Annotated in this window: 106 protein-coding genes and 1 pseudogene (1 of these 107 cut by a window edge); 47 read left to right on the top strand and 60 right to left on the bottom strand. The window is 66.5% G+C overall.

All coding sequences use genetic code 11. From position 1 onward, the window contains the following. Both ACQR1L_RS31020 and ACQR1L_RS31015 read right to left on the bottom strand, forming a co-directional pair. Positions 1 to 176: the start of an NAD(P)H-dependent flavin oxidoreductase gene (locus ACQR1L_RS31020; protein ID WP_434861712.1), read on the bottom strand. Its footprint begins 928 nt before the window's first position; only the first 176 of its 1104 coding nucleotides appear in the window; it begins with the start codon at positions 174 to 176; its stop codon lies off the left edge, out of view. 8 nt (positions 177 to 184) lie between these two features. After that, positions 185 to 1174 carry an NAD(P)H-dependent flavin oxidoreductase gene (locus ACQR1L_RS31015; RefSeq protein WP_434861711.1) on the bottom strand — a complete coding sequence of 330 codons (990 nt, stop codon included), beginning with the start codon at positions 1172 to 1174 and terminating at the stop codon, positions 185 to 187. 105 nt (positions 1175 to 1279) lie between these two features. Between ACQR1L_RS31015 and ACQR1L_RS31010 the strand changes: the two genes are divergently transcribed. The 4 genes from ACQR1L_RS31010 (at position 1280) to ACQR1L_RS30995 (ending at position 4812) form a co-directional block, all read left to right on the top strand. Beyond that, entirely contained in the window at positions 1280 to 2170 is an 891-nt protein-coding gene (locus ACQR1L_RS31010) for a LysR substrate-binding domain-containing protein (RefSeq protein ID WP_434861710.1), read from the top strand. Positions 2171 to 2399: 229 nt separating this feature from the next. Beyond that, the gene (locus ACQR1L_RS31005) at positions 2400 to 3347 is read left to right on the top strand and encodes a cyclase family protein (protein WP_434861709.1); all 948 of its coding nucleotides are present in this window, start codon (positions 2400 to 2402) and stop codon (positions 3345 to 3347) included. Positions 3348 to 3393: 46 nt separating this feature from the next. Continuing rightward, positions 3394 to 3879, top strand: coding sequence for a Holliday junction resolvase RuvX (gene ruvX, locus ACQR1L_RS31000; protein WP_434861708.1), 486 nt, complete (start codon positions 3394 to 3396; stop codon positions 3877 to 3879). A gap of 3 nt (positions 3880 to 3882) precedes the next feature. Beyond that, positions 3883 to 4812, top strand: a complete 930-nt coding sequence (locus tag ACQR1L_RS30995) for an AEC family transporter (protein ID WP_434861707.1) — start codon at positions 3883 to 3885, stop codon at positions 4810 to 4812. Here ACQR1L_RS30995 and ACQR1L_RS30990 read toward each other — a convergent pair. From ACQR1L_RS30990 to ACQR1L_RS30975, 4 genes are all read right to left on the bottom strand, one after another. Next, a complete protein-coding gene (locus ACQR1L_RS30990; RefSeq protein WP_434861706.1) occupies positions 4809 to 5552 on the bottom strand; it encodes a CPBP family intramembrane glutamic endopeptidase in 744 nt (247 codons plus the stop codon). The genes ACQR1L_RS30995 and ACQR1L_RS30990 overlap by 4 nt on opposite strands. A 72-nt stretch (positions 5553 to 5624) precedes the next feature. After that, positions 5625 to 6449 carry a CPBP family intramembrane glutamic endopeptidase gene (locus ACQR1L_RS30985; RefSeq protein ID WP_434861705.1) on the bottom strand — a complete coding sequence of 275 codons (825 nt, stop codon included), beginning with the start codon at positions 6447 to 6449 and terminating at the stop codon, positions 5625 to 5627. After that, positions 6446 to 8089 (bottom strand): acyl-CoA dehydrogenase family protein, encoded by a 1644-nt coding sequence (locus ACQR1L_RS30980; RefSeq protein ID WP_434861704.1) that lies wholly within the window; start codon positions 8087 to 8089, stop codon positions 6446 to 6448. The genes ACQR1L_RS30985 and ACQR1L_RS30980 overlap by 4 nt, the downstream gene beginning before the upstream one ends. A gap of 22 nt (positions 8090 to 8111) precedes the next feature. Next, positions 8112 to 8882 (bottom strand): M15 family metallopeptidase, encoded by a 771-nt coding sequence (locus ACQR1L_RS30975; protein ID WP_434861703.1) that lies wholly within the window; start codon positions 8880 to 8882, stop codon positions 8112 to 8114. 109 nt (positions 8883 to 8991) lie between these two features. On the opposite strand from ACQR1L_RS30975, the gene ACQR1L_RS30970 reads away from it, so the two are divergent. The 5 genes from ACQR1L_RS30970 (at position 8992) to dprA (ending at position 14623) form a co-directional block, all read left to right on the top strand. Then, entirely contained in the window at positions 8992 to 9945 is a 954-nt protein-coding gene (locus ACQR1L_RS30970; RefSeq protein ID WP_008964907.1) for an aspartate carbamoyltransferase catalytic subunit, read from the top strand. An 18-nt stretch (positions 9946 to 9963) separates the two neighbouring features. After that, entirely contained in the window at positions 9964 to 11265 is a 1302-nt protein-coding gene (locus ACQR1L_RS30965) for a dihydroorotase (protein ID WP_434861702.1), read from the top strand. Between the two features lie 54 nt (positions 11266 to 11319). Beyond that, positions 11320 to 11916 (top strand): glycerol-3-phosphate 1-O-acyltransferase PlsY, encoded by a 597-nt coding sequence (gene plsY / locus ACQR1L_RS30960; protein WP_434861701.1) that lies wholly within the window; start codon positions 11320 to 11322, stop codon positions 11914 to 11916. A gap of 214 nt (positions 11917 to 12130) precedes the next feature. After that, a complete protein-coding gene (locus ACQR1L_RS30955) occupies positions 12131 to 13441 on the top strand; it encodes a patatin-like phospholipase family protein (protein ID WP_434861700.1) in 1311 nt (436 codons plus the stop codon). Positions 13442 to 13504: 63 nt separating this feature from the next. Next, a complete protein-coding gene (gene dprA, locus ACQR1L_RS30950) occupies positions 13505 to 14623 on the top strand; it encodes a DNA-processing protein DprA (RefSeq protein WP_434861699.1) in 1119 nt (372 codons plus the stop codon). Between the two features lie 3 nt (positions 14624 to 14626). Here the strand turns inward: dprA and ACQR1L_RS30945 are convergent, their stop codons facing one another. Continuing rightward, a complete protein-coding gene (locus ACQR1L_RS30945) occupies positions 14627 to 15025 on the bottom strand; it encodes a winged helix-turn-helix transcriptional regulator (protein ID WP_434861698.1) in 399 nt (132 codons plus the stop codon). A gap of 97 nt (positions 15026 to 15122) precedes the next feature. Between ACQR1L_RS30945 and ACQR1L_RS30940 the strand changes: the two genes are divergently transcribed. Beyond that, complete coding sequence (locus ACQR1L_RS30940) at positions 15123 to 15734, top strand: FMN-dependent NADH-azoreductase (protein WP_434861697.1); 612 nt, start codon at positions 15123 to 15125, stop codon at positions 15732 to 15734. A gap of 64 nt (positions 15735 to 15798) precedes the next feature. Here ACQR1L_RS30940 and ACQR1L_RS30935 read toward each other — a convergent pair whose 3' ends face one another. Then, a complete protein-coding gene (locus ACQR1L_RS30935; RefSeq protein WP_434861696.1) occupies positions 15799 to 16572 on the bottom strand; it encodes an SDR family NAD(P)-dependent oxidoreductase in 774 nt (257 codons plus the stop codon). A 125-nt stretch (positions 16573 to 16697) separates the two neighbouring features. Here ACQR1L_RS30935 and ACQR1L_RS30930 point away from each other — a divergent pair, with 125 nt between their 5' ends. Next, positions 16698 to 17141, top strand: coding sequence for a winged helix-turn-helix transcriptional regulator (locus ACQR1L_RS30930; RefSeq protein ID WP_434861695.1), 444 nt, complete (start codon positions 16698 to 16700; stop codon positions 17139 to 17141). Between the two features lie 43 nt (positions 17142 to 17184). Here ACQR1L_RS30930 and ACQR1L_RS30925 read toward each other — a convergent pair whose 3' ends face one another. Continuing rightward, positions 17185 to 17394 carry a hypothetical protein gene (locus tag ACQR1L_RS30925; protein WP_434861694.1) on the bottom strand — a complete coding sequence of 70 codons (210 nt, stop codon included), beginning with the start codon at positions 17392 to 17394 and terminating at the stop codon, positions 17185 to 17187. Positions 17395 to 17618: 224 nt separating this feature from the next. On the opposite strand from ACQR1L_RS30925, the gene topA reads away from it, so the two are divergent. The 7 genes from topA to ACQR1L_RS30890 all read left to right on the top strand — a co-directional run bounded on the left by topA (position 17619) and on the right by ACQR1L_RS30890 (position 27623). Further along, positions 17619 to 20366, top strand: coding sequence for a type I DNA topoisomerase (topA, locus tag ACQR1L_RS30920; RefSeq protein ID WP_434861693.1), 2748 nt, complete (start codon positions 17619 to 17621; stop codon positions 20364 to 20366). Positions 20367 to 20370: 4 nt separating this feature from the next. Next, positions 20371 to 22758, top strand: a complete 2388-nt coding sequence (gene rnr / locus ACQR1L_RS30915; protein WP_434861692.1) for a ribonuclease R — start codon at positions 20371 to 20373, stop codon at positions 22756 to 22758. Beyond that, positions 22755 to 23210: a DUF983 domain-containing protein gene (locus ACQR1L_RS30910; RefSeq protein WP_434861691.1), complete on the top strand. Its 456-nt coding sequence runs from the start codon at positions 22755 to 22757 to the stop codon at positions 23208 to 23210. Before rnr ends, ACQR1L_RS30910 begins: the two co-directional genes overlap by 4 nt. A gap of 35 nt (positions 23211 to 23245) precedes the next feature. Then, complete coding sequence (locus ACQR1L_RS30905) at positions 23246 to 24004, top strand: NUDIX hydrolase (RefSeq protein ID WP_434861690.1); 759 nt, start codon at positions 23246 to 23248, stop codon at positions 24002 to 24004. A gap of 410 nt (positions 24005 to 24414) precedes the next feature. Further along, positions 24415 to 25740 (top strand): LLM class flavin-dependent oxidoreductase, encoded by a 1326-nt coding sequence (locus ACQR1L_RS30900; RefSeq protein ID WP_434861689.1) that lies wholly within the window; start codon positions 24415 to 24417, stop codon positions 25738 to 25740. A gap of 118 nt (positions 25741 to 25858) precedes the next feature. Further along, on the top strand, positions 25859 to 26026 hold the full coding sequence (gene rpmG, locus ACQR1L_RS30895; protein WP_006611239.1) for a 50S ribosomal protein L33: 168 nt from the start codon (positions 25859 to 25861) through the stop codon (positions 26024 to 26026). 244 nt (positions 26027 to 26270) lie between these two features. Further along, on the top strand, positions 26271 to 27623 hold the full coding sequence (locus tag ACQR1L_RS30890; RefSeq protein WP_434861688.1) for a protoglobin domain-containing protein: 1353 nt from the start codon (positions 26271 to 26273) through the stop codon (positions 27621 to 27623). 67 nt (positions 27624 to 27690) lie between these two features. On the opposite strand, the gene ACQR1L_RS30885 is transcribed toward ACQR1L_RS30890, so the two are convergent. Then, a complete protein-coding gene (locus tag ACQR1L_RS30885; protein ID WP_434861687.1) occupies positions 27691 to 27921 on the bottom strand; it encodes a hypothetical protein in 231 nt (76 codons plus the stop codon). 102 nt (positions 27922 to 28023) lie between these two features. Between ACQR1L_RS30885 and ACQR1L_RS30880 the strand changes: the two genes are divergently transcribed. Both ACQR1L_RS30880 and ACQR1L_RS30875 read left to right on the top strand, forming a co-directional pair. Then, positions 28024 to 28359 (top strand): hypothetical protein, encoded by a 336-nt coding sequence (locus ACQR1L_RS30880; protein ID WP_434861686.1) that lies wholly within the window; start codon positions 28024 to 28026, stop codon positions 28357 to 28359. Then, on the top strand, positions 28356 to 28640 hold the full coding sequence (locus ACQR1L_RS30875; protein ID WP_434861685.1) for a type II toxin-antitoxin system RelE/ParE family toxin: 285 nt from the start codon (positions 28356 to 28358) through the stop codon (positions 28638 to 28640). The genes ACQR1L_RS30880 and ACQR1L_RS30875 overlap by 4 nt, the downstream gene beginning before the upstream one ends. Before the next feature lie 122 nt (positions 28641 to 28762). Here ACQR1L_RS30875 and ACQR1L_RS30870 read toward each other — a convergent pair whose 3' ends face one another. From ACQR1L_RS30870 to ACQR1L_RS30850, 5 genes are all read right to left on the bottom strand, one after another. Further along, a complete protein-coding gene (locus ACQR1L_RS30870; RefSeq protein WP_434861684.1) occupies positions 28763 to 29164 on the bottom strand; it encodes a DUF1127 domain-containing protein in 402 nt (133 codons plus the stop codon). Between the two features lie 458 nt (positions 29165 to 29622). Continuing rightward, the gene (locus ACQR1L_RS30865) at positions 29623 to 30027 is read right to left on the bottom strand and encodes a DUF1127 domain-containing protein (protein WP_434861683.1); all 405 of its coding nucleotides are present in this window, start codon (positions 30025 to 30027) and stop codon (positions 29623 to 29625) included. 370 nt (positions 30028 to 30397) lie between these two features. After that, positions 30398 to 31009, bottom strand: a complete 612-nt coding sequence (locus ACQR1L_RS30860) for an ATP-binding protein (protein ID WP_434861682.1) — start codon at positions 31007 to 31009, stop codon at positions 30398 to 30400. A gap of 1763 nt (positions 31010 to 32772) precedes the next feature. Next, positions 32773 to 34191 carry a PleD family two-component system response regulator gene (locus ACQR1L_RS30855; protein ID WP_434861681.1) on the bottom strand — a complete coding sequence of 473 codons (1419 nt, stop codon included), beginning with the start codon at positions 34189 to 34191 and terminating at the stop codon, positions 32773 to 32775. 12 nt (positions 34192 to 34203) lie between these two features. Then, complete coding sequence (locus tag ACQR1L_RS30850; RefSeq protein ID WP_008964019.1) at positions 34204 to 34569, bottom strand: response regulator; 366 nt, start codon at positions 34567 to 34569, stop codon at positions 34204 to 34206. Positions 34570 to 34787: 218 nt separating this feature from the next. Here ACQR1L_RS30850 and ACQR1L_RS30845 point away from each other — a divergent pair, with 218 nt between their 5' ends. Next, positions 34788 to 35087: a DUF3572 domain-containing protein gene (locus tag ACQR1L_RS30845; RefSeq protein WP_434861680.1), complete on the top strand. Its 300-nt coding sequence runs from the start codon at positions 34788 to 34790 to the stop codon at positions 35085 to 35087. Beyond that, a complete protein-coding gene (locus tag ACQR1L_RS30840) occupies positions 35084 to 36403 on the top strand; it encodes a DNA polymerase IV (protein ID WP_434861679.1) in 1320 nt (439 codons plus the stop codon). Before ACQR1L_RS30845 ends, ACQR1L_RS30840 begins: the two co-directional genes overlap by 4 nt. An 8-nt stretch (positions 36404 to 36411) precedes the next feature. Here the strand turns inward: ACQR1L_RS30840 and ACQR1L_RS30835 are convergent, their stop codons facing one another. After that, a complete protein-coding gene (locus tag ACQR1L_RS30835; RefSeq protein WP_434861678.1) occupies positions 36412 to 37287 on the bottom strand; it encodes a cell envelope integrity EipB family protein in 876 nt (291 codons plus the stop codon). Between the two features lie 205 nt (positions 37288 to 37492). Between ACQR1L_RS30835 and ACQR1L_RS30830 the strand changes: the two genes are divergently transcribed. The 4 genes from ACQR1L_RS30830 (at position 37493) to ACQR1L_RS30815 (ending at position 40537) form a co-directional block, all read left to right on the top strand. Beyond that, complete coding sequence (locus ACQR1L_RS30830; RefSeq protein ID WP_434861677.1) at positions 37493 to 37960, top strand: RidA family protein; 468 nt, start codon at positions 37493 to 37495, stop codon at positions 37958 to 37960. A 30-nt stretch (positions 37961 to 37990) separates the two neighbouring features. Then, entirely contained in the window at positions 37991 to 38743 is a 753-nt protein-coding gene (locus ACQR1L_RS30825) for a glycerophosphodiester phosphodiesterase (protein ID WP_434861676.1), read from the top strand. Positions 38744 to 38842: 99 nt separating this feature from the next. Then, a complete protein-coding gene (locus ACQR1L_RS30820) occupies positions 38843 to 40051 on the top strand; it encodes a GNAT family N-acetyltransferase (RefSeq protein WP_434861675.1) in 1209 nt (402 codons plus the stop codon). Positions 40052 to 40111: 60 nt separating this feature from the next. Beyond that, positions 40112 to 40537, top strand: coding sequence for an HIT family protein (locus tag ACQR1L_RS30815; RefSeq protein WP_434861674.1), 426 nt, complete (start codon positions 40112 to 40114; stop codon positions 40535 to 40537). Here ACQR1L_RS30815 and nadC read toward each other — a convergent pair whose 3' ends face one another. The 8 genes and pseudogenes from nadC to ACQR1L_RS30775 all read right to left on the bottom strand — a co-directional run bounded on the left by nadC (position 40538) and on the right by ACQR1L_RS30775 (position 47673). Next, positions 40538 to 41386, bottom strand: coding sequence for a carboxylating nicotinate-nucleotide diphosphorylase (nadC, locus tag ACQR1L_RS30810; RefSeq protein WP_434861673.1), 849 nt, complete (start codon positions 41384 to 41386; stop codon positions 40538 to 40540). Then, positions 41383 to 42935: pseudogene (locus ACQR1L_RS30805) on the bottom strand (L-aspartate oxidase). Before ACQR1L_RS30805 ends, nadC begins: the two are co-directional and overlap by 4 nt. Continuing rightward, on the bottom strand, positions 42932 to 43918 hold the full coding sequence (gene nadA / locus ACQR1L_RS30800; RefSeq protein ID WP_434861672.1) for a quinolinate synthase NadA: 987 nt from the start codon (positions 43916 to 43918) through the stop codon (positions 42932 to 42934). The pseudogene ACQR1L_RS30805 and the gene nadA overlap by 4 nt, the downstream one beginning before the upstream one ends. A gap of 68 nt (positions 43919 to 43986) precedes the next feature. Beyond that, positions 43987 to 44943 carry an NUDIX hydrolase gene (locus tag ACQR1L_RS30795; RefSeq protein WP_434861671.1) on the bottom strand — a complete coding sequence of 319 codons (957 nt, stop codon included), beginning with the start codon at positions 44941 to 44943 and terminating at the stop codon, positions 43987 to 43989. Between the two features lie 15 nt (positions 44944 to 44958). Continuing rightward, a complete protein-coding gene (tsaA, locus tag ACQR1L_RS30790; protein WP_434861670.1) occupies positions 44959 to 45435 on the bottom strand; it encodes a tRNA (N6-threonylcarbamoyladenosine(37)-N6)-methyltransferase TrmO in 477 nt (158 codons plus the stop codon). 67 nt (positions 45436 to 45502) lie between these two features. Next, the gene (locus tag ACQR1L_RS30785; protein WP_434861669.1) at positions 45503 to 45847 is read right to left on the bottom strand and encodes an AzlD domain-containing protein; all 345 of its coding nucleotides are present in this window, start codon (positions 45845 to 45847) and stop codon (positions 45503 to 45505) included. Beyond that, the gene (locus tag ACQR1L_RS30780) at positions 45844 to 46590 is read right to left on the bottom strand and encodes an AzlC family ABC transporter permease (protein WP_434861668.1); all 747 of its coding nucleotides are present in this window, start codon (positions 46588 to 46590) and stop codon (positions 45844 to 45846) included. Before ACQR1L_RS30780 ends, ACQR1L_RS30785 begins: the two co-directional genes overlap by 4 nt. A 102-nt stretch (positions 46591 to 46692) precedes the next feature. Continuing rightward, the gene (locus ACQR1L_RS30775; RefSeq protein ID WP_434861667.1) at positions 46693 to 47673 is read right to left on the bottom strand and encodes a lytic transglycosylase domain-containing protein; all 981 of its coding nucleotides are present in this window, start codon (positions 47671 to 47673) and stop codon (positions 46693 to 46695) included. A 160-nt stretch (positions 47674 to 47833) separates the two neighbouring features. Between ACQR1L_RS30775 and ACQR1L_RS30770 the strand changes: the two genes are divergently transcribed. Beyond that, on the top strand, positions 47834 to 48769 hold the full coding sequence (locus tag ACQR1L_RS30770; protein ID WP_434861666.1) for a glycine reductase: 936 nt from the start codon (positions 47834 to 47836) through the stop codon (positions 48767 to 48769). A 64-nt stretch (positions 48770 to 48833) separates the two neighbouring features. On the opposite strand, the gene ACQR1L_RS30765 is transcribed toward ACQR1L_RS30770, so the two are convergent. Together ACQR1L_RS30765 and ACQR1L_RS30760 are read right to left on the bottom strand one after the other, a co-directional pair. Then, positions 48834 to 49217: a hypothetical protein gene (locus ACQR1L_RS30765; RefSeq protein ID WP_434861665.1), complete on the bottom strand. Its 384-nt coding sequence runs from the start codon at positions 49215 to 49217 to the stop codon at positions 48834 to 48836. 199 nt (positions 49218 to 49416) lie between these two features. Beyond that, complete coding sequence (locus tag ACQR1L_RS30760) at positions 49417 to 50430, bottom strand: carbon-nitrogen hydrolase family protein (protein WP_434861664.1); 1014 nt, start codon at positions 50428 to 50430, stop codon at positions 49417 to 49419. Positions 50431 to 50624: 194 nt separating this feature from the next. Between ACQR1L_RS30760 and ACQR1L_RS30755 the strand changes: the two genes are divergently transcribed. Beyond that, a complete protein-coding gene (locus ACQR1L_RS30755; protein ID WP_434861663.1) occupies positions 50625 to 51581 on the top strand; it encodes a helix-turn-helix domain-containing protein in 957 nt (318 codons plus the stop codon). Positions 51582 to 51597: 16 nt separating this feature from the next. On the opposite strand, the gene ACQR1L_RS30750 is transcribed toward ACQR1L_RS30755, so the two are convergent. Beyond that, on the bottom strand, positions 51598 to 52482 hold the full coding sequence (locus tag ACQR1L_RS30750) for a LysR substrate-binding domain-containing protein (RefSeq protein ID WP_434861724.1): 885 nt from the start codon (positions 52480 to 52482) through the stop codon (positions 51598 to 51600). A gap of 94 nt (positions 52483 to 52576) precedes the next feature. Between ACQR1L_RS30750 and bla the strand changes: the two genes are divergently transcribed. The 6 genes from bla to ACQR1L_RS30720 all read left to right on the top strand — a co-directional run bounded on the left by bla (position 52577) and on the right by ACQR1L_RS30720 (position 56853). Beyond that, entirely contained in the window at positions 52577 to 53476 is a 900-nt protein-coding gene (bla, locus tag ACQR1L_RS30745; RefSeq protein WP_434861662.1) for a class A beta-lactamase, read from the top strand. A 136-nt stretch (positions 53477 to 53612) separates the two neighbouring features. Next, the gene (locus tag ACQR1L_RS30740) at positions 53613 to 53774 is read left to right on the top strand and encodes a hypothetical protein (protein WP_434861661.1); all 162 of its coding nucleotides are present in this window, start codon (positions 53613 to 53615) and stop codon (positions 53772 to 53774) included. A 45-nt stretch (positions 53775 to 53819) separates the two neighbouring features. Further along, a complete protein-coding gene (locus ACQR1L_RS30735; RefSeq protein ID WP_434861660.1) occupies positions 53820 to 54143 on the top strand; it encodes a c-type cytochrome in 324 nt (107 codons plus the stop codon). A gap of 99 nt (positions 54144 to 54242) precedes the next feature. After that, on the top strand, positions 54243 to 55667 hold the full coding sequence (locus tag ACQR1L_RS30730; RefSeq protein ID WP_434861659.1) for an MFS transporter: 1425 nt from the start codon (positions 54243 to 54245) through the stop codon (positions 55665 to 55667). A 23-nt stretch (positions 55668 to 55690) separates the two neighbouring features. Next, positions 55691 to 56437 carry a sulfite exporter TauE/SafE family protein gene (locus ACQR1L_RS30725; RefSeq protein ID WP_434861723.1) on the top strand — a complete coding sequence of 249 codons (747 nt, stop codon included), beginning with the start codon at positions 55691 to 55693 and terminating at the stop codon, positions 56435 to 56437. Between the two features lie 107 nt (positions 56438 to 56544). Next, positions 56545 to 56853, top strand: coding sequence for a HigA family addiction module antitoxin (locus ACQR1L_RS30720; protein WP_434861658.1), 309 nt, complete (start codon positions 56545 to 56547; stop codon positions 56851 to 56853). A gap of 120 nt (positions 56854 to 56973) precedes the next feature. Here ACQR1L_RS30720 and clpA read toward each other — a convergent pair whose 3' ends face one another. Together clpA and clpS are read right to left on the bottom strand one after the other, a co-directional pair. Then, positions 56974 to 59364: an ATP-dependent Clp protease ATP-binding subunit ClpA gene (clpA, locus tag ACQR1L_RS30715; protein WP_434861657.1), complete on the bottom strand. Its 2391-nt coding sequence runs from the start codon at positions 59362 to 59364 to the stop codon at positions 56974 to 56976. Positions 59365 to 59722: 358 nt separating this feature from the next. Further along, the gene (clpS, locus tag ACQR1L_RS30710; RefSeq protein ID WP_434861656.1) at positions 59723 to 60055 is read right to left on the bottom strand and encodes an ATP-dependent Clp protease adapter ClpS; all 333 of its coding nucleotides are present in this window, start codon (positions 60053 to 60055) and stop codon (positions 59723 to 59725) included. Between the two features lie 485 nt (positions 60056 to 60540). On the opposite strand from clpS, the gene ACQR1L_RS30705 reads away from it, so the two are divergent. Beyond that, complete coding sequence (locus ACQR1L_RS30705; RefSeq protein WP_434861655.1) at positions 60541 to 62310, top strand: pilus assembly protein TadG-related protein; 1770 nt, start codon at positions 60541 to 60543, stop codon at positions 62308 to 62310. Positions 62311 to 62392: 82 nt separating this feature from the next. Here ACQR1L_RS30705 and ACQR1L_RS30700 read toward each other — a convergent pair whose 3' ends face one another. Beyond that, complete coding sequence (locus tag ACQR1L_RS30700; RefSeq protein ID WP_012044785.1) at positions 62393 to 62734, bottom strand: phasin family protein; 342 nt, start codon at positions 62732 to 62734, stop codon at positions 62393 to 62395. Positions 62735 to 63163: 429 nt separating this feature from the next. Here ACQR1L_RS30700 and ACQR1L_RS30695 point away from each other — a divergent pair, with 429 nt between their 5' ends. Then, a complete protein-coding gene (locus tag ACQR1L_RS30695; RefSeq protein ID WP_434861654.1) occupies positions 63164 to 64921 on the top strand; it encodes a serine hydrolase in 1758 nt (585 codons plus the stop codon). Between the two features lie 236 nt (positions 64922 to 65157). Here the strand turns inward: ACQR1L_RS30695 and ACQR1L_RS30690 are convergent, their stop codons facing one another. The 12 genes from ACQR1L_RS30690 to mgtE all read right to left on the bottom strand — a co-directional run bounded on the left by ACQR1L_RS30690 (position 65158) and on the right by mgtE (position 76577). Continuing rightward, positions 65158 to 65874 (bottom strand): DnaJ domain-containing protein, encoded by a 717-nt coding sequence (locus ACQR1L_RS30690; RefSeq protein WP_434861653.1) that lies wholly within the window; start codon positions 65872 to 65874, stop codon positions 65158 to 65160. Between the two features lie 110 nt (positions 65875 to 65984). After that, positions 65985 to 66743, bottom strand: coding sequence for a VWA domain-containing protein (locus tag ACQR1L_RS30685; protein WP_434861652.1), 759 nt, complete (start codon positions 66741 to 66743; stop codon positions 65985 to 65987). Between the two features lie 133 nt (positions 66744 to 66876). Further along, positions 66877 to 67761, bottom strand: coding sequence for an alpha/beta fold hydrolase (locus ACQR1L_RS30680; RefSeq protein ID WP_434861651.1), 885 nt, complete (start codon positions 67759 to 67761; stop codon positions 66877 to 66879). A 418-nt stretch (positions 67762 to 68179) separates the two neighbouring features. Then, the gene (locus ACQR1L_RS30675) at positions 68180 to 69103 is read right to left on the bottom strand and encodes a division plane positioning ATPase MipZ (RefSeq protein ID WP_434861650.1); all 924 of its coding nucleotides are present in this window, start codon (positions 69101 to 69103) and stop codon (positions 68180 to 68182) included. Between the two features lie 784 nt (positions 69104 to 69887). After that, a complete protein-coding gene (locus ACQR1L_RS30670) occupies positions 69888 to 70328 on the bottom strand; it encodes a DUF1489 family protein (RefSeq protein WP_434861649.1) in 441 nt (146 codons plus the stop codon). Between the two features lie 22 nt (positions 70329 to 70350). Further along, a complete protein-coding gene (locus ACQR1L_RS30665) occupies positions 70351 to 71337 on the bottom strand; it encodes a hypothetical protein (protein WP_434861648.1) in 987 nt (328 codons plus the stop codon). A 303-nt stretch (positions 71338 to 71640) separates the two neighbouring features. Continuing rightward, the gene (locus tag ACQR1L_RS30660; protein WP_434861647.1) at positions 71641 to 71832 is read right to left on the bottom strand and encodes a hypothetical protein; all 192 of its coding nucleotides are present in this window, start codon (positions 71830 to 71832) and stop codon (positions 71641 to 71643) included. A 221-nt stretch (positions 71833 to 72053) separates the two neighbouring features. After that, positions 72054 to 72713, bottom strand: coding sequence for a glutathione S-transferase family protein (locus ACQR1L_RS30655; RefSeq protein WP_434861646.1), 660 nt, complete (start codon positions 72711 to 72713; stop codon positions 72054 to 72056). Positions 72714 to 72842: 129 nt separating this feature from the next. Further along, entirely contained in the window at positions 72843 to 73751 is a 909-nt protein-coding gene (locus tag ACQR1L_RS30650) for a hypothetical protein (protein ID WP_434861645.1), read from the bottom strand. A 146-nt stretch (positions 73752 to 73897) separates the two neighbouring features. Beyond that, positions 73898 to 74716, bottom strand: a complete 819-nt coding sequence (locus ACQR1L_RS30645; RefSeq protein ID WP_434861644.1) for an aldo/keto reductase — start codon at positions 74714 to 74716, stop codon at positions 73898 to 73900. A gap of 75 nt (positions 74717 to 74791) precedes the next feature. After that, on the bottom strand, positions 74792 to 75076 hold the full coding sequence (locus ACQR1L_RS30640) for a helix-turn-helix domain-containing protein (protein ID WP_434861643.1): 285 nt from the start codon (positions 75074 to 75076) through the stop codon (positions 74792 to 74794). 82 nt (positions 75077 to 75158) lie between these two features. Continuing rightward, the gene (gene mgtE, locus ACQR1L_RS30635) at positions 75159 to 76577 is read right to left on the bottom strand and encodes a magnesium transporter (RefSeq protein ID WP_434861642.1); all 1419 of its coding nucleotides are present in this window, start codon (positions 76575 to 76577) and stop codon (positions 75159 to 75161) included. A gap of 82 nt (positions 76578 to 76659) precedes the next feature. Between mgtE and ACQR1L_RS30630 the strand changes: the two genes are divergently transcribed. Beyond that, positions 76660 to 77532 (top strand): polysaccharide deacetylase family protein, encoded by an 873-nt coding sequence (locus ACQR1L_RS30630; RefSeq protein WP_434861641.1) that lies wholly within the window; start codon positions 76660 to 76662, stop codon positions 77530 to 77532. Between the two features lie 235 nt (positions 77533 to 77767). Beyond that, complete coding sequence (locus tag ACQR1L_RS30625) at positions 77768 to 78946, top strand: polysaccharide deacetylase family protein (protein WP_434861640.1); 1179 nt, start codon at positions 77768 to 77770, stop codon at positions 78944 to 78946. 376 nt (positions 78947 to 79322) lie between these two features. On the opposite strand, the gene ACQR1L_RS30620 is transcribed toward ACQR1L_RS30625, so the two are convergent. From ACQR1L_RS30620 to ACQR1L_RS30605, 4 genes are all read right to left on the bottom strand, one after another. Further along, a complete protein-coding gene (locus ACQR1L_RS30620; protein ID WP_434861639.1) occupies positions 79323 to 79697 on the bottom strand; it encodes a hypothetical protein in 375 nt (124 codons plus the stop codon). A 223-nt stretch (positions 79698 to 79920) separates the two neighbouring features. Beyond that, positions 79921 to 81159 carry an NAD(P)/FAD-dependent oxidoreductase gene (locus tag ACQR1L_RS30615; protein WP_434861638.1) on the bottom strand — a complete coding sequence of 413 codons (1239 nt, stop codon included), beginning with the start codon at positions 81157 to 81159 and terminating at the stop codon, positions 79921 to 79923. 16 nt (positions 81160 to 81175) lie between these two features. Beyond that, on the bottom strand, positions 81176 to 81526 hold the full coding sequence (locus tag ACQR1L_RS30610; protein ID WP_434861637.1) for a RidA family protein: 351 nt from the start codon (positions 81524 to 81526) through the stop codon (positions 81176 to 81178). A gap of 37 nt (positions 81527 to 81563) precedes the next feature. Continuing rightward, positions 81564 to 83060 carry an amidase gene (locus ACQR1L_RS30605; protein ID WP_434861636.1) on the bottom strand — a complete coding sequence of 499 codons (1497 nt, stop codon included), beginning with the start codon at positions 83058 to 83060 and terminating at the stop codon, positions 81564 to 81566. A 209-nt stretch (positions 83061 to 83269) separates the two neighbouring features. Between ACQR1L_RS30605 and ACQR1L_RS30600 the strand changes: the two genes are divergently transcribed. Then, on the top strand, positions 83270 to 83938 hold the full coding sequence (locus ACQR1L_RS30600; protein ID WP_434861635.1) for a helix-turn-helix domain-containing protein: 669 nt from the start codon (positions 83270 to 83272) through the stop codon (positions 83936 to 83938). 298 nt (positions 83939 to 84236) lie between these two features. Here ACQR1L_RS30600 and ACQR1L_RS30595 read toward each other — a convergent pair whose 3' ends face one another. Next, the gene (locus ACQR1L_RS30595; RefSeq protein ID WP_434861634.1) at positions 84237 to 85229 is read right to left on the bottom strand and encodes an NAD-dependent epimerase/dehydratase family protein; all 993 of its coding nucleotides are present in this window, start codon (positions 85227 to 85229) and stop codon (positions 84237 to 84239) included. A gap of 88 nt (positions 85230 to 85317) precedes the next feature. Between ACQR1L_RS30595 and ACQR1L_RS30590 the strand changes: the two genes are divergently transcribed. Next, positions 85318 to 86223 (top strand): LysR family transcriptional regulator, encoded by a 906-nt coding sequence (locus ACQR1L_RS30590; RefSeq protein WP_434861633.1) that lies wholly within the window; start codon positions 85318 to 85320, stop codon positions 86221 to 86223. 609 nt (positions 86224 to 86832) lie between these two features. Here the strand turns inward: ACQR1L_RS30590 and ACQR1L_RS30585 are convergent. The 11 genes from ACQR1L_RS30585 to ACQR1L_RS30535 all read right to left on the bottom strand — a co-directional run bounded on the left by ACQR1L_RS30585 (position 86833) and on the right by ACQR1L_RS30535 (position 101181). Continuing rightward, positions 86833 to 89430 carry an ATP-binding protein gene (locus ACQR1L_RS30585; RefSeq protein ID WP_434861632.1) on the bottom strand — a complete coding sequence of 866 codons (2598 nt, stop codon included), beginning with the start codon at positions 89428 to 89430 and terminating at the stop codon, positions 86833 to 86835. A 204-nt stretch (positions 89431 to 89634) separates the two neighbouring features. Then, positions 89635 to 91143 carry a glycerol-3-phosphate dehydrogenase gene (locus ACQR1L_RS30580; RefSeq protein WP_434861631.1) on the bottom strand — a complete coding sequence of 503 codons (1509 nt, stop codon included), beginning with the start codon at positions 91141 to 91143 and terminating at the stop codon, positions 89635 to 89637. Continuing rightward, on the bottom strand, positions 91140 to 91916 hold the full coding sequence (locus ACQR1L_RS30575; RefSeq protein ID WP_434861630.1) for a class II aldolase/adducin family protein: 777 nt from the start codon (positions 91914 to 91916) through the stop codon (positions 91140 to 91142). The genes ACQR1L_RS30580 and ACQR1L_RS30575 overlap by 4 nt, the downstream gene beginning before the upstream one ends. Positions 91917 to 91931: 15 nt before the next feature. Next, positions 91932 to 92972, bottom strand: a complete 1041-nt coding sequence (locus tag ACQR1L_RS30570; protein WP_434861629.1) for a 2-hydroxyacid dehydrogenase — start codon at positions 92970 to 92972, stop codon at positions 91932 to 91934. Then, positions 92965 to 94545, bottom strand: coding sequence for an FGGY family carbohydrate kinase (locus ACQR1L_RS30565; RefSeq protein WP_434861628.1), 1581 nt, complete (start codon positions 94543 to 94545; stop codon positions 92965 to 92967). Before ACQR1L_RS30565 ends, ACQR1L_RS30570 begins: the two co-directional genes overlap by 8 nt. 2 nt (positions 94546 to 94547) lie before the next feature. After that, positions 94548 to 95657, bottom strand: coding sequence for an ABC transporter ATP-binding protein (locus ACQR1L_RS30560; protein ID WP_434861722.1), 1110 nt, complete (start codon positions 95655 to 95657; stop codon positions 94548 to 94550). A 45-nt stretch (positions 95658 to 95702) separates the two neighbouring features. After that, positions 95703 to 96806 (bottom strand): ABC transporter ATP-binding protein, encoded by a 1104-nt coding sequence (locus tag ACQR1L_RS30555; protein ID WP_434861627.1) that lies wholly within the window; start codon positions 96804 to 96806, stop codon positions 95703 to 95705. Between the two features lie 6 nt (positions 96807 to 96812). Beyond that, positions 96813 to 97670 (bottom strand): carbohydrate ABC transporter permease, encoded by an 858-nt coding sequence (locus ACQR1L_RS30550; protein ID WP_434861626.1) that lies wholly within the window; start codon positions 97668 to 97670, stop codon positions 96813 to 96815. 11 nt (positions 97671 to 97681) lie between these two features. Further along, positions 97682 to 98608 (bottom strand): carbohydrate ABC transporter permease, encoded by a 927-nt coding sequence (locus ACQR1L_RS30545; protein WP_434861721.1) that lies wholly within the window; start codon positions 98606 to 98608, stop codon positions 97682 to 97684. A gap of 105 nt (positions 98609 to 98713) precedes the next feature. Then, on the bottom strand, positions 98714 to 100153 hold the full coding sequence (locus tag ACQR1L_RS30540) for an extracellular solute-binding protein (protein ID WP_434861625.1): 1440 nt from the start codon (positions 100151 to 100153) through the stop codon (positions 98714 to 98716). A gap of 38 nt (positions 100154 to 100191) precedes the next feature. Beyond that, positions 100192 to 101181, bottom strand: a complete 990-nt coding sequence (locus ACQR1L_RS30535; RefSeq protein WP_434861720.1) for a sugar-binding transcriptional regulator — start codon at positions 101179 to 101181, stop codon at positions 100192 to 100194. Positions 101182 to 101361: 180 nt separating this feature from the next. Here ACQR1L_RS30535 and ACQR1L_RS30530 point away from each other — a divergent pair, with 180 nt between their 5' ends. The 3 genes from ACQR1L_RS30530 to ACQR1L_RS30520 are packed head-to-tail and all read left to right on the top strand — an operon-like array spanning position 101362 to position 104540. Beyond that, complete coding sequence (locus ACQR1L_RS30530; protein ID WP_434861624.1) at positions 101362 to 102636, top strand: FGGY-family carbohydrate kinase; 1275 nt, start codon at positions 101362 to 101364, stop codon at positions 102634 to 102636. After that, positions 102633 to 103502: a TIGR01459 family HAD-type hydrolase gene (locus ACQR1L_RS30525; RefSeq protein WP_434861623.1), complete on the top strand. Its 870-nt coding sequence runs from the start codon at positions 102633 to 102635 to the stop codon at positions 103500 to 103502. The genes ACQR1L_RS30530 and ACQR1L_RS30525 overlap by 4 nt, the downstream gene beginning before the upstream one ends. Before the next feature lie 12 nt (positions 103503 to 103514). Further along, positions 103515 to 104540, top strand: coding sequence for a class II aldolase/adducin family protein (locus tag ACQR1L_RS30520; RefSeq protein WP_434861622.1), 1026 nt, complete (start codon positions 103515 to 103517; stop codon positions 104538 to 104540). Between the two features lie 42 nt (positions 104541 to 104582). On the opposite strand, the gene ACQR1L_RS30515 is transcribed toward ACQR1L_RS30520, so the two are convergent. Both ACQR1L_RS30515 and ACQR1L_RS30510 read right to left on the bottom strand, forming a co-directional pair. Then, positions 104583 to 105491, bottom strand: coding sequence for an amino acid ABC transporter substrate-binding protein (locus tag ACQR1L_RS30515; protein WP_434861621.1), 909 nt, complete (start codon positions 105489 to 105491; stop codon positions 104583 to 104585). A gap of 128 nt (positions 105492 to 105619) precedes the next feature. Then, a complete protein-coding gene (locus tag ACQR1L_RS30510; protein WP_434861620.1) occupies positions 105620 to 106519 on the bottom strand; it encodes a LysR family transcriptional regulator in 900 nt (299 codons plus the stop codon). Positions 106520 to 106636: 117 nt separating this feature from the next. On the opposite strand from ACQR1L_RS30510, the gene ACQR1L_RS30505 reads away from it, so the two are divergent. The 4 genes from ACQR1L_RS30505 to ACQR1L_RS30490 all read left to right on the top strand — a co-directional run. Further along, a complete protein-coding gene (locus ACQR1L_RS30505; protein WP_434861619.1) occupies positions 106637 to 107269 on the top strand; it encodes an RraA family protein in 633 nt (210 codons plus the stop codon). Between the two features lie 942 nt (positions 107270 to 108211). Beyond that, on the top strand, positions 108212 to 111367 hold the full coding sequence (locus tag ACQR1L_RS30500; RefSeq protein ID WP_434861618.1) for a hypothetical protein: 3156 nt from the start codon (positions 108212 to 108214) through the stop codon (positions 111365 to 111367). Further along, a complete protein-coding gene (locus ACQR1L_RS30495) occupies positions 111364 to 113058 on the top strand; it encodes an SWIM zinc finger family protein (protein ID WP_434861617.1) in 1695 nt (564 codons plus the stop codon). Before ACQR1L_RS30500 ends, ACQR1L_RS30495 begins: the two co-directional genes overlap by 4 nt. Continuing rightward, positions 113055 to 113281: hypothetical protein (locus ACQR1L_RS30490; RefSeq protein ID WP_434861616.1), on the top strand; the 227-nt coding region annotated here is incomplete at its 3' end. The genes ACQR1L_RS30495 and ACQR1L_RS30490, both read left to right, overlap by 4 nt.

The following is a 113281-nucleotide window of genomic DNA, read 5'->3' as shown; positions in this document are numbered from 1 at the left end:
ATGTTGACCTGCTCGCGGGCCTTGTCGGCGCTCAGCATGGCACAGGGCAGCGAGCCGAGGCCGCCACCTTGCGCGACGGCGATGACGAGATCGGCATCCATCACGCCGGCCATCGGGGCGAGCACGATCGGGTGCTCGGTCTTGACGAGATCCAGGAAGCGGCGATCGGGCCACATGGTTCACCTCACTCTTCTTCGTTGCGCGGCAGCCAGGTCGCGTTGCGCCGCCCCTGCAGGATCCGGGTGGCCTCGCCGACGATCCGCTCGACGATCTCGCCGGCCGGCGGGATATCATGGATCAGGCCGACCGCCTCGCCTGCGATGACGGCGGCGACATCGAAATTGCCCTCGGCCCTTGCCTTCACATAGTCGGCCGACACGCGCTCGACCTGCTGCAGCAATTCGACCTCCCGCCCCATCCAGCGCCGCGCATGGTCGTTGATCAGGCATCGTCCTGTGAACGGCGCCGGCCAGACATTGTTGCGCGACAGGTCGAAGATGATGCCGCGAACCGTCTCGCCGGATTTCGCAGCGCAGATGCGCCGCTTCGCGTCCTCGGCGCCCGCGGCTTCCTGGCTGGCATAGAACCGCGTGCCGAGCAGCACGCCATCGGCGCCGAGCGTGAGCATCGCGGCAAGGCCACGGCCATCCGCGAGACCACCGGCCGCCGCGACCGGCACGCGCCCCGCCGCGAGGTCGACGATCGCAGGCACGATGTCGAGCGTGGTTCGCGAGGCGCCATGGCCGCCGGCTTCGGTTCCTTGCGCGACCAGGATGTCGGCTCCCGCGGCGAGCGCCTGCTCCGCCATCGCTTCGTCCTGCACCTGGCAGATCAAGAGTGCTCCGACCTGCTTGATAGCGGGTGCGAAGCGCGCGGGATCGCCGAAGGACAGCATCACCGCCGCGGGCTTCGCCGCCAGCGCGATGTCGAGCAGCTCCGGCTGCCGGGCCAGCGACCAGGTAATGAAGCCGATGCCGAACGGCGCACTCAGGCGCTTGAGCTTGGCCGTTTCCTGCGCAAGCCAGACGCGGTCGCCGTAGCCGCCACCGAGAATACCCAAGCCGCCGGCTTCGCTGACCGCGCGCACCAGCCGCGCATCGGCGATCAGGTCCATCGGCGCCAGCAGGATCGGATGGATCGTGCCGAGCTTTTCCGTCAGCGGCGTTCTCAGCATCTGCCCTTCCCTGGTGTCTGGACGCGAACCCTAGGCGCGGTTAGCATTCTCACAAAATGAATAGTTGAGAACTCTGCCATCGCAGATTCAAAACGGAGAGCGGCTGTGGAACTGAGCGACCTGCAGACCTTCGCAGCCGTGGCCCGCACCGGCGGCATCACGCGCGCCGCCGAAATCCTGAACACCGTCCAGTCCAATGTCACGCAGCGGATCAAGGCGCTGGAAGCCGAGATCGGCACGGCATTGTTCGAGCGCCACAGCCGCGGCATGACATTGACCGGCGCGGGACAACGCCTGCTGCCCTACGCCGATCGCCTGGCGGCCTTGTCCCGCGAAGCCGTGCTCGCCGCGCGCGACGACGGCGAGCCGAACGGATCGCTCATGATCGGCTCGATGGAGACCACCGCCGCGGTGCGCCTGCCGACGCGTCTTGCGGATTTCCACCGGCGTTTCCCAGCCGTCTCCTTGAGCCTGCGCACGGCGCCGACAGCCGAGCTCGTCGCCGGCGTGCTCGACGGGACGCTCGATGGCGCCTTCGTTGCCGGACCGATCGATCATCCCGATCTCACCGGCGTGGTCGCCTTCGAGGAAGAGCTCGTGCTGGTGACGGCCAGGCGCTTCGAAAGCCTGCCGGCCTTGCGCGCGGCCACCATCGCCTCCGGTCCGACCGCGCTGATGTTCAGGGCCGGCTGCACCTACCGGCAGCGCCTGGAGCAGGTCTTCAACGCGTTCGGCTGGCCGGCGGCGGCCCGCATCGAGCTCGGCACCCTCGACGGCATGATCGGCTGCGTGGCCGCCGGCATGGGCGTCGCCTTGCTGCCGCGCGCCGTGGTGACGCGACACGAGATGAGCGGCAGCATCGGACTGCATACGCTCGATCCATCCCATGCCCAGGTCGAGACGCTCTTCATCCATCGCCGCACCGGGCATCGCAGCAGCGCATTGTCCGCCTTCATGGAAGGCTTTGGCCGCGGGGATCGCGACATCGCGGCGTGACTTAGCTCGCCCGGAGATTGTGCGCGCCATTGCTGGCGCGCAGCACATTCCTTGGCACGAAATGATCCGGGATCGCGGTGAAGCCCGGCCATTTCGACCGATGCGACGTTCGGGCGCTGTGCAGCGCACGCAGCCGAAAAACGCTTTGTCGCACGCTGCTGCACTACGTTAGGATGCGGCGCTGGCCAGCGCGAAAACCAACAAACGTCAACATGTCGGAGGAAATGCGATGCGCAACGCGTTCGTGTTGTGCTGCTCGATTGCCTTGATGGGTGCGATCGGGACGGCGACTGCTCAGGACAAGCCCGCAGACTGGACGAAGTCGAAATGGGGGCCGAACGACGAGATCGGCGCCGCCAACTACATCACGCCGGAGCTCGTGGTCAAAGCAGCCTCGCTGGTAAAGACCGGCAAGACCTATCCGCTCGGCATGATCATCGACGGCAAGACGCCCGCCTACCCGCCGCGCTCGTTCAAGATCACCGTGGTGCAGCCGGGACAGGCCGGCCTTCCCGGGCTCGGGCCCAACAAGGCGACCTATAATGACGACATCGTCGAAGGCTGGGTCGGCGTCGGCAGCCAGCTCGACGGTCTCGGCCATCTCGGCATCGAGCACGTCTACTACAACGGCAACAAGCTGCACGATTTCGCCGATCCGACCGGCCTGAAGAAGCTCGGCATCGAGAAGGTGCCGCCGCTGGTGGCGCGCGGCGTGCTGCTCGACATGGCCGCCTATTACGGCACCGATGTCGTGAAGGAAGGCACCGCCTTCAATGTCAAGGAGATCGAGGAAGCCGCCAAGAAACAGGGGGTCGAGATCCGCCAGGGCGACATCGTGATCTTCCACACCGGCTGGCTCGGCCTGATCGGCAAGGACGACAAGCGCTACAGCGCCGGCGAGCCGGGGCTCGGCGTCGAGGGCGCCAAGTACCTGACCTCGAAGGGCGTGGTCGCCGTCGGCGCCGACAACTGGGCGGTCGAAGCGATCCCGTTCGAGTCGAAGAACCTGTTCGAGGTGCACCAGATCCTGCTCGCGATGAACGGCACCTACATCCTCGAGAACATGGACACCGCCGAACTCGCCAAGGACAAGGGCTACGAGTTCCTGTTCGTGCTGGGACAGCCGCGCTGGCGCGGCGGTGTGCAGGGCAACATCAACCCGATCGCGATCCGATAGGTTCCGGCTTTGCCTCCCGGGCATGGCGCATGCTAAGCGGCGCGCCATGCCCGCTCCCATCCTCCCCCTCATCGAAGCCGCCGAGCGCTGGCCCGAGCGCGGCGCGCTCGTCGGCCTCGATCTCGGCACCAAGACCATCGGCGTCGCCGTGTCCGATCCCGACCGCCGGCTCGCCACCGGCGTCGAGACCATCCAGCGCAAGGCCTTCAAGGCCGATGCCGCACGGCTGCTTGCCATCTCGGCGGAGCGCAAGGTGGTCGGCTTCGTGCTCGGCCTTCCCATCAACATGGACGGCAGCGAGGGACCGCGGGCGCAGTCGACCCGCGCCTTCGCGCGCAATTTCGCAGGCCTCACCGACCTGCCGATCGGGCTGTGGGACGAGCGGCTGTCGACGGCGGCGGTCGAGCGCGAGCTGATCGGCATGGATGTCAGCCGCGCGAGGCGCGCCGAGGTGATCGACACCCATGCGGCGATCTTCATCCTGCAGGGCGCGCTCGACCGGCTCGCGACGCTGCGGCGCTCCGGACAATAGGCGATGAGCGCCGTCGTCGCGGCGCTCGCGCCGGTCTTCCTGCTGATCGTGATCGGCTTCGGCCTGCGGCGCAGCCTCATCCGGCTCGACTCGCAATGGCACGGGCTGGAGCGGCTGACTTATTATGTCCTGTTCCCCGCTCTGCTGCTGCAGAGCCTGGTCAAGGCCGATCTCACCCAAGTGCCGGTCGCAGGGATCGGCGGCGCCCTGTTCCTGGCGATGCTGGCGGTGTCCGCGCTCTGCCTCGCACTGCGTCCCCTGCTCGCGCGCTCGGGCATCGACGGCCCCGCCTTCACGTCGATCTTCCAGGGGGCGACACGCTGGCAGACCTATGTCGCGCTCGGCGTCTCGCGCAGCCTGTTCGGCCCGACCGGGCTTGCGGTGGCCTCGGTCGGAATGATCGCGATCATTCCGATGGTCAACGTCTTCAGCGTGGCCGTGCTCGCGCACTATGCCTCGCCGGACCGCCGCTCAGCGCGCGAGATCGCGACCACGATCGTCCGCAATCCGCTGATCTGGGCCTGTGTCGTCGGGCTTGCCCTGAACGTCGTCCACATGCCGCTGCCAAAACTCTGGCACGATGCCGCCGACGCGCTCGGCCAGGCGTCGCTGCCGATCGGCCTGTTGGTGACCGGCGCGGGCCTGCACTTCGAGGGGCTGCGGCGCGCGGGCGCGGCCGCGGCACTCGGCGTCGTGCTCAAGCTCGTGCTGATGCCGATCCTGGCGATCGGGCTCGCGCAATGGTTCGGCGTCAGCGGCCCGAGCCTGGTGGTGGTGGCGATCTGCGCGGCGGTGCCGACATCGCCGAGCGCCTATGTGCTGGCCAAGCAGATGGGCGGCGACGCGCCACTGCTGGCGCAGATCATCTCGCTGCAGACCGTGCTGGCCGCGCTGACGATGACGGTCTTCATCGCGCTGGTCGGTGGCGGCTAGGTGAGCAGGCCGATCACGACATACGAATAGACGTTGTTGGCGGAGTGCGCGACGACGGTGAGCCAGGTCGAGCCACTGCGAACGCGGCAATAGCCGAGCAAGAGCCCGATAACGAAGATCTCGAACATGCCAAACCAATCATATTGGACATGGCAGATGGCCCAAAAGGCCGAGGTGAGCACAATCGCACCGCCGGGCCGCAGAAACGACTCCGACCAGCCGCGCAACATGAAGCCGCGGACCAAGAACTCCTCCAAAATCGGCGCTCCGATACAAACCGTCACCAGGAAGAGGAACAAAATCAGAGGACCGTCGCGGCGCGCGCGGCCGAATTCAGCAACGGTGCCGGCATCCAGCGACTTGCCCAGAGCTTGTCCAATGAGGCTGACGACGTGGATGGCGACCAACATGATCAGCAAAGTGAGGACGAGCTCTTGCGCCGTCGGCCAGCGCAGGGCCAGATATTGGGAGAAGCGCCGCCGCGCCAAACGCACCGCGAGCCAGATCACCGCAAGCTCGCCGGGAAAATTGCCGAGCCACGCCGCCGTCTTCCACGAAACCTGACTGGTGATCTGCGCAACGGCCCCATCGGCTGGGGTCTTGTTAACCATCAATAAGACGAACAGAACAACAAATCCGCCGAGCAAGGCAGCCAGGGTGGCAAGCAGCGTGAAGCCCAGCGTGCCGAAAAAGTACCAGGTGCGTGGTGGCTTGGTCACGCGAACGGCATCGATCATCATTTATCCCCGCTTCTTGTGGATGATGATCGCGTGAAAAGTCGGCAGACACATGAACGGATTTGCGTTCTCAGTTTAGCCATGGCCGCTCGCCAGCCACATCGTCTGGATCGTGGCGGCGAGATTGTTGAGGCCGTGCAGCACCATGGTCAGATAAAGGGAATGGGTGCGGTAGCGCAGATAGCCGAACCACACGCCGAGCGAAAACACGTTCAACAGGGCGAACCAGTCATATTGAAGGTGAAGCACCGTCCAGACCGCCGAGGACAGCAGGATGGCCCCGGGCACCCGCAGGAAGGAGTCCGACCAGCCGCGATAGAGGAAGCCGCGCGCCATCAGCTCTTCCGACACCGGCGCCGCGACGCAGAAGGCGATCACCAGCAGCCAGACCACGCCGTCGCCCCTGGCGGTCTTCAGCAGATCGACCATGAAGCTCGATGACTTTTCCTCGTGCCCGGCCAGCTGCGTCGCCAGCTCCCAGCATCCGAGGATCACGACCATCCCGATCACGCCAAACGCGAAATTCTTCCAGCTCGTCCAGCGCAGGCCGAGATAGTCGACGAAGGACATGCGGGTGTGACGGATGGCGAAATAGATCGGGATCAGGATCGCCGGCACGCCCATGATCGCCGACAGCGAGACCGTCAGCGAGCGGCTCGCGATCTGGATCATGGCCACCTCGAACTGCGCCAGGCTGTCGATCGGGCCCTCATGGCGCAGCAGGAAATAGCCGATCGGCGTCAGCTGGCCGATGAAGAAGACGACGATGATCAGAAGGCCCCACAGCAGGGTCCGCCAGAAGCCGAGCGTGCGCGGCTGATGCTGCGCGGGCGCGACCTGCTGGGGCGGATGAGCCGGATCGAGGGAATCCAGGGCGGAGGCTTGGGGCGTATCGGTCAAGGCAGCGCGCGCTCCAGCAAGGCACGGATGTGGGTCGGGTCGAGATCGACGGCGCCGTACATGCTCGGATGAACGGCGGCGAGCCGCGTGGCGGCGAACAGTTCCGCGTGGGCAGGCGTGACACGGTTCAACGCGGCGGCGGCCGCCAGCAGCGCCAGCTTTTCGACCGCGAGCCGCGCCACACGCTCGCTGTCGCCGCGCCGGAAGGCCTGGCCAATCGCGGCGACCGCCTCGGCTGCGCCGGGCAGACCGCGCGTGTCATCGGCCAGAGTCTTCAGCACCGCGGCGGCTGCCTCCGCCTCGCGCGACAAAGCACGCAGCACGTCGAGGCACATCACGTTGCCCGAGCCTTCCCAGATCGCGTTGACCGGCGACTCCCGGAAATGCCGCGCGAGGATGCCGTCCTCGACATAGCCATTGCCGCCGAGGCACTCCATCGCCTCGTAGAGGAATGGCGGCGCGCTCTTGCAAACCCAGTATTTGATCACGGGCGTCAGCAGCCGCATGTACGCCGCCTCGGCCGGGTCCTCGTGCATGCGATCGAAGGCGCGGCACAGCCGCATCACCAGCGCCACCGTGGCCTCGACATGAACAGCCATGTCGGCGAGCACCGCCTGCATCAGCGGCTGGTCAGAGAGATGCTTCTGGAACACGCTGCGATGGCGCGCGTGGTGGAGCGCATGCGAAAGCCCCGAGCGCATCAGGCCGGCGGAGGAGATCGCGCAGTCCTGCCGCGTCAATTGCACCATCTGGATGATGGTGCTGATCCCCCTGCCCTCCTCGCCGACGCGCTCGGCGTAAGCGCCCGCGAACTCCACCTCGGAGGAGGCATTGGAGCGGTTGCCGAGCTTGTCCTTCAGGCGCTGGAAGCGCAGCGCATTGACCGCGCCATCCGGCGTGAAGCGCGGCATGAAGAAGCAGGTCAGTCCGCCCTCGGCCTGCGCCAGCACCAGGAAGGCGTCGCACATCGGCGCCGACATGAACCATTTGTGGCCGGTGATGCGGTAGCCATCGGCCGTGCGCTCGGCGCGCGTCAGGTTGGCGCGCACATCGGTGCCGCCCTGCTTCTCGGTCATGCCCATGCCGAGCGTCATGCCGCGCTTCTGCCACCACGGCGCAAAGGCCGGATCGTAGTCGCGTGTGGCGATGACGGGCATGGCCCGCGCCAGCAAACCGGGCTGCGCGGCCAGCGCCGCGACCGCAGCGCGCGTCATCGTGATCGGGCACAGATGTCCGCTCTCGACCTGCGCAGCGATGTAGAACTTTGCGGCTCGCACGACCTCGGAACTGTCGCCGGCCGGCTTGCCCTGGGCGCTCCATGTCGAATTGTGCAGGCCGGCCTCGACCGCGCGCGTCATCATGTGATGATAGGCCGGATGAAACTCGACCACGTCGCGGCGAAACCCCTTGGCATCGAAGCTGCGCAGCTTCGGCGTGGTCTCGTTGGCGAGGCGGCCCTGCTCCGCCATCTCGGCCGAGCCCCACAGCGCGCCGAACGACATGAGCTCCGGCGCGGCGTCAGCGCCGCCATATGCGTCGACGGCCGCCATCAGCGGCCGGTCGGCCGCGAACAGGTTCACGTCCTCGAAGGGCGGCGACTGGTTGAAGACCTCGTGGGTCTCGAACGATGGCTGGGTCATGGCCGTACCCTGAAACAACAGATCATCGGCGCGGCCGAATGGGAAAATCATAGGTGGTCGTAGCAGCGCCCGGCAGCGAAAAGTGCCACCACTCCTTGGCATAGTTCACAAACCCTTGCCGCGCCATGGCGGCCACCAGCTCATTGCGCCAGCGCCGCTGCGCGGGCGTCAGGTCCTTGGCGGCGGTGTGCGCTTTCATGTCGGAACAATCGTAGCCGGTTCCCATGTCGACGCTGCCCTCCGGCGCGCGCAGCGCGGCGGGCGCCGTGCAATCCGCGTAGGCCTTCGCCGGATCGAACGCCGCGTCCTTGTCGGCCGCGAGCTCCATCAGCGTGAGGTCGAGCGCGGCGCCCGTCGAATGGCTGGAGCGCGCGGCGATGTAGCCGAGCCGGAACAGATCCGACTTGGCGATCACAGGATTGTAGCGCCGGCCGGCCGCGCTTTCCGTCCCGTCCTGCGACCACGCCAGCATGTCCGCGACCGCGCGTGCCGGCCGGTAGCAGTCGAGCATCTTCAGCGACAGGCCGCGCGGCCGCAGCTCGGCCTGGATCGCCTTGAGACGCCGCGCGACGTCGCGCGTGACGACGCATTCGGCGGCCTCGTATCCCTTCAGCGGACGGCCGACGAAATTGTTGGCGCCGGCATAGCGGATGTCCTGCGAGATGCTGCTATCGACGTCCTGCAGATAGACGAAATCCCCCGGCAGCGGCTCGGCCGCGGCGGGCACGAGCCCGGCCAGCAGGACGAGGATGGAGCGCAGCAGCGCGCCTCCCGCAATCCAGACCCTTCGCAAGGCGGTCTGGGCGCGCCTTGCGGTATCACCTGAGGGAACGGGGGATAACTCGGAACCCCGGCTTTCGGCCTTGCCCCTCGCGGAAACCGCCCCTATAGCTCTGGCTTTAATGGCAACCTCACCGAAATCGACTTTCGTCCTCGGGCACCGGCATTTGCTGGGAATCGAGGGCCTTTCCGCCCACGACATCACCGGTCTCCTCGATCTGTCCGAGGAATATGTCGAACTGAATCGTCAGGTCGACAAGAAGCGCACCGTGCTGCGCGGCCGAACCCAGGTCAACCTGTTCTTCGAAGCCTCGACCCGGACGCAATCCTCGTTCGAGCTTGCCGGCAAGCGGCTCGGCGCCGACGTCATGAACATGTCGGTGTCGTCCTCGTCCATCAAGAAGGGCGAGACCCTGATCGACACTGCGGTCACGCTGAATGCGATGCATCCGGACATCCTGGTGGTCCGCCACCACGCCTCCGGCGCGGTCGAGCTGCTGGCACGCAAGGTCGACGGCTCCGTGATCAATGCCGGCGACGGCGCGCATGAGCATCCCACGCAAGCGCTGCTCGACGCGCTGACCATTCGCCGCAACAAGGGCCGCATCGAAGGCCTCGTCATCGCGATCTGCGGCGACGTGCTGCATTCGCGCGTCGCGCGCTCCAACATCCTGCTCTTGAACACGATGGGCGCCCGCGTCCGCGTCGTCGCGCCCTCCACGCTGTTGCCGCCGGGCATCGAGCGGATGGGCGTCGAGGTCGCGCGCGACATGCGCGAGGGGCTCAACGGTGCCGACATCGTGATGATGCTCCGCCTGCAGCGCGAGCGCATGAACGGCTCCTTCGTGCCGTCCTCGTCGGAATATTTCCAGTATTTCGGCCTCGACCAGAAGAAGCTCGCTTACGCCAAGCCCGACGCGCTGGTGATGCATCCGGGGCCGATGAATCGCGGCGTCGAGATCGACTCCATCGTCGCCGACGGCGCGCAGTCGCTGATCCGGGAACAGGTCGAAATGGGGGTTGCCGTGCGCATGGCCGTGCTCGAGGCGCTGGCCCGCAACCTGCCCAATGCTTGATAGTCGGGACGAAACGACATGCTGACCGATCGCCGCCCGATCCTGCTCGCCAACGCGCGCGTCATCGATCCCTCCCGCGACATCGATGGTCCCGGTGACGTGCTGATCGCCGATGGCGTGATCCGCGACCTCAAGCGCGGCATCGGCGCCGCCGGCGTGCCGGAAGGAACCGACGTCATCAACTGCGCCGGCAAGATCGTCGCGCCCGGGCTGATCGACATCTGCGCGTTCGTCGGCGAACCCGGCCTCGGCCATCGCGAGACGTTCGCGACCGCAAGCCAGGCCGCCGCGACCGGCGGCATCACCACCATCATCTGCCAGCCCGGCACCGAGCCGGTGATCGACAATTCGGCGACCGTCGACTTCGTGCTGCGCCGCGCCCGCGACACCGCGATCGTCAACATCCAGCCGATGGCCGCGCTGACCAAAGGCCTGCGCGGCGAGGAGATGACCGAGATCGGCCTCTTGCGCGCCGCCGGCGCAGTCGCCTTCTCCAACGGCCATACCAGCGTGATGAACGCCCAGGTGATGCGCCGCGCGCTGACCTATGCCCGCGATTTCGATGCCCTGATCGTGCATCACACCGAGGATCCCCACCTCGTCGGCGAAGGCGTCATGAACGAGGGCGAGTTCGCCTCGCGTCTCGGCCTCTCCGGCATTCCTCCAGCCGCGGAAGCCGTGGTGCTCGAGCGCGACATGCGCCTGGTGGCGCTGACCAAGGGCCGCTATCACGCGGCCGCGCTGAGCTCGGTCGACTCGCTCGACATCCTCAAGCGCGCGCGCGATGCGGGCCTGTCGGTGAGCGCCTCGGTGTCGATCAACCATGTCACGCTCAACGAGAACGACATCGGTCCCTACCGCACCTTCCTCAAGCTGACGCCGCCGCTGCGCACCGAGGTCGACCGCCGCGCGCTGGTCGAGGCGCTGGCCTCCGGCCTGATCGACGTCATCATGTCCGACCACAATCCGCAGGACGTCGAGGTCAAGCGGCTGCCGTTCGCGGAGGCCGCCAGCGGCGCGGTCGGCTTGGAGACGATGCTCGCGGCCTCGCTGCGGCTGGTCCACAGCGGCGAATTGAGCTGGACCACCTTGATCCGCGCGATGTCCACGCGCCCTGCGGAACTGCTCGGCCTGCCCGGCGGCACATTGCGCGCGGGCGCGCCGGCCGACATCATCGTGATCGACCCGGACGTGCCCTGGATCCTCGATCCGGCCGACCTCAAATCGCTGTGCAAGAACACGCCGTTCGACGAGGCCCGTTTCACCGGCCGCGTGGTCCGCACCATCGTCGGCGGCCGCACCGTGTTCGAACATGTCTGACCCGCGCCCTGGTGTAGAACCTGGCGTAGAACCTGGCGCAGAAGGAGTGGTGTGATGGGATCCGAAGTGTTCCTGCCCGTCGGCCTCATCATCGGCTATCTGTTCGGCTCGATTCCGTTCGGCCTGATCCTCACCAGGCTCGCCGGCACGCAGGATCTGCGCAGCATCGGCTCCGGCAACATCGGCGCCACCAACGTGCTGCGCACCGGCCGCAAGGGGCTGGCCGCAGCGACCCTGCTCGGCGATGCCCTCAAGGGCACGGCCGCGGTGATCCTCTGCGGCACTCTCGGCGGGCCGAATGCCGCGATGATCGCGGGCCTCGGCGCCTTCCTCGGCCATTTGTTCCCGGTGTGGCTGAAGTTCCGCGGCGGCAAGGGCGTCGCGGTCTATATCGGTATTCTGATCGGCCTGTTCTGGCCGGGCGCGATCTTCTTCTGTCTCGTCTGGCTCGCGACGGCGTTCGCGTTCCGCTACTCATCGCTGGCTGCACTCGTCGCGAGCGTGCTGACTCCGATCGTGCTGTGGGCATTCGGCCACACCGCGCTCGCCGCCCTGTTTGCCCTGCTCACGCTGTTGCTGATTTACATGCATCGCGAAAACATCAAGCGCCTGCAGAGTGGCACCGAGAGCAAGATCGGCGCAAAGAAGTAATCACTCCGGGCAAATACGGGCAATCTGTGTCGCGCGCGTTGCCGAAAGCGGCAGCGCCGCAACACCGCCACATCATCAGCTAATAAGTTAACGACGGACTCTGGTGTGAATCATGATTGCCTGTCATGATTCCGGCATCTGAACACGCAAGACCAATTCGAGCGGCTCGCTGCTTCCGAGCGATCACCGCACTGATGAGGAGTCGGCGCAGCAAATGTCCACACCCGTCCGCTCGAGCGCCAGCGTTCTCCTCTCCGCGGCTCAGATCTGGTCGACTGACGACCCGTTCGCGTCCACCGGCAAGACGGCCGAACCGGCACAAGCCACCGCGACCGGTGCCGCGGTCGACGCCGTGGCCGAGAGCCCGGCGGTTCTCGTGACGCCCGAGACCAGCGCGCCGTCGGACAGCGCCGCCGTGGTCGTCGGGATGATGATCGCGACCACCAGCGCAGCCGCGATCACCGAGCCGAAAGCGGCGGAGACCACCGAGCGTTCGCTCGCCGAGACGATCGCCAGCGCCACGCTGCCGCCGCCGCCGCGGATCTGGCCGCCGCGCAAGCTGTCGCTGGCGCTGCAGGGCGGCGGAACCTTCTCCGCCTTCACCTGGGGCGTGCTGGACCGCCTGCTGGAGGAACCGAACTGCGATTTCGACACGATCAGCGGCGCCAGCGCCGGCGCCGTCAACGCCGCGCTGCTGGCGAGCGGCCTGGCCAAAGGCGGTCGCGACGAGGCCCGCAGCCGGCTCGGCCTGTTCTGGACGCGGTTGATGGACGAGGCCTCGTTCCGCTCGCTGATGGTGATCGGCGCCTTTTCTCCGGCGAGCAGCTCGGTCTGTTTCGGCCCGGGGCTGCGCGGCGGACGAGCCGATCCGCTCGATCTCGATCCGCTGCGTGACATCCTGCTCGAGACCATCGATTTCGAGGCGGTGCAGAGCGCCGCCGCGCCTCGCCTGCTGGTCTCGGCCACCCGCGTCCGTGACGGCTCCCCGCAGATCTTCCGCAACGCCGGGATCACGCCGGACGTGCTGCTGGCATCGACGTGCCCGGCGCAGCTCAACGCCGCCGTGGATATCGGCGATGACGCCTATTGGGACGGCAGCTACAGCGCCAACCCGCCGCTGGTCCAGATCGCGCATGAATCCAGCGCGGCCGACCTGCTGGTCGTTCAGGTCACGCCGGCGCGCAACGGCTACGTGCCCGTGACCTCGGCCGCGATCGATCGCCGCCTCGACCAGATCGCCGCCAACGCGGTGCTGAACGCCGAGCTCGCCGCGCTCGAATGGGCCCGCAGCGACGGCCTGCATCCGCCGCGCGTGCACCAGCTCTCGGCCGAGGAGGCGATCGAGGCGCTGGCGCAGCGCGACGCGACCGATCTCGGCAGCGACTTCATCGAGACCCTGCATCAGCGCGGGCGCGAGGCCGCGGACCGCTGGCTGCGCAAGGCGCCGCTGGGCACGATGCCGGCCATCGTGGACGAACGGCCGGTGGCGACCGGCGAGCAGGTGCGCGAGGTCGCTCCGGCGTAGCGTCCCCTCTTCCCTGCGCCCTCGGGTTGCTCCATGCTGACGCCTCTGCATGGGGGGCCCCGAGTGGACGCGATCAATACGACGATCGAGCTGAGCGAGACCGAGCGGCGCGACCGGCTGCGCCTGATCCGCTCGGACAATGTCGGCCCGCGCACGTTCCGCTCGCTGCTCGACCATTTCGGTACCGCCCGCGCCGCACTCGACCGCCTGCCGGACCTCGCCCGCCGCGGCGGGGCCGCGACGGCCGGCCGGATTTGCACGGCCGCCGAAGCCGAGGCCGAGCTCGAGGCCTGCCAACGATACGGCGTCGACCTGCGCGCCCCGGACGAGGACGGCTACCCGCCCCGCTTGGCCACCTGCGAGGACGCGCCGCCGCTGCTCGGCATTCGCGGCCGGCGCGAGACGTTGATGCGTCCGATGATCGCCATCGTCGGCTCGCGCAACGCGTCCGCGGCGGGGCTCAAATTCGCCGGCCAGCTCGCGCATGAGCTCGGCCAGGCCGGCTTCGTCATCATCTCCGGCCTGGCGCGCGGCATCGATCAGGCGGCGCATCGCGCTTCGCTCGCGAGCGGCACCGTCGCCGTGCTCGCCGGCGGCCACGACCGGATCTATCCGCCCGAGCATGTCGATCTGCTCGGCGCCATCGTCGGCGGCAGCGGCGCAGCCATCTCGGAGATGCCGCTCGGCCACGAGCCGCGCGCTCGCGACTTCCCCCGGCGCAACCGGCTGATCTCCGGCGCCTCGCTCGGCGTCGTCGTGGTCGAGGCTGCGCACAAATCGGGCTCGCTGATCACTGCGCGCATGGCCGGCGAGCAGGGCCGCGAAGTCTTCGCCGTCCCGGGCTCTCCGCTCGACCCGCGGTCGGCCGGCACCAACGATCTCATCAAGCAGGGTGCGACGTTGGTCACCGAAGCCGCCGACATCATCCAGGCCGTTGGGCCGATCCTGGAGCGGCCGCTGCCGCTGTCGCTGCGCGAGCCGGACGAAGACCTGTTCGCGCCCGATCCGGAGCACCACGACCGCGCGCAGATCCTGAGCCTGCTCGGGCCGACGCCTGTCTCGATCGACGATTTGATCAGGATCAGCGGCCTGTCGCCGGCCGTGCTCCGCACGGTGCTGCTCGAACTCGAGCTGGCGGGCCGGCTGGAGCGGCACGGCGGCGGCATGGTGTCGCTGAGCTAGCCCTCAGTCGGCATCCCGCGACGCGTCGAAGCGGCTGCGCGCCTGCTCGATCTGCTCCCGGTGCTCGATCGCCCAGGCCCCGAGCGCCTGCACGGGCTGCGACAGGCCGCGGCCGAGATCGGTGAGCTCATAGTCCACCCGCGGCGGAATGGTTGGGAACACCGTCCGCGTCACCAGTCCGTCGCGTTCGAGACCGCGCAGGGTCAAGGTCAGCATGCGCTGCGAGATGCCGCCCACGAGCCGCTTCAGCTCGTTGAAGCGCTTCGGCCCGTCCTGCAGCATCATGATGACGAACACGCTCCATTTGTCGCCGACGCGGGCCAGGATCGCGGCGACGCCGCGGCAGTCATGGTGCTCCGGAGCGGCCAGAGCGTCGGTATCAGTGCTGTCACGAGGTGTCACGGATGTGCCCGGGTTTCAAGAATGTGCGTTCTTGTGGGGTTACAGCACAGTCACTCATAGTGCGCCAGTTACAAACCGATACCGAGGTAACTGACCTATGACCCATCTGCTCCACATCGATTCCAGCGTGCTCGGCCCGAATTCCGTCAGCCGCGAGGTGTCCGCCGCGATCGTGGCGCGAGTCCGCCAGATGACGCCGGGACTCGACGTGACCTATCGCGACATCGCCGCGGCACCGCTTGCGCATCTGTCGGGCGCGCACGTCGCGACGATGCGTGGCGGGGCTGACATGGACCCCTCCATCGCCGCCGATGTCGCCACGGGCCAGGCGGTTCTCGACGAGTTTCTCCGCGCCGACATCGTCGTGATCGGCGCGCCAATGTACAATTTCTCGGTGCCGAGCCAGCTCAAATCCTGGATCGACCGCATTGCGGTAGCGGGCAAGACCTTCACATACGGCCCGAACGGCCCGGAGGGCCTCGCCGGCAACAAGCGCGTGATCGTCGCGATCTCGCGCGGCGGCCGCTACGGTGCTGAAACGCCGATGGCTGCCCTCGAGCACGTCGAGACCTATCTGCGCAGCGTCTTCGGATTCATCGGCGTCAAAGATCTCACCTTCATTGCCGCCGATGGCGTGCAGATGGGACCGGAGCACCGCGCGCAGGCGCTGGCTCATGCGCTCGACGCAGCCGGCCGTCTCGCGGCCTGAGGTCCACCAGCATGATCCTCGGACCGGGGCGGGCATCACGCCTACCCCGGTCGTCTCTCATTCCTTAGCCTCGATAGATCGGTGCGCCCGCCGGCGAACTGGTCGTGCCGCCGTCGACGAACAGCTCCTGGCCCTGGATATGGGCCGCGTCGTCCGACGCCAGGAACAGCACGGTCCCGGCGATGTGGTCGGGCTCGCCGATACGGCCGAGCGGCGTCGTCGCCGCGATCCGCGCCTCGAACGCCTTCTCGGCCTCCGGTGTTGCGACAGCAGCGCCCCAGATCGGGGTGCGGATCGCACCCGGCGCGACCACGTTGACGCGAATGCCGCGCGGCGACAGCTCGGAGGCCAGCACCCGCGCCATGGCACGAACGCCGGCCTTGCTGGCCGCATAGGCGGAATAGCCGGGATTGCCGAGGACCGAGATCACCGAGCCGTTCAGGATGATCGAAGCGCCATCCTTGAGATGCGGCAGCGCGGCCTGGACGGTGAAGAACACGCCCGTCAGATTGGTGCGGGTCACCTGTTCGAACACCTCCAGCCTGGTCGCGCCGGCCGGCGTTGCGCCGGGAATCCCGGCATTGGCGAACAGGATGTCGAGCTTGCCAAACCGTTCCGAGGCGCGGGCGATCGCCGCCTCGGTCGCAGCGATATCCGTCGCGTCGGCCACGAGCGCGAGGGCGTTGGGCCCGAGTTCCCGCGCCGCCGCCTCCAGGCGCCCGCTGTCGCGTCCGGTGATGGCGACCTTGGCACCCTCGGCGACAAACCTCCGGGCGGTCGCGAAGCCGATGCCACTGCTGCCGCCGGTAATCAGAGCCGTCTTGTTATCGAGTCTCACGCCCGCCTCCATGTGGTTGCCTTATTAAACCACAATCGACATATGCACTTTGGTTTCATTATGCAACTAAACCGTGGTATGGCGTTGCTCGGGCGACGAGCGATCCCGCAGCGGAGGGGCATCTGATGGTGAAGCGGACGAGTTTGGAGGGAGATCCCTGCCCGATCGCCCGGTCGCTGGATGCGATCGGCGACTGGTGGTCGCTCCTCATCATCCGCGATGCGTTTCTGGGCGTCCGCCGCTTCAGCGCGTTCCAGCGCAGCCTTGGACTGGCCAAGAACATCCTGACGGTACGGCTGCGGGCGCTGGTCGATCGCGGCATTCTCGCGATCGAGCCTGCCGCTGACGGCAGCGCCTATCACGACTATGTGCTGACAGCGAAGGGACGCGGCCTGTTTCCCATCCTCGTCGCTCTGCGGCAGTGGAGCGAGGAATTCGACGATCGCCCGGAGCAGATCACCACGACGCTGGTCGACCGCGTCAACCGGCGGCCCGTGCGCAAGCTTCTCCTGGCCGCCGACGACGGGACGCCGTTGACGGCCGAGCAGACCACCCTGGCCGGACGCTGAGCCGATCGATCAGGCAAGCCTGCAGATGTGGCGGGCCCGTGGATCAGGACAGCCTGCGCCGGCTTCGAAGCCGGAGGTGCTCTTCGGCCTCGAGGTTTGCCATGCGCAAGAGATAGTCGAGCATGTCGAGGTTATGCCGCTGGGCCAGCTCCGACAGGTTTGCCGTGACCTCGGCAATCAGCGCTGCCGCGGCATCGGGATCCTCCACCGACTCTTCTATATCTGGGTCGCGTTTGTCCGCTTCCTTGGTCAATAACTTTATCCAAAGTCGGGTTTTTGACGGAAATCATCGCAAAACGAGCACGGTCCCAGTAGCGCTCCCTACAACCTGATAGGTACTTCGCCGGCCAGACGCAATCGACTTTCACCGCCGCGCGATTTGACAGGAACCCCCTCACCACCCATGTTCGGGTCAACGAGCCCACCGCGAATCCCGCGAAACCGGCTTCAATCCTTCCACTAAGCCATTGGAAATACATGAATATCGTCATCGTGGAGTCGCCTGCCAAGGCCAAGACGATCAATAAGTATCTGGGCTCCTCCTACGAGGTTCTGGCCTCTTTTGGTCATGTCCGCGACCTCCCGGCGAAGAACGGTTCCGTGGATCCGGAAGAAAACTTCCGGATGATCTGGGAGGTCGACCCCAAGGCGGCGGGCCGACTCAACGAGATCGCCAAGTCCGTGAAGGGCGCCGACCGCCTGATTCTCGCCACCGACCCTGATCGCGAGGGCGAGGCGATCTCCTGGCATGTGCTGGAGGTGTTGAAAGAGAAGCGCGCGCTGAAGGATCAGAAGATCGAGCGCGTCGTGTTCAACGCCATCACGAAGCAGGCCGTCTCGGACGCGATGAAGCATCCGCGCGAGATCGACGGCGCGCTGGTCGACGCCTACATGGCGCGCCGCGCGCTCGATTACCTCGTCGGCTTCACCCTCTCCCCGGTGCTGTGGCGCAAGCTGCCCGGCGCCCGCTCCGCGGGTCGCGTGCAGTCGGTGGCGCTGCGCCTGGTCTGCGACCGCGAGCTCGAGATCGAGAAGTTCGTCCCGCGCGAATATTGGTCGCTGATCGCGACCTTGGCGACGCCGCGCGGCGACACGTTCGAAGCCCGTCTCGTCGGCGCCGACGGCAAGAAGATCCAGCGGCTCGACATCGGCACCGGTGCGGAAGCCGAGGACTTCAAGAACGCGCTCAACGCGGCGGCCTATTCGGTCGCGACCGTCGACGCCAAGCCGGCGCGGCGCAATCCGCAGGCGCCCTTCACCACCTCGACCCTGCAGCAGGAGGCCAGCCGCAAGCTCGGCTTCGCGCCGGCGCACACGATGCGCATCGCGCAGCGTCTCTATGAAGGCATCGACATCGGCGGCGAGACCACCGGTCTCATTACTTATATGCGAACCGACGGCGTGCAGATCGACGGCTCGGCGATCACCCAGGCCCGCAAGGTGATCGGCGAGATCTACGGCAACAAATACGTGCCGGACAGCCCGCGCCAGTACCAGACCAAGGCCAAGAACGCCCAGGAGGCGCACGAGGCGATCCGCCCGACCGACCTGTCGCGCAAGCCGGCCGACCTGCGCAAGCGGCTCGATGACGATCAGGCCAGGCTGTACGAGCTGATCTGGACCCGCACCATCGCCAGCCAGATGGAATCCGCCGAGCTCGAGCGCACCACCGTCGACATCACCGCCAAGGCGGGCGGCCGCACGCTCGAGCTGCGCGCCACCGGCCAGGTCGTCAAGTTCGACGGCTTCCTCGCGCTGTATCAGGAAGGCCGCGACGACGAGGAGGACGAGGACAGCCGCCGGCTGCCACAGATGAGCCAGGGCGAGGCGCTGAAGCGCCAGAACCTGGCCGTCACCCAGCACTTCACCGAGCCGCCGCCGCGCTTCTCCGAGGCCTCGCTGGTCAAGCGCATGGAGGAGCTCGGCATCGGCCGGCCCTCGACATATGCCTCGATCCTCGATGTGCTGAAGGCGCGCGGCTATGTGAAGCTCGAGAAGAAGCGCCTGCACGGCGAGGACAAGGGCCGCGTCGTCATCGCGTTCCTAGAGAACTTCTTCCGCCGCTATGTCGAGTATGATTTCACGGCGGATCTGGAGGAGCAGCTTGACCGCATCTCCAACAATGAGATCGCCTGGCAGCAGGTTCTGAAGGATTTCTGGACCGGCTTCATCGGCGCCGTCGACGACATCAAGGACCTGCGCGTGGCGCAGGTGCTCGACGCGCTCGACGAGATGCTCGGCCCGCACATCTATCCGCCGCGCGAGGACGGCGGCGACGTCCGGCAGTGCCCGACCTGCGGCACCGGCCGGCTCAATCTGAAGGCCGGCAAGTTCGGCGCCTTCGTCGGCTGCTCGAACTATCCGGAATGCCGCTACACCCGTCCGCTCGCGGCCGACAGCGAGGCCGCGGCCGATCGCATGCTCGGCCAGGATCCGGACTCGGGCCTCGAGGTCGCCGTCAAGGCCGGCCGGTTCGGGCCTTACATCCAGCTCGGCGAGCAGAAGGACTATGCCGAAGGCGAGAAGCCGAAGCGCGCCGGCATCCCGAAGGGCACGCAGCCGTCGGACGTCGATCTCGATCTGGCGCTGAAGCTGCTGTCGCTGCCGCGTGAGATCGGCAAGCATCCGGAGACGGGTCTTCCGATCACGGCGGGCCTCGGCCGCTTCGGGCCGTTCGTGAAGCACGACAAGACCTATGCGAGCCTTGAGGCCGGCGACGAGGTGTTCGACATCGGCCTCAATCGCGCCGTCACCTTGATTGCCGAGAAGGTCGCCAAGGGTCCGAGCAAGCGCTTCGGCGCCGATCCCGGCAAGGCGCTGGGCGATCATCCGTCGCTCGGTCCGGTCGCCGTGAAGGCTGGCCGCTACGGCGCCTATGTCACCGCGGGAGGCGTCAACGCCACCATCCCCGGCGACAAGGAAAAGGACACGATTACGCTCGCCGAGGCGATCGCGCTGATCGATGAGCGCGCCGCCAAGGGCGGCGGTAAGCCAAAGGCGGCAAAGAAGGCTGCGAAGCCCAAGGCCGCCGCGAAGCCGAAGGCGGGCGGCGACGACGACTCGCCGAAGCCGGCCAAGAAGGCCGTGGCGAAGAAGGCGGCGGCCAAGCCGAAATCAGACTCCACCAGCAAGGCGCGTGCGCCGGTTGCGAAGGCCGCCAAGACATCGGCGAAGCCTGCGACCAAGGCCACGCCCAAGAAGAGCGCCGGCAAGGCCCGCGGATGAGAAAATGATCAAAAAGCGCGACATCGGCTTCCCTCCGCGGGAGGCCATCGTCGCCTTCATCCGCGCCAATCCGGGCAAGGTTGGCACCAAGGACATCGCCCGCGAGTTCGGCCTGAAGAACGCCGATCGCGCAGCACTCAAGGAGCTGCTGCGCGAGCTCGTCGCCGACGGCACCGTCAAGAAGAGCGGCCGCAAGAAGATCGTCGAGCCCGCGACCTTGCCGGCGACACTGGTCGCCGACATCACCGGCCGCGACAGCGATGGTGAGCTGATCGCAAAACCCGCCGAGTGGGACGAGGCCGAGCAGTCCGAGCCGCCGCGCATCCGCATCTACGCGTCTCGCCTCGCCAAGCCAGGCGCCACTGCAGGCGTCGGCGATCGCGCTTTGCTCCGCGTCGAGCCGATCGACGATGCCGACGGCGTCGCCTATCGCGGCCGCGTGCTGAAGGTGATCGACCAGGCGCGCAACCGCGTGCTCGGCATCTTCAAGAGCAACCCCAATGGCGGCGGTCGCCTCATCCCCGTCGACAAGAAGCAGGCCGGCCGCGAGCTGTCGATTGCGCCGGGCGATACCCGCGACGCCAAGGACGGCGATCTCATCAGCGTCGACCTGTTGCGCGGCCGCGGCTACGGCCTGCCGGCGGGCCGCGTGAAGGAGCGCTACGGCTCGGTGGCGACCGAGAAGGCGATCAGCCTGATCGCGATCCACGCCCACGAGATTCCGATGGACTTCTCGGCCGCGGCCGTCGCGGAAGCCGAAGCCGCGCAGCCGGCGAACCTGAAGGGCCGCGAGGACTGGCGCGAACTGCCGCTGGTCACGATCGATCCGCCCGATGCGAAGGACCATGACGACGCGGTCCATGCCGAGCCGGATCCCGATCCGAACAATGCCGGCGGCTTCATCCTCCACGTCGCGATCGCCGACGTCGCCTACTACGTGCGTCCGGGCTCGGCGCTCGATCGCGACGCGCTGATCCGCGGCAATTCGGTGTACTTCCCCGACCGCGTCGTGCCGATGCTGCCGGAGCGCATCTCCAACAATCTGTGCTCGCTGGTGCCGGGCGAGCCGCGCGGCGCGCTCGCCGTGCGCATGGTGCTGGGCGCCGACGGTCGCAAGCGGTCGCACTCGTTCCACCGCGTGCTGATGCGTTCGGCCGCAAAGCTGTCCTACGCGCAGGCGCAAGCCGCCATCGACGGCAAGCCGGACGACATCACCGGCCCCCTGCTCGAACCGATCCTCAAGCCGCTCTATGCCGCCTATGAGGTCGCCAAGCGCGGCCGCGACGCGCGCGATCCGCTCGACCTCGACCTTCCCGAGCGCAAGATCCTGTTGAAGCCGGACGGCACCGTCGACCGCGTTGTCGTGCCCGAGCGCCTCGACGCGCACCGGCTGATCGAGGAGTTCATGATCCTCGCCAACGTCGCAGCCGCCGAGGCGCTGGAGAAGAAGGCGCTGCCGCTGATCTATCGCGTGCATGACGAGCCCACGGTGGAGAAGGTGCATGCGCTGCAGGACTTTCTCAAGACGCTCGACGTGCCCTTTGCGAAGTCGGGCGCGCTGCGGCCGTCACTGTTCAACCGCGTGCTGACGCTGGTCGCCGGCCAGGACTACGAGAAGCTCGTCAACGAGGTCGTGCTGCGCTCGCAGGCGCAAGCCGAGTACTCCTCGGAAAATTACGGGCATTTCGGCCTCAATTTGCGCCGCTACGCGCACTTCACCTCCCCCATTCGCCGCTACGCCGACCTCGTCGTGCATCGCGGCCTGTTGCGCGCACTGGGGCTCGGCGACGGCGCCCTGCCCGACAGCGAGACGCCGGATCATCTCGCCGAAGTCGCGGCGCAGATCTCGGTGACCGAGCGGCGCGCGATGAAGGCCGAGCGCGAGACCGCCGACCGGCTGATCGCGCACCATCTCGCCGACCGCGTCGGCGCCAGCTTCCAGGGCCGCATCTCCGGCGTCACCCGCGCCGGCCTCTTCATCAAGCTCGACGACACCGGCGCCGACGGCCTGGTTCCGATCCGAACCCTCGGCACGGAATATTTCGACTACGACGAGACGCGCCACGCGCTGATCGGCCAGCGCAGCGGTGCCATGCACCGGCTGGGTGACGTCGTCGACGTGCGTCTGGTAGAAGCTCAACCGGTGGCCGGCGCGCTGCGCTTCGAGCTGCTGACGCAGGCCGACGTGCTGGTGTCGCGCCATCCGCGCGGCGCAGGCCCCAGGCGCAAGAATACCGTCGGGACGAACGCCAAGGCGACCCACAAGGCGGCCAAGCGGGGCAAATCCGAAGCGCGCACGAAGCACAAAGAGAAAAGCCGTAAGAAAAGCCAAAAGGCAGGGGCAAAACGCAAGCCCGGCACGTCGAAGAAAGGCCAATCATGGACGCCATGAGCTCTACGCCCCGCGCAATGCCACAGCCGCTGCCGCAGACCTGGACCCGCGACACCGGTCTCGCCGAGAAGCGCGACGTCTGGGCGGCGATGAAGCACGGCCTGCGCGGCCGCTGCCCGCGCTGCGGCGAGGGCAAGCTGTTCCGCGCCTTCCTGAAGGTCGCCGACAATTGCGATCGCTGCGGCCAGGATTTCTCCGGCCATCGCGCCGACGATCTTCCCGCCTATCTCGTCATCGTCATCGTCGGCCACATCATCGTGCCGCTGGTGCTGTCGATCGAGACCAACTACGCGCCGCCGGTGGCGCTGCAGCTCGCGATCTACCTGCCGGTGACCTTGATCGCCTCGCTCGCGCTGCTGCAGCCGGTCAAGGGCGCCGTCGTCGGGCTGCAATGGGCGTTCCGGATGCACGGCTTCGACGACAATCCGGTGGAAGGCATTCCGCCGGTGTGAGCGACTTCAAGAACTAATAAGAAGAAGGGGAGGATATGAGCGAGACGGCACAGGCGACGAGCGCGCCGGCGGGCAAGCCCGCCGAGAAGGAAGCAGACCATCATCCTTATACGAAGCCACGCGACGCCGCGACCTTGATCCTGGTCGACCGCAGCGGCGCGGTACCGAAAGTGCTGGTCGGCAAGCGTCACGACAAGGTCGTGTTCATGCCCGGCAAGTTCGTCTTTCCCGGCGGCCGCGTCGACAAGACCGATCACCGCATTCCGGTCGCAGCTCCCATGCCGGCCGAACTCGAAGCCAATCTGTTCAAGGGCAAACCGCAGACATCAGCGTCACGGGCGAAATCGCTCGCCGTCGCCGCGATCCGCGAAGCCTGCGAGGAAACGGGTCTCTGCCTGGGACGCAAGGTCGACGGCCCTACGCCGAAGCTCGATGGTCCTTGGGCGCCATTCACCGAGGCCGGCCTGCTGCCCGATCCCTCCGGCCTGTTCCTGATCGCCCGCGCCATCACCCCGCCCGGCCGCATCAAGCGCTTCGACACCCGCTTCTTCACCGCCGACGCCTCCGCCATCACCCACCGCGTCGACGGCGTCATCCACGCCGATGCCGAGCTGGTGGAGCTGGTCTGGGTCGAGCTCGGCTCAAAACCGCTCGCCGATCTGCACCCGATGACCAAGAACGTCCTCCACGAGCTCGACAAGCGCCTCGCTACCGGCCCGCTCCGCCACGACGCCGAGGTGCCCTTCTTCCACTTCTACGGCGGCAAGATGCAGAAGGACGTGCTGGGCGGGTAGCATCAGCGCGGCGGCGTCATACTCGCTGCTCACGGATACTCGCCGGCATTTCGGTCAGCTCCACCACACCCCCAATGAGATGGGCGTTGTAGCAACACCCACAGCCGTCGTCCCGGACAAGCCGCGACGCGCGCCAGCGCGACGCGGCGCCGATCCGGGACCCATACTCCGCGGCGGATGTGATGCGCGAAAATGCCAACGGCCGGCCTGCCTCAAACTGCTCCCTGGGAGTATGGATCCCGGCGTTCGCCGGGATGACACCGTTGATTGGGCCGGCTGCGCGGCTCTCATTGGAATGCGCGTGCTACGCACGGCATTGAAAATGAAATCGTGTTCTGCGGCGGCTGGCTGACGGCAGCCCGGCGAGTTCCTATCTCCAGAAAAGACAGCAACCATCCGCGGACCTCCTCATGGCCCCTCGTCAACTCAAGCTCGGCGCGTTCATGCGCCCGGTCTCGATCCACACCGGCGCGTGGCGCTATCCTGGCGCCTGGCCGGACGCCAACTTCAATTTCGCGCATCTTAAGCAGCTGATCCGCAAGCTCGAGGCCGGCAAGTTCGACGCCTTCTTCATGGCCGATCATCTGGCCGTGCTGAACATGCCGATCAATGCGCTGAAGCGCAGCCACACCGTGACCTCGTTCGAGCCGTTCACGCTGCTGTCGGCATTGTCGGCGGTCACCGAGAACATCGGCCTGATCGCGACGGGCTCGACCACCTTCGACGAGCCCTATCACGTCGCCCGCCGCTTCGCCTCGCTCGACCATCTTTCCGGCGGCCGTGCCGGCTGGAACATCGTCACCACATCGAACCCCGACGCAGCGCTTAATTTCGGCCTCGACGACCACATGGAGCACGCCGAGCGCTACAAGCGCGCCCGCGAGTTCTACGACGTCGTCACCGGCCTGTGGGATTCCTTCGCCGATGATGCGTTCGTGCGCGACGTCGAGAGCGGGCTGTTCTTCGATCCCGACAAGATGCATGTGCTCGACCACAAGGGCAAATATCTCAAGGTGCGGGGACCGCTGAACATCGCCCGTCCCGTGCAGGGCTGGCCGGTGATCGTGCAGGCCGGCGCCTCCGAGGACGGCAAGCAGCTCGCGGCCGAGACCGCGGAGGCCGTGTTCACCGGCGGCGGCAGTCTCGCCGACGGCCAGAAGCTCTACGCCGACATCAAGGGCCGCATGGAGAAGGTCGGCCGCAACCCCGAGCATCTGAAGATCCTGCCCGGTGCCTTCGTCGTGGTCGGCGACAGCGACGCCGAGGCCAAGGAGAAGCGCGCCCTCCTCGACAGCAAGGTACACTACGACAGCGCCATCGCCTCGCTCTCGGTGATCCTCGGCACCGATGCCTCCGGCTTCGATCCGGACGGCCCGCTGCCGGAGATCCCCGAGACCAACGCCTCCAAGAGCGGCCGCCAGCGCCTGGTCGACGTCGCCGCCCGCGACAAGCTCACGGTGCGGCAGCTGGCGCAGCGGGTCGGCGGCTATGGCGGGCTCGCCTTCGTCGGCACGGCCAAGACGATCGCCGACCAGATGCAGGATTGGCTGGAAAGCCGCGCCTCGGACGGCTTCAACATCATGTTCCCGTTCCTGCCCGCCGGCCTCGACGACTTCGTCGACAAGGTGATTCCCGAGCTGCAGCGCCGCGGGATCTTCCGGACCGAGTACGAAGGCCCCACCTTGCGCGACAATCTCGGGCTTCCCCGGCCCAAAAACCGGTTCTTCGAGACCTAGGATCCCAGAATCTGGCCCGGCAACCTTGACTTTGGGGGCTGGCTGGGTAGTTTGCCGGCCAACGGCGCCCCCTCTTTGGCCGGTGCCCACCCTATCCCCGATTCCAGAGGTTCAAGACATGGCCAAAGCGGTCACCATCAAGGTCAAGCTCGTGTCGTCGGCCGACACCGGCTTCTATTATGTTGCCAAGAAGAATTCGCGCACCATGACCGACAAGATGGTCAAGAAGAAGTACGACCCGGTCGCGCGCAAGCACGTCGAATTCCGCGAAGCCAAGATCAAGTAAAAGATCAAGTAGATCGCGGACGCTATGACTTCAACGGGGCCGTTTCGGCCCCGTTTTTTATTGCCCCGTTCACGCCGGCACCCGCCAATACCGTCGACGGCGTCCAGCTCTCGGACCCAAAATCAGTAAAGTTCTCGGTTCCTTCGTAAGGAACCATCAACCAAAATCGTGCAATCCTGAAGGGTAGCAACGCACCCGCAGCGCGGGCTCACCCACGCGTCTTGGCTTCACGGGCTGACCAGCGATGACCGATCTTGCCACCCTGCAATCCCGTCTCGACTTCATCGGGATCGACAATGCGACGCGGGACAGCCTGCGCGAACTGCGGCCGCTGATCGGCAAGGTGCTGCCCGCTTTGCTCCAGCAGTTCTACGCACATGTCGGCAAGTACCAGCAACTGGCGAAGATGTTCTCCGGCCAGGCCGCGATGAAGCACGCCTCGCAGGCTCAGTTCGATCACTGGATGTCGCTGGCGACCGCCAAATTCGACGACGCCTATGTGACGTCGGTCACCCGCATCGGCCAGGCCCATCACCGCATGGGACTGGAGCCGCGCTGGTACATCGCGGGCTATTCGCTGATCGTCACCGGCCTGCAGAAGGCGATCGAAACCGAACTGTCGGACGGCTGGTTCGCGGGCGCCGCCGCGCGCGAGAAGAAGGCGGCGCTGCAGGCGGCGATCACCAAGGCCGCGATGATCGACATGGACCTCGCGATCTCGGTCTATCTCGATGCCGCCAAGACCGAGCAGCACGCTGCGATGAAGCGCATGGCCGACGAGTTCGAAGCCACCGTCGGACAGATTATCAACAAGGTCCATTCCGACGCGCGCACGCTGGAGGTGTCGGCGAACAGCCTCAGCAAGACCGCCGAGCAGACACAGCAGCTGTCGACGAGCGCAGCCTCCGCCTCCGGCCAAGTCTCGGCCAACGTGCAGTCCGTGGCCTCGGCCGCCGAGCAGATGACCTCCTCCGTGCACGAGATCGGCCGCCGGGTCACGGAATCGACCACCATCGCCAGGGAAGCCGTGCGCCAGATCGAACAGACGGACGCCGGCATCAGCGAGCTGTCGCGCACCGCCGAGCGCATCGGCGACGTGCTGAAGCTGATCACCTCGATCGCCGCCCAGACCAATTTGCTCGCCTTGAACGCCACCATCGAGGCGGCACGCGCGGGCGAAGCCGGCCGCGGCTTCGCCGTGGTCGCCTCCGAGGTCAAGGCGCTGGCCTCGCAGACCGCCAAGGCGACCGAGGAGATCGGCCAGCAGATCGAAGGCATCCAGAACGCAACGCAGTCGTCGGTGACCTCGATCAAGCAGATCGGCGGGACCATCCAGCAGATCTCGGAGATCGCCGCCGGCATCGCCGCCGCCGTCGAGCAGCAGGGCTCCGCCACGGGTCAGATCTCGCGCAACGTCCAGGAGGTCGCCAGCGGCACCGCCCGCGTCGCCGGCAACATCGGCGACGTCAGCGAGGGCGCCAACGCGACCGGCAACGCCTCGTCCCAGGTGCTCGCCTCAGCGCACTCGCTGTCGCGCGAGAGCAATCACCTCAAGGACGAGCTGGACAAATTCCTGCGCAAGGTGCGCACGGCCTGATCACGCAAGAAGGGCGGACCAGCGTCAGCCGTCCGCCCTGTCACGTCGAGAAAGCGTGCGCGACGGCTTACATGCCGTGGCTGGAGAACACCGCCGAGCAGCGCTTGCTCAGCTTGGCCCGGTTCTGCATCAGGCAATTCTGCACGCCGAAATCATCGCCGAGCTGCGCACGGCAGAAGCGCTTGGCGTCGGGCGCGCAGGCCTTCTGCTCCTGCGGCGTGCCCATGTGGCCCTGCGCCAACGCGAGCGACGGCAGAACAACCAGCGATACCGCAGCCGCAAACACCAGCTTCTTCATGAGGTCTCCTCCTTTGAGGAAGACAAACGCCCGCCCCGGCGGCCGGTTCCCGCGCAAAGGGCCATCGAAGACGGGTTCGGGAGCTCGTCTGCATCCGGCGCGGTGATCAGCTGCCTCGACAGCCTGTGCCGGCACCGCTATCTTTGCTGCATGAACCTCGTCCGCCGTACCATCGAGATCGACGCAACCACCGATACTCGCCTGTCCGAGATGGCGGCCGAGCGCGGCCAGGACATCGCCGCAGTTCTTGCGGAAGCCGTGGCGCTGCTTGATTCCGTGATCGACATCGCAGGTCCCGATATTGCCGAGGACCGGCGGCGCCTCGATACATTCAAGCAAACGGGTCTCGCCGTGCCCCTGAATGAGGTAAAGGCGTGGGTCGCTAGCTGGGGATCGGCAGAGGAATTGACACCTCCGGCTCCGCGAAAGCTTCGATGATCCTGTTTGCGCCCGAGGCCATATCGGACCTCGAGCGCGTCAGAACGTTTCTCGACGAGCGCAATCGCGACGCGGCACGACGTGCACTCTCTGCGATTTGGACGGCGATCGATCGGCTGCAGGAGTTTCCTGACATGGGGCAACCAACGCGAGATGCCGACATCAGGCAGATCGTCGTGCGGTTTGGGGCATCTGGCTATATTGTTCGCTATGCTCTCATGCCGCAGTCGAACGATATCCTGATCACTCGCGTCTGGCATGGTCGCGAGGCGCGGAGCTGAGACCACAGTCCCTTACGAATGAGCCTGTGGCGAACGGATCGCCTGGTGACGGGCGCGTTATCACGGCGGATCGACGCTGATCCGCCGTGAGACGATTGAAACACGCAGAGCTGAGATCACGGCTACATCACGCCACGGGACATCATCAGATGCGTCGTATCGTACTTGAGCCGTTCGAGCGCGCGGTGCGCGGCGAGGTGCTCGATGTCGCTTCTGCTCAGGCCGATGTCCAGCAATTGGGCCTCGCTCAGATCGCGCAGATGGACTCTCATCTTCCGCCGCCGGCGGCTCTCCTGAAATGCCTGCCAGGACTGCCCGAGCCAACTGATGAGGCCTGCCGCTGCGCCTGGCGGCGCCGCCGCATCCTTGTCGGACACGACACGCAGCGCCGGGGTGGGCGCGTTGGGGCGCGGCACAGCTTGCGCAGCGCCCGTCGCGTTCGTTTTGGCGATGACATGACGAACCACACTGAGCGGCGCGGCATCGCGCGCGGTCTCGGCGGTGAGATGGGTCTGAGGTGGCATCGGTCGCTCCTGCTTTGTGATGCCGGCAGGGAGCGTGGCCCAACAAAAAGGCCCCGTCCGATGCCGGCGGGGCCTGGTGGAATGATCGTGTCATCGAAATCCTAGCGCACGACTCCTCCCACGGCCCGGCTACGGCGGGTCGTATTTTTGCGATAGGAATGGCGCACGACGTTGATCATGATTTGCAAGTACCACGAGAATTGATCGAGATCAAGCCATGTAGTTCCTGCGCGCACAACTGAGCAGCCATGCGAGGCTCGTATCCCGCCGAGCTGCGCGCAAACGATCTCTCCAGCAGAAGAGTGCCGAGAGAAGAGCGTGATCTCACCTCCGTCATTGTCCAGGGGCGTGGGCGGGACCCTGGATTGCTTCGCTTCGCTCGCAATGACGTCGTGGCTCAGCATCTCGCGCTATCGGCCAACCATCACTAGCTCTGCATCTCTACGGTCCGCAGCCGGCTACATTCCCCTGCGCGAGACCAGATGTCGCGGGTTGTCCCTCAAGCTCTCGAGCGTCCGCAACGCACTGATGTGTTCGATCTCGGCGCGCGTGAGGCCGATGTCGGTGAGCTCGCGTTCGCTCAGCTCGTACAGACTTGCCCGCACGCTCTCCCGGCGTTGCCACTCTTGCATGGCGCGCCAGCACCAGCCGATCAGGCGGATGATGAGCCAGGTCGGCCTGGCCGGCGGGCCGGCCGCGTCCTTTTCCGACAACACCTCTCGCAAGGCTGCGATCGGCGCGTCGGGCTGCGTCGATGGCTGCAAACTACTGATCGCGTCGGTGGCTGGAGCGATCGAGAGATCGACATTGAGTCCTGATAAGTGCCCGGAGTCGATTGCCGGGTTGATCTGATGCGGTGGCATCCTTCGCTCCTGCTGTTGTGCCGGCAGGGAGCAAAGGCCAAACGAAAAGGCCCCGTCCGATGCCGGCGGGGCCTGGTGAGAACATCGCGTCGTCGATCTCCTAGCGCGCGACTCCTTCCATGGCCCGGCCTAAGCCGGTCATGTGATCGAAGTTGACGATGCGGATCGATGTGCTCATGAGACCTGGATACCACCGGTATCGGATAAAATCAAGAGATGTTCCGCATGACGGCACATCTCTGGCGGGAGTATTTCGAGCTGATGACTTTGCGACGTGTCGTAGGGCGGATGAGCGTTTGCGTAGTCCGCCATTTCACGGCCAGACAAGCGGCGGATTACGCTCCGCTCATCCGCCCTACGGCGCTGATGCTCAAACTTGCAGACTGATCTCGTGGTTGCCGCCATTCCGCCGATCCGATAGCGCCACCGTCACTCCAGCCTTGAACACCGGCAGCTTGCGCAGGTGGTGCTCGATCCTGGCCAGATCGAATACCCCATTGGAAAACACCTCCGCATTCGGACAGAACGTGATTTCCGTCCCTCGCCTGGGCGTGCCATCCACGATCTCCGCGTCTCCGACCATGGTCAACGGCGCCTCGCAACGGCCGCGGCGGAAGCGCATGCCATGCTCCTTGCCGTTACGCCAGATGCGCAGTTGCAGCCACTCCGACAGCGCATTGACCACGAGAAGCCACGAGCGCTGACGGAACGCGTAGTCAAGACGCGTCATGATAAATTCGACGGCTGGGATGCCTTCCGATGGATGTATTTCGGTCGGAATGCCGCGGCCATTGTCGCGGATCGTCACCGAACCGTCGGCATTCAGAGCAACGTCCAGCCGATCACCGAATCCGGCGAGCGCCTCATCCACGGCATTGTCGACCAGGATCTCTATCATCCGGTGCAACCCCGTGCCGTCGGTCGTATCGCCGACATACATCCCGGGGCGTCGTTGGACGACGTCGATACCATCCAAAGCCATGTGATCCAGCCATCGCGATTGTCGTCAAAAGGACGCTACCGATTACGCTGCGATAACAATCTGCCCTACCGACCCAACGGTCGTTCGGGGCATCCGCTTGCAACCCACCTCGCAGCATCGCCCCAACCGACGACGAAGTCGTGGTGATTATGGCAGAGGAGGTAACTGGCATCCCTGTCGGAGACGTAAAATTCCATTGGCGGGCACTCCTCCAGGACACGTAGCAGATCCGCACCGCTACGGAATGTCCACCACGCGCTCGCCCGCGCCACAAACAACACACATTCGCTCCTGCCGACATAGGTCGGAATGAGTTGCCATCCCTCTGTACTGTGCAGGCCTTGAGGCGCCTCGGGGTTGTCCCAAGGCGCATGACTGAGAACATTCGCGCCGAGGCGATTGCGTAGCAGTGCCGCCATTGCACGCCGCTGCTTGTCATCGAGCAAAGCAGCGACGACCTTTGTTTGGTGGATTGCTAAAGAGATACAATCAGACATCGTGATGCGGTGCCAGCTGGCCCGAATATCGCTTTGCAGTTGGTCCAGCGGATCACGCAGCGCTGATCGGTCCTACACAGCTGTCTCGCCTCCACCAAACTCGACGGAGACCTCCAGGACAGACGAGCGCAGCATCGTCCGGTCTGCGGACCTACGGCGCCGCCCGGGCGGGTCTAAAACGATCCACGATGAAGACGGCCAACCACCCCGCGACGCCTCCCATGAGTGCCAACGTCGAGACATTGCTCTGAACACTGAAAGCTTCGAGGATCAGGACGCCGCACAACATCAGCACGCCAGTCAGGGCACCAACTAAAACACTCACACGGATCGGTCTCATACCCCACCTCCTGAGAACATGTGGCGCTCCGGGCAAATCTAGCACGACGGGCAAAACAGATCACTCACGGAGTCGCCCGCCGCACGACATCGGCCGAAATCGAAGCAACCCTCCAGCATCGGCTCCCTGCCGGACCGGCATGAACGAGCGCTGCGCCGAGAAACTCATTTTCTCAATCGCATCAACCGGATCATGTTGATCGGCCGCCGTCAGCCGAAGATTCTTGTTTCGTTTTTACAGAATTCATGCTATCCTTCCCTCATCCCACTTCGCCAAGAGGGGCGCATCGCGATCGTCACGAGCGTGAGGTGGGGTGCGGTGGGCGTGTCGGGGTGCAGCGTGGTTGATCCGCGCGGACGAACATCCTGGCGCGCACGGTGAAGCCGTGTGGTCCTGGCCTCCCGACGCTGAGGCCAAGTCGGCGCTTGCGACGAGCGCGCTGATGACGGGGGCAAGAACGCCGGTCCCCGGGGAGAGCGCGGAGTAAGCCGTAAAGCCATCGCGCAGGGAGGGCCGGATGTCCGGTCCGTACCTGTGGTTCTGCCGCGTGCTTTTTTTGCTGCACGCGGACCATGGGTGCGACCCGCACCCGGCCTTCCCTGCGCCCTCTGTTCTCGAAGAGGGTTTTGATGGGCACAACTCGGGCGCGGAGGCGCGGCGAGGATGATGAGCTATGTCCTGCAGTTTGTTGCCACACACCCGCTGTCATTCCGGGGCGCGACGCAGTCGCGAGCCCGGAATCCATACCCCCGAGCTGTGATGTGGCGAAGAGAACCGCCACTGCTATCTCGCGACAGATGCCCGATCGTGGCTATGGATTCCGGGCTCGCGCTGCGCGCGCCCCGGAATGACGTGCGGAGACAGTTGTGGCTCCTGACAACCAGCGGACGCGCGGGAGCAATCAGGCGGCGCAGCGCCCCTGCCCTCTATCGACCCCTGCCCGCGGCCTGCGGCAGGAACGACGGCTGATGCGTCGGCGCGATCGCGACCGCGCGGTTGCGGCCTTCGTTCTTGGCGCGATACAGCGCATTGTCGGCACGCTTCATGACGTCGGCGACCGGCTCGCCCTTCTGCTCGAGGGTGGAGATGCCGATCGAGACCGTGACCTCGATGCGCTTCTCGCCCTTGTGCACCGAGAACGGCTCGTTGGCGACCGAGCGGCGCAGGCGCTCGGCGACCATGCCGGCCACGTGCAGATCGGTCTCCGGCATCACGATGACGAACTCCTCGCCGCCATAACGACAGGCGAGATCGATGCCGCGGATCGACTTGCGCACCCGCATCGCGAACTCGCGCAGCACGTCGTCACCGGCATCGTGGCCGTAAGTGTCGTTGATCGACTTGAAGTAGTCGATGTCGAGCATCATCAGCGCCAGCGGCTTGCCGCGGCTCGCGGCCTGGTCGGCGAGCGTCGCCAGATGCGATTCCATGTAACGACGGTTGTGCAGGCCGGTGAGCGCGTCGGTGATCGCCATCTCGATCGAGTTCTGGACGTTGTCGCGCAGATGATCGGTGTAGCGGCGCTTGCGGATCTGGGTGCGGGCGCGCGCCATCAGCTCGTTCTTGTCGACGGGACGCAGCAGATAGTCGTTGACGCCGATCTCGAGGCCGCGCAGCAGCCGGGAATTGTTCTCGGCCTCCGCAATCGCGAGGATCGGCACGTGACGGGTCCGCTCCAGCGAGCGGAGCTGGCTGCACAGCCTCAGGCCGTCGAAGTCGCTCAAATCGAGCGAGACGATCACGAGGTCGTAATTGCCCTCCGCGGCATTGAACACGGCCTCGGCCGGATTGGGCTCGACATCGACGGAATGCTCGGCCGCGAGCATCGGGCCGAGCCGCTCGTAGGACGAGGGACGATCGTCGACCAGCAGCACCCTGCCGCCCTTGCCCGTATCGGCGACGGCGTTGCGCTCCGGGGCCTGCACGCCGATCTCCAGCGAGGTGAGCGCGCGCATGCGCAGCTCATCGGTCATCATCTTCAGCCGCGTCAGCGAGCGCACGCGGGCGATCAGCACCACGTCGGAGACGGGCTTGGTCAGGAAGTCGTCGGCGCCGGCCTCCAGGCCGCGCACGCGGTCGGACGGGCTGTCGAGCGCCGTCACCATCACCACCGGAATGAAGTGCGTCGCAGGGTTCGACTTCAGCCGGCGGCAAACCTCGAAGCCGTCCATGTCCGGCATCATGACGTCGAGCAGGATGATGTCGCATTCGGCGCGCTGGCAGATCTGCAGCGCTTCGGCGCCGTTCGAGGCGGTCAGCACGTCGAAATATTCGGCCGACAGCCGCGCCTCCAACAGCTTGACGTTGGCGGGGACGTCGTCGACCACAAGGATGCGCGCGGACACTGCAGAAACTCCTCAGCCGATAAAACGTCGCACGGTTTCTATGAATTTTCCGACCGAAATCGGTTTAGAAAGATAGGCTTCGCAGCCACCCTCGCGGATGCGCTCCTCGTCGCCCTTCATGGCAAAAGCTGTCACCGCGACCACCGGGATCGCGCGCAAATCGGGATCGTCCTTGATCCATTTCGTCACCTCCAGGCCGGAGACCTGTGGCAACTGGATGTCCATCAAAATCAGGTCGGGCCGGGTCCGGCGCACGATGTCGAGCGCCTCCACGCCGCTGGAGGTGCCGGACGTCTGGTAACCGTGGGCCTCCAACAGATCGCGGAAGAGCTTCATGTTGAGCTCATTGTCTTCCACGATCAGGACGGTCTTGCCCATCCGCCCCTCCGAATCACTGACACCGGCATGTCCTCCGGTGGACCTCTGTCCACCGCTACTGATCTAATTCAAACTAGCCCCAGATTCGTTCTAAGCCGTTAAGTCGGTATTCGATCTTTCCCCCCGGATGGTTTCCACTTGCTTGAACCAACTCAGAAGACTCGGGCATGATGCCCGCAAAGTAGAGACGACAAGTTAATGGAAAGGCAAATGCCAAGTTGAAAAAGCGTTCTCAAAATCCGCGCGAAGTCGCTGAAATCGTTGCGGTTCAGGCCCTTTCATTCCTGGCCTCGGAACCCGAACGGATCGGCCGTTTTCTGGCCGAGACCGGGATCGGGCCCGAAACCCTGCGCTCGTCGGCGGCCGACCCGAATTTCCTGGCCAGCGTGCTCGATTTCGTGCTGCGAGACGACGAGACGGTAAAGGCTTTTGCCGAAAGCTCCAAGTTACATCCCACCAATATCATGGCCGCGCGGCAGGTATTGGGCGACCGGCAGTGGGAGCGCGACGTGCCGTGAGCACGCCCGCGCCAGATGCAGCGTCGCGCGCGGTCTCCGGGCCGGCCTGCTTCTGCCGCGACTGTCTGTCTGACCTCGGCCCTGCCGCCCGCCGCTGCACCGCCTGCGGCTCGCCGCGCCTGGTGCGGCATCGTGCCCTGTCGGCCCTGACGCTAGCCCATATCGACTGCGACGCGTTCTATGCCACCGTCGAGAAGCGCGACAATCCCGAGGTCGCCGACCGGCCCGTGATCATCGGTGGCGGCAAGCGCGGGGTGGTTTCGGCGGCCTGCTACATCGCCCGCACCTATGGCGTGCGCTCGGCGATGCCGATGTTCAAGGCGCTGGAGCTCTGCCCTTCGGCGGTGGTGATCCGCCCGGACATGGCGAAATATGTCCGCGTCGGGCGCGAGGTGCGCCAGGCGATGCTGGCGTTGACCCCGCTGGTCGAGCCGCTGTCGATCGATGAGGCGTTCCTCGATCTCTCGGGCACCGAGCGGGTCCACGGCATGATCCCGGCGAAGGTGCTGGCGCGGTTTGCCCGCGACGTCGAGCGCGACATCGGCATCACCGTCTCGGTCGGGCTGTCCTGCAACAAGTTCCTGGCCAAGATCGCCTCCGACCTCGACAAGCCCCGCGGCTTCGCCGCGCTCGACCAGGACGAGGCCGTGACGATGCTGGCGGAGAAGCCGGTCGGCTTCATCTTCGGCGTCGGTCCCGCCACGCAGCAGCGCCTCGCGAGCCACGGCTTCCGGGTGATCGCCGACCTGCAGCGCGCCGACGAGGTCGACCTGATGAAGCAGTTTGGCGGCGAGGGTCGCAGGTTGTGGCGGCTGGCGCGCGGCCTCGACGACCGCAAGGTGGTGGCCGACCGCGGCGCTAAGACGATCTCGAACGAGACCACCTTCGACAGCGACATCCGTGACTACGCGACCTTGGAGAAGGTGCTGTGGCGCCTGTCGGAGAAAGTATCCGCGCGGCTGAAGGCAAGCCAGCTCGCCGGCTCGACCATCACGCTCAAGCTGAAGACATCAGACTTTCGCCAGCGCACCCGCTCGCAATCGATCGCCGCGCCGACCCAGCTCGCCGGCAGGATCTTCGCCATCTGCAAGGAGATGCTGGCGCGCGAGACCGACGGCACCGCGTTCCGCCTGATGGGCGCCGGTGTCAGCGCGCTGTGCCCGGGCTCGGAGGCGTCCGACACCGACATGCTCGACCGCCGCTCGGCGTCAGCCGAGCGCGCGATGGATGCCTTGCGCAAGAAGTTCGGCCAGACCGCGGTCATCCGCGGCATTGCCTATGATGGGCCGGAGGAGACCGCAGAGGAGACGGAATGAGGCCCGCCTCAGTTGCTGCAGGGCTTGGTATCCTTAGAGTCCTTGGCGTCCTTCGCGTCCTTGACGTCGAACTTGCCAAGCGCGCCGGAAATGACGAAGTCGTTGTAGTCCAGCACGAGCGCGCGCGAGACGCCGTTCTCGTACAGCTCGAACGACATGGCATAGACCGGCGTCTGCTCGCCCTCGGTCCGCTTGGCGTCGCGGTCATAATAGCTGACGGTGACCGGCCAGCGCGTCAGCGTCTTCATCTCGCTGTTGTCGGTCGAGGCATCGGGTTTGGCCGCCGCCTTGTCGCCGGGCACGGCCGCGCCGATCACGGTCAGCGTGTTGTAGACCTTCTCGCCATTGTCCGAGCCGTCATAGACCGACAGCTCGAGCAGCGACTTTCCCTCGCGGGCGGCGGCGATGATGCGCTGGATCTGCTCGGTCGGAAACACGGTCGAGCCGTCGAGCGTGAAGGTCTTTGCTTCGGGCTGCTTGAGCTTGACCGTGATGTGATCTCCGGTGCGCTCGGCCATGCCGTCGACGGGGCTCGACGCTTGGTCGTTCATCCGCGAGTCGATCTTGAAGCGATAGCTCTTGCCGGCGCCATCCTCCCAGGCGGTCGAGCGCAGGTCGCTCAGGGTGACCTTGCCTTCGCCGAGGTCGAGTTCGGAGACCTGACGGAATTCCGACGTGTAGCCCGTGCAGGCATTGCCCGTGAAATTGTAGAGGATGCGTCCGCGGGCGCTGTTGACCGGGCTCGATCCACGCGACTTCACCAGGCTCAGATCATACAGCGCCTGATGCGGCAGGAACGGCACCGCCGCCCCGGCCTGGGCCGGACCGAGTGTAACCGCCGCGATCGCCAGCGCGCCCATCGACAGTCGAAACGAATGAGCCATGAGTTTTCCTCGGGGGACGTATCGTTGAACCGTCACATTAAAGACCGCCGCAATACGTCGCAACTGCGGCTGGCTCACGGAAACGTGCGAAAGCGGCACCAAGTTAACGCGGGCCCGGGCTGCTTGCATGTCACTGGCAACTGCGCCAAACAGGGCCGCGGTCCTGCACGGGACCGGCGCTCACGCGACAGAATGGGGATTTGAGATGGCGGGTACGGTTGAACAGACTCTGGCGGCACAAGGCATCACATTGCCGGCGCCGAAAGCTCCGGTGGCCAATTATGTCCCGTTCGTACGCACCGGCAACCTGCTGTTCGTCTCCGGCCAGGTCTGCCTCGGCGGTGACGGCAAGCTGATCGCGGCCGGCAAGCTCGGCGCCGGCGTGTCGCTCGAGGATGGCTATGCGGCGGCCAAGGGCTGCGGCGTCAACCTGCTGGCGCAGGTGAAGGCGGCCGTTGGCGATCTCGACAAGGTCGTGCGCGTGGTCCGGCTCGGCGGCTTCGTCAACTCGGCCCCCGACTTCGTCGATGGGCCGAAGGTCCTCAACGGCGCCTCCGACCTGATGGTCGCCGCCTTCGGTGACAAGGGCCGCCATGCCCGCACCACGGTCGGCGTCTCGTCGCTGCCGTCGGATGCGGCGGTCGAGGTCGAAGGCGTGTTCGAGATCGCGTGAGATTGAACTGAAAGACATTGGACGGGGCGAATGCGCGCACCTGACTGGCTGACGGCCCGCCCCGTCGCCCACCGCGGCCTGCACGATGCAAGCCGGGGCATCATCGAGAACATGCCGGCCGCCGCCCGCGGCGCGGTCGCCGGCAATTTCGCCATCGAATGCGACATTCAGTTGTCGGCCGATGGCGAGGCGATGGTGCATCACGACTACGAGCTCGGCCGCCTGACCGAAGGCTCCGGCTACCTGATCGAGAAGACCGCCGCCGAGCTGAAGGCTGTCAGATTCAAGCAGACCGACGAGCGCATGATGACGCTCAAGGACCTCTGTGACCTGATCGGCGGGCGCGTCCCGCTGGTGGTCGAGGTCAAGAGCACGTTCCAGGGCGATCGCCGTCTGGTCCGGCGCATGGCCGAGGTGCTGTCGGCCTATTCCGGCCCGGTGGTCGGCATGTCGTTCGATCCGAACCAGGTGCTGGCGCTGCGCGAGACCATGCCGAGCCTGACCCGCGGCATCGTCGCCCAGCGTACCTATCAGGACGGCTATTGGGCCAAGCTCACCCGGGAGCAGCGCGACAGCATGCTGCATCTCAAGCACGGCATGAGCACGCAGCCGCACTTCGTGGCCTATTGGGTCGAGCAGTTGCCGGCTCCTGCTCCCTGGATCGCGCGCAACGTGTTCGGCTGTCCGCTGCTGACCTGGACGGTCCGCACGCCGGCGCAGCGCGCCACCGCCGCCCGGTATGCGGATCAGATGATCTTCGAAGGGTTTACGCCGGAGACGTGACGTCGGTCTTGAAGTCGGTGCTGCGATGCACGATCTTGAGCAGAGCAATCCGGACGTCTCCGACGAGCGTTCCTTGCCAGACGCTTTTTCAAGGGTTCGATGGCAGCACCTGAGATCACGCTCGAAGCCGTTCCCGGGATCAGCGAGATTCCGGCGGAAGCCTGGGACGCCTGCGCCAATCCTGCCGGCCGCCTGCCGGCCGGCTCATCCGCCGCCTGCGGCCCCTCGTACAACCCGTTTGTCTCCCACGCCTTTTTGTCGGCCTGCGAAGCCTCCGGCTCGGCGACGATCCGCACCGGCTGGGCACCGCGGCATCTGGTGGCGAAGCTCGGCGACGAGGTCCTCGGTGTCGTGCCGTGCTATCTGAAATCGCATTCGCAGGGCGAATATGTCTTCGACCGCGGCTGGGCCGATGCCTATGAGCGTGCCGGCGGCCGCTACTACCCAAAGCTCCAGGTCTCCGTGCCCTTTACGCCTGCGACCGGGCCACGGCTCTTGATCCGTCCCGACCAGGACCGGGACGTGATCGGCAACGCGCTCGCACAAGGATTGAAGGCGCTGTGCGGGATCAGCGAGGCCTCCTCGGTCCACGTCACGTTTGCACGCCAAGCCGAGTGGGAGCTGCTCGCCGCGCAGGGCTTCCTGCAGCGCACCGACCAGCAGTTCCACTGGCATAACCAGGGTTTCTCCACCTTCGACGATTTCCTGGCGACGATGAACTCGCGCCACCGCAAATCGATCAAGCGCGAGCGGCGCGATGCGCTGGCCGCGGGGATCACCATCCATTGGCTGACCGGCAAGGACATCACCGAGGACGCCTGGGACGCGTTCTTCGACTTCTACATGGACACCGGCTCGCGCAAATGGGGCCGGCCGTATCTCAACCGCAAGTTCTTCTCGCTGATCGGCGAGAGCATGGCCCAAGACGTGCTGCTGGTGATGGCCAAGCGCGAGGGACGCTGGATCGCCGGCGCGATCAACTTCATCGGCTCGGACACCTTGTTCGGCCGCAACTGGGGGGCCATCGAGCACCACCCGTTCCTGCATTTCGAAGTCTGCTACTACCAGGCCATCGACTTCGCCATCCAGCACAAGCTCGCTGTGGTCGAAGCGGGCGCGCAGGGCGAGCACAAGATCGTGCGCGGCTACCTGCCGCAGACCACCTACTCCGCGCATTACATCGCCGACCGCGGCCTGCGCCGCGCCATCGACGACTATCTCAAGCGCGAGCGGGCCTATGTCGAGCAGGCCGGCCGCGAGCTTGCCGAATCCGGCCCGTTCCGCAAAGGCATGGACGAGCAATCTTGACCGGCGGCATGGGGCAATGAGAGTAAGGCGCGTAACGAGGAACCGCTAAAGGACCTGCCGATGACCGCCTACGATCCGCAAAACCCGTTCGCAAAGATCCTGCGCGGCGAATTTCCCTGCGTGAAGGTCTATGAGAACCACCACGTGCTGGCCTTCCTCGACATCATGCCGCGCGTCCCCGGCCACACGCTGGTGATCCCGAAGGCTCCGGCCCGCAACATCCTTGATATCACCGAGGAGGATTACCTCCACGTCGGCCGTGCCGTGCGCACCATCGCGCGTGCCGCCAAGACCGCCTTTGCCGCCGACGGCATCACCGTGCAGCAGTTCAACGAGCATGCCGGCGGCCAGATGGTGTTCCACCTCCACGTCCACATCATGCCGCGCCACAACGGCGACAGCCTGCTGCCGCCGGCGAGCCGCAAGGAGGACCCGAAGGTGCTGGAGGAGAACGCCGCGAAGCTGATCGCGGCGCTCAAGGGCTGATCAGGCGTCGTCGAGGCCGATATCGAGCGCGGCCGATGAATGCGTGATCCAGCCGACCGAGATCAGGTCGACACCCGCTGCCGCGATCGCCGGCGCGGTGTCGACATTGATCCGGCCCGAGGCCTCGGTGATCGCCTTGCCGCGCGCCATGCCTACCGCGCGATCGAGCTCCGCCGGCGTCATGTTGTCGAGCAGCACCGCATCGACGCCGAGCGCCAGCGCCTCCTCGAGCTGCGCGAGGCTGTCGACCTCCACCTCGATCTTCACGAGGTGGCCGGCATGAGCCTTGGCCCTCGTGACCGCGGCCTCGATGCCGCCGGCAATCGCGATGTGGTTGTCCTTGATCAGCACGGCGTCATCGAGCCCGAACCGGTGATTGCCGCCGCCGCCGGCGCGCACGGCATATTTCTCCAGCGCGCGCAGCCCCGGCGTCGTCTTGCGGGTACAAACGATCTGCGCCCGCGTCCCCTTCACCGCCGCGACAAGCCAAGCGGTCGCGGTGGCAACGCCGCTGAGATGGCAGAGGAAGTTGAGCGCAACGCGCTCGCCGGTCAGCAGCGCCCGCGCCGGGCCGCTGACGGTGGCGATGACGTCCCCCGGCGCGACGGCGCTGCCGTCGCCGCGGACGATTTCCACGCGCACCTCGGGCGAGACCGTCTGGAACGCACAGCCGGCGACGTCGAGACCTGCGATCACGCCATGCTGGCGCGCCCGCAGCTTCAGGGAGGCGCGCTGCTCGGCGGACACGATCGCATCCGTGGTGATGTCGCCGGCGCGGCCGAGATCCTCGAGCAGCGCCATGCGGACCAGCGGCTCATAGAGCAAGGGCGAGAGTGGATTGAGGGTCATGCGACGACGCTCCTGAGAGAGGGACGCTTCGTCTCGGCGATTTCCCGCGCGGCGGCGATCGCCGAGGACAAAGTGAGGCGTGACGGGTCTGCGACGGGCCGCATGTCCGGACAATCGGTGCGACAGTGTCCGCCGCGGCTCTCCTCGCGCGTGTGGGCGGCGACGGCCATCATCAGGCCGACCAGGGCAGGATCGGCCGCAGCCTCTGCTCCCAGCGCCAGCGGGAGCAGGCTCCGGATCCCGACTGTCATCCGATCACTGTCGCGCAGCACGCCGAGCGCATCAGATAGCAATGGACGTACGGCTGCGGGCTCGGAGGCAACAGGGATTGCTGCGGCCTCTCCGGGCTTGGCCGCGCGTGGCGGCGAGCCAGCCACGCTCTCGGCCACCCATTGCGCGCAGACGATGGCTTCCATCAGCGAGTTGCTGGCAAGGCGGTTGGCGCCGTGCAGGCCGGTGCGGCTGGCCTCGCCGCAGGCCCAGAGACCATCGACGGTGCTGCGCCCCATCGCATCAACGGCGACGCCGCCCATATGGTAGTGCACGGCCGGCCGCACCGGGATCGGATCGACGGCCGGATCAATCCCGGCCATGCGGCAGAACGCGGTGATGACGGGATAGCGCGCGGCGAACGCCGCGCCTGGCTTCTCCCGCGCATCGAGGAACGTCCGGTGACCCGCCGCGCGATGACGCCACACTGCGCGCGCCACCACGTCACGCGGCGCGAGCTCGGCGCCGGGCTCGGCGGCCATGAAACGTGTGCCGGTCTCGTCGATCAGCACCGCGCCATCGCCCCGGATCGCCTCGGTCAACAGCGGCAGCGGCCGCGACGGTCCGTCGAAGGCCGTGGGATGAAACTGCACGAATTCGAGATCGGACAGCACCGCCCCTGCCCGCGCCGCCAGCGCCAGCCCCTGACCAAAACAGCCGGAGGGATTGGTGCTGTCGAGGAACAGCCCGCCGATGCCGCCGGTCGCGATGACGACGCGCGTCGTGGCGAGCACGAGCGGCTCGTCACCGCGCACCGCGAGCACGCCCTGGATCGCATTGTCCGCGACGATCAGCCGGCGCGCCTCGACGCCTTCCAGCAGCGTCACCGAGGGACATCGCCGGACAGCCGCGATCAGCGCGCGCATGATCTCGCGCCCGGTGCCGTCGCCGGTGGCGTGGACGATCCGGTTGCGGCTGTGCGCGGCTTCCAGGCCCAGGCGCCGGCGGCCGTCGGCCTCGCGGTCGAACGCGACGCCGAGTTGCGCGAGGCGATCGACCGCCGCCGGCGCCGCGTCGATGATGCGGCGCGCCGAGGCCTCATCGCACAGGCCCGCGCCGGCAGCGATCGTATCCGCCAGATGCAGCGCCGGAGCATCATCGTCGCCGACAGCGGCGGCGAGGCCGCCCTGCGCCCACATGCTCGACGCCTCCGCGCCGAGCGGCGATTTCGACAGCAGCACGACCGCGCCGGCGCGAGTTGCAGCGCGGTCATCAGGCCGGCAGCACCGCCGCCGATGATCACGGGACGACCAAAAAGATCAGACAAATTGATGCTCATAGCGCCAGCATCCTTTCCACCGAACGCCGCGCGCGCTCGGCCATCCCTGGATCGATCGTCACCTCATGCGTGTTGGTCTCGAGCGCATGACGGATGTTCTTCAACGTGATCCGCTTCATGTGCGGGCACAGATTGCAGGGCCGGATGAACTCGATGTCCGGATACGAGACCGCGACGTTGTCGCTCATCGAGCATTCCGTCAGCAGCACCACACGCGCCGGCCGCTTGTTACCGACATAGTCGGACATCGCCGCGGTCGAGCCGGCGAAGTCGGCTTCCGCCACGACCTCCGGCGGACATTCCGGATGCGCGAGCACGGTCACCCCAGGATGATTGTCGCGCAGCGTGCGAACATCCTCGGCGCTGAAGCGCTCATGCACCTCGCAGTGGCCCTTCCAGGCCGTAATCCTCACCTTGGTCTGCGCGGCCACGTTGCGGGCGAGATACTCGTCCGGCAGCATGATCACGTGATCCGTGCCGAGCGACTCCACGACCGCAAGTGCATTGCCCGAGGTGCAGCAGATATCGGACTCCGCCTTCACCGCGACCGACGTGTTGACATAGGCGACCACCGGCACGCCAGGATGGCGCGCGCGCATCAGTCGGACATCGTCGGCGGTGATGGATTCGGCGAGCGAGCAGCCGGCATCGAGGTCCGGAATCAGCACCGTCTTGCCGGGATTGAGCAGCTTCGCCGTCTCCGCCATGAAGTGCACGCCGGCGAGCACGATCACCTCGGCATCTACCTTGGTCGCCTCGCGCGCCAGCAGCAGGCTGTCGCCGACGATGTCCGCGACGCCGTGGAAGATCTCAGGTGTCTGATAGTTGTGCGCAAGCACCACCGCGTTGCGCCGGCGCTTGAGCGCCAGGATGGCTTCGACATCCTCTTCGAAGAGCGCCCATTCGGGCGGAGGGATCACACGCCGCAGGCGGTCAGGGAAAGGCGACGTCGGCGCGATCGCGGGCAGAACAAGCTCGGCCATTTATACTCTCCATGAGCATAAGATGACTTATACTTATTCTGAGCATAAGTCGTGTCAAGGGCTGGAGATCACGAGCGCGAGAGCGGCAGCTTGGTTCCGACCACCGCGCGTTCGGCGAGCACGCCCTGGCGGAAGCGGAACAGCTTGGCCGGCCGGCCGATCGTGTCGGCCGCCATTGCGCCAGTTTCCTCAACGAGTTCCTGCTGCTCGATGAGGCGGCGGAAGTTCTGTTTGTGCACCAGCCGTCCGGCCAGCGCCTCGACGCTGCGTTGCAATTGCAGCAGCGTGAATTCGTCAGGCATCAGCTCGAACACGACCGGACGATATTTGATCTTGGCGCGCAGCCGCGCGATGCCGGTGGCGAGAATGCGGCGGTGATCGCCCGTCATCGCGCGGCCGGGCACGACCGCTTCGCCGCCCTGCTCGCGCACGCTTTCCGGGATCAGCGCCGCCTCGTACAGCAGCTCATAGCGCTGCAGCGCCAGCTCCTCGTTCCACTCGCGGCCATCGAGCCCGAAAGTGATGGCGGCGCGACGCCATCGCGTCTTCTGCTGCGCCGGATCATCGGCTGAGCGCGCCCAGGCCTTCAGCTTCGGCGCGATGATCTTCGAAAGAATACCTGGCGGACCGTCGCGATGATCCTCCCAGGGGAAGTACTCGTACCAGGACGACCATTGCGCATCGACGCCCTCTCGCCCCTCTTCCTCGCGCGTCAGTCCGAGATAGCTGATGGAGATGCGGTGCGGCGCCTCCGGATCCCCCGAGCGGCCACGATCGGCGAATGTGTAGAGCTGCTCGACATAGCCGAGGGGATGGCCGGTCTGCGCCTCGACCCATGCGCGCAGGCCCATCTGCAGCGAGCGGTGCGCGAACTGGAACGGCCCGCTCGGCAACGCCGACGCGTGCTCGATCGTCATGATCCGGGGATCGCCGTCGGTCACCGCGACCAGCACGGCGACGAGATCCGCAGTGATCGCATCCAGCGCAGTCACGGTCTTCTGCGGCCGCTTGTTCACGTTCGCCATCGGGGATCGCTGGTCCTATTTGTCCTCGCCTGCCCCAGGCGTGAACACGCAATGATCCGGCTTCAGGTCGATCAGCGGCGTCTCGTCGAGACAGTCGAGGCCACGCACCAGCACGGTGCTCCCCTCCAGCGCGACGAAGCGGACGGTCGAGACGCCGATCGGATTGGGTCGCACCGGCGAACGCAGCGCGAAGGTCCCGCGGGTCTCGCCGTCATGATGGCGCGGGCTCTGCTTGACGAGGTCGCGGCGGGCGCGGTTCAGCCAGTACAGCACCTGGAGATGGCTGAAGCCGTCGATGCCCTGCAGCGCCGGCACCCAGGGCTCGAAGATCTCGAGCCGGCACACCGGCCCCTCAAAGCTGCCCTGGCGCGGCGTCTCCAGCCGCGAGGTCCAGGGCGTGCGGATGCGGCCGATGAAATACAGCGAAGCGTCTCGCGGCTGCGGCACGTCGACGGCGACTTCGCCCGGGCGCAGATCGGTATCTGTGGTCATTCCGGAATCCTCAGGTCTCCCGGCAATCTAGCCGAAGCCTGCGGCGCCGCAATTGCGGCCGCGCAATTCAGCCGAGCCACCATTTTCCGGCCAGCATGACAGCCTCGCCGCAGACCACCCCGGCGAAGATCGAGCGGCGGGTCACAAGGAACGCCGCGAGGCCGGCGACGACCGCGCCGTAGCGCAGGCCCCAGGGCACGCTGGCCAGCGCGCCCGGCGGCTGCACCAGGATCTGGGCGATGACGCCGGCCAGGATCGCGGTCGCCACCGCCTTGACCCACATCAGCAGGTCCGAGCCCTCGTCGAGGCCGCTGCCGAACCACAGGCCGAGCAGGCGCCAGATCTGGTTCGGGATCACGCCCGCCACCAGCAGCACAAGGAGAGCGTGCCAGTCGCCGATGAAGTCGCTCATGCCGCCTCCCGCCGCTCGCGCCATTTGTGGACGGCGAAGGCGAGCGTCCCGGCGACCACGCCGCTGACCAGGATGTCGACGCCGCTGTTGAGCCGCGCGGCCAGCGGATAGAGCACGAGACCGAGGCCCAGCGCCAGCACGTCGGCGAGTTCCTTGGCGTTGCGCAAGGTGGAGAACAGAAAGGCCAGCGGCGTCAGCAGAAGCACCGCCGCGCCGAAGGTCTGCGACAGGTTGGCCGCGAGCAGATAGCCGATGACGGTCGCGACCAGCGCGACGCCCATCAGCCCCGAGCCGAGCCCATGCACGAAAGCGATGCGGCGCTCGCGCGGCACATGCGGCAGGAAGCGATAGCATTCCACCCACAATGTGACCGCGGTGAAATGCGCGATCAGCACCAGATGCCGCCGCTTGGTGTGGGGCGAGCGGATCAGCGGCAGCACCGCCACGACCATCGGAAACAGCCGGATCGCGCTCATGGTGACCGCGATCGCCGATTGCAGGATGGTCTGGCCGGAGCCGAGCGTCGACACCAGGATGATCTGCGCCGGCCCGGCCCAGACCAGCACCGTCGAGAGGATCGCCCAGAGCATGCTGAAATGCGTGTCGTGGGCGAGCGCGCCGATGCCGATGAAGGTGACGAACAGCACCACCGACAGGATGGTCGCCGACGTCGCGCGCAGGCCCCAGCCGAAGGCCTTCAGCGAACCATGCCATTGCGGCGAATCGAGCGGAGGGAGTGTCACGGGCGGCCCAGCGGAACGGAGCGCGATAAGGCTGGCGAAAACGCCCCCCGTCAACCGCCGCGGCACGCGCGCGGCTCTGCACGCGGCGCAAGCCACCTGCCCTCAAGCGCGGTTGCGCAGCACGAAACAGGCGCCGCCGGCGCCGCGGATACGGTTGCAGAGCGCATCCGCCTCGGCACGCGTGTCGGCGCCGATCCGCACCTGGTAGAAGGCGCGGTTGCCGCGCGTGCGCATCACCGACGACAGCAGGCTCGGATCGCGGTCGCCGATCACGGAGCCGAGCCCCTTGATCGCCCGCGCATACATCGCCAATGCCCTGTTGCGATCGAAGCCGGCCGCGAGCTGCACGCCCCAGGATTTCGCAGCCGCCACCGCGACATGCTGCTCGAGCTGGGTCACGAACGGGTTGGGTGCTCGCTTCAGCAGCGCCATCAGCTGATGGCACGAGGTCGACCGTGCGCTCGGCGGCGTCTTGCCGCCCTTCCCGGCCGCCGCCCAATCGTCGATTGACGAGCCGGTGATGGCGGAGACGTAGTTGCGGGTCTCCCAGGGGATCTGTCCCTTGCCGCCGAGCCAATCCTGCACCCGGCGCGGGCCGGCATTGTAGGCGGCGGCTGCGAGGCCGAGATTGCCGAACTGAGTGCGCAGCTCAGCGAGAAACTCCGCCGATTTCGGCAGCGCCTGCACCGGGTCGAACGGATCGAGCAGTTGCCGCTCGCTGGCCGTGCCCGGCATGAACTGCGCGATGCCCTGGGCGCGCTTGCCGCTCCGCGTGACGGGCCCGACCGCATCGGTCTGAAAGCGGCTCTCCTGCCAGATCACGCGGGCGAAGAACTCGAGCGGCAGATCGTTGGCCTTGGCGGCGGATTCGATCATCAGGCAGATCGCCTCGCGGGTGCCGCTCTCCTTCGGCTCGGCGGTCTTTTCGGCAGCGTCCTTGGAATCGCTTGCTGCCGGGGGCGCACCGTCCACCAGCGGCCAGACGGTCTCGCCCTCATTGGCCGCAACGGCAGAGATCGTCGCAACAAGGAGACAGACAACCACGCTCAGAGACTGAAAGGCGGCCGACAACGAAATGGGCATGGACACAATGAAAAATGGCCGGCCAGCTGCCGGCGAACCCCAACGCGGAGAGACAAAGCCTCAGAGGCGATCCGGTTCCAAGAGGCCGCGAGGGCGCGGCGCCTTGACACACGGGCCCACGCCGCTAGCAAATCGATCATGGCTTCATGGAGCGCCCCCGATGACCGCCCCGACTGACGACAAGCTCGGCTTTGCGCCCGATGACGCCGCGCCGCTGGCTTACATGGCCCGCACGCGCGACTATTATCTCGCGATCGGCTACGACACGCCCTATCGCTGGGCCCACTACACCTCGGCGCCGTTCCAGCCCTTGCGCAAGCCGCTGGCAGACTCGCGAGTCACCATCATCACCACGGCCTCGCCGTTCGACCCGGCCAAGGGCGATCAAGGTCCGGGTGCGCCCTACAATGGAAGCGCGAAGTTCTACTCGGTCTTTGACGGCGACACGTCGGCGCAGCACGATCTTCGCATCTCGCACATCGCCTATGACCGCGCGCATACGTCGGCGGAGGATTCCGGCACCTGGTTTCCGCTGCCGCAACTGATCCGGCTCGCACGCGAGGGACGCATCGGCGCGGTCGGGCCACGCTTCTTCGGCGCGCCGACGAATCGCAGCCAGCGTGTGACGATCGAGACCGATGCGCCCGACATTCTCGCACGCTGCCGCGCCGACGCCGTCGACGCCGTCGTGCTGGTGCCGAACTGCCCGGTGTGCCACCAGACCGTGACCCTGGTCGCGCGGCATCTCGAAGCCAACGGCATCGCCACCGTCGTGATGGGTTGCGCGAAAGATATCGTCGAGCATGCGGCCGCGCCGCGCTTCCTGTTCTCGGATTTTCCGCTCGGCAATTCCGCCGGCAAGCCGCACGACCCGGCGTCGCAAGCCTTCACGCTCGAACTCGCGTTGCGTGTTCTCGAGGGTTCACCAGCCGCACGGACGACCGTGCAATCGCCGCTGCAATGGAGCGACGATCACACCTGGAAGCGCGACTACAGCAACCCCGCCATGCTCGCCCCGGACGAACTCGCGCGGCGGCGTGCCGAGTTCGACGCGCAGAAGGCGATCGCGCGCGGTAATCGCGCGGCGCAGAAATAAATCGCGCGCATCCCTTGTTGGGACTCCCAAGATCACAGACGATCTCGAATCTAACAGCTATTCTTCAAGGCTTGGGTTCAGGCTTCTGAAACTGGATATTGCATTTCTTCGCGATGGCGGCCTGCTCAATGGCGACCATCTGGCCCTTCATATTGCCCAACTCGGCGGCGGTCTGCTTGTCGCCTCCGACGAGAAATGCTGCGGGCCAGAATATCACGACGGCAGCCGTGGTCGCGATCGTGTCGTTCGTCCGCTGCTTGTCTTGGGCCCCCGAAAGAACGGCGGCGCGCGAAGAGACGCTCTGCGCCTCCATTGCGAGCTGCTGGCAATTGTAGGACTGATAGATCATTGGGGAGACGTATGTCGGTGCTATGTCGGCTGAACTCGACGCGCACGCGCAAAGAAACAAAGCACCAAGCAGACCGAGATTGCGCCACTGTACCGACATGATTCCCCCCTTGCCCACGAAAACGTGAAGCAATCTTGAGGCGAACGCAAGCCATTCAGGCAATCACTGATACGATTTTGTCCCAGTATTCGATGATAAGTCAAACAGTAACGGTATAGAAGTAGCTTGATAGCAACACGAACGGACCAGTGGGGCGCGTCCGTTCGTGTTGCCCTAGATCCTAGACCGTGGAAGGCTCTCAATTAGCGGCCTGAGCCTCGCCGGGCGCTACCGCATCGACGGGCAGTGCGAACGCCTCGACGCGATTGAGCGGCTTCTTGTTGAGCAGCAGCCGCGTGACGTCGGGGCGCGAATAGTGCCCGGCCGGGTCGGCGGCGTTCTTGGCGATGCCGATCATGCCGAGATCGATCTCGGCGATGAGCAACCCCTCCTGCTCCGGCGGCAGCTTCTCGACGAGCATGCTGCCGTCCGGGCCGAATATCGCGGCATGGCCGCCGCCGACATGCAGCAGCGCATGCTTGTCGGGACGGTCGCAGAGCTCGTCGATCATCGCCTGCGAGACGGTGGCGCAGGGCGCCAGCACGAAGCACGAGCCTTCGACGGCATAGACGCGCGAGGCCGCGTTGTTGACCTCGGCGCCGAGCGCCGGCGCGAACGGATCGTACAGCGAAAAGCTCGGCCAGGACGCGACGTGCACCTGCTCGTTCTGGGCATACATCGCGTATTTCGACAGCGGCTGCAGGTGCTCCCAGCAGCACAGCGCGCCGATCCGGCCGATATCCGGGCGGTCATGCACGGCGAGATCGCTGCCGTCGCCCTCGCCATAGACGGTGCGCTCGGCATGGGTCGGCCGCAGCTTGCGGCGCTTGGCGATGGTTTCGCCATCCGGGCCGACCAGCCATTGCGCGATGTAGAGGCTGCCGCCGTCGCGCTCGGACAGGCCGAGGACCGCGGTGAGCTTCGCCTTGCGCACGGCGGCGCGCAGTGCGTCCGCCTGCGGGCTGTCATAGGCCAGCGAATTGTCGAAATAGCGCTGCACGAAGCCGCGGCCGATACACCAGGCCGGCGAATCCATCCAGATGTGCCAGGGATAGCCGGGGATGAACACCTCCGGAAACGCGATCAGCCTGGCGCCCTTGTCGGCGGCCTCCTCGATCAGCGCAATCGTCTTCTTGATCGAACCGTGCAGGTCGAGCCAGGCAGGCGCCGCCTGCACCACCGCGACCTTGTATTTCGGATGTGCCAGTCCCATCGCTCGTCTCCCCTCTGCCGGATCGGCGGCGCACAGCGCCGCGCCTCGCCCGGGAGTATTGACCTCGGCCGCCATTCGCGCTCGTCTTGGCGGGAACGAAAACTCGACTGCGGCCGGCGCAAGACGACCTGCCGGCCCGGAATTTGCTGCATTTCCGACCGTCCATTGGCACAGGTGCAAGGGGAGACCGCGCGATGCCGGTCCTGTTCACCACGGAGGGAAGCCCGGGCCACCGCAGGCTGGCGCTGTGGCAGGATATCGTCTGCGACGTCTATGTCGGTCTCGACTGCACGTCCGATCTCGGCAGCGCGTTTCGCGGTGCGGTGACGCACACGACCTTGGGCCGGGCCGTCTGCTCCGAGGTCGCCTCGGACCAGCAGCGCGTGCGCCGGACAACGCAGCGCATCGCGCGTGCCGATGCCGACTACGTGCTGGTCGCGCTCGGACGCGAGGGCACCGGCGGCGTCACCCAGGACGGCCGCGACACGGTGATCCGGCCCGGCGAGTTCGCGATCTACGACACGACGCGGCCCTATGAGCTGCAGTTCGACGCGGCCTTCCGGCAGACCGTGTTCAAGCTGCCGCGCGAGATGCTGCAGCGCAGGATCGGCGCGACCGAGGCAGTCACGGCGATCACCTTCGGCAGCGACAGCCCGCTGCAGCCGCTCGCCTATGACTTCATTATCAAGCTGTGCGAGCGCGCCGATCACATCGGCGTCGAGCATGCCGAGCACCTCGCGGATCAGGCCGCCGACCTGCTTGCGATGACTCTGACCGAGCGGCTCAGCACGCAGCCCTTGCCGTCGTCCAGCCATCGCGCGGCCCTGCTCTACCGTATCAAGGCGCATATCCGGACGCGGCTGTCGGATTCGGATCTGTCGCTGCAGGCGATCGCGCGCGAACTCGGCCTGTCGGCGCGCTACGTCAATGACCTGTTCTCCGACGAGCAGCTCTCGTTTCAACGCTTCGTTCTGGCCGAGCGCCTCAAGCACTGCCGGCGTGACCTCGGCTCGCCGTCGCTGGTGCATCGTCAGATCGGCGAGATCGCGTTTTCCTGGGGCTTCAACGATCTCTCGCATTTCGGCCGCGTATTCCGCGAGCAGTTCGGCCTGACGCCGAGCGAGTGGCGGCGCAGCGCCGTGAAGCGCTGAGCGCCCACGCCCGCGATCAGGCCGGCGTACCGGCGCGCAAGGCATCGATGATCCAGTCACGGAACGCGCGCATGCCGGACGTCGGCTCCTTGGACTTCAACCAGGTCAGCCAATAGGACCCGGCGGCGACCTCGGCTGCAAACGGCCGGACCAGCCGACCGGTCTGAAGCTCGCGCTCGAACATGGCGATGGGGACCAGTCCGACGCCGACGCCGCGCGCGGCCGCCTCGGCCATCGCGACGGAGCTGTCGAAGATCGGCCCCTGGATCATCGGGCACGGAGCACCCGCGACCGCGAACCAGAGCGGCCACTCCTCGGCGCGGTAGGACCGCAGCAGATTTTCACGCGCGAGATCCGACGGCGCGCGCAGACGGCTCGCGGCGTCGGGATGACAGACGGGCGACAGCGGCGCGGACATCAGATGGAGAGCTTCGGTGCCATGCCAGGAGCCGTCGCCGAAGCGAAGCGCGATGTCGAGCCCGTCGCCAGCGATATCGATGCGGTTGTTGTTGGTGAGCAGGCGCAGGTCGATATAGGGGTGCATCTCGCGAAAGCCGTCGAGACGTTGCAACAGCCATCCGGTGGCGAAGGTGCCGACGCAACCGACAGTCACGACCTCGCGGGCTCCCTTCGTCTCGATGCGATCGATCGCGCCGCTGATGCGACTGAACGCGTCGTTGAGCACTGGAAACAGAGCAAGCGCTTCGTCGGTCAGCGTGAGGCCGCGCGGCAGCCGCCTGAACAGGCTGGCGCCCAGCATCTGCTCGAGCTGTTTCACCTGGTGACTGATCGCGGTCTGCGTGACCCTGAGCTCCAAGCCCGCCTTGGTGAAGCTCAGATGCCGCGCGGACGCTTCGAAGGCGCGAAGAGCGTTCAACGGGAGATGGCTGCGGATGGGCATGATGGCCAAGTTCTGCTCATGGCTCGACGCATAAATGATCGTTTGTCAGTCGTCACCCCGTTCGGCAGGTTCGCGCCGTCACGGGAGAATGAACATGCTGACGCGACGTCATCTCGGTCTTGGACTGCTTGGGATCGCGGCTTCGGCGAGCTGGCTGCGATCGCCCGCGGCCAACGCGTCGGACGACCGAAGAGCGCGCCTGGAACAGGAACTCGCCCGTATCGAGCGCGAGAGTCTCGGACGGCTCGGCGTCGCCGTGCTCGACTCCCAGACCGGGTTCGAGGCGGCCCTGCGTCCGGCCGAGCGCTTTCCGATGTGCAGCACCTTCAAATGCCTGGCCTCCGCGGCCGTCCTGAAGCGCGTCGACGCCGGCGACTTGCAGCTCGACACGCGCATTGCGTTCGAGGCGAAGGATCTCGTGAGCTATTCGCCGGTGACGAAGGAGCATGTCGGCCGCGGCATGACCCTCGCCGAACTCTGCGAAGCTGCGCTCACGCAGAGCGACAACACCGCGGGAAATCTGCTGTTGCGGCAGATCGGCGGTCCCTCGGGACTGACAGGTTTCGTCCGATCGATCGGCGACGAGGTCACCCGTCTGGACCGCTGGGAAGTCGAGCTCAACGAGGCGAAGGCCGACGATCCCCGCGACACGACCAGTCCGGCCGCCATGCTGCAGAACCTGCGCCGCCTGCTGCTCGGCGACGTCCTGTCGACGACCATGCGCGAGAGGCTGACGGGCTGGATGCTCGCCAACAAGACTGGCGACACCCGATTGCGGGCCGGTGTGCCACGTGACTGGCGCACCGCCGACAAGACCGGCTCTGGCGAGCGCGGCACGGCCAACGACATCGGCGTTTTCTGGCCACCAGGCCGCAAGCCGGTTCTGGTCACGGCCTATCTGACCGGCTCGCAGGCCTCGCCGGAGGAGCGCAACGCCACGATCGCGAAGGTCGCGCGCGCGGTCGCGGACGTCGTGCTCGGACAGGCGGGTTAGTTCGGGCACCGTGCTTCCGTTCAGCCTCGAGGGCTCGGCCCACGCGATGTTCGTCATGGCGGGGCACCGACCGGGCGGGCTAAAGTGGCACCGGCCCACATCATCGAAATGCGGGGCCGCTGCCGGGACCGATCCGATGCGCCGCTTTGCCATGAAGGCCCTGTTCTCCCTGCTGACCTTGCAGCGCGACGAGGAGACCGAGCTGCGCTGGGACCGGATCGTCCTGATCGGCTCGACCCTGGTGACGATCGGGCTCGTGGCCCTGTATGCCTATGGCAAGGCCGAGGGCCGCTGGTAGCCCTGGGCGCAAGTCCAAGCGAGACACGCGTTTATGAGACGACGAATGGGATCCGCCTGCCTGTTGCTGGCGCTGGCATCCACCGCCAGCCATGCGCTGGACAGCGAGCAGAAGCGTGGAAAAGCGCTCTTGCAAAGCCTTTGCAGCCGATGCCATGCGATAGGTCCCACCGGCGCCAGCCCGCACCCGGACGCGCCCCCGTTCAGGACCTTCGGTGACAGCAAGCTCTACGACGAGGATTTTGCTCAGCGGCTGCAAAACGGCCTCTCCACCATCCATAAGGACATGCCGAGCTTCCAGTTCGACCGGCCTGACGCGGAAGCCGTGGTCAATTATCTCAAGGCCATTCAGGTCCGTTCCAGGCGCTGACGCCTCGGTCCCGCCTGAGCGCATGGAACGCGGATTGTGCGGTGCGGTTGCCCGTGCCCGTCCCTCATCCGCGGCCCGGCTGCGGCGGGAGCCTGCGCAATGAACTCTACGACCACGATGGTGCATGCCGACGGCCTGCCGCTGCCGCAGCGGACCTGGGCGATCGTCACGATCGCGCTCGGGATCGTGCTGGCGGTGGTCGACGGCGCCATCGCCAATGTCGCGCTGCCGACCATCGCCCGGGATCTCAACGCCAGCCCGGCGTTCTCGATCTGGATCGTCAACGGCTATCAGCTCGCGGTCACGATCTCGCTGCTGCCGCTGGCCTCGCTCGGCGAGATCATCGGCTATCGTCGCGTCTATCTCGCCGGCCTTGTGCTGTTCACCGCGGCCTCGGCGTTCTGCGCGCTGTCCGACAGCCTGCTGCTGCTGACGCTCGCGCGCATCCTGCAAGGCTTTGGGGCCGCCGGCATTCTCAGCGTCAACTCGGCGCTGGTGCGCTTCACCTATCCGCAGGCCCTGCTCGGCCGCGGCATCGGCATCAATGCGATGGTGGTCGCGGTGTCCGCCGCCGTCGGCCCGACCATCGCGGCCGGCATCCTCGCCGTCGGCAGCTGGCCCTGGCTGTTCGCGATCAATGTGCCGCTCGGCATCGTCACCTTCGTGTTCGGCTTCCGCTTCCTGCCGCATACGCCGCGCGCCCCGCACATGTTCGACTGGCAGAGCGCGGCGCTGAGCGCCGTCACCTTCGGTTTCCTCATCGCCGCGGTCGACAGCCTCGGCCATGGCGAGGCGCTGGTGACCTGTGCGATCGAGTTCGTCGTCGCCGTGATCGCCGGCATCTGGCTGGTCTATCGCCAGACCCATATGGCCTCGCCGCTGCTGCCGCTCGACCTCCTGCGCATCCCCGTGTTCGCACTGTCGATCGCGACCTCGATCTCGTCGTTCTGCGGCCAGATGCTCGCCTTCGTCGCGATCCCGTTCTATCTCGAAAGCCATTTCGGCTATTCGCCGGTGCAGATGGGCCTCCTGATCACGCCCTGGCCGATCGCGGTCGGCCTGACCGCGCCGATCGCCGGACGGCTGGTGGAGCGCGTGCCGGCCGGTCTGCTCGGCGGCATCGGCCTGGTCATCTTCGCAGCCGGACTCCTCACGCTCGGCCTGCTGCCGCAACAGCCGTCATCCTGGGACGTCGTCTGGCGAATGGCGCTGGCGGGCTGCGGCTTCGGCCTGTTCCAGACGCCGAACAACCGCACAATGATCGCCGCCGCGCCACGCGAACGCGCCGGCGGCGCCAGCGGCATGCTCGGCACTGCGCGGCTGCTCGGTCAGACCACCGGTGCGGCGCTGGTCGCGATGTTCCTGGCGCTCGATCCCTCCGGCGGAACGCGGCTGTCGCTCCTGACCGGCGTCGGCTTCGCGCTGGTCGGCGCGTTCCTGAGCATGCTCCGGCTGTCGCCGGCTGGCGCGCGCGGCGCCGAGCATGTCCGCATCCATGACGGCCAGCGGCTGAAGGGGGAATAGCAGTCGTGACGACGGACTGGATGATGCTTGCGTTGCTCGCGCTCGCCGCCTTCGGCTCGGGCATCGTCAATGCGCTGGCCGGCGGCGGTGCGTTCCTGACCTTCCCGACCCTGCTCGCCGCCGGCATCCCGGCGATCGACGCCAACGCCTCGAGCACGGTCGCGCTCTGTCCCGGGCAGTTCGTCAGCGCCTTCGCCTCGCGTGACATCCTGAGAGACACCGAGGCGTCGTGGCGCCGCGACCTGGTGCGGCTGTCGATCATCAGCCTGGTCGGCGGCACGCTCGGAGCCGTGCTGCTGCTCGTCACGCCGTCGGCGGCCTTCAGCCGGCTCGTGCCGTGGCTCCTCCTGTTCGCCACCGTCGTGTTCGCCTTCGGCATGCGCTTCACGCCGAAGGACGGCAAGCCCTGGCTGGGGCCGCTGACCATCCAGGCCGTGCAGTTCGTGATCGCAATCTATGGCGGCTATTTCGGCGGCGGCATCGGCATCCTGATGCTGGCCGCGCTGGTGTTCTATGGCATGCGCGACATCCGCGCGATGAACGGCTTGAAGATCTGGCTGGCCGCGCTGATGAACATCATGGCCTCGATCATCTTCGCCTTCTCCGGCCGCGTGCATTGGCTGGAGACGCTGACCATGATGTGCACGGGCATGCTCGGCGGCTTCGTCGGCGCCCGCCTCGGCCAGATCATCCCGCCAGCTTACGTGCGCCGCTTCATCATCGCGGTCGGCTGCGGGCTGACGGTGTACTTCTTCATCAAGCCGGCCTGAGCGCGAGATCCTCGTCGACCACCTGCTTGACCCCTTATCGGGTGCATTCCACAGTCCGTCACATGAACCCGCAGAGATACGGGTGCAGTCTCCCAGCGAGCCCATCCATGCTGATGACGAAACGCAAGCCAGCGACAGTAGCCGAGATCCTGGTCGAGGAGTTCATGCAGCCGCTCGGGCTGACGCAGACCGCGCTGGCGGCAGCGATGGGTGTGCAGCGCAAGCACGTCAACGAACTCTGCAACGGCAAGCGGAACGTCACCGCCGCCACCGCCCTCATCCTCGCCCGCGTGTTCGGCAACAGCGCAGAGTTTTGGCTCAACGTCCAGCGCCGCACCGATCTGTGGAACGCCCTGCATTCGCCACGTGAACGCAAGCGTATCGACCGCGCGAAGCCGCTCAATTCAGCGGCGTGAGCGAGACAGACGAGGCCTGAGCAGAAGAGGCCTGAAGAAAAGGCCCACTGAAGAAAACAGACCCAAATAGAAAAGGCCGGCGCGAAGCCGGCCTTTTCATTCATTGACTTGGTCCGGCCATCACGCCTTGACCAGCGGTCCCTTCGGCGCCGGGCCCTTCGGGCCGCTGCCGCCGGACTTCGGCTTGCGCTTGCGCGCCGCCGGCACTTCCGACTTCGGCGAGACCGGGCCGTCGACGAACTCGAAGCCGATCTTCTCGTCCACACCGGACTCGTCCTTGACCAGGACGACGCGGACGTGGCCGCCGCTCTTCAGCTTGCCGAACAGCACCTCGTCAGCCAGCGGCTTCTTGATGTGCTCCTGGATCACGCGGCCCATCGGGCGCGCGCCCATCTGCTCGTCATAGCCGTGCTGGATCAGCCAGGCCTTGGCCGGTTCCGACAGCTCGATCGTGACGTCGCGGTCGGCCAGTTGGGCTTCCAGCTGCAGCACGAACTTCTCGACCACCATGCCGATGACGTCGACCGAGAGATGGCCGAACGAGACGATGGCATCGAGGCGGTTGCGGAATTCCGGCGCGAACTGCCGGTTGATCGCCTCGTGGTCGTCGCCTTCCCGCTTCGAGCGATGGAAGCCGAATGCCTGCTTGGCGAGGTCCGCCGCGCCCGCATTCGTCGTCATGATCAGGATGACGTTGCGGAAGTTGACCTGCTTTCCATTATGGTCGGTGAGCCGGCCATGATCCATGATCTGCAGCAGCACATTGTACAGGTCTGGATGCGCCTTCTCGATCTCGTCCAGCAGCACCACGCAATGCGGATGCTGGTCGACGCCATCGGTCAGGAGGCCGCCCTGATCGAAGCCGACATAGCCGGGAGGCGCGCCGATCAGGCGCGACACGGTATGCCGCTCCATGTACTCCGACATGTCGAAGCGCAGCAGCTCGACGCCCAAGGTCGCAGCGAGCTGCTTGGCCACCTCGGTCTTGCCGACGCCGGTCGGACCCGAGAACAGGTAGCAGCCGATCGGCTTTTCCGGCTCGCGCAGGCCGGCCCTCGCCAGCTTGATCGAGGCCGACAGCGAATCGATCGCCTTGTCCTGGCCGAACACCACCCGCTTCAGGGTCTGCTCGATGTTCTTCAGCACCTCCGCGTCGTCCTTCGACACGCTCTTCGGCGGGATCCGCGCCATCGTGGCGATCGTGGTCTCGATCTCCTTGATGCCGATCGTCTTCTTGCGCTTGTTCTCGGCGAGCAGCATCTGCGCCGCGCCGGACTCGTCGATCACGTCGATCGCCTTGTCCGGCAGCTTGCGGTCGTGGATGTAGCGCGACGACAGCTGCACCGCTGCCTCGATGGCCTCGTTGGTGTACTTCAGCCGGTGATAGTCCTCGAAGTAAGGCTTGAGGCCCTTCAGGATCGCGATCGCATCCTCGACCGACGGCTCGTTCACGTCGATCTTCTGGAACCGGCGCACCAGCGCGCGGTCCTTCTCGAAGTGCTGGCGATATTCCTTGTAGGTGGTCGAGCCCATGCAGCGGATCGAGCCCGAAGCCAGCGCCGGCTTGAGCAGGTTCGAGGCATCCATCGCCCCGCCCGACGTCGCGCCCGCACCGATCACGGTGTGGATCTCGTCGATGAACAGGATCGCGTTCGGATGCGCTTCGAGCTCCTTCAGCACCTGCTTGAGGCGCTCCTCGAAGTCGCCACGATAGCGCGTGCCGGCGAGCAAGGTGCCCATGTCCAGCGAGAACACGGTCGCAGCCGACAGCACCTCGGGAACCTCGCTGTCGACGATACGCTTGGCCAAGCCTTCGGCGATCGCGGTCTTGCCGACGCCGGCTTCGCCGACGAACAGCGGGTTGTTCTTCTGCCGGCGACACAGCACCTGGATCGCGCGGTTGATTTCCGAGTTACGGCCGATGACCGGATCGATCTTGCCGTCGCGGGCCTTCTTGTTGAGATTGACGCAATAGGTTTCCAGCGCCTCGCCCTTTTTCTTGGAGTCCTCGTTGCCCTTGGTCTCCGTCTCCTCGTCGACGCCGCGAACCGGGCGCGCTTCGGAAACACCAGGGCGCTTGGCGATGCCGTGGCTGATGTAGTTCACGGCGTCGTAGCGCGTCATGTCCTGCTCTTGCAGGAAGTAGGCGGCGTGGCTCTCGCGCTCGGCGAAGATCGCGATCAGCACGTTGGCGCCGGTCACCTCTTCGCGGCCCGAGGACTGAACGTGAATCACCGCGCGCTGGATCACGCGCTGGAAACCTGCGGTCGGCTTGGCGTCGTCGCTGCCGTCCGTGACCAGATTTTCGAACTCGGTTTCGAGATAATTGACGAGACTGCCCCGCAGCTTGTCGAGGTCGACGCTGCACGCGCGCATCACGGCCGCTGCATCGCTGTCATCGATCAAGGACAAGAGGAGATGTTCCAATGTCGCGTATTGATGATGACGCTCGTTGGCAATCGCCAGTGCACGATGCAGGGATTGTTCAAGGCTTTGAGAAAAAGTCGGCATGCGCGTCCTCTGTGGCCCCTTGCCATCATGATCGCCGCCGCCCGGTCAGGCAACAACAACCTTTGTCAAATATAGTTATAACCGAGTGCGACAAAAGACCGGCCGAGCGTCTCGATTACGGGTTCACCGGATCGTCAATGCAAAACCCGTTCCGATTGAGGCGAACCCAGCCTCGACAACCGACGGGAAGAGCCGTTTTGAGTCCCCAAAGAGACGGGACCGGATCGGCCGTAATTCTGCGGACGAAGCACTCTCCGGGCACGCCGAAGATGCGGCAATTGCCCTCACGCTCCATCAGCCGACGCGCGTCCGATCATCGGCTGTGCGATCATCGCGGCCCCCGGATCGGGAGACGCGGCTACTTCTTCTCCATCACACACTGCAGCGGGTGCTGGTGCTTGCGGGCGAAGTCCATCACCTGCGTCACCTTGGTCTCGGCGATCTCGTAGGTGAAGACACCGCACTCGCCGATGCCGTGATGGTGCACGTGAAGCATGATCTTGGTCGCGGCCTCGACGTCCTTGTTGAAGAATTTCTCCAGGACGTGAACCACGAACTCCATCGGCGTGTAATCGTCGTTGAGGATCAGGACCCGATAGAGATTGGGACGCTTGGTCTTCGGCTTGACCTTGGTGATCACCGAGGTGACGGGGCCACCCGGACCACCCGATTTATTGTCGTTATTGCTCATCCTGGGCGCGGATCGGTTCAATCTGGAAGTTGGCTGCGACATCTTGCACGCGTTAGATATGGCGACGAGGACACCAATAAAGAGTTTCCCTGGAGAGGGTGTCTCAATAAGGGCTGCCCCGTCCTGTCCCCGGCCGGGCCGCTTCCGCCACCCGGTCCTGCTTTCCAGATCGCCTGTCCCAGCCGACCGGTCCGGTCGGACCGACACCAGGAATATGGGTCAGTGACGGGTCTGCCGCAAGCGCATGACCGCGAGGGACACGGCGCCCCGGCAGGACCGATTCCCTGCCCCGGCGATGGCACCGAAGGTTAATCAAACCGACCGCATTTTACAAAGCCCATTCACTGGGCATTGACAGGGAACCGGATTCCCCGGGGGAGCGGTGCCGGGCTGCGGGCACACCTGCGGTTTTCCGGTTTCGGATTCACCTGCCTTTATCGACCGGCCGCGGAAATCACCTGCAGAAACCACATTTGGTGAGCGACATGACCGCCGTTTCCCCGCTCCGCTTCTGCCGCCGCGTCGTGCCCCAGTTCGTCCGCGACCGCCGCGGCAACATCTCCATGCTGTTCGCCATCGCGCTCGTTCCGATCCTGGCCTTCATCGGCGCCGGCATCGACTACAGCCGGGTGAATGCGGCGAGGACGTCGATGCAGGGGGCGCTGGACTCCGCCGCGTTGATGCTGTCGCGCGACCTGTCGCAGGGCACGATCACAGCGTCGGACGTCCCGGCGAAGGCATCGGCCTATTTCAAGGCGCTCTACACCAGCGCCGATGCCCAGAACGTCACCGTGAACGTCAGCTATACCGCATCGACGAGCTCCTCACCCTCCAACATTCAGTTGTCGGCCTCGGGCCAGATCGTCACCCAGTTTATGAAGATCGTCGGCTTCCCCACCATGGATTTCGGCGTCAAGGGCACGACCACCTGGGGCGACGTCAAGATGCGGGTGGCGCTGGCGCTCGACAACACCGGCTCGATGGCCTCCAGCGGCAAGATGACCGCGCTGCAGAACGCGGTGGCCGGCAGCGGCGGGCTGATCGACCAGCTCAGCGGCCTCGCGAAGACGCCCGGCGACGTCTACATCTCGGTCGTTCCCTTCGCCAAGGTCGTCAATGTCGGCGCCAGCAATTACAGCCAGAGCTGGCTCGACTGGACCGACTGGCAGAACCCGCCCACGATTCAGCCCAACAACGGCTCCTACCAGGCCGCGATCCCGAATACGAAGTTGACCCAGGCGCAATGGGACATGGTCGGGCCGGGATCCGCCTGCCCGTTCACCTCGGGCAATGGCTACTATTTCGGCTGCGTCAGCGGTCCGACCTCGGGCAGCGCGAGCACGTCGACGATCCCGAAGACCGGCGACGCCAACGCCGGCCAGGTCTGCCCCGGTTATGACTCAGCCTCGCACAGCTACTACAATGGCTGCTGGACGACGGCCAAGACATCGACGGTGGTCACCTATTGCACCGGCTCGAGTTGCAAGTGCAGCAACGGCGCCAATGAGAGCTGCAGCTGCACGGGCACATCCGGCACCAGCGGCTACACCTGCAAGGTCAACACCTACACCAAGACCTGGGTGGCGAACGCCTTCAGCAGCTGGACCGGCTGCGTCGCCGACCGCACCCAGCCGAACGACGCGACCGCGGTCTCGCCTGTGGCGTCCGACGTCAAGACGCTGTTCCCGACGAACCAGCACATGGAGAACAACACCCAATATTGCAGCAGCACGGCCTCGACCAAGCTCGCGCAGATCGTCCCGCTCAGCTACAGCTGGAGTTCACTGAAGAGCGCCGTCAACGCCATGCAGCCGACCGGCGGCACCAACCAGGCGATCGGGCTCGCATGGGCGGTGCAATCGCTGATCCCGAACGGCGTGCTCGGCGCACCGTCGGAAGATGCCAACACCACCTACAACCGCGTCATCATCCTGCTGTCGGACGGCTTGAACACCGAGGACCGCTGGCCCGAATACGGCAACGGCTCGTCGCAGGCCTCGGGCAATCCGATCGACGCACGTCAGGCCCTGCTCTGCTCGAATCTGAAGAACACCAAGGATTCGAAGGGGAACGCGATGTACACGATCTACACCATCCAGGTGAACACGAGTTCGCCTGCCGACCCCACCTCGACCGTGCTGCAAAACTGCGCCAGCAGTCCCGACAAGTTCTACATGCTGACGAGCTCGAGCCAGATCGTGACCACGTTCAATTCGATCGGCACGGCCCTGTCGAAGCTGCGCGTCGCCAGATAGCGGCGCGGGCGACCCACGCATTCAGCCAACAAAAAAGCCCGGCGCGAGCCGGGCTTTGTGCTCCCTGCGGGCGCGAACGCGATCAGTGCGCGGCCGGCGGGGTGAACTTCGCAGCGATGCCTTCCAGCGGCTTGAACGCCTGCTTGGCGAGATCCGAATAGAGGCCGGCGATCTTCTGCGAATCCGCGACGAAGGTCTCGTAAGCCGACTTGGCGAACTCGGTCTGCGCCTCGAGCACCTTGTCGAGCGACTTCACGCCCTGGAGCTTCTCGACGAACGACTTGGTGTCCTCGAACGACTTCTTCGTATAGTCGCCGTAGGCGGTGGCGATCGCATGGAGGCCGTTCTGGACGGTGGTCGCGGAGTTCACGACGGTCTCGAACTGCTCCTTGCCGTAGTTCTGAAAGTCTTCAACCTTAAACATGTGGCATTCCTTTCCCTGACTTTGAGCGCCCACAGGGAAGCCCCGGTTCCCTGACGCGGCACCAATATAGTGCACCGCACAATAAAAGCAAGAATCTTGTGCAATGCACCATTGCAGGCATTGCTGCGGAATACAGGGATTTCTGTCCCGTCGCGGATCGAATCAGCAGAAATCCGGAGTGTCGAGGCAAGATTTCTTTAATACTTTGGCAACTCGACCGTCCTAACCTCCCCGATGGTCCCGGCCAGCGTCGGCCGAACCGTAAAGCTGTTCTAAAACAGCGTCTTAACAAAACCTCAGTTCGGGCCTTTCGATGCGGTGCCGCGGTACGGCGCGGTTCTGGAGGGTCCGGCAGGCACGATCACAGGGCGTTCGGCACAATTTCGCCTTACGAGCCGGTGATCACGTCAGAAATTGGACGGGGATTTCATGCTTCGCACAAAAATGGCTTCCTCGCGCCTGTGGCGGGTCGGCGTCTACGGACTGATCACCCTCGCGACGGCAGCAGTGGTCACGGTCGACAGCGCAGAAGCGCGGCGCCGCCACCGGCATCATCACGCACGCCATTCGCCGCACAATGACGAGGGCAGCTACAGCCCGGCCTTCGCCTCGATCATCGTCGACGGCAATTCCGGCGCGACGCTGACGGCGACCAATCCGGACTCCCTGCGGCATCCCGCCTCGCTCACCAAGATCATGACGCTGTATCTGCTGTTCGAGCGGCTCGAGTCCGGCAAGATGAAGCTCGACACCGAGATGCCGGTCTCCGAGCATGCCTCCGAGCAGTCGCCGACCAAGCTCGGGCTGCGTCCCGGCCAGAGCATCCGGGTCGAGGACGCGATCAAGGGCCTGGTCACCCGCTCGGCCAACGACGCCGCCGTCGTCATCGCCGAGGCGATTGCTGGCGACGAAGACGACTTCGCCAAGCTGATGACGCGCAAGGCGCGCGCACTGGGTATGAGCCGCACCACCTACGTCAACGCCTCCGGCCTGCCGGCCGACGAGCAGATCACGACCGCCCGCGACCAGTCGATCCTGGGCCGCGCCATCCAGGACCGGTTCCCGCGCTACTATCGCTACTTCTCGACCGAGGTCTTCAATTATCGCGGCCAGTCGATCCGCAACCACAATCACCTGCTCGGCAGCGTCGAGGGTGTCGACGGCATCAAGACCGGCTACACGCGCGCGTCCGGCTTCAACCTCGTGACCTCGATCCGCCGCGGCAACCGCTTCCTGGTCGGCGTCGTGCTGGGAGGCCGCAGCGGCGGCTCGCGCGATGCGATCATGCGCAACCTGCTCGCCGAAAATCTCGAGAAGGGCGCGACCCGCCGCACCGTGGCCGCGATCAGCGAGCGCGGCAGCTCGGATAATGGTGACGCCGACCAGGGCTCAATGCAGCTCGCCTCGGCGGCGCCTGAGGCCGCGCCGGCCCCGAGCCGTGCCGCCAAGCTGATCTCCACCCTCTCCGAGGCCACCGCCGCGCTGCCGCCATCGGCCCCGAAGGAAGCCAAGGCCGAGCCGGCGCCGATGACCTCAGGCGTGATTCAGAATCCGATCTCGCTCGTTCCGGGCTCCACCGAGCCGATGAAGCCGGTCAAGGTCCGGACGGTCCAGGTCAAGGCCGGCGCCGTGAAGCTCGCGACCGCTGCGCCGCAGCCGGTTGCGGCCGCCCCTGCTCCCGCTCCGTTTGCCCAGCGTGTCGAGGCGATCGAGCCGGCTCCGCCGATCGCCCGCGCCGAGGCGCCGCGTCCCGAAATGCCGCCGCAGCCTGCGGGTCACGGCACCGGCAACGGCATTCTCGGCGTGCTGCCGGCTTCCAGCCTGCCGGCGGGTTCCTCTCAGGCGATGGCCTATGCCGCTCCTCCCGCTCCGGCGCCGCAACCCACGCAGCTCGCGTCCGCCAGCCCTGCGCCCGAACTTCCGAGCAAGTCGGCCGTGGCGCGCAGCGGCTGGATCATCCAGGTTGGCGCGCTCGACAGCGAGGCCGAAGCTCAGAAGCGCATCGAAGCGGCGCGCAGCTCCGCCCAGGGCCTGCTCAGCAAGGCCGATCCGTTCACCGAGACCGTGTCCAAGGGCGACAAGACTCTGATCCGCGCCCGCTTCGCCGGCCTCGATCGCGATCAGGCCGAGGCCGTTTGCAAGAAGCTGAAGCGCGCCGACATCTCCTGCATGACCGTGCACAACTAACAACGTCACTGACACTTTGGACGGTGAGGCCCGCGCGACACAGCGCGGGCCTTTTCGTTTGGGCCTCGCGCGACCGACGGCCGGCGGCGCGGGTGCAAACCACTCGTCAAGGATTTGCCGCTAGAACTTCTTCACCATGACGAACGATGGTGCGTGACGAGGGCGAAAGCCTGCGGGGCCGACACAACGGCCATCACGACGGGGTCGTCATCGGGGCGTTGGTAGCGTTGTCGGAGTTAGCCGTGATGCGTACGAAGCAGAGTATCCTTGGCCTCGTTCACCCGGGCGGCGAGATACGTCGACCCCCCTTGGTCGGGATGCAGTTTCTTCATGAGCGCACGGTGGGCACGCCCGATCTCGTCGCGCCCCGCGCCCGGCTGCAGGCCAAGGATCTGATAGGCCTCCTCGTCCGTCATTTTGGAACTCGACGCCGCGCGGCGCTGCCGCCCTGCCGCGTCGCCCTGCGCGTCCTGACGCCAAGCGGGAAACCGGCGGTCCAGATACGTTTCAAGTAGCGCCAGGCTGTCGGCGTCGAGGCTCGGGGCCATCGCCACGAGCTGCGGCAGATCGAAGTCATCCAGCGACCGGCCGGCGTGAGCGCCGGCAATGAAGCGCCCCTGCATCTGGCCGGTGTCGTGATCGAGCCTCATCTCGATCAGGGGCGAGCGCACCTGCGAGCTCTGTCCCGCCGAACGTTGCCCGCCGAGCCCGAACAAATTGCCGACAGGGCCCATCCCAGCCGGCGACCAGCCCAGCAGCCCTGCTCCGAACAGCCCGATCGGGATCGCCACCACCAGCTCGCCCCGAAGACCGGTGAACGCCGCCACGGCAAGACAGGCGACACCGCCGGCAAACTTGACGATTCGCGCCAAGGCCGCCGGATTGGCGTTCCGGAACATTTGCAGCAGCAAATAGAGGGTGATGACGGCGACGGCGCCAGCGATCAGGGTCATGCGCCGAATATAGGGCGTGTCGTCCCAAAAAGCATGATCGGCCGTGCGAGGGACTGCCGCAGTCGGACCCTCGCCTTACCGCAGGCGCCGCCGAAAAGCGGGATCCGCCGTCATTTCATCTGATCGATCAGGAAGGCCGCCCCGGTTTCGCGGCCCGCCAGCCGGAGCAGCGCTTCGCGGCCGCCCGCCGCATAGGCCGCTGCCGCGCGGAGAAGTTCGCGCAACTGCGCGGCTGCGCCGGGATCGAACCGGCACCAGGCTCCGCCGGAGAGCCGCGCCATGTCGCGAAAGGCCTGTTCGGCTCGTGGCTCCTGCCCCTCCTGGAACATGAACAACGGCACCTTCAACAGGCCGAGTTCACCGGCCCTGTCGCAGAGCTCGTCGACATTCTCTTCCATCGCATCGCCAACGAATACGACGGCGCGAATGCCGGCCGACGTCGCGTGACGCCGCGCCTCCGCGAGCACCTTGCCGATCTGGGTCTCACCGCCGCGACAATCGATCTTGCTCATCAGCCGCGCCAGCTCGGCGCTGTCGGAAATCCAGCCCGTGGCGCGGCATTCGTTGAAGCCGCGATAATAGACCAGGCGAATGTCGAGACGTCCCAGCGCGGCGGCCTCGCGGAACATCTCGGCCTGCAGCGCACAGGCCATGTCCCAGGTCGGCTGGCGGCTGAGCGTTGCGTCAAGGGCAAACATGAGCCGGCCTCGGGTGCCCTGCGCTTGCGGCGCCATGGCCTTGGCCTGCGCGACAAACGCCGCGATCGCATCCGCCGTAGACCGCTCCGTTTCCGGCAAGCGCTGCGGCCGCGCCTCTGCGTCAGGCGACGCCGCGGGTGCGGAACGAGACTTCGAGGGACGATCGGCCATGCGCACCACCTGCTGCGATGCGCATCATGTGGGCAGGTGAGCCCCGGCCTTCAATGACAGTGGGGGAGCAGTAGTCGGACACGTCTCGACCGCCGCTTGGTGCGGCGGCGAGACGAGGAAGCGGCGTCCGGCGTCAATGCGTCAGGGGCTTGGCCGGCGTGGCGGCCTTGGCAACCGGCGCATAGGGCGCGACCGGGCCCGGGTCGAGCAGCGGCGTCTTTGACTTCACCGGGCCGATGCTGGAGCTGTCGCTGTCCGCAAGGAACTTGTCCAGCATGGCCTGGATCGACGACTTGGCATCGTCGGGCCCGGTGTCGCGCATGTCGTTATGCTGGAAATCGGTGTTCACGACCGTGATGCCGGTCTGCTCGCAGATGTCGTCGCTCGGGACCACGCCCGGATCCGCCTTGAAGTGCGGATCCTTGGAACGGAACGACAGGATCTTGAACTTGCCGTCGGTCACGAAGGGCACACGCAGATTGTCCAGCGTAACGACCTTCCTGACGTCATCCGGATACTGCTTGGCGAAGTACATCGAGATGTCGCCGCCCATCGAGTGGCCGACCATGGTCAGATGGTCATAATCCGCATTCGGCTGCAGCTGACGCATCTGCTGAACCGCAAACCTGATATTGGCCACGCCGCGCTGGATCTGCGGCAAACGGCCGACATAGGGCTCGCCAACCTTGGTCACCATCGGCGCATCGGTCGGCAGGTCGTGCTGAATGCTGACGGCCATATAGCCGCGCGCCGCGAGCACGTTGGCCAGGAAGGAGTATTCGGTGAACTTCACGGTGTTGCCGTGATTGAGGATGGCGACCGGCAGCTTGATCATGCCGGCTTCGGCCTGCATCTCCTTGTCGCGGCGGACCGCGACGGCGACCTCGACGAGACGGTTGCTGCGGGAGGCGTCATAGAACCTGATCGTCTCGTGCCGGATCGCCCACTTGCTCGCAGTGAAGTAGCCGACGGCCGCCAGGATACTGACAGACACAAGAACGGTTATTCCACGCTTCATGTTCGTCCCTCGGGAGCACAATCAAAGGTAGTTCCAGACCTGTAAGACTCTCGCGACCCGTTCTGTTTAATATATGTAACCGCGCTGTGACAGAAAGGCTAAATGTTGTGTATCCGCCGCCCGTTCGTTGTGCGGCGCACCTAGTTGCTGTGCAACATAAGCGGCGCCGCGCCCCTCCTTTGTGACGGGAAGGCTGAACGTCAGGTTCAAATCAGTCACGAATTTGACGGTAATCGAGCGAAATCGGCGACGCTTTGACCTGAGACAACTGCGACCAGAGGCAACAGCCTTGTCTGATCCCGGCCGCCAGCCGGCTGCCAAGCTTCGACAACCCGGGACGTTACCGGCGATGCCGGTGTGAGCCCAGAGCGCACAATGTCTCAGTTGGCGGCGGCTGGGCGCCTCGCCGGCCTGCGCCTCAGGCGCTGATGATGTCGTGAAGGTCGAGCGGCTTGTCGACCTGGGCGAACCACTCCGCCCGGTTGGCAGCGCGGCGGCGGCCGCGCTCGTCGAGCGGCAGCTTGAGCTGCCGCAGCAGGCTGGTGACCTCCTCCCGCGCCGTGACGTGGCCGAGATTGGGGCGCGTGCCGAGCGTCGCTTCGTCGATGTCGTCGAGCGCCGTCAGGCCGCGCGGAAAGAACTCGCGATAGACCACGCGCTCGGCGAAGCCGTCGATGGCGCGGAAGCCGAGCCTCAGCGACAGATCCTTCAAGCCGTCCGCGACCAGTTGCTTGTTGCGCGAGCCCAGCATCGACAGGCGATTGCGGACCACGATCCAGTCGGTCATCACGCCGTCGACCTGGCGCCGCTTGCGCCGGACGTCTCGGACCATCTCGGCGTAATGACTTTCGCCGGTCACCGCATAGGTGGCCGGGTCGACGGTTCCGAGCACGTCGAAATCGAGAAAGCTGTCGTTGATCGGCGTGACCAGCGTGTCGGCCATCGAATGCGCCAGCCGCATCAGATAGCTGTCATTGCCCGGCGTATCGATGACGATGAAATCGAAGGATCGCTCGACCGCGCTCACCGCCTCCATGAACTGCTGGAATTCGGTGTTCTCATTCTCGTCGATCTGCAGCGTCTGGCCGAGCTGGATGCAGTAGTGCGTCGGCAGCTCCAGGCGCAGGCCGGTCCGGCGCGCCCAGGCGCTGCGATTGTTGATGTAGTGGGTGAAGCTCTGCTGCCGGCAATCGAGATCGATCGTGGCGACGCGCTGGCCTGCCTTGAGAAGCGCCACGGCGATGTGCAGGGCGGTGGTCGACTTGCCCGACCCACCCTTCTCGTTCCCAAGCACAACCACGTGGGCAGAGCCCGATTGTCCTTGGCTAGTCTGCACCAGCATGATTTCGACCCCTTACGATCATCTTCGAGTCATGGTCGTCCGTGGTCAAGTGAAATACATCTTCATCGTGAATCCACGGGGGGACGCATCCTCCGCTACTACTTGATGCGCGCGTTTACCAACTCCGCATTTTGCTGCGGAGAGGTGCTAACAGGCGTGATCGAAGAAGCTGAGCGGCTTGTCCCGTGTTGTGAGAGGCGACCGCGCGAGCGTCAAGGCCGAACACTGACTCCGCGCTTTTTCGCCGGAAGATCGAGCAAAAATGTCACGACATCCGCGTATCGCCCGCATCATCTCCGCACTGCGCCGCGAGCCCGATGTCATCCGCCCGCAAGGCGAGCGTCGCGCGCGTGCCGACGATCGGCGCGCTGCATGACGACCGCCTGTCGCCCGGTGGACGGGCGACACACGGTGCCGACGAAGTTGCTCGTCGATCTTCGTCCATGCGACTCAGTTCGCCACTCGGAAGATTTCGGTTCCTACCGGCGTACCTGGAAGGAGGACGTTCCAAGCTGGCAGGCGGAGAGAGTCGATCTGGTCCGGCGTCCACGCGCGATCGTCGCCGCGACGGACTATCAGCCGCTCGACGATGCCGTCCCGAGCGGAGCGCGACGTTGCTCTCGGCCTTCGCATTGACGGCTCGCGTACGGTGCACGAACGCAACCGCGCGTGCGATGTCGTCGCGCACCGTCGCAATGTCCATCTTGGTGCAGAGGTGCGGCGCGCTTGCGGGCGCGCGGCCGATCAACGCCGCCCTTCGAGACGGTCCACATGTGAGAGACTGCTACAGCAGCCCGAGATCACGCAGCTCGCGGCGCAGCGGCTCGGGCATCGCCTCGACGCCGGCCGCGCTGGTCTTGCCGAGATCGGCGGGAGCATCCTCTGCCGTCAGGTAGCGCCAGCCCTGGAACGGGCGCATCGGCCGCGGCGACACCGCGATCACCTTTGGCTGCATGATGATGCGGCAACGGCCGATGCCGTCGCTGTCGCGGAACGGCTCGATGCCGATGATCTTCTCGCGCGCGGCGACCTCGCCGCGAATCACCCAGTACAGCGATCCGCCGCCGAGGATGTCCTCGACACGCTTCGGCGTCATCCGCGTGACGTGGACGTGCTGCTGCGGCAGGCCCTTCTTCTTGGCGGCGAGCATGCGCTCGGCGATCCACTCCTTGAGGTCCGTGACGGACTCGCAGCCGACGGCCAGCTTGATCAGGTGCAGGGGCATGAGGGCGGTTGGACCAGCGGAGCTATTCGTTGTTCGCTGCCGGCTCGGCAGCCTCGGGCGCCGCCTGCTGCGCGGGCGCGGCTGGTTTCGGCTTCGGTGCCGCCTTCTTGGCCACGGCGGGAGCCTGGGCATGGCTGGCCGCCACGGAAGCCGGCGCGGGCGGCGCAAGCTGCGTGGGCGGCTTCGGAGCGGCCGCCGCCGGCGCCGCCGAACGGGTCGAGGCTGTCGGCTCCGGATTCATGATGCTGACGGGCGGAGTATTGGCCGAGCTCGGAAACTCCGCCGTGGTCGGCTTGCCGGTCGGCTGCGACGGCGCGAGGCCCGCGAAGGTCCCGACCGGCGCCGGCTGGCCCTGGGGCGGCTGCGGCGCGTTCCACTGCGAGGCGTAGCGCGTCACCAGCCCCTCATAGGTCCGCCCTTCCATGTTGTTGACCAGTTGCTGGCGGTCGCCGACGGCGCGGAACATGACGCAATCATTCGGCGTGCAGCGATCCCGCGTCAGAAGCACATAGGCCATCAGGCCATAGCGATCGCGCTCCACGGCACGGCGCAGCGCCAGCAATTCGGCTGTCATCACCTTGTTGGCGTTGGCGAGATCGCCAGCCTGCGACAGCCGGCTGAGAAGCCCGGCGGCATAGCTCACCGCGGCGGCCGTCATGTCCGGCGAGCCGAACAGGGATCGTTCACAGTTCGACAGCACCAGATCCCCGGCGAGGTCGTCGATGCACGCGAGCGCGGGGGGCGTAAGGCCGACCGACGCCGTCGTCTGCGGATCGCCATTGGCGTTGCGCTGCGCGGCGTCCTGGGTTCGCATCATCGACGCGACGGCAATCCCGACCGCCAGCAGAGTGATCACGGTGAGCGCGCCATTGGCGACCGACTTTTCGGCGCGCAGCAGCGTGATCAGGACGACCAGCGCAAAGAAGCCGGCGGCCGCGACGGTCAGCCACATCGGGAAGGCCGGCGAGTTCAGAAGCTGGTCGAGCGAGGAAGGCCAGGTCGAATTCATGCGCGCTTGTTCCTGACGCGGGCCAACAACGACGGCCCCGATGGCGTCCCTACAGGGGACGGCCGCGAAACGATCATCAAATTCAAATGATCACCCAAAACCTTGGCAGCCCCACCGGCAACAATACGACGATTCCATGGGCCCCGTGGGCACAGGATGGTGTGGAGCTACCCGCTATCCCCAAAGGGATCGCGCAACATTCGTTTAGGTCCCCCGCCACGCCCTCGTGGCCAGCACGATCCTCCCTCTCGACACGTCACATCGACGCACAGGCTCAAGACGAGGCCTGTCGAGACCCCGCCGTCACGACAGGGCCAATTGGCTCTCTCTCGCAACCCGCTCAAAGGCTTCCGTGGAGCTCTTGATCCGATACTGGCAGTCATCGCCTTCGGTCGGAAGCTGGCGGATGATCTCATACGTGCCAGTCGCCGCCGGACGCGAGACATTGCTGGTGGTGAAGTAGACCGTGGCTCCGATCGGGAACTTGTGTTTCAACGCCCTCTCCTGCTCGCATGCCGGCACGAGCCCCTGGTCCCGCTGCCCGGGCCGGCGTGTCTTTATAAGTAGCGTCCTATAGCATGCCGAGGCCCGCACTGGCCAGCCTCTCGCGACATAGCAGGCCGGAAGATTGCAAGGTTCTTCAACGAGATGGCGTCAAGAATGGTATTCCCGGACGAACCGCGCGGCCGTCCGGGGCAGCCCTGACGGAACACCGCTCAGACGTTTTCGACCCGCGCGATGATCCAGGTCTCCGCGAGCCCGGCCTGCACCCATTCGGCAAAGGCCGGCATCGCCATCATGGTGTCCATGTAGGCGCGGGTCTCCGCCGCGACGGGGACCGCAAAGCTGTGGAACCGCGTGACCACCGGCGCGAACATCGCGTCAGCCGCGCCGAACCGGCCGAACAGGAACGGCCCCCCGGCGCCATGGCGCGCGCGGCAGTCGCGCCAGATCTCCTCGATCCGGGCGACGTTCGCCTTGGCGTCAGCCGACAGTTCCACCGGCCGCACCGGCCGGTGCAGGTTCATCGGACATTCGTTGCGCAGCGCCTGGAAGCCGGAATGCATCTCCGCACAGACGGATCGCGCATGGGCCCGCGCCGCGGCGTCCGCCGGCCACAGACCGGCTTCGGGGAAGCGCTCGGCCGCATATTCGATGATGGCGAGCGAGTCCCATACGGTGGTCGCGCCGTCGACCAGGACCGGCACCTTTCCGGCCGGCGAATGCGCGAGGATGCGCGCCTTGTCGGCGGGATCTTCGGTGTAGAGCGGGATGACGATCTCCTCGAAGGCGATGCCGGCGCCGCGCAGCGCCAGCCACGGCCGCATCGACCAGGAGGAATAGTTCTTGTTGCCGATCACCAGCTTCAGCGTCATGTCCTGCCGTCTCCGTGTTCGAGCCCATGGTGCTGGCCGATCTCGATCGCCGGCCCCGCGTCCGCACCCATGGCTCGTGCGACGCATACAGGATCAGAGGGCGGTGCGTCGACAACGGCGCGAGAGAGCTCAGCCGCCGAAATCCTGCGGGCGAAACGAGATCTCCAGCACCTGCCACTCCCGGTAGCGGTCCGGCGGCAGCATCGAATAGGGCTGACACGCATCGAGAGCGGCGAGCGCGCTCTGCTTGAGCTGGATCACCTTGGCGACCTTCTCGGGATCGGCCACGGCGGGCCCTCCGAGCAGTTCGGGCTCGGCGGCGAGCCGGCCATCGGGCCGCATCGCGACCAGCAGCTTCACGAAGATGTCGTCCGAACGCGACAGCGAGGCCGGCAGCCGGGCGCAGGATTTGAAGCGCTGGCGCAGCGCCGCCTCGAGATCGGCCGCGACGGCCTTGGTGGCGGTCGACCCGACCTCCTGGTCGCCGCCGGACGGCAACGCATCGAGCGGATCGGGCAGCCCGAGCCGCACGCCGTATTTCACCGTGATGTCCGGCTCCGGTGGCACATAGCTCTGCGGCTGCACCGGCATCGGCCGGAGCGCCGACCTGACCTCCTGTTTGGTTTCGGGCTTAGCTTCGGACTTGGCAGCCATCTTCGCAGGCGCTTTCGGGGACGGCCGCTGCGGCGGCGGTGACGGAGAGGACGCTGGCTTCGGCGCCTCCTTGGCCTCCATGGTCGGCGATGGCTGCGGAACCGGCGGCGGCGCCGAGGCGGCTGGCGACGGACTTGGTGAAGGCTGCGGCGCCGGCTGCGGCAGCGTCAGTTCGGGCGACGGCGAGGCGGACGGAGACGGCGTCGGCTCAGGCTCCGGCGTCTTCTGCGGCTCCTCGGCATCGACGATGTCGACCGCGATCTCATTGCTCTTGGGGATCTCGTAGGGACGGACCGTCGTGGAGACGACGACGCCCCCGGCGATCAAGAGATGCGCAAGCACGGACGCGGCGATGCCCCAACGGATGAACTGCCAACGTTCCATGCTGCTACACTGTGCCCGCGCCCGATCGAGAACGGATCCCGCCCGCTCTCGCCGATCAACGGCAGAGTTGCAGCACGCGCCGCCCAGCGGCCCGCCGGCCGCACCCTGCCCCATCGCAGTCTAGCATAATCGCGCGGGCGCCGCCCTCAATCCCATTTGGGCGCGAAGGCGAAGTTGGTCATCCGCCCCTCTGGGCTCCCCATCGCGAAGATGTCGGCCATGTCCTGCTCGGACAGTTCGAACTCGAACACGTCGAGGTTCTCGGACAGGCGCTCGATCTTCGAGGTGCGCGGGATCGCCACCGCGTTCTGCTGCACCAGCCAGCGCAGGCAGATCTGGGCGGGACTCTTGCCATGAGCGCGGGCGATGCGCGTCAGCGTCGGATCGTTCTTGATCTTGCCCCGGGCGATCGGGCTATAGGCGACGACCGCAAGGCCGTGGCGCGCGCAGGCCTCGCGCACCTTGGTCTGGTCGAGATAGGGATGATACTCGACCTGGTCGCACACCAGCGGTTCGGGCGAGACGGCGACCGCCTCGTCGAGCAGAGCCACCGTGAAATTCGATACGCCGATGTGGCGGGCAAGCCCGAGCGTCTTGGCATGCGACAGCGCGCCGAGCGTCTCCGCGAGAGGCACGTGCGAATTCGGCCAGTGCAGCAGCAGGAGATCGACCTCGGAGACGCGCAGGCGCACCAGGCTTTCCTTGGTCGAGCGTTCGAGATCATTGGGCGCGAAATGCGTCGTCCAGACCTTGGTGGTCAGGAACACCTCGTTGCGCCGGACGCGGGAGGCGCGCAGGCCCTCGCCCACCTCATTCTCGTTCTCATAGACCTGGGCGGTGTCGATGTGGCGGTAGCCGAGGGTCAGCGCCTGCTCGACGATGCGCGCGCAAGTGCGTCCGCGCAGCTCCCAGGTCCCCAGACCCAAAGCGGGAATCTTCGCACCATTGGCCTCGATCATCAGCATGGCCGTGCACTCCAGACCGCGTGCAACATTATGCACGCCACACGCCCAACGTGCCACGCACGATCGGATTTGAGCTTAAGTCTTAGCTAAGGCCGCGAATACCGTCTCCGGCGCATGCGCGATCACGGTGAGCAGCGCCCGCGCGGGACCGCGCGGCATGCGCTTGCCCTGCTCCCAGTTGCGGATGGTCTCGACGGGGACGCCGAGCTTGGCGGCGAATTCCTGCTGCGTCAGTTGCACCCGGCGGCGGAGATCGCGCACCTCGACGGGAGCTGCGGGGGCCGATGGCGCCAGCGGGAATTCTCCGCCGTCGCGCAGCTCCACGATTCGTCCATCTGCCTTCAGCCGCAAGCGTTGCATCGGTCCAGCTCCGTCTCGACGAGGAGTGTCACTGATCCGCGTTAAGGCCGGATTAACGATATAAGCCGTTCAGGCGCCTCGCCTATTTCAGGCCGAACCACAGCGTGGCGATGCCCAGAAACGAGAAGAAACCGACGACGTCCGTCACCGTGGTGACGAAGGTCCCCGAGGCCACCGCCGGATCGGCGCGGACGCGTTCGAGCACCATCGGGATCAGGATGCCGCCGAGCGCGCCGGCCACCAGATTGCAGATGATGGCGAGCCCGATCACGATGCCGAGGCCGGGCGTCTTGAACCAGGCCACCGCGGCAATACCGGTAATCAGTGCGAATGCCAGTCCGTTGACCAGCCCGACCAGTGCCTCGCGCAGGACCACGCGCGTCGCGTTGTTCGGCCCGAGCTCGCGCGTCGCCAGTGCGCGCACCGCAACCGTCATGGTCTGGGTGGCGGCATTGCCGCCCTGGCTGGCCACGATCGGCGCGAGCACGGCGAGCGCGACCATCTGCTGCAACTGGCCCTCGAACAGGCCGAGCACCGAGGAGGCGAGGAAGGCGGTCGCGAGATTGACCAGCAGCCAGTTGAAGCGGCCCTTGGCGATGGTCCAGACGCTGTCGGAGAGCTCCTCGTCGCCGGACACGCCGCCGAGCGCCTTGAAATCCTCGTCCGCCTCCTCCTCGATGACGTCGACCACGTCGTCGATGGTGATGACGCCGGCGAGCCGGTTGTCGGCATCGACCACCGGCGCCGCCACCAGATTGTACTTGCCGAACATCCGGGCGACCTCGGCCAGATCGTCGGTGACGGTCACGCGCCGGCGGTCCTCGTCGATCAGGTCGGCGAGCGGCACCGGCCTTCGCGCGCGCAGCAAGGTGTCGAGCGACACCGCACCCTGCCAGTGCCGCGCGCCGTCGACGGCGTAGATCTCGTAGAAGCGTTCGGGCAGATCGGGCGTCTCGCGCATGTAGTCGATGGCTTCGCCCACGGTCCAGCCCAGGGGAACCGCGATGAACTCGCTCTGCATGCGCCGGCCGGCGGAGCCGTCGGGATAATCGAGGCTGCGCTCGAGAACGTCGCGCTCCGACGGCGGCAGGCGCTCGAGGATCTCCTCCTTGTCCTCCTCGTCGAGGCTTTCCAGCAGCTCGACGGCGTCGTCGGATTCGAGCTCGCGGACGCCCTCGGCCACCGTCTCCGGCTCGAGCTCCTCGAGGATTTCCTCGCGGACGGAATCGTCGACCTCGTTCAGCGCCGAAAAGTCGAAATCGGTGCCGGTCAGCTCGACCAGCCTGACGCGGTCGTCCGGCGCCAGCGCCGCGATCAAATCGCCGAGATCGGCCTCGTGCAGCTCGGCGACCTCGGCGCGCAGGAACGCCTCGTCCTCGGCGGCGATCGCCGCCTTGATGGCGCTGAGGAATTCGGGACGGATCTCGCCGGCCTCGGTGCGCATCGGCGCATGACCAGCTAGAGTGGCATCAGCAAGGGCAACGTCCGATGTCTCGTTCATGACGTGCCTCACGAGCGCAAAATGGTGTGATTTGTGCTTTCGTGCATTACATAATCGGCAACAGCGAGTGCAACGGGAAAAGATGCGACATCCTCGGCCGATCACGGGATGGGTAAATGTAGCCGCGGTCGCAGCCGCGCTGCTCGCGGCCGATGTCGCGATGGCCGCCTCCGCCGCATGTCCGCGCGAAGGCACGCTCGGCACCTCGCGCGTGCTGAGCGTGAACCCGAAGAACTATCCCCGCGTCGGCCTGAAGAGCTTTCCCGATACGCTGCCGCTCGAAGACGGCGAGGTGGTGCTGACCTTCGACGATGGCCCCTCGCCGCCGATGACCAACAAGGTGCTCGCAACGCTCGCCAAGGAGTGCGTGCGCGCGACCTTCTTCCTGGTCGGCCAGCCCGCGTCGGGCCGCGCCGAGCTGGTGCGGAAGATCGCGGCCGAAGGCCACACGGTCGGCCATCATACCTACACGCACGCGCATCTCGCCCACATCACGCCGGGGCAGGCGGTCGAGGAGATCGATCGCGGCATTGCCGCCGACGAGAAGGCGCTCAACGGCGTCGAGACCACGACCCCGTCGACGCCGTTCTTCCGCTTCCCCTACTTCGAATCGACGCAAGCGACCCTCGACCTGCTGCAATCGCGCGGCATTGCCGTGTTCGGCGCCGACCTCTGGGCCAGCGACTGGACGGCGATGTCGCCGCAGCAGACCTTCAAGCTGCTGGTCAAGCGCCTGACGCAGGCGCGCAAGGGCATCATCCTGCTGCACGACCCGCAGCCGCGCACGGTCGCGATGCTGCCGGCGTTCCTGCGCTATCTGAAAGACAACGGCTATCGCATCGTCCACATCGTGCCGGCGAAATCCGAGCAGGCGGTGGAACCGCACACTGAGCAGCACAGCGGCGAACAGCACAGCGGCAGCCCTCCACCTGCCGAGCCGCATGGCGGTGGTTAATCCTGCGTTCAGGGCCGCTGATTACGCTTGACTGTCGCAGTGAGTGACGATTCCAGCCGATTGCAATCCGGCAACAGCCACCGGTAAAGCGGAACCCGGGATGATGTGATGTCGCGACGGCTCAACATCCCTGCTATGTCTCGGTGGGCGCTTGCCAGCATGGCTGCGACCGATCATGGACCATCGAAGCGCCGGGCTGAAGGACCCGGCCCGGTGAAGGGAATCGAGCAGCGTGATGCGTGATCGTAAGTCTGCTTGCGTCGGACGGCCCACACGGCTCGCAGTGCTGCTCGGCGGCGTTGCCGGAGCGGCCTTGAGTGTCGCATCGGCCGCGTCGGCCGCCGATTGCCCCGGAAATCCCAACGCGCTCGGCACGTCGCGCACCCTGGTGGTCGACCCGCGCGAGCATCCGCGGCTCGGCGCCATGCAGTACAAGGAGACGCTTCCGCTCCGGGATCACGAGGTGGTCATCACCTTCGATGACGGCCCGCTGCCGAAGTACAGCAATCAGGTGCTGCAGATCCTCGCCGACCAGTGCGTCAAGGCGACCTTCTTCACCATCGGCCGCCAGGCCAAGGCCGATCCCGAGGGCGTGCGCAAGCTCGCCGCGGCCGGCCACAGCATCGGCACGCACAGCCAGAACCATCCGCTGAGCATGAACCGGATGACGCTCGAGCAGGTGCAGCCCGAGGTCGACCAGGGCATCGCCTGGACCAAGGCCGCGCTGACCGATCCATCGGCGCTGTCGCCGTTCTTCCGGGTGCCCGGCCTGCTGCGCGGCGACGCGGTCGAGAGCTACGCCGCCTCGCTCGGCCTGCAGGTCTGGAGCGCCGATTTCCTCGCCGACGACTGGCGCAGCATTTCCGGCGCCAAGGTCCATGAGCTCGCGATCAAGCGGCTGGAGGCGCGCGGCAAGGGCATCCTGCTGCTGCACGACATCCAGGCGCGCACGGTCGCCGCGCTGCCCAAGATCCTCGCCGACCTCAAGGCCAAGAACTACCGTGTCGTGCACGTCGTGGCGGCGACGCCGGACCGGCCGGCGACGCCGACGGATCCGCAGGACTGGCTCGTGCACCGGCCGTCCGACGAGACGCCGGTCGCGCATTGGCCGGCGATCACGCCGATCAATCTCGCCGGCGCCGAGACGCGCATCCGCGCCAGGCTGGATGATTTCGGCAATCTGGAGATGCGGCCGGCCGGGGCCGTGAGCCTGCCGAAGCCGGCATGGCCGCGCCCGGCGGTCGCTGCGCGGATCGCGAATGCGCCGGCCCTTCCAGCGCCGGCTGCCGACCTGTTCGCATGGCCGCCCGTCGCTCCGTTCTCGGCTGGACGGCATCATCTCGCCCGCCTCGAGGCTCCCGTGGCGAAACCGGCCGCTCGGCCGGTTCGGCTGGCCAGTCTCCGGAAGCGCTGAGCGCCGCATGCGCGCGGCTAGAGCATGATGCGACTCCGTGGAAACGCATCATGCCCTCGTCGCCAACGTACCGATAAGGACGACGGAAGGCCGCGAATTCCGTCACCCTCCCCTGGAGGGCAGGGCAATCGCATGTGGCGATCGCCGTTTTGTGCTCGTCTCTCTCCACGTCGTCATGGCCGGGCTTGTCCCGGCCATCCACGTCGGCCGGCATGCTGGGAACGACGTGGATGCCCGGGACAAGCCCGGGCATGACGGAGTCACTAACTTATAGGATCGTTCGTTGCGACAAAGCTGCGCACTGCGGGATCGGAAAGGTGCGTCATGCGGCCATGATGCGTTTCCGAAGAAGCACATCATGCTCTCGCTACTTCGACTACTTCGTCACCAGCTTGCTGACACAGAGAATGACCGCCGCGGCCAGGAAGAACAGGTCCATGTAGGACATCTTCTCGCCGTCGCGCCGCAGCGAGCCGACTTCGTTCATCGTCTGCTTGTTGACGACCTGGCCGACCGGGCCTTCACCTAGCATGCCGGACAACCGGCGAACGTCGGCCTCGAGCTTCTCGATGCGGCCGAAGAAATGAAACGAGCGCACGACGGTGTACGAGCGCATACCGGAATAGACCAGAATGACGAGCGCCAGAACCGCGCGGTTCTGGTAGTTCTCGATGTAGTTCAGGCTCATATAGACCGCGCCGAGAAATACGAAATTCGACACGAAGCGGTAGGCCAGGCCCGCGAAATTCATCTGCTCCCCCACAGGATGTTCGGATCACCGGTGGACGACAGAACCTGCGACTAGCGCCTCGCCCCGCATTCTGCTCCAACCGGATTCACCGTAGGAGCGCGGACTTGCGAATGTGTGAAGTACGGAATTTTGCACCGCAAAACGGGCGTCGTTGGTAAACAAGACGCTGCTGGGGACAAGCCGCTACAGCCGGCGATTGCAGGACTGCAGCGGCTCTCGTGAACTACGCACCGAAGCGCGCTGGCGCGCACGCGGCGACGTCGACGGAAGGCTTCTCACCGCTCATCAGCTCCGCGAGGATACGACCGGTGGCCGGCCCCAGCGTGAAGCCCTGATGGCCGTGTCCGAAATGCAGCCAGAGGCCCTTGTGCCGCGCCGCCTGTCCGACGACCGGCAGCATGTCCGGCATGCACGGCCGCGTGCCGACCCACGGCTCCGGCTCGACCGGCTTGCCGAGATCGATCAGCTGACGCGCGGCGGCCTCGGCCTTGCCGAGCTGCACCGGCGTCGGCTTCGCGTCCGGCGACGACAGCTCCGCGCCGGTGGTGATGCGCACGCCCTTGGCCATCGGGTTCATCAGGTAGCCGAACGCCGCGTCGCGCAGCGGCAGGTCGAGCGGCGCGCCGCCCGAATAGTGCCGGTGATAGCCGCGCTTGCGCACCATCGGGATGTCGTAGCCGAACCGCGTCAAAAACTCCGGCGACCACGGTCCGAGCGCGACGACCACGGCCTCGGCCTCGATGCGGCCCTCGCTCGTCGTCACCGCCCAGCCGCTGCCCTGTTGCGACAACGTCGTCGCGTCGCCCGTCAGCAGCTTGCCGCCGCGCTTGACGAACAGGTCCGCGTAGGACGCGACCAGGCTTCCCGGATCGGACACGGTCCACGGCTCCTGCCAATGCAGGCCGCCGATGCCGGTATCGGTCAGGCCGGGCTCGGCCTTGCCGAGCTCTGCCGATGTGAGCAGCTTGAACTTGACGCCATAGGCCTTGCCGACCGCCTCGGCCTCCCTGGCCTCCTTGTCGAACTGCGCCTGGGTCCGGTGCAGCACGCGAAAGCCGTCACGGCGCACAAGGTTGCCGGCGCCGGCGGCAGCGATCAGCGGCTCGTGCTCCAGCGTCGCCCGCCCGATCAGTTGCGCGTAGGTGCGGGTCAGCACGTCGTGGCGCGCGGGAAACGAATTCCACCAGTACCGCAGCAGCGGCTTGACGTGATACGGCAAGGCCATCAGCCGGTAATGCACGTCGTTGGTGCGCGCCAGCGCGATGTCGAGCACGCCGGCGAGATCATAGGGCATCGCATACGGCCTGACGGCCTCGCTCTGGATGATGCCGGCATTGCCATAGCTGGTTTCGCGGCCGGGCTCGCGGCGGTCCACCAGCGCCACCGACCAGCCGCGGCTCTGCAGATGCAGGGCCGTGCCGACACCGACCATGCCTCCGCCGAGAACGATCGCGCTACGCATTGTCATGTCTCCTGTTTCAGGTCCGCGCCGCCGCGACGACGGTGACCTCGAGCTTCACGTCCGCGATCATCTGCGCCTGCACCGTGGTGCGCACCGGCTGCGGATCCTTGAAGTGCTTGCGATAGGCCGCGTTGTATTCGGCGAAATCGGCCTTGTCGGCGAGGTGCACCATGCACGACACGACGTCGTCGAGCGAAAGCCCCTCGCCCGCCAGCGTCTCCGAGATGTGCTTGAACACGAGGTCCGTCTGCGCGGTGATGCCTTCGGGAATGCTGCCGTCATCGGCGACCGGGATCTCGCCCGACAGGAACACCAGTCCGCCGGCGCGGCGCACCAGCGAGAACGGCCATGAGGACGCGTCGGACATTGTTAGCTCCGGATAATGTTGATCATGGCGGCGCTGCTCAATCCCAGGCCATGAAGCCGGCCGTCTGCGACAGCGGCGGCAGGCTGGCGAGCTTGGCGAGATCCGGCTGCGGCCGGCTCAGTTCGGCATCCCCGGCGAACGCTGCCTCCAGCGCTGCGGCCACGCCGAGCACCAGCGCATCGCCACCGCGGGGGCCGACGATCTGCAGCCCGAACGGCAGCCCGTTCTCATCGACGCCGAGCGGCAGGCTGAGCGCGGGATGACCCGCGAGCGTCACCGCATAGGCCAGTGCCAGCCAATGGAAGTAGGACTTCGTCGGCACGCCGTCGATCTCGGCCGGGTACAGCTCGGACCACGGTCGCGGACTGAGCGTAATGGTCGGGCTGATCAGCACGTCGTGTTGAGCGAAGAAGGCGTGATAGGACCGGTAGATCCGGGTCTGGTTGGCGGCCGCGCGCGAAAAATCCTCAAGGCTGTAGGACAGCCCCTCTTCGACATTGGCCCGCACGTTCGGCCCGATCATGCCAGGGCGTTCGCGATAGTTCTTGCCGTGCTGGGTCAGGAACAGCGAGGCGCGCAGCACCGCGAAGGTCTCATCGGCGCCACTGCAATCCGGTGCGCACTCGGCCGCGTCGGCAAACAGCGGCGCGATGCGCGTCACGCGCGCGCGGAAGGCGCGGCGGATCAGTTGCTCGGTCGGGGCAAAACCAAAATCCTCGGTGAAGGCGAGCTTGAGCTTGCGCAAGTCCACCTGCGGCGGCACGGCCCAGCGCGCTTGTGCGCCGCGCACCGCCTCGCCCGGCAGTGTATAGGCGAGCGGATCGCGCGCATCGTCGCTCGCCATCACCGACAGCATCAGCGCGGTATCGGCGACATTGCGCGCCATCGGCCCGTCGGTCGACAGGCACGACCAGCCATGGGCGCGCTTCTCGCTGGCGACGAGGCCGTAGGACGGCCGCATGCCGACGATCCCCGAGAACCCGGCCGGATTGCGCAAGGAGCCGCCCGTGTCCGAGCCGGAGGCGAGCGGCGCCATGCCGCAGGCCAGCGCCACGGCCGAGCCGCCGGACGAGCCCGCCGCCGAGCGCATCGGATCGAACGGATTGCCGGTGGCGCCGAACACGGGATTGCGGGTGTTGCCGCCCGCCGCCCATTCCGGCGTGTTGGTCTTGCCGAAGATGATCGCGCCGGCCGCACGCAGCCGCGCCACCGACGCCTGGTCCGTCGCGGGGACATTGTCGGCCAGGATCGGGCTGCCATAGGTCGAGCGCATCCCGGCCGTGTCCTGGGTGTCCTTGATCAGCACCGGCAGGCCGTGCAGCGGACCCTTGTCCTCGCCGCGCGCGAGCTCGGCCTCGGCGGCCTTCGCCGCCGCGCGGGCCCCCGCCTCGTCCAGGGTCACCACGGCATTGACGGCCGGATTGACCGCCGCGATCCGCTCCAGGCACGAATCGAGCAACGCGACCGGCGAGATCGCCTTGGTTTTCAAGAGCTTGACCAGCTCGCCGGCAGTTTGATCGCAGATCGATTCCACAGGGCTTCTCTTTTCCGTTTCGGAAAACTATTTAGCACATAAGAAATCGAATGCACGACTTGAAAACGCAATGTTCCACCGCGCTTCACGCATGACCGTGAGCCGCCGGCCTAGCTTGTTGATTGATCAGCCCCTTTCGGGCGACATTACCCGACTGCCGCCGCCCCGAAGACAACCCGATCCGCTAACGGATTTTCCGGAGCCCTGAAGTGACCGACACCGCCGTCAGCGACCACGCGTCCGAAGGCCCCCATTCCCAGCTCGGCCACTGCCTCAAGGCGGCCCGGCAGGCGCGCGGGCTGACCCTGAAGCAGGTGGCGGAGAAGACCGGGATGGCGCTGTCGACCTTGTCCAAGGTCGAGAACGGGCTGATGTCGCTGACCTACGACAAGCTGCTGCAGCTCACCTCGGGCCTGCAGATGGACATCGCCGAATTGTTCAGCCCGGCGGCGCCGAAGCCCGAGCCGGGCCGCGCGGTCACCGCCCGCCGCAGCATCAGCCGTGCGGGCCAGGGCCAGGTGGTGAATACCAAGTTCTACACCTACACCTATCAATGCACCGACCTGATCGGAAAGCGCATGGTGCCGATGATCACCGAGGTGCGCGCGCGCACGCTCGAGGAGTTCGGCCCCCTGCTCCGCCACAGCGGCGAGGAATACTTCCTGGTCACCCGCGGCACCATCGCCGTGCACACCGAGTTCTACGCGCCGGAGATCCTGCACGAGGGCGACGGCATGTATCTCGACAGCACCATGGGCCACGCCTACCTCAACGCCGGCGACACGGAATCCGCCCAGGGCGTGTGTCTGTGTACGAGCGAACAGGCCGATCTGTTCGAGCAGTTGCACCAGATCGCGCGGAAGGATGCGGTGGAGTGATGGACTGCTTCGGCGCCAACTCCTTGTAGCCAGGATGAGCGCCAGCCGACGCCCCTTCGGCGTCGGCGATAGCGACATCCGGGTTCACCGGCGACGGCTCGTGAGAACCCGGATATCGCGTCTGCCTCCGGGCTCTGCTTCCGCTCATCCTGGCTACTATTCTGCCCGTCATTGCGAGGAGCCAACGGGTCCGCGCAAAGCGCGGCCCGATGACAGGCTCCGCGACGAAGCAATCCAGGACTGCGGAAACGACTCTGGATTGCTTCGCTTCGCTCGCAATGACGTGGAGAGAGTATCGCTAAGCAGCTAAGCCCTGAGACTCACGTGCAATCGCGGGGTCCAGCGCTGTCCTCACCGCCTCATCGAGCCGCGTATGCGGCTCCGCGCCGAGCAAGCCGACGAGCCGTGTATTGTCCAGCGCAAGGCTCTGCTTCCACAGCCAGCGCATCTCGATCGCCTCGCGCATGAAGCCGACGAACGGCGCGGCGAGCCAGAGGATGATCCAGGGGAACGGCTTCACCGGCAGGTCGGGCCGGCCGAGGACGCGACGGACGGCGTCGGTCATGTCATTGCCCGTCGCATCGTAGTGGCCGGCGAAATTCAGCATCGTGTAGTTGGGCAGATCGGCCCTGATGTCGACGAACTGCGCGAACGCCTCGGCGAGATCGGGAACGTAGGCCCAGGCGTGGCCAATACCCGGCCTGGTCAGACGCTGCACGGAGGTCGCAGCCATGCCGCCTTTCGCCAGCGCCTGCGCGAACCAGGAATTGGTCACACCGGGGCCGAAGAAATCGCCGGCGCGGATGGCGATGACGCGGACGCCGTGCTCGCGCGCGGCCTGCTCCAGCATCTCCTCCATCTCCAGCCGCACCTGCCCCTTCCGCGTCGTCGGCTGCCGCGGCGTCGTCTCGCTCGCCACCGCAGGCGATGCGGATGAGTAGACGTAGACATTGCCCGGGAACACGATGGTGGCGCCAACCGCCTTGGCGGCGGCGATGCTGTTGGCGAGCATCGGCAGCGCGTCCTCGCGCCAGCGCGCATAGCCCGGCGGATTGACGCCGTGCACGATCAGGCTGGCGCCCTCGGCGGCCAAACGCAACGCGGCCGCATCGCGGGCATCGCCGTCGCGCCACTCCACCGGAAAGCCGAAGGAGGGCCGCTCGGCCGCGGGCCGGCGCGTCAGGGCGCGGATGATGAAGCCGCGGCGCGCCAAAGCCTTGGCGATGGCGCCGCCGATGGCGCCGGTCAGGCCGAGGACGAGAACGGTGGAAGCGGATGGGCTGGTGGACATGGTCGATCTCCTGCTGTCCCCGGCACTCTCGCCCTCCTCTCTCAAAACGAAAATTGTCAATCTTCCTAGAGATGCTATACGTTTTTGTATGACTGAGCCCTCGGACTGGAGCCTGCTCCGATCGTTCCTCGCTGTCGTCAGGCGCGGCAGCCTGTCGGCGGCGGCGCGCGCGACCGGGCTGACGCAGCCGACCGTCGGCCGCCACATCGACGAGCTCGAGACGGGTCTCGGCGTCGCCCTGTTCACGCGCTCGCAGGCCGGCCTGCTGCCGACCGCCGCGGCGACCGCGCTGCTGCCGCATGCCGAGGCGATGGAAGCGGCGTTCGCGGCGCTGGTGCGCAGCGCCAGGACCGGCGGCGACACGGCGCAGCCGCGCGGCGTGGTCCGGATCTCCGCGAGCGAGATCGTCGGCACCTATGTGCTGCCGCCGATCCTCGCCGGCCTCCGCAACCGGCATCCGCACATCGTCATCGAGCTCGTGCTCAACAACCGCACCGACGACCTGCTGCGGCGCGACGCCGACATCGCCGTGCGGATGATCCGCCCCAAACAGGACGGCCTCGTCGCGCGCCGGCTCGGCAGCGTCCCGCTCGGGCTCTACGCACACCGCGACTACATCGCCCGCTTCGGTAAGCCCGAGACGGTCGAGGCGCTCGGGGCGCACCACGTCATCGGCTTCGACCGCGACGATCACTCGGCGCGCTCGGTGGCGAGCTCACAGCTCCCGATCTCGCGCGAACTCTTCTCCTACCGCACCGATTCCGACGTCGCCCAGGTCACGGCCATCGAAGCCGGCCTCGGCATCGGCGGCATGCAGACGGCGCTCGCCAGGCGCAATCCGTCTTTGGTCCCGGTGCTCGCCGATCACATTGCCTTCGAGCTCGACTGCTGGCTCGCCGCGCACGAGGACCAGAAGGATTCCCCGCCGATCCGCGTGATGTTCGACGGGCTGGCGGAGGGGCTGGCCGAGTGGATCAGCGAAGGCAGAGCGTAACGCTTCGCGCCATTGAAAAACCCTGCGCGAAAAAACTCATTTCACGCGGCGCCGCAACGACATCACCTCTGTCCAGTCCCGCCGTAAAAAGTAAATATCTTTCGCATTATCGGAATTCATGATTGTATCTCCCCATCCCGCCTCGGCACGAGGGGCGTATCGCGATCGTCACGGCACGCGGGGTGGGATGCGGTGGGCGCGCGGGTCTCGCAGCATGCTGGTCATGCGGACGAACGGGATTGCGCGCCGGCGAAATCGTAGGGTCCTGGCCTCCCGGTGCTGAGGCCAAGCGGATGGTGACGATCATCATTCGTGACGGGGGCAAGACAGCCGGTCCCCGGGGAGAGGACGTATAAGCCGGAAAACCATCGCGCGGGGAATGCCGGGATGTCTCGGCTGAACCTGTGGTGACTGCCGCCTGCTTTTTGTGTTGCAGGCGGGCCATGGGTGCGGCCAGCGCCCGGCATTCCCTCCGCCCTCGACGTGTCGAGGGTGAAACGACCCGCACAGCTCGGACGCCCTGCGCGCCGCGAGGCCGTCATCTGTTGTCGCGGCATGCCGGTGGGCAAACCCGAGGGGATCACGATCCATGATCGCAACCAGGTCTGATCAGGTGTTGGCGGCCTTTCCCGCACCGGTCCCGGCCAGCGTCGCCACGATCGCGTCGGACAATTGCCCCAGGCGAAACGGCTTGGCGATCAGCCGGCTGGTCTCGCGCAGTTCCTCGGGCACCAGCGAGGGGTCGGCGAAGCCGGACATGAAGAGGATCGGCAGGCTGGGCCAGCGGCGGCGAACCTCGCGCGCCAGCTCGATGCCGGTCATGCTTCCGGGAAGCAGGATGTCCGTCAGCAGCAGGGCGACCGGATCAGGCCGCGCCAGCGCGGCGAGCGCCGCGGGCACGTTGTTGACGACCAGCGGGCTGTAGCCGAGCGAGGAGAGCATGGTGGACGCCATGACGCCGACCAGCGCATTGTCCTCCACGACCAGGATCCGCTCGCCGGTCTCCGGCCGCGACGGGCGCGCCACGGCGGCGCGCGGCGGATCGGCCACGCCCGGTCCCGCGCTCGGCAGATACAGCGTGACGCGCGTCCCCTGCCCGACTTCGCTGGTGATCACGGCGGTGCCGCCGGACTGCCGGGCGAAGCCGTAGACCATGCTGAGGCCGAGGCCGCTGCCCTTGCCGAACTCCTTGGTGGTGAAGAACGGCTCGAAGGCGCGGCGGACGATGTCGGGCGGCATACCCGTGCCCCTGTCCGACACCGCGATCGTCACATACTCGCCGGCCGCGATGCGCTCGTCGCCGTCGTTGAGCGGCTCGTCGAGTACGGCATTCTCGGTCGCGATCGTCAGGCAGCCGCTGCCCGACATGGCGTCACGCGCGTTCAGCGCGAGATTGAGCAGCGCGTTCTGCAATTGCGTCGGGTCGATCAGGCAGCGCCACAGCATCGGGTCCTGCGCGAGCGCGATCTCGATGGTCTCGCCGAGCGTCCGCTGCAGAATCGTCGTCATGCCGCCGACCAGCTCGTTGACGTCGGTGATCTGCGGCCGCAGCGTCTGCTTGCGGGCGAAGGCGAGCAGGCGGCGATTGAGATCGGCGACGCGCTCCGCCGCCTCGATCGCCCGCTCGACCATGCCGCGGCAGACTTCTGCGCCCGGCGGCAAGGTGTCGAGCAGCATGTCGAGATTGCCGAGCGTGGCCGCCAGCATGTTGTTGGAGTCGTGCGCGATGCCGCCGGCGAGCTGGCCGATCGCCTCCATCTTCTGCGCCTGGCGCAGCTCGTCCTCGATGCGCTTGCGCTCGGTGATGTCGACCGACAGCACGACATATCCGCGCACGGTGCCGTCAGGACTGCGATCGGGCACGCGGATGATCTCGCACCAGCGCTCGCGGCCGTCGGGAAAGACCAGCTTCTCCTCGCCGCGGATGGTCTTGCCGGCCAGCACGGCCTGGATCTTCTGCTTCCCCTCCACCTCCCGCGAGGGATCGATGAAACTGTCGATTCTGCGGCTGCGCTTGGCAGCGGCGGACGCATCAGCGTACCATTCATGCGCGATACGATTGGCATAGCGAATGCGGCCGTCGGCGTCGACGCGGACGATCAGCGCGGGAACGTTCTCGGTGACGAGCTTGTGCTGCTCGAAATTATCGCGCAGCGCCTGCTCGGAGTTGGCGCGCAGCCGCCATTGGCGCGCAAGGCCAAAACCGAATCCGACGATCAGCAAATTGAGCCCGGCCGCGGCGGCGCTGTAATAGAGCGCATTGTTCTTCCAACCGGCCAGGTACTCCACCGGATGCCGCGCGACGGTCACGACCAGCGGCAGGCCGGCAACGCGCCGGTAGCTGATGGTGCGGGACACGCCATCGGTGATGCCGCTGCCTTCGAAGCTGCCGCTCGGCGCCTGGGGAAGATATTTTGTGAACAGCCAGTTCGATCGCACGTTGCGCCCGCCGAAGGCGTCCGCGTTGGGCGTACGCAGCAGGATCGTGCCGTCATCGCGGTACAACGTCACGGTGCCGCGCTGGCCGACGTTCAGCGACAGAAAGAACCTTCTGAGGTTCTCATAATCCAGCGGCACGACGACGACGCCGCCAAAACGCCCGTCGCTCGTCAGGAAGGCGCGGCTGACCGCAATGAAGACGCCCTTGTTCACGCGCGAGGTCACCGGCACGTCGATGAAGATCCCACGGCCGGGATCGTCGCGCTGAACCTGGAAATAGGCGCGGTCGGAAAAATTGTTCTCACGCCCGGGCACGCCGTTGCCTGCGCTGTCGCCGATCAGCTCCCCCTCCGCATCGAGAACGACGATGCCGCCGGCGACCGGATAGGGTTTGACCCGCTTCTTGAGATCATCGATCAGATCCAGGTTGCCGCGCGTGAGCAGCGACGGGTTCTGCCTGAGATTATCGATCGTCGTGTTCAACAGCAGGTCGACGGCCTGAATATTGCGCAGCATGTATTCTTCGAGCGCGCGCGCGAGATCGCCGTTGGCGGCTTCGGTGGTGCGCTGGGTCTCCCAGTAATTGACCGAGAGCATGTGCGCGACGAAGGCATCGCACAGGATCGCGAGCACGAGGCCACTGAGAACGATGATCCTCGGCGTCCAGCGCCGGTCGCGCGCCGCGCGAGCCTCGGCCCTGGCCGTCTTGTCGCCCCGCGGCCGTCGACCGTGCCGTTCGTCGATGGTCGATTGAGATTGGTCCAACATGACGTCACGGCTTCGGAAATCGTCGAGCCGTTCCAATTTCTGTGGATCGGCGCGGCACCGTCAGCCGATCGTCCGCAGCTCGGCTTGATCCGGCATCTCGGGCGGGCTCGCGACGTCCCGATAGCAGTTCCGCCGGAAGATGTCATCCTTGCCAGAGCAGCACCTGCGCCGGGCGACGAACGATCGCCGCGACAACCGGTCCGGTCAGAGCTGATGCTCGAACGCCTCGCGCTGTGCGCGCGTCAGATGCAGGCCGTGCTTGGTGCGGCGGTCCAGGACGTCGGCGGCTGTCACGGCCCATTCCCGCTCGCGCAGATAAGCAAGCTCGCGTTCATAGAAGGTGCCGCCGAAATGCCGGCCGAGGTCATCGGTGCGGCGGGCCGCACCGAGCAGCTCACGGGCGCAGCTGCCGTAGAGCCTGGCATAATGCGCCACGGTCTCGGGCGGCAACAGCGGATAGTCGGCGCCGAGCTCGGCGAGAAACTGCGTGAACGGCGCGCCGAGATCGCCGCCGGGAAGACAGGCGCCCGCCGTCCACGCCGGCGCCATCTGCGGAAACCACAGCGCGAGCCGGTCCATCGCGTGCTCGGCAAGCTTGCGGAACGTGGTGATCTTGCCGCCGAAGATCGACAGCAGCGGCGGCTGCTCCGCCGTGCCGTGCACCTCGAACACATAATCGCGCGTCACCGCCGAGGGATTGTCAGCATTGTCATCGTAGAGCGGCCGCACGCCGGAAAAGGCATGGACGATGTCAGCCTTGCCGGGCGCGGCGCGGAAATAGCGATCGAGCACCGCGAGCAGATAATCGATCTCGCCGCCCTCGATCGCGACGTCCTCGGCGCGGCCGTCATGGACGATGTCGGTAGTCCCGATCAGCGCCAGATCCGTCTCATAAGGGTTGACGAAGATGACGCGGCGGTCGGTGTTCTGCAGCAGATAGGCCTGCGAGCCGCTCCAGAATTTCGGCACCACGAGGTGACTGCCCTTGACCAGCCGCACGCTGTGCGCGGAGTTGAGGCCGGCGACGCCCTGCACGACATCCTGCACCCAGGGGCCTGCGGCATTCACCAGCGCCTTGGCGCGCACCGTGCACAGCTCTCCGGTCTCGGAGCGCATCTCCAGCCGCCAGCAATCGCCCTCGCGGCGCGCGCTCATCGCGCGGGTGCGCGGCAGGATGATGGCTCCCTTGCGCGCGGCATCGACCAGATTGAGGATCACGAGCCTGGCATCGTCGACCCAGCAATCCGAATATTCGAAGCCGCGGCGGAATTCAGGGCGCAGCGGCGCGCCCTCCGGCTCATGCGCGAGATCGACGCTGCGGCTCGCCGGCAACTGCTTGCGGCCGCCGAGATGGTCGTAGAGAAACAGCCCCGTGCGCACCAGCCAGGCCGGGCGTTGCTCGGGCGAGTGCGGCAGCACGAAGCGCATCGGCCAGATGATGTGCGGCGCCGAGGCCAGCAGCACCTCGCGCTCGATCAGCGCCTCCCGCACCAGGCGAAACTCGTAATATTCGAGATAACGCAGGCCGCCATGGATCAGCTTGCCCGAGCGCGACGACGTGCCTTCGGCGAAATCGTCCTTCTCGCACAACAACACTTTCAGGCCACGGCCGGCGGCATCACGGGCGATACCGGCGCCGTTGATGCCGCCGCCGATCACGGCGAGGTCCACCAGACCGTGATCGGTTCCGCTGCGTGAGACCGCGACGTTCATCGCGCGCCGCTGCGCTTCGCCTCGGGCCTGCGGCCTGCCGCTGCGGCCCGCGTCCTGGCGCCGGACTTTGCGGCCGCCTTCTTGACGGGCTTCGCAACCTTGGCGTTCTTCTTGGCCTTGGGCTCCTGCAGCCCATAGGTCGAGAAGCCCTGCGCGGTCTCCGCGATCTCGGCATCGCCGAGGATGTGCGGCTGGCCGAGCGCGAGCGACAGATAATACTGCTTGGCGATGGTCTCGAGCTCGACCGCGAGCCACATCGCCTTGTCGAGATTGGCGCCGACGGCGATCATGCCGTGATTGGCGAGCAGACAGCCGTTGCGCCCCTCCAGCGCCTCCAATGCGAGTTCGGACAGCTCGGCCGTACCGTAGCGCGCATAGCCGGCGCAGCGGACATCGGTGCCGCCGAACGCCGCCATCATATAGTGACAGGCCGGGATCGGCTTGCGGGCAATCGCAAGCACGGTCGCGTAGGTCGAATGCGTGTGCACGACGGCACCGACATCCGGGCGTCCGCGCATGATGTCCAGATGAAAACGCCATTCCGTCGAGGGCTTCAGCGGTCCTTCCCAGGAGCCGTACTCGCCGTCGAGCGGCATCGACGCGATCATCTCCGGCGTCATGGAGTCGTAGGGCGTGGCCGACGGCGTGATCAGCATCCGGTCCTTGTAGCGGGCGGAGATGTTGCCCGACGTGCCCTGGTTCAGACCCGACGCGTTCATCCACCGGCACTTGGCGATGATGTTCTCGCGGATCTGTCGTTCCTCGCGGTTCATTGCAAAAACCTTTCGTCAGCAGGGATTGAGCGGCGGCTCGCCGGCGAGATAGCGGCGAACCTCTTCGGCCGCCTGGTCGGCGGCAAAGGTGACGGTGCGCACCGAAGCGCCGGCGATATGCGGCGTCAAGGTCACGTTTGGCAATTGCAGCAGCGGCCAATCCGGCGGCACCGGCTCGACCGCAAAGGTGTCGAGCATGGCGCCGGCCAGGCGCTGCGAGCTGAGCACATCATAGAGCGCCTGGTAGTCCACCAGCGGCCCACGCGCGGTGTTGATCAGGATCGCGCCCGGCTTGATCTTCTCCAGCGCCGCGCGGTCGATGAACCCGGTGGTCTCGGCGGTGACGCGGGCATGCAGGCTGATGACATCGGCGCGCGCCAGCAGCTCGGCGAGCGCGACGTGCTCAACGCCGTCATTGCGGTCCTGGACGCTGAGCTGGACGTAAGGGTCCGTCACCAGGATCTTGCAGCCGAACGCCTTGAGCAGCTTCACCACGCGCGTGCCGATCGCGCCATAGCCGACGATGCCGACCGTCATCTCGCCGAGCTCGCGACCCGTCCGGTCGGCGCGGTAGAGATCGCCGCGCCACTCGCCGCCGCGCAGCGACTCGTGGCCGCTGCGGATCAGCCTTGTCTCGGCGAGCATCGCGCCGATGGTGAACTCGGCCACGGCGCTGGCATTGCGTCCGGGCGTGTTGACCACGAGCACGCCGTGATCGCGCGCCGCCTGCATGTCGACATTGACCGGCCCGCCGCGCGACACCGCGATGAATTTGAGGCTGGGCAGCCGCTGCAGCATCGCCCGCGAGATCGGCGCGAGATGCGTCACCAGGAGCGGCGCTTCGCCGATGAAGTCCGCGAGTTCGTCGGGGTCGCCCATGAACTCCTTCAGCCCGTCGAGCTTGGAACCGGCATAGCCGTGCTCCATCGGCTCGTCCGGCCATGGCTGCTCGAGCATGCGGATGTCGATGGCATCGCCGCAAGTGGCGGTGATGCGCTCGGCGAACACCGAGGGCAGCATGAAGCGGTCGCCGATGATGGCGATGGAGCTAGACATGATTAGCTCCCGCACGCTGTGCAGCGAGCTGCTTCCACACCGGCCGCGCCGCGAGGCGGGCTTCGACATAGGTTGGAAACAATTGCGCATAGCGTTCCGCCAGCGCCGCATCCGGCGCTTGCGGCTCATCCAGATACGGTCTCACCCATCCCTCCGCGCAGTCCATCATGTTCGAATAAAGTCCGGTCGCGACCGCCGCCATCATCGCGGCGCCCGAGGCGCCTGCCTCCTCGCGCCGGCAGACCCGGATGGTGCTTCCGAGCACGGCGCCGAGGATGGTGCTCAGCGCGCGACTGCGCGCGGCCCCGCCGGTCAGCCGAATCTCCGCCGGCAGCGAGCCCATCGCCGCGTAGCAATCGCGCGCGGCGAAGGCGAGCCCCTCCATCACCGCGCGCATCAGGTCCCAATAGCCATGACGCGTGCGCAGTCCGATCAGCTGCGCATGGGCCTCGTGAGACACGAACGGCCCACGCTCGCCGGCATCGGAGATGAAGGGATGATACAGCAGCTCGCACGCCTTCGCTTCGAGCACACGCTGGTCGAGACGCCGGATCAGATCGTTGCGCGAGCGCGCGATGCCCTCCAGGGCAAGCACGCCGCGCGCGACATCCAGCAGCCAGTCGATGTTCAGGGTCGCAGCCATCGTCGACTGCATCTGCCCGTAGTGACCCGGCACCGGAAACGGCATCGTGTAGCCGGTCGCCTCGGCATTGAGCTGGACATCTTCGGCCCGCGCCGCGAGGCGCATGTGCATGCCGGTCGAGCCGATGATGCTGCAGCCGACGTCCGGGGTCTGGTCGTAGAGTCCGCCGCCGAGTGCATTGCAGATCACGTCGACATAGCCGAGCGACACCGGCACGCCTTGCGGCAATCCCGTCTCCGCAGCGGCCGCTGCCGACAGACCATGCGTCGTCACGACACCATCGACGATCTCCGGAAACAGCCGCTCGGAGCTGGCGATCCCGATCAGCCGCGCCGCTTCACTGTCGAAGCGGCGCTTGCGGTAGTCACCGCAGGAGAACGTCGCTTCCGACGGATCGGTGACGCGCTCGCCGGTCAGTTTGAAATACAGCCAGTCCTTGCAGTGGAACGCGGTGTTGGCGCGCGCCAGCATTGCTGCGTCATTCGCCTGCAGCCAGGCCAGTTGCGGCCCCTGCTGGCAGGCATTGAGCCCCGACCCGGTGCGCTGATAATGCGCCGCGTTGCGCTCACTGCCGCGGAAGGACTCGACGAAGCCGGCCGCGCGGGAATCGAGCCACAGCAGCGCTGGCGCGACGGGACGGCCATCGGCGTCGATCAGCCAGGTGCCGTCGCCCTGCCCGGTCACGGCGATCGCGGCCACGCGTGGGGCCACATCCGGCAGTGCCTTGATCAGGCCGCGCAGAGCCGCCACCGTGTCTGTCCAGGTCCTGTCCATGTCCTGTTCGACGCGGCCGCCCGGCGCCGTCGTGTAGCTGTTGGGAATTGCGAAGTCGCCGAGCTGGCGGCCATCCCGCGCGAACGCAACCGCCTTGATCACCGAGGTGCCGGCGTCGATGCCGATGATCACGTCGCGTGCGGAGGCGGACACCATGATCAGCGCGCCTCCGCATGCCGGATGCAGACGCCATCGGCGCCGAAGAGATGAAGATGGCCGGCCTCCAGCCCGCAGGGCACGACATCGCCCGGCCGCGCGGCGATCTTGCGCGACGTCACCGCGACGAGCAGATGCCCGGCGCATTCGCCGGCAATATGCGACTGGTCGCCGAGCCACTGGTTGGACACGACGCGCAGCCGCGCCTCGCCGCTGCCGATCGCGATCCGCTGCGGCCGGATGCCGACCTTGATGCGCTCGGCCTGCGCCAGCGTCTGCTGCGCCTTCGGATCGAGGGACTGGTTGGGAATGTTGAAGGCGATGTCGGCGCCAGCCGAGAGACGGAAACCGCCCTCCTGCTGCGCCACCGCGGTGTCCAGCAGGTTCATCGGCGGCTCGCCGATGAAGCTCGCAACGAACAGATTGGCCGGACGGCTCTTCAGCTCTCTTTCGCTCGCGAACTGTTGCAGCACGCCGTCCTCCATGACCGCGATGCGATCGGCGAGCGCGCTCGCTTCGGTCTGATCATGGGTGACGAAGATGGCGGTCATGCCTCGCTCGGCGAGCAGGCCCTTGATGCGGCCGCGGAGCACCGCACGCAGCTGCGGTTCGAGCTGCCCCATGGGTTCGTCCAGCAGATAGAGGTCGGCGTCGCGCACCAGGGCCCTGGCGAGCGACACGCGCTGTTGCTGGCCTCCGGACAGCGCACGCGGATGATGATCGAGGATGTCCTCGATCTCGACCAAGCGCGCGATGCTGTCGACGCGCGATGCGATCTCGGCCCGCGACAATTGCTGGGCCTTCAGCGCGAAGGCGATGTTCTCGCGCACGGTGAGCGGCGGGTACAACGAATAGCCCTCGAACGCCATCGCGACCCTGCGCCTGGCCGGCGGCAGATCATGAATCGGACGCTGCGCCAATGCGATCGACCCCGTGCTGACGCTCTCGAAGCCCGCGATCATCCGCAGCGTGGACGTCTTGCCGCAACCGGACGAGCCGAGCAGCGCGACGATCTCGCCGGTTCTCACATCCATGTTCAACGCGCGCACGGCGTGAACCGGCGGTTTGCCGCGGGTGTGATAGACCTTGTCGACGTCACGGATTTCGAGCATGCCCATCCCAAACTCTCAAATGCCAAGCTCTCAAAGGCCAGATCATCAAGCGGCCTGCCGCCGCGGCGAGAGGCCGATGCGCTCGCCCGTCGCATGGTCGAACAGCAGCACCGTCTCGGGCGCGAACCGCACGTAGACGTCCTCATCGGCGCCGGCCTGCAGCGCGTCCGGCGCCAGGGCCGCCAGCCATTCCGAGCCATCGGCGAAGCGCAACAGCACCACCGCGCGCTCATGGATCGGCGTGACCGCGACCAGCCGCGCGGGAAGCGCCCCGTCTCCGGCCTGTCGCGTCACCATGACATCGTCGGGCCGCACGCCGAGCCAGCAGCGCTGGCCGACGACGGCCGAGGCATCTTCGGCGTCGAGCCGGATCTGCGTTCCCGCGAGATCGGCGATCACACGGCCCTGCTCGGCCCGCGGCGTGACCTCGGACAGGTTGATGCTGGGGTCACCGAACAGCCGCGCCACTGCGACGGAGGCCGGCCGGGAATAAATCTCCTCCGGGCGCGCCACCTGGACGAGACGGCCGTTGAACAGCACGACGATGCGATCGGCGATCGCCATCGCCTCGCGATAGTCCTGCGTGACGTAGAGCACCGCGGCAGAGCCTCGGCGCAACAGGCTTGGCAGCTCCAGCCGCATCTCGTAGCGCAGCTTGGCATCGACGTTGCGCAGGGGATCGTCGAGCAGCAGCACCTCGGGATTGCCGATCAGCGCGCGCGCCAGCGCCGTGCGCTGCTTCTGCCCGTTGGACAGTTCGCGCGGCTTGTGACCGAGCACATGCTCGATCTTCAGAAGCCGGCTCATCGCCGCCACCTTTGCCGCCACGTCGGCCGCTCCGCTCGCGCGCAGACCGCTCGCGATGTTGTCTCGCGCGGTCATGTGCGGAAACAACGCGAAGTTCTGGAACGCCATGCCGATGCCGCGCTGCTCCGGCGGCGCGTCGACGATCGAGTGGCCGCCGACGAGGATATCCCCCGCATCAGGCTCGAACATGCCTGCGATCATGCGCAACAGCACGGTCTTGCCGCTGCCCGAGGGACCGAACACCGCGACGATCTCGCCGGGCTCGACGGTCAGCGACACGCCCTTGGCGCAACTGACGCTGCCGAAGCTCTTGTCGACGGATTTGAGTTCGAGACGCGCCATGACTGCTCAACCCTTCACTGCACCGAGCGAGAGACCTTCGACCAGATAGCGCTGCGCATAGAGCGCGAGCAGCAGGGTCGGCGTCACCGACAGCACGATTGCCGCCGCGATCTGGCCGTATTGGATGCCGGACGCGGTGACGAAGGCCAGCGCGCCGACCGTCACCGGCTGCTTGTCGGCCGAGGCCAGGATCAGCGCGAAAACGAAATTGTTCCAGCAGAAGATGAACGACAGCAGACCTGCCGCCGCGATGCCCGGCCCTGCCAACGGGACCGCGATGCGCGTGAACGCCTCGCGCCAGGAATGTCCCGCCAGGCGATAGGCGTGTTCGATATCCGGGCTGATGTCCTCGAAATAGCCGCGCACGATCCACAGGATCAGCGGCAGCGCGATCAGCTGATAGACCCAGACGATGCCGAAATAGGTGTCGTTGAGGCCGAGCTGCTGGTAGTAGAGCGACAGCGGCAGCAGCACCAGGAGCGGCGGTGCGAATCGGAACGACAAGAGCGTGAACGCGATGGTCTCGCCGAGCTTGAACTTGAAGCGCGCGAAGGCATAGGCCGCGGGCACGCCGAGCAGCAGCGCCAGAATCACGGACGCACTCGACAGCAGGAAGCTGTTCATCAGATTGCGCATGAACGAGATCTGCAGATTGCCGGCGGCGGTCTTGAGCTGGCCGGAGATCAGCGCCTCGTAATTGGCGAGCGTCGGCTCGAACAACACCCGCGGCGGAATCCGCAGGATCTGCTCGTTGGTCTGGAACGACATCAGCAGGATCCAGACGATCGGGAACATGAAGAACACGAGCACGAGCGCCAGCGCGATGCCGCGGAAGATGCGTCCGGCCGGACTGGAGTGATCCATGGCCTCTCTCCTCAGGCGTGGCCGTGGGCGCGTGCGCGCAGCCGCAGCCAATTCTTGATGAAGATGTTCGACAGGATGTTGGTGATCAGCCACAGGATCATCAGCAGCGCCGCCGAGCGTCCGACATTGGTGTATTGGAAAAATTCGAGATAGGCCTGGACCTGGAACACCATCAGCCGGTCCCCTGGCCCGCCCTGGGTCATCGCATAGACGATGTCGAATTGCTGGATCGAGTCGAGCAGCCGGAACAGCGACGCCGTGATGATGTAGGGCGCGAGCATCGGCAGGGTGATGCGGAAGAACACGAAGCTCGCCGGCACGCCGTCGAGCGCCGCCGCCTCGAACGGCTGCCGCGGCAGCGAGCGCAGGCCTGCCAGCAGCAAAATCATGATGAAGGGCGTGTAGACCCAGACGTCGACCAGCACGACAGTGAACAGCGCGGTCGACGGATCGGACGCCCATTTGAAGTCGTAGGCGCCGAGCAGCCCGACCAGATAGGACAGGATGCCGAAGCTCGGATTGGTCATCAGCTTCCACATCAGCGCGGCGATCGCCGGCGCCGTCATCAGCGGCAGCAGCAGCATGATCGAGACCGCGTTGTGGAAGCGCGTGGGACGCCGCAGCAAGAGCGCGATGCCGAGACCGAGCAGCAGCTCGACGATGACAGTCACCGCGGTGTAGACGAGGGAGATCCGCAGCGTATTCCAGAACGCGGGATCCGACAGGAAGTCGATGTAATTGTCGACGCCGATGAAGCCGCGCAGATAAGGCAGATTCAGCCGGTAGCGCTGCAGCGAATACACCGCGGCAGTGACGAACGGCACCAGAATGGCGATGCACACCAGCAGCGCCGGCAGGCTCAGGAGATACGGCAGCAGCCGCCCGCGCCAGCGTTTCGTGCGGCGCGGCGCCGCTTCGGTCTCGACAAGTTGGGCCATGCTCATGACAGGCGTGATCAAATCGTCGCAGGGAGATGGGCCGGTCCGGACGCTTGTGGGGAGCGGCCGGACCGGCGGGCGGTCATGGAGACTGCGCGTCCAGCCTCAGCCGAGGCCGGCCTGCTTCAACTGACGGTTGATGCTGTCGGCCAGCTTATCGAGGCCCTCGTCGACGGTGATCTCCTTGGCCACCATCTTCTGCAGCGACGCCGCCCATTCGGTCGTGAGATCGAAGAACAGCGGCTGCGCCGTGAAGTAGATCTTGGCTCCGGGCGCCGAGAGGTCATGCTGCTCAAGATAGCCCGGATAGGATTTGGCAATGCGGTCGCGGAACTCGCTGTCCTTCCACACGGAGGTGCGGACCGGATTGACGAAGTCCATCTTGCGGGCGCCGAACAGGTCGTGCTCGACCGAGGCCGCCCATTGCATGAAGGTCCAGGCCGCATCCTTCTGCTTGGAGAAGCTCGACATCGCGAGCGACCAGATCCACACGTTCGGCGTCGGCGCCTTGGCGGCCGGGTTGGCCGCGAACGGCGCGTAGCCGAGATTGCCGCGCTCCTTGTTCTCGCCGCCGTTCATGAAGTAGCCGAGAATGTCGGCGTCGAAGATCATGCCCGACGCGCCGGCGCCGAGATCGGTGCCGACCTGGTACCAGGTATACGTCGACCAGTTCTTGGGACCCGAGCCCTGGATCATCTTGACCCACTTCTCGTGGAAGTCCTTCGAGGCCTTGGTGTTCATCGCGGCCTTGAGCTTGCCGCCCTCCATCACGAAGTCCTTCTGGCCGAAATTCGCATAGGCCGACAGGAAGCCCGGATGGATCGTGGCCCAGGAGCGCGAGCCGCGCACGCCGACGCCATAGGGACCGCCGGCATCCTTGGTGATCTTGGCCGCGACCTCCAGCATCTCGTCGAGATTGGTCGGCGGCTTGACGCCGACCTTGCTGAAGATGTTACGGTTATAGGTGATGTTGTTGAGCTCGTAGCCCCACGGAATGCACCACTGTTTCGCCTTGCCGGAGCCGAGCTCGGAGCCGGCGACACCGTCCCAGGCGGTCGAGGAGCGCAGGCCCGGCAGCACGTCGTCCCAGGCAAACGCCGGATTGGTCTTGGCCGGATCCTTGATGTAGGTGTTGAGGTCTTCGATCCAGCCGGCCGGACCATAGGTCCAGGTCATGTAGGCGCCGGTCATGAAGGCATCGTACTGATCCGACTTCGACGACAGCGCCGCCGTGACCTTGTCGAAATAGACGTCCTCCGGAAAGATGTCGTAGGTGACGTTCATGCCGGTCAGGCTCTTGAACGCCTCGATGTCGCCGATCATCGCATCGACGTAAGGATGTTTGTTAAGCAGCAGCTTGACGGTCTTGCCGCTGTGGGCCTTCCAGTTGAAGTCGGCGGCCATCGCCTTCGACATCGCCGAGGCAAAGGCGGCATTGGCGGCCACGCCGGCGATGCCGAGCTTGGCAGCGCCGTCGAGCAGATCGCGCCGGCTGATGCGCTTGCCCGCATAGGACGCAAAGAGATTCTTCTCACGATCGTACATTCAACCCTCCCTATTTTTTATGATGAGACTTGTTCGCGTTACCTGCCCTTCCGACTTTTCTTCTTGGAGTGACCGGATGTTTTCTCCGGCTTGTCGGTCGTGAGTGCCTGAGCCGTGACCTCGTCGATGATGAGGCCGTTCAGGAAGCCGCTGCGCAGCACCGCCCGCAGCGCTGTGAGTTTCGCCTCGCCACCGCCGATGGCGACGATACGATGTTTCTTCAGCTCGCTCGCCGCCATCGAGGTCGCGCGCGCGGAGAGATCGAGATCGAGCAACTCGCCGTCGGCGTTGAAGAAATGCCCGAGCAGATCGGCGCAGGCGCCGGCGCGCTTCAGCTCGACGACCTCGTCCGGCTTGATCATGCCGCTCGACACCAGGAACCCGTCGGCGTGGATCTGGCCGATGCCGACGAACAGCAGCGAGGCCTGCTGCGCCAGCGCGAACACGTCTGATATGCCGAACTGCTGCATCAGCACGCGGCGGTCGGCCACGGAATTGGCGAACACCGGCACCGGCAGCAGATAGGCTTCGGCGCCGGTGCGCTCGGCGAGACGGTGGATGACGTCGAACGGATTGGCGGCGAACTTGCGCGTGAGGCCGCCGAGCAGCGAGACGAACTGCACGTCGCGGGCCGGCGTCTGCGGCAGTTGCGCCACCACGGCCGCGAGCGTGCGGCCGTGGCCGACGCCGATGATCTTGTCGTCGCCGCGTTCCAGCACCTGGCGCAGGAAGCTCGCGCCCTCCAGCGCCAGCGCCTTCAGTGGCAGATCGCCCTCGCCGAGATCCGGCGCCACGCGGCAGAAGTCGAGGCCGTAGCGGTCGGCCAGCGCGTTCTCCAGCGCGACGCATTCCGCGACGGGCCCCTCGACGAAGACGCGGATCATGCCCTCGCGGCTGGCGCGCGCGATCAGCCGATGCGCCTTGGTGCTCTGGATGTTCAGCCGGTCGGCGACCTCCGACTGTGTCAGCCCGGCCGCGAAATACAGCCACGCCGCGCGCGTCGCCAGCGAGGCCTCGCCGTCCACCATGGGCGCCCTGTCGGAAGCTGTCGTCACGCGCGATTGCCTGCTTGCAAATTTCTTCACGTCTTGCAAAAAATTGCAGACACCGATCCGGCCGTCAATCCCCCAAACGTGCTGCAGCGCGTCAGGGACTGGCGGGATCGCGCGGGCAGGCATGCTCGCCTGGTCACAACGAGAAGAGGTCGCATGAGGGAGTTGTTTGTCGGCATCGATGTCGGAACGAGCGGCGTGCGCGCCTGCGCGATCGATGCCAGTGGCGCGATCCAGGGCGCAGCTTCCGTGCCGCTGGCGCCGCCGCGTCAGGATGGCGCAGCCATCGACCAGGATCCCGAGCTGTGGTGGCGGGCGACCACGGCGGCGCTCGGCAAGCTCGGCGAAGCCGTCGATCTGCGCGCCGTCGCGCGCATCGCGGTCGACGGCACGTCGGGCACGCTGCTGCTGATCGACGGCGACGGACGTCCCCGCTCCCTCGGGCTGATGTACAACGATGCACGCGCCGTCGACGAGGCCAGGCGGATCGCCGAGGTCGCACCGCCGGAAAGCGGTGCGCACGGCACCAGCAGTCCGCTCGCGAAGTTGATGCATCTGCTGGCGTCGACCGGCGGCGCTGTCCGCGTCGCGCATCAGGCCGACTGGATTGCGGGCCGGCTCGCCGGCCGCCATGGCGTCAGCGACGAGAACAACGCGCTCAAACTCGGCTATGATCCGGTGCAGCGTTGCTTTCCCGATTGGTTCGATCATCTCGGCTTGCCGCGCGCGGTGCTGCCGACCATCCTGGTGCCCGGCACGCCGTTCGCCGAGATCGATCCCGCGATCGCGCGCGTGCTCGGCATCGCGTCCTCCGCGCGCATCGTCGCCGGCACCACCGATGGCGTGGCCGCCTTCATCGCCACCGGCGCCGACGCGCCGGGCGACGCCGTCACCTCGCTCGGCACCACGCTCGTGGTCAAGCTGATCGCGACACAGCCGATCTTCGCCGCCGATCAGGGCATCTACTCGCACCGGCTCGGCGACAAATGGCTCGCCGGCGGCGCGTCGAACTCCGGCGGCGCTGCGCTGCTCGCGCATTTCTCCGCCGACGACATGGACCGCATGACACCGCTGCTGCGCCCCGACGAGCCCACCGGGCTCGACTATTATCCGCTGCCGAAGCCCGGCGAGCGTTTCCCGATCGCCGATCCCGCGCTGGCGCCGCGGATCACGCCACGACCGGCGGAAGATCATCGCTTCTTCCAGGCGCTGCTCGAGGGCATCGCCGGCGTCGAGGCGCTGGCCTATCGGCGCCTGCAGGCGCTGGGGGCGCCGACTCTGCGGCGGGTCATCAGCATCGGCGGCGGCGCCAGGAACCACGCCTGGACGCGGATACGCGAGCGCATCATCGGCGTGCCCGTGAGCGTCGCGGCGCAGACGGAAGCCAGCTACGGCACCGCCTTGCTCGCCTTGCAGGGACCACCGCGATGACCGCCGCGGCGTGTGAGATCAGCGGCCTCTCGGCGATCGCCGACCGGTTCGATCATGTTCTGCTCGACCAATGGGGCACCTTGCATGACGGCCGCATGGTGTTTCCCGCGGCGCTGGAGTGCCTCGCCAGGCTGAAGCGGGCGCGCAAGCCGATTCTGGTGCTGTCCAACTCCGGCAAACGGGCGCGCTCCAATGCCGAGCGGCTGGCGCGGCTCGGTGTCAACAGCGCGGCCTATGACGGCATTCTGACCTCGGGCGAAGTCACATGGGCCGGATTGCGCGACCGGACGCGCGCGCCCTTCACCGATTGCGGGGACACCTGCTTCCTGATCAGCCGCGGCGGCGACCGCTCGCTGATCGAAGACCTGGACATCGTGACCGTCGACGACATGCGCGAGGCCGATTTCATTCTGCTCGGCGGACTCGACGACGATGTCGCCGAGCCGGATCTCTGGCGCGATCATTTCACACGGGCGGCAGCGCGGCGCGTGCCGATGATCTGCGCCAATCCCGACCTGATGATGTTCGGCGCGAGCGGCCTCGTCCCCGCCCCCGGCACGCTGGCGCGCGCCTATGAATGGCTCGGCGGCGCGGTGAGCTTCGTCGGCAAGCCGCACGCGCCGATCTTCGAGGCCGCGCTGGAGCAGCTCGGTCGTCCCGATCCGCGCCGCGTCCTGATGATCGGCGACTCGCTCGACCACGATGTCGCCGGCGCCCGCGCGATGGGGTTGCAGACCCTGCTGCTGGCCGATGGCGTGCATCGCACGGCGTTGGCGGGTGCGCCTGATCTGGCGGCGGCCACGCGCAAGCTCGCGGCGTCCACGAGCCGCATGCCGAACTGGACGATGCAGCAATTGAGCTGGTGAAGGAGACGAGCCATGCGCGAACCCGCCGAGCTTGATGCGTTGCGCCGGATGTCGGCGCGCGTCGGCTGCAACATGCTGCTGGTGCAGGGCGCGGGCGGCAATTCCTCAATCAAGGACGGCGACGTCCTCTGGGTCAAGGCCTCCGGCACGTGGCTGTCCGACGCCAATGACAAGGAGATCTTCGTGCCGGTCCTGCTGACGGCGGCGCGCGAGGCGCTCGCCCGCGACGACGAACGCATCCCGCTGGCCGCCCCCGGTGCCCTGCGCGCGTCGATCGAGACCTCGCTGCATGCGCTGATGCCGCACCGGGTCGTGCTGCACGTGCATGCCGTCAACACCATCGCCTGGGCGGCGCGTCGCGATGCGCGCGATGAATTTGCCGCGCGGCTCGACGGGCTCGCCTGGCGTCACGTCGACTATGTCCACCCGGGGCTGCCGCTGGCGCGCGCGGTGGGCGCGATCGTGGCAAGCGCGTGCGTCGACGTGCTCATCCTCGGCAATCACGGCCTCGTCGTCGGGGCCGACACTGGCGAGGACGCCGAGACGCTGGTGCGTGACATCGAGACGCGGCTGGCCTTGCCGGTGCGCGCGACGCCTGCGGCGGATGACACCGCCTTGCGCCGGCTCTGCGCCGGCACCGCATATCGACTGCCGGCGGATGCGAGTTGTCACGGCATCGCCACCGACCCGTTCAGCCGCGCGGTTGCGACCGGCGGCTCGCTGTATCCGGACCATGTGGTGTTTCTCGGCCCGGGCCTGCCGACGATCGAAGGCGCCGACGGTCTCGCCACGATGCTCGCGCGCGCGGAGGCAGCCGGCCTCCCCGCGCCCGTCGCGGCCTTGGCGCCGGGTCTCGGCGCCATCATCCGCAACGATGCCAGTCCCGGCGCAGAGGCCATGCTGAGCTGCCTCGCGCTGGTGACCAGCCGCCTGCCGCTGTCGGCCGAGATCAGCTATCTCTCGTCACGGCATGAGCAGATGCTGCTCAACTGGGACGCCGAGCGCTACCGGCAGCAGCTGACGGCGAGCCGCGGGTAGATCGGCCGCATCAGTTCGGATCAGCCGACGCAATCCGTGGCCTCATTCGGCTGCATAGGCATCCGGATCGGGGCTGCTGCTGGGCTTCTTGAACGCAGCCCGCAATGCAGCCGGCATCGGATAGTTGAAATTGGTCCCGGTCGGCGGCACCGGCGATTCGAACCAGGTCTTGTAGAGCTTTTCGATCTCCGGGCTCTGATACAGCTCGGCCGTGACGCCGTCGGCGATGGCCTTGAACGGCGCATCATCCTTGCGCAGCATGATGCCGAACGGCTCGGCCTTGGAGAAGGCCTCCTCGCTGATGACATAGGCGGCCGGCTCCTTGGAGCGCGCGATCGCAACCGCGAGCTGGACGTCGTCGAGCACATAGGCCTGGGCCCGGTCGGTCTCGAGCATCAGGAACGCCTCGGCCTGGTCCTTGGCCGGAACGATGGTGATCCCGAGCTTGCGCTCGACATTGACCTTGTTCAATTGCGCGATGTTGGTCGACCCGGCGATCGCCACGGCCGTTTTGCCCTTCAAATCGTCGATCCGCCGCAGCCCGCTCGATGTCTTGGCGGCGAAGCGCGTTGCGCTGAGAAAATGCGTGTTGGTGAAGGTGACGAGCTTCTGGCGCTCCGCGTTGTTGGTGGTGGAGGCGCACAGAAGGTCAATGGTGCCGTTGGTCATCAGCGGAATGCGGGTGGACGAGGTGACCGGAACGGTCTCGACCACGAGGTTGGGCAGCCCGAGCTCCCGCTTCACGGCGTCGGCGATCCGCGCACAGATGTCGAGCGCGTAGCCCACCGGCTTCTGGTTGCCGTCGAGATAGCTGAAGGGCACCGCCGCTTCCTGGAAGGCGACCGCGATCTTGCCGGTTTCCTTGATCTTCTGCAGCGTGCCGGTCAACTCCTCGGCGCTAGCCGCATGTGCCGCCAGAACCAGTGCCAGTACGCATCCCCATCGGCGCATCGAAGCCTCTCCTCGTCGTCATTCCCTGCATGGTGCAGCGGGCCGCAGCCTCGCTTCGGCCGACTGCGATGAAAAGGGATAAAAACGCTTCCGCGTCCATTCCAAAAAGTGATGTCTATCTCGGAGTTCTAGCCCTGGAGCTGCCGGCTGAAGTCGCAGGTCCTGCGCGCCAGTTCGGCCACGACGGCCGTGAGCGCCGACGGCCTGTCGTTGCGATACATCGCCGAATACGGCACGGCGGGAAGCGCCGGCTTGACCGGCACGACGGACAATTTTCCCTCGGCAAAAAGCGGCCGGAAGCAACGTTGCGGAAGGTAGCTGATGCCGAGGCCGGCCACGGCGAGACCGACGAGAGCGGTGAGATTGTCGACCGTAATCGCCCGCTTGAAGGCGACGCCGTTCGCCGTCAGCCACCGATTGATGTAGAGCCCCTGCCCGGAGCGGCGGCCCTGCATCAGGAGAGTGTATTCCCCGAGTTCCTCGAAGCCGAGCGACCGCCGCGACCGAACCAGACCAGGGCGCGCGGTCCAGACGTTCTGCACCTCCGCGAGCCTGACCGAGGTCACATCCGGGTCGGAAAACACCTCGGGAACCACGATCAGGTCGATGCTGCCGTCCATCAGGCGATCGTAGAGCGTGCGGGTGGTCTCCACCTCGGGCTCGATCACCACGGCGGGATGCTGCTCCCGAATCGCCGAGACGAGGCGCGGCAACCAGGTCAGCGCCGACAGTTCCGTGGCGCCGAGGCGCAGCCGGCGGGCTGGGGACTGCCGTCCGTCCCTCAGCGCCAGGATCTGCTCCTGCAGCGTCAGCATCTGACGGCCCAGAGCGAGGATCTCCTCGCCCCGCTCGGTCAGCCGCGCACCGCGCTGGCGGCGGTCGAACAGCGGTACGCGCGCGGACGCTTCGAGCTCCTGGACGCGCTTGGAGATCGCCGACTGCGTCGTGTTGAGCTTCGCCGCGGCGCGCTCGAACGTGCCGAGCTCCGCGATCCAATGCAGCGCCTCGAGCTGCTTCAGCGTGATCATGAGACATTCTCAAAAGCGATGATATGACATCGTCATTTATCTGTTTTCTGAATTTGGCGCGAGTCCTACACCGGTGCCCATGCAGCCATCCGACGGCGCGCATCGAGGAGAGCGACAATGAGTGACACCGAACGGCCGCCGGTTGCGACAGTCGATCCCGGCCTGATTGCCGCCTTCAGGCAGATCCCGACGGCCGTGATCAGCGACAATCTCGAGCGTTTGCCGGGCGCGATCGGCCTCAAGCCGTTCTACAAGGGAACGCCCATGGCCGGGATCGCGCTCACGGTCGACACCGCGCCGGGCGACAATCTGTTCGTCCATCGCGCGCTCGATGTGATCAAGCCCGGCGATGTGCTCGTGATCAATGGCGGCGGCGACGAGACGCGCGCCCTCGTCGGCGAGATCATCGCCGCGATCGCCGAGCAACGCGGCGCGGCCGGAATCGTGCTCGACGGCGCCATCCGCGATTCCGCCGTGCTGATGGCGTCGCCGTTTCCGGTGTTCGCGCGCGCCGCCAACCATCGCGGCCCCTACAAGAACGGGCCGGGCACCATCAACGAGCCGGTCTCGGTCGGCGGCATGGTGGTGGCACCCGGTGACGTCGTGGTGGGCGATGCCGACGGCGTCGTTGCCTTTGCACCGGAACGCGCTGCGCTGCTGTTGGAGATGACGCGCGCGCAGGAGCAGCGCGAGGCCGAGATCCTGGCGAGCATCCGCGCGGGCCGCTATCAGGGAGCCTACGGAAAATAGCCGCGGGCGGCGGCAGTCGGGCCTGCACACGAGCCCGACGGGCGACTCATGCCTCGCGCAGACTCTCAGCTGTACCCGCCGGGCAAGCCAAAGCCGTGCGCCGGAAAACTGATTTCTTCCGTCGTCTCAGTCAGATGACCTGTGTCCAGTCGTCTCACAAAAAATAAATCGATTTCGCTTTATACGAAAATCTGCTTGGATGCCCCTGTCCCGCCTCGCCGAGAGGGGCGCATCGCGATCGTCACGACGCGTGGGGTGGGATGCGGTGGGTGTGTCGGCTCGCAGCATGGTCTTGGGCCATGCGGACGAACGAGCCCGATGCGCCGGCGAAATCGTAGGGTCCTGGCCTCCCGATGCTGAGGTCAAGCGGATGGTGATGATGATCCGTCCGTGACGGGGGCAAAAACGCCCGGTCCCCGGGGAGAGGACGTATAAGCCGCCCAACCATCGCGCGGGGAATGCCGGGATGTCTCGGCTGAACCTGTGGTGACTGCCGCCTGCTTTTTTTTCTGCAGGCGGGCCATGGGTGCGGCCAGCGCCCGGCATTCCCTGCGCCCTCTCCTGATTCGAGGGCGAATGACCAGCATCACCCGGACGCCAACGCGCCGCGGGGCTGCGAAGTCACGCCAGATGAAACCACGCCAGAAAAAGCCACAAACGGAGTCGAATTTCGTTCAGCGATTCCGGCTGCTCTGAAAGGGCGAAACATTGTCTGCGCCGTCAACCTCTTGCTCAGAGCACCGATTGCCCCCGTATCAGGCGACGCCGATACGATGGCGGCTGCGGCGACACAGCGCGGTCTCCGGCTTTCAACGCGCCAATGGCGCGATGCCGTTGCCACCGCCATGCCACATTGCCCTCGTGTGGCATCGGCGCACCCGCCCGTTGACGCGGCGTGCCCGGCTTGCCATGTAGGCCGCCCGAACCTCCCAGGGGCAGTCCATGCAAGTCATTCGCTCGGTGCGCCTCTGGATGAAGGAGGGCAAGTCCGACAAGGTCTACGAAGTCGATCTCGTCGACCTCGAACGCGGCGACGGCGACGCGCGCTATCTGGTCAATTTCCGCTATGGCCGTCGCGGCGGCTCGCTGCGCGACGGCACCAAGACGACGTCGCCGGTCACCCGCGCCAACGCCGACAAGCTGTTCGACAGCGTCGTGGTGTCCAAGATCAATGGCGGCTATCGCCGCGTCGATGGCGACGCGCCGCCGTTGATGGAGCTCAACGCCGGAACCACCAATGACGGCCGCGATACGGCGTTGCTGAAACAGCTCGCGCTCTGTATCCGCGGCGGCTGGAGCGACGCGGAGCGCGACCGGCTGTTCTGGCGGCTCGGCGTGATCCGGCTGGCCGCCGCCTATCCGCAACTCGCCGCCTTCGCGCAGAAGGCCGGCGCGGCGAATGCGAGCTACAGCCTGGTCTATGCGCTGGCGCGCTGCGGCGGCGGAAGCGCCGCCGACCTGCTGCGCAACTGCGCGGAGACCAATGTCAGTCCCGTGACACGCGACTACGCGGCCTATGCGCTGGCGAGCGAGCTGATGGGCGCCCAGCGCTCGCCGCCGCGCCCGTCGCTGCCGCGCACCAGCGATGCGGCGGCCAATGGCGACATCGAGGCGGCGCTTGCAGGCTGCAATGGCGCGGCGCTGCTGCAGACGCTGGCGACGGCGAGCGCCTCGCAGCCGACCTTCGGCAATCAGTACCTGATCGCCCTCGCCCATCACGCGCTGGCCGACGCCGCCGCGCGCCGCACGCTGCTGTCCGCCGTGCGCGCGATGACGCCCCGTCCTCCTTACGTGCAGGTGCTGCGGCGGCTGTTCAAATATGCCGATCTCACCGACGACGGCCCGCTGTTCGCCGCGACCGCGCGGCAGTTCGAGCTGGCGACGCCGATGTATCGCCGCGGCCATGTCTATCGCGATCAGGTGTGGCTGCCCGGCTTGCGCCAGCCGCTGAAGCTCAGCGAGGAGCAAGCTAGCGCCGTGCCGCGCCTCGCGCTGTCCGACCAGACCCTGTTCTACTTCAAGCGGCGCGCCTGGCGCATGCTGCGCAAGCGCGCCGAGCTCAGCCAGGACGCCTTCACGGCGATGGCGAGCGAGCTCCTCCTCGCCTTCACCGACGCCGACGGCAGCAAGCCGGTGGAATGGACCGGCTACGTCGCCGTCGACGGCCGCTATCAGTCCGTTCCGCACGCCACCGAGGCGCTGAGCCGGGTCTGGAGCGCCAGCCATCTGCTGTATGGCGCGGCCGAGACCAGCCGCTTCAACGACAAGGCGCTGACGCATCGTCATGTCGGTGCGCGCATCGCCGGCCGGCGCCAGGAGGCCTTCCCGGCGCTGTGGGATGCCCAGCCGCAGTCCCTGCTCCGTATCGCGGCGCTGGCGCGCAACCACGATGCCGCACGCTTTGCCGCGCTGGCATTGCAGCAGGGTGCGCCACGGCCGGAAGCGATGGACATCGCCGCCATCGGCGGCCTGCTGGCCTCGCCCTATCCAGAGGTCACCACGCTCGCAGCGGGGATCGCGCGGCGTCTGATCGACGCCGGAAAGGCCGATGCGGTCCTGATCGCGGCGCTGCTCGCGACGGGCGCACAGGAGATGCGCGACCTCGCCATCCGCGCCATCGACGATCGCGCCGACTGGCCTTGGGGCCACACAGGCCTTGCGCTGGCCACGCTGACGAGCCCCTACGAGCATGTGCAAAGCCGGGCCCGTGCCTGGCTGCGCGACCGTGCGCCGTCGCGCGAGCAGCGCGCGCTGGCGACGGAGGCGTTTGCGGCCTGGCTCGCGCAACTGCCGGCCGAGCTCGACGACCTCCAGCGTGCCGGCCTGTCGGCCGCCGTCGCGCTGCTGCCGCAGCTCTGGCCCGATCGCGACTGCCCGCTGCAGCCGGAGGTGATCGAAGGCCTCACCGGCCATGGCAGCGCCGAGGTCCAGGCGGCCAGCGTCCAGCTCATTGCCGTCACGCCGACGAAGCCCGCCGACCTGCCCCCGGCCTTCCTGCAGGCGATCCTGCTGGCCGACGCGCCCGAGATCCGCGTCGCCGCGATGAGCCTGCTGGGCCGGCTCGACGACGCTGCGCTTGCGGAGCATCGCGACGGCATCGTGCTCGCGGCCACCGGCACTCATGCCGGCCTGCGCGCGGCGGCGCGGCCCCTGCTCGCGCGCCTCACGGCCGCCGATGCGGCGTTCGCCATCCGCGTGCGCGACCTGCTGATGGCCATCCTGTTTCGTTCCGAGCCGGTGGAAGGCCACGCGGTCGACATGATCGCGCTCTTCACCACGGCCTTGCCGCCGGCGGCGGCCGACGTCGACGACGGCACGCTGTGGCGCCTGCTGCAGGCCCGCGCGGCCGGCGCCCGCATGCTCGGCGCGAAGATGCTCGGAAGCCGCGATCCCGCGCAGTTCTCGGTCCGCCAGCTCGCCCGCCTCGGCAACCATGCGCTGGTCGCCGTGCGCCGCTTCGTGCTGCGGGCCTTCGCCGCCGACGAGGCCCGCTTCCGCGCCGATCCAGAGAACACCGTGCTGCTGGTCGAAAGCGAGTGGGAGGATGTCCGAGCCGCCGCAGTGAGCCGGCTGACGGCCTGGCCGAGCGAGGCGCTGCCGGCTTCGGCGCTGGCGGTGATGGCGGATTCCACCGTAGCAGCGGTGCAGGACAGCGCCCGCGTGCTGCTGCGGCGCAGCCTGTCCGACGGCGACATCGCCGACGTGCTGGGCCGCCTGCTCGAGCATCCCTCGGGCCGCTTCCATCTTTTCGTGACCGAGCTGCTCACCGGCGCGGCGCTGTCGGATCCTGCCGTGTTCGCCAAGTTCATGACCCAGGCGCGCATCATCCTGATGCAGATCAACCGCGGCCGCGTCGCCAAGGACCGGATCTTCACGGCGCTGCGCCACGAGGCGCTGGCGCACCGCGAGCGCGCCGCCGAGATCGCGCAGTTGCTGCACGACTTCACCCTGAGCGTCACGCTTCGCGACAAGGCGCCCGCGCTGCAGATCCTGCGCGACATCGCCCGCGCCTGGCCGGATCTGACCCTGCCCGTCACCGTGGCCCGCGCCGGGCGCAGCCCCGAGGGCGGCTCGCATCTCAGCGGAAGCGCCGCATGAATTTCGCCTATCGCTTTCTCGGCAGCACCAGCGCCTCATCCGATGCCGCCGCGTCGTCCTTTGCTTTTGCGCCGGACACGCTGCGCCAGCCGACCTTCTTCACCGGCAAGGTCGCGCGCCACATCGCCTTCCGCGAGGCGATATCGGCGCTGCATCACGTCGTCGTCTCCGACCTGCGCTTCAAGCCGCGCGATCGCACCGCCTATTTCGAATGGCTGAAGCAGAACGAGGCCACCTTCCTCGCCGAGGCGACCGCGCAGTCCGAAGCGCTGAAGCCGCGCATCGCGGAGCTGCAGGCCCGCATTCGCGGATTGGACCAGCAGCGCAATGTCCTCATGCAGCCCTACTGGAAGGCGCAGCGGGCCTATTTCGACTACCTCTACAAACGGGATCGCGATGCCTGGATCGTGCTCGATCCGGTCATCACGGTGCATCCGGACGAGATCTTCTTCGAGTGCTTCAGCCTCGACGAATCCAGCTACGGCCGGCTGTCGTGCGATCACGACGTGTTCGAAAGCCTCGGCGAGATGGCGTTCGGTACCACCAACATCGACTACAGCCACGCGCTCTACGACGAATTCCAAAAGATCCGCTCCTATCGCGACACGACGCTGACGATCGACCCTTCCGGCTTCGAGGTGCAGACCGGCGGCGACGCCGATTTTCGCGAGGAGAAGATCGACCTGCCGGACAGCTGGGTGCGCGGCTTCCTGCAGGTGTCGAGCGCCATGACCCTGCCGGCGCATGTGTTCGACCTGCATCCCGTCGACATGGCCAACATCCTCACCCGGCTCGCGCAGAAGAAGGAGAAGGCCGGCCCGCGCTCGCTGCGCTTCGTGCTGACGCCGGATGCGCCGGTGGAGGTGGTGATCGAGCCATGGAACGAACGGCTCCGCTTCCGCCGCTCGATCTATCGCGGCCCGAGCGCCGCCGAGATCCGCATCTGGGGCCGGCGCCGGCTCGCGATCCTCGGGCGCACACTGGCACTGGCGCGGTCGGTGCGCGTGCACCTGACCGGCAGCGGCCTGCCCTCGTTCTTCGTCGTCGATTTCGGCGGCCTGCGCTTCACGCTTGGCCTGTCCGGCTGGACAGCGAACGACTGGTCCTCGGCCGGACAGTTCGACCTGCTCGCGCCGCGCCACAAGGTCGATGATGACACGGCGCAGCGGATCTTTACGGCGCTCAGCAGCGCGCATGCGGCGACCGCCGCCGAGCTGTCGCGGCAGACCGGCACCGGCGAGCCGCTCGTGCATGCCGCGCTCACCGCCTACACCCAGGCCGGACGCGTGATGTTCGATCTCGACAAATCGCTCTACCGCCTGCGCGAGCTGACGCGCGAGCCGCTGTCGCCGGACCAGCTCCGCTTTGCCAGCCCGCAGGAGGAAAAGGCCGACCGCCTGATCGCGGCGAACCTCGTCACGATCAGCAGCATCGACCGCAACCAGGGCGCTCGCGCGGTCACCGGCAGCGTGCTCGACAACGCCCGCACCGAGCAGGTCAGCTTGGTGATCGACGGCGACGACCGTCTCGTCGAGTCGCGCTGCAGCTGCCACTTCTACATCCACAACAAGATGGCGCGCGGTCCGTGCGAGCACATGCTGGCCTTGCGCCGCATCGTCCATGCGCAGGTCGAGGGCGTGGCCCAAGATGCACAGGCTCACGCACAAGACCGCGGACAGGCCATCGCATGACCGACATGACGGCCGCCATCGACACACCCGGCTTGAACCGGCAACGACAATTCGCGTATCACTGGCTTCGGAAGAGCGCAGGCCGGTCAGGACCTTGCAATCCGGGCGGCGTATCGCCGTCCTTGCACCATGACCATGCATGCGTCACTGGCCCGATCTTCACTGGGCCGGGGCTGCCCACCCATCCGCAATCGCAGAATGGGTTCTTTGAACCCAATTGCGG

The sequence above is a fragment of the Bradyrhizobium sp. HKCCYLR20261 genome (genome assembly GCF_051168435.1).
Taxonomy (GTDB): domain Bacteria; phylum Pseudomonadota; class Alphaproteobacteria; order Rhizobiales; family Xanthobacteraceae; genus Bradyrhizobium.
The sequence above is the reverse complement of the archived record's forward strand: the minus strand, read 5'-3'. Positions and strand labels throughout refer to the sequence as shown.

Bases quoted from the DNA above. Each gene is read 5' to 3' on its own strand.
- ACQR1L_RS31015 (WP_434861711.1), bottom strand. From the start codon at position 1,174: ATGCTGAGAACGCCGCTGACGGAAAAGCTCGGCACGATCCATCCGATC.
- ACQR1L_RS31005 (WP_434861709.1), top strand. From the start codon at position 2,400: ATGCGCAACGCGTTCGTGTTGTGCTGCTCGATTGCCTTGATGGGTGCG.
- ruvX (WP_434861708.1), top strand. From the start codon at position 3,394: ATGCCCGCTCCCATCCTCCCCCTCATCGAAGCCGCCGAGCGCTGGCCC.
- ACQR1L_RS30995 (WP_434861707.1), top strand. From the start codon at position 3,883: ATGAGCGCCGTCGTCGCGGCGCTCGCGCCGGTCTTCCTGCTGATCGTG.
- ACQR1L_RS30990 (WP_434861706.1), bottom strand. From the start codon at position 5,552: ATGATGATCGATGCCGTTCGCGTGACCAAGCCACCACGCACCTGGTAC.
- ACQR1L_RS30980 (WP_434861704.1), bottom strand. From the start codon at position 8,089: ATGACCCAGCCATCGTTCGAGACCCACGAGGTCTTCAACCAGTCGCCG.
- ACQR1L_RS30970 (WP_008964907.1), top strand. From the start codon at position 8,992: ATGGCAACCTCACCGAAATCGACTTTCGTCCTCGGGCACCGGCATTTG.
- ACQR1L_RS30965 (WP_434861702.1), top strand. From the start codon at position 9,964: ATGCTGACCGATCGCCGCCCGATCCTGCTCGCCAACGCGCGCGTCATC.
- plsY (WP_434861701.1), top strand. From the start codon at position 11,320: ATGGGATCCGAAGTGTTCCTGCCCGTCGGCCTCATCATCGGCTATCTG.
- ACQR1L_RS30955 (WP_434861700.1), top strand. From the start codon at position 12,131: ATGTCCACACCCGTCCGCTCGAGCGCCAGCGTTCTCCTCTCCGCGGCT.
- ACQR1L_RS30940 (WP_434861697.1), top strand. From the start codon at position 15,123: ATGACCCATCTGCTCCACATCGATTCCAGCGTGCTCGGCCCGAATTCC.
- ACQR1L_RS30930 (WP_434861695.1), top strand. From the start codon at position 16,698: ATGGTGAAGCGGACGAGTTTGGAGGGAGATCCCTGCCCGATCGCCCGG.
- topA (WP_434861693.1), top strand. From the start codon at position 17,619: ATGAATATCGTCATCGTGGAGTCGCCTGCCAAGGCCAAGACGATCAAT.
- rnr (WP_434861692.1), top strand. From the start codon at position 20,371: ATGATCAAAAAGCGCGACATCGGCTTCCCTCCGCGGGAGGCCATCGTC.
- ACQR1L_RS30910 (WP_434861691.1), top strand. From the start codon at position 22,755: ATGAGCTCTACGCCCCGCGCAATGCCACAGCCGCTGCCGCAGACCTGG.
- ACQR1L_RS30905 (WP_434861690.1), top strand. From the start codon at position 23,246: ATGAGCGAGACGGCACAGGCGACGAGCGCGCCGGCGGGCAAGCCCGCC.
- ACQR1L_RS30900 (WP_434861689.1), top strand. From the start codon at position 24,415: ATGGCCCCTCGTCAACTCAAGCTCGGCGCGTTCATGCGCCCGGTCTCG.
- rpmG (WP_006611239.1), top strand. From the start codon at position 25,859: ATGGCCAAAGCGGTCACCATCAAGGTCAAGCTCGTGTCGTCGGCCGAC.
- ACQR1L_RS30890 (WP_434861688.1), top strand. From the start codon at position 26,271: ATGACCGATCTTGCCACCCTGCAATCCCGTCTCGACTTCATCGGGATC.
- ACQR1L_RS30885 (WP_434861687.1), bottom strand. From the start codon at position 27,921: ATGAAGAAGCTGGTGTTTGCGGCTGCGGTATCGCTGGTTGTTCTGCCG.
- ACQR1L_RS30875 (WP_434861685.1), top strand. From the start codon at position 28,356: ATGATCCTGTTTGCGCCCGAGGCCATATCGGACCTCGAGCGCGTCAGA.
- ACQR1L_RS30870 (WP_434861684.1), bottom strand. From the start codon at position 29,164: ATGCCACCTCAGACCCATCTCACCGCCGAGACCGCGCGCGATGCCGCG.
- ACQR1L_RS30865 (WP_434861683.1), bottom strand. From the start codon at position 30,027: ATGCCACCGCATCAGATCAACCCGGCAATCGACTCCGGGCACTTATCA.
- ACQR1L_RS30860 (WP_434861682.1), bottom strand. From the start codon at position 31,009: ATGGCTTTGGATGGTATCGACGTCGTCCAACGACGCCCCGGGATGTAT.
- ACQR1L_RS30850 (WP_008964019.1), bottom strand. From the start codon at position 34,569: ATGGGCAAGACCGTCCTGATCGTGGAAGACAATGAGCTCAACATGAAG.
- ACQR1L_RS30835 (WP_434861678.1), bottom strand. From the start codon at position 37,287: ATGGCTCATTCGTTTCGACTGTCGATGGGCGCGCTGGCGATCGCGGCG.
- ACQR1L_RS30830 (WP_434861677.1), top strand. From the start codon at position 37,493: ATGGCGGGTACGGTTGAACAGACTCTGGCGGCACAAGGCATCACATTG.
- ACQR1L_RS30825 (WP_434861676.1), top strand. From the start codon at position 37,991: ATGCGCGCACCTGACTGGCTGACGGCCCGCCCCGTCGCCCACCGCGGC.
- ACQR1L_RS30820 (WP_434861675.1), top strand. From the start codon at position 38,843: ATGGCAGCACCTGAGATCACGCTCGAAGCCGTTCCCGGGATCAGCGAG.
- ACQR1L_RS30815 (WP_434861674.1), top strand. From the start codon at position 40,112: ATGACCGCCTACGATCCGCAAAACCCGTTCGCAAAGATCCTGCGCGGC.
- nadC (WP_434861673.1), bottom strand. From the start codon at position 41,386: ATGACCCTCAATCCACTCTCGCCCTTGCTCTATGAGCCGCTGGTCCGC.
- nadA (WP_434861672.1), bottom strand. From the start codon at position 43,918: ATGGCCGAGCTTGTTCTGCCCGCGATCGCGCCGACGTCGCCTTTCCCT.
- ACQR1L_RS30795 (WP_434861671.1), bottom strand. From the start codon at position 44,943: ATGGCGAACGTGAACAAGCGGCCGCAGAAGACCGTGACTGCGCTGGAT.
- tsaA (WP_434861670.1), bottom strand. From the start codon at position 45,435: ATGACCACAGATACCGATCTGCGCCCGGGCGAAGTCGCCGTCGACGTG.
- ACQR1L_RS30785 (WP_434861669.1), bottom strand. From the start codon at position 45,847: ATGAGCGACTTCATCGGCGACTGGCACGCTCTCCTTGTGCTGCTGGTG.
- ACQR1L_RS30775 (WP_434861667.1), bottom strand. From the start codon at position 47,673: ATGCCCATTTCGTTGTCGGCCGCCTTTCAGTCTCTGAGCGTGGTTGTC.
- ACQR1L_RS30770 (WP_434861666.1), top strand. From the start codon at position 47,834: ATGACCGCCCCGACTGACGACAAGCTCGGCTTTGCGCCCGATGACGCC.
- ACQR1L_RS30765 (WP_434861665.1), bottom strand. From the start codon at position 49,217: ATGTCGGTACAGTGGCGCAATCTCGGTCTGCTTGGTGCTTTGTTTCTT.
- ACQR1L_RS30760 (WP_434861664.1), bottom strand. From the start codon at position 50,430: ATGGGACTGGCACATCCGAAATACAAGGTCGCGGTGGTGCAGGCGGCG.
- ACQR1L_RS30755 (WP_434861663.1), top strand. From the start codon at position 50,625: ATGCCGGTCCTGTTCACCACGGAGGGAAGCCCGGGCCACCGCAGGCTG.
- ACQR1L_RS30750 (WP_434861724.1), bottom strand. From the start codon at position 52,482: ATGCCCATCCGCAGCCATCTCCCGTTGAACGCTCTTCGCGCCTTCGAA.
- bla (WP_434861662.1), top strand. From the start codon at position 52,577: ATGCTGACGCGACGTCATCTCGGTCTTGGACTGCTTGGGATCGCGGCT.
- ACQR1L_RS30740 (WP_434861661.1), top strand. From the start codon at position 53,613: ATGCGCCGCTTTGCCATGAAGGCCCTGTTCTCCCTGCTGACCTTGCAG.
- ACQR1L_RS30735 (WP_434861660.1), top strand. From the start codon at position 53,820: ATGGGATCCGCCTGCCTGTTGCTGGCGCTGGCATCCACCGCCAGCCAT.
- ACQR1L_RS30730 (WP_434861659.1), top strand. From the start codon at position 54,243: ATGAACTCTACGACCACGATGGTGCATGCCGACGGCCTGCCGCTGCCG.
- ACQR1L_RS30725 (WP_434861723.1), top strand. From the start codon at position 55,691: ATGCTTGCGTTGCTCGCGCTCGCCGCCTTCGGCTCGGGCATCGTCAAT.
- ACQR1L_RS30720 (WP_434861658.1), top strand. From the start codon at position 56,545: ATGCTGATGACGAAACGCAAGCCAGCGACAGTAGCCGAGATCCTGGTC.
- clpA (WP_434861657.1), bottom strand. From the start codon at position 59,364: ATGCCGACTTTTTCTCAAAGCCTTGAACAATCCCTGCATCGTGCACTG.
- clpS (WP_434861656.1), bottom strand. From the start codon at position 60,055: ATGAGCAATAACGACAATAAATCGGGTGGTCCGGGTGGCCCCGTCACC.
- ACQR1L_RS30705 (WP_434861655.1), top strand. From the start codon at position 60,541: ATGACCGCCGTTTCCCCGCTCCGCTTCTGCCGCCGCGTCGTGCCCCAG.
- ACQR1L_RS30700 (WP_012044785.1), bottom strand. From the start codon at position 62,734: ATGTTTAAGGTTGAAGACTTTCAGAACTACGGCAAGGAGCAGTTCGAG.
- ACQR1L_RS30695 (WP_434861654.1), top strand. From the start codon at position 63,164: ATGCTTCGCACAAAAATGGCTTCCTCGCGCCTGTGGCGGGTCGGCGTC.
- ACQR1L_RS30690 (WP_434861653.1), bottom strand. From the start codon at position 65,874: ATGACCCTGATCGCTGGCGCCGTCGCCGTCATCACCCTCTATTTGCTG.
- ACQR1L_RS30685 (WP_434861652.1), bottom strand. From the start codon at position 66,743: ATGGCCGATCGTCCCTCGAAGTCTCGTTCCGCACCCGCGGCGTCGCCT.
- ACQR1L_RS30680 (WP_434861651.1), bottom strand. From the start codon at position 67,761: ATGAAGCGTGGAATAACCGTTCTTGTGTCTGTCAGTATCCTGGCGGCC.
- ACQR1L_RS30675 (WP_434861650.1), bottom strand. From the start codon at position 69,103: ATGCTGGTGCAGACTAGCCAAGGACAATCGGGCTCTGCCCACGTGGTT.
- ACQR1L_RS30670 (WP_434861649.1), bottom strand. From the start codon at position 70,328: ATGCCCCTGCACCTGATCAAGCTGGCCGTCGGCTGCGAGTCCGTCACG.
- ACQR1L_RS30665 (WP_434861648.1), bottom strand. From the start codon at position 71,337: ATGAATTCGACCTGGCCTTCCTCGCTCGACCAGCTTCTGAACTCGCCG.
- ACQR1L_RS30655 (WP_434861646.1), bottom strand. From the start codon at position 72,713: ATGACGCTGAAGCTGGTGATCGGCAACAAGAACTATTCCTCCTGGTCG.
- ACQR1L_RS30650 (WP_434861645.1), bottom strand. From the start codon at position 73,751: ATGGAACGTTGGCAGTTCATCCGTTGGGGCATCGCCGCGTCCGTGCTT.
- ACQR1L_RS30645 (WP_434861644.1), bottom strand. From the start codon at position 74,716: ATGCTGATGATCGAGGCCAATGGTGCGAAGATTCCCGCTTTGGGTCTG.
- ACQR1L_RS30640 (WP_434861643.1), bottom strand. From the start codon at position 75,076: ATGCAACGCTTGCGGCTGAAGGCAGATGGACGAATCGTGGAGCTGCGC.
- mgtE (WP_434861642.1), bottom strand. From the start codon at position 76,577: ATGAACGAGACATCGGACGTTGCCCTTGCTGATGCCACTCTAGCTGGT.
- ACQR1L_RS30630 (WP_434861641.1), top strand. From the start codon at position 76,660: ATGCGACATCCTCGGCCGATCACGGGATGGGTAAATGTAGCCGCGGTC.
- ACQR1L_RS30625 (WP_434861640.1), top strand. From the start codon at position 77,768: ATGCGTGATCGTAAGTCTGCTTGCGTCGGACGGCCCACACGGCTCGCA.
- ACQR1L_RS30620 (WP_434861639.1), bottom strand. From the start codon at position 79,697: ATGAATTTCGCGGGCCTGGCCTACCGCTTCGTGTCGAATTTCGTATTT.
- ACQR1L_RS30615 (WP_434861638.1), bottom strand. From the start codon at position 81,159: ATGCGTAGCGCGATCGTTCTCGGCGGAGGCATGGTCGGTGTCGGCACG.
- ACQR1L_RS30610 (WP_434861637.1), bottom strand. From the start codon at position 81,526: ATGTCCGACGCGTCCTCATGGCCGTTCTCGCTGGTGCGCCGCGCCGGC.
- ACQR1L_RS30595 (WP_434861634.1), bottom strand. From the start codon at position 85,229: ATGTCCACCAGCCCATCCGCTTCCACCGTTCTCGTCCTCGGCCTGACC.
- ACQR1L_RS30590 (WP_434861633.1), top strand. From the start codon at position 85,318: ATGACTGAGCCCTCGGACTGGAGCCTGCTCCGATCGTTCCTCGCTGTC.
- ACQR1L_RS30585 (WP_434861632.1), bottom strand. From the start codon at position 89,430: ATGTTGGACCAATCTCAATCGACCATCGACGAACGGCACGGTCGACGG.
- ACQR1L_RS30580 (WP_434861631.1), bottom strand. From the start codon at position 91,143: ATGAACGTCGCGGTCTCACGCAGCGGAACCGATCACGGTCTGGTGGAC.
- ACQR1L_RS30575 (WP_434861630.1), bottom strand. From the start codon at position 91,916: ATGAACCGCGAGGAACGACAGATCCGCGAGAACATCATCGCCAAGTGC.
- ACQR1L_RS30570 (WP_434861629.1), bottom strand. From the start codon at position 92,972: ATGTCTAGCTCCATCGCCATCATCGGCGACCGCTTCATGCTGCCCTCG.
- ACQR1L_RS30565 (WP_434861628.1), bottom strand. From the start codon at position 94,545: ATGGTGTCCGCCTCCGCACGCGACGTGATCATCGGCATCGACGCCGGC.
- ACQR1L_RS30560 (WP_434861722.1), bottom strand. From the start codon at position 95,657: ATGCTCGAAATCCGTGACGTCGACAAGGTCTATCACACCCGCGGCAAA.
- ACQR1L_RS30555 (WP_434861627.1), bottom strand. From the start codon at position 96,806: ATGGCGCGTCTCGAACTCAAATCCGTCGACAAGAGCTTCGGCAGCGTC.
- ACQR1L_RS30550 (WP_434861626.1), bottom strand. From the start codon at position 97,670: ATGGATCACTCCAGTCCGGCCGGACGCATCTTCCGCGGCATCGCGCTG.
- ACQR1L_RS30545 (WP_434861721.1), bottom strand. From the start codon at position 98,608: ATGGCCCAACTTGTCGAGACCGAAGCGGCGCCGCGCCGCACGAAACGC.
- ACQR1L_RS30540 (WP_434861625.1), bottom strand. From the start codon at position 100,153: ATGTACGATCGTGAGAAGAATCTCTTTGCGTCCTATGCGGGCAAGCGC.
- ACQR1L_RS30535 (WP_434861720.1), bottom strand. From the start codon at position 101,181: ATGGTGGACGGCGAGGCCTCGCTGGCGACGCGCGCGGCGTGGCTGTAT.
- ACQR1L_RS30530 (WP_434861624.1), top strand. From the start codon at position 101,362: ATGAGGGAGTTGTTTGTCGGCATCGATGTCGGAACGAGCGGCGTGCGC.
- ACQR1L_RS30525 (WP_434861623.1), top strand. From the start codon at position 102,633: ATGACCGCCGCGGCGTGTGAGATCAGCGGCCTCTCGGCGATCGCCGAC.
- ACQR1L_RS30520 (WP_434861622.1), top strand. From the start codon at position 103,515: ATGCGCGAACCCGCCGAGCTTGATGCGTTGCGCCGGATGTCGGCGCGC.
- ACQR1L_RS30515 (WP_434861621.1), bottom strand. From the start codon at position 105,491: ATGCGCCGATGGGGATGCGTACTGGCACTGGTTCTGGCGGCACATGCG.
- ACQR1L_RS30510 (WP_434861620.1), bottom strand. From the start codon at position 106,519: ATGATCACGCTGAAGCAGCTCGAGGCGCTGCATTGGATCGCGGAGCTC.
- ACQR1L_RS30505 (WP_434861619.1), top strand. From the start codon at position 106,637: ATGAGTGACACCGAACGGCCGCCGGTTGCGACAGTCGATCCCGGCCTG.
- ACQR1L_RS30500 (WP_434861618.1), top strand. From the start codon at position 108,212: ATGCAAGTCATTCGCTCGGTGCGCCTCTGGATGAAGGAGGGCAAGTCC.
- ACQR1L_RS30495 (WP_434861617.1), top strand. From the start codon at position 111,364: ATGAATTTCGCCTATCGCTTTCTCGGCAGCACCAGCGCCTCATCCGAT.